Source organism: Sphingobacteriales bacterium, from assembly GCA_016706405.1.
GTDB lineage: Bacteria > Bacteroidota > Bacteroidia > Chitinophagales > UBA2359 > BJ6.
This window is the reverse complement of sequence record JADJJT010000003.1, coordinates 840172-955514: the sequence shown is the minus strand read 5'-3', so window position 1 is coordinate 955514 and position 115343 is coordinate 840172. Positions and strand designations below refer to the sequence as shown.

The window sequence follows — 115343 nt, the reverse complement described above, 5'->3', positions numbered from 1 at the left end:
CTAAACCCCGAGGGCGAGGTAATATGGGAACGCCCCTACGGGCTGCCCGGCACCAATGTTTGGCACTACCAAGATATTGTACTATTGCCCAATGGCAACTATTTGGCAATGGTAACCGAAGACTCGATGACTTATGTTTATAAAGGCTTACATATTGTTGAGGTTGATAAAACAACGGGTGATGTAGTTTGGGAAAAATGGCTGATGCATAACGAGGGCAATTATTATAATATGTCTTTTGACACCCATGCCTTAGCCCATGATGGCACCATAATTTTTGCCGGAACATGGCGCAACGACTTTGGGGGAGGCAGTTGGCATGGAGCCATTATGAAGTTAAATTTACAGGGCGATACAATATGGATGCGCTTTTTACCCGATGCTTATGCTACTGGCTCGCCATTAAGCGAGGTATCGGGTTACCCACGCAGTATTGCAGCCATAAACGACGGCGAAACCTACGTAATAGCGGGCGAAGTTTACGACTATGCCAAATACCGTTGCAGCGCATGGCTATTAACCATTGACGAAAACGGCTATACCTGCGGCAACTATGTTTGCGATACCGTTTCGGGGGTTGAGCCACCAGGAACAAATTCCCCCTCTGGGGGGCAGGGGGGTTTCACCCTAACCCCCAACCCCGCGCAGCAAACCGCTACCATAACCGTCAGTAATAACGGTTTGATTAAAAATAACCAAGTTGTAGAGATTTTTAACACACAGGGGCAGTTGGTTAAAAGCATTATTCTATTCGGAAACGAAACCACCACTTTTAGCACCGCCAACTTTACATCCGGAATTTATTACTGCCGCCTTCAAAACCATCCGGAGATAGAAGGCGTTAAAATGGTGGTTTGGTAATTTTTTTAGGTGGAGGGGCATCCTGCCCCTTCTAAAATCCTATAATCGCTGAATTGAGCCTGCCGAAATTTTCATGTTTCAGACAATATACGGAAGAAAAACAAAATCCTGTTAATCCCTTAATCCTGTAAATCATGGTTCAGACCACATGTTAAAACGCAAAAGTAAAACGTAACAAACCCACAAAAGTAAAACGTAACAGGTTAGAGTGTATCAACCTGTTACGTTTTACTTTTGCTATTATATTTCATAATTGGCAGTTAAAACCTCTACTTTGGGTTTTCTATTTTTAGAAGTACTTATGTGTAGGTTTATGTTTTTTGTAAACCACATTTTTTCTTTCGTGTATTTAGTTAATATGTCGCTGGCATAGGAGCTAAGTAAAAACTTACCTTTGAGTGTAGTTAAAGTTATTAATAGACTCTCAAAATCCTGCAAGGTATAACCCCCATAATGCCCCATATTTGCGTTGTAATATGGTGGGTCTATATAAAAAAAGGTTTCCGGATTGTCTCGAACACCTATAACTTTTAAGGCATCGTTACACTCTATTTGAACAACAGATAGCCTTTCCCGTATCGCATCAACAAACATTTCTCGTTTATTATGTAATCAGAGTTCAGATTTATTGTCCTTAATTCCATACCCCCAAGAACCGATTTTGCTTCCCCAGCCTTGGTTTGTTAATACCCAAAATGCCCATGCTCTTCGGAGCTTATTGAACATACTTGGGTTATCATATACGACCATTGCTTTCCGATAAACTGCTCGGCTATGTGGTGTAGCCCGAACTAACTGTTGTAATTTAGGAAAATTAGTTTTAGCCTGCTCATAAAAGCAGATTGCACTACTGTTTAGGTCGTTTATGACCTCTATTTTTGATTTTTCCTTTGCAAAGAACACAGCACCACCTCCAAAAAAAGGTTCGATGTATGCAGTGTGAGGAGGAATAATTGGGAGTATATGTTTTAGCATGTTTTGTTTACCCCCGTAGTAAGTAATTGGTGTTTTCAAAGCGTTTTTTTTAGAAGTTAAAGCTAATTTTTTAGAAATTGAAGGCAGCACAAAAATACGGTTAATTTTGTGTTTAGCCATTTTTTTTAGTATTATTCTTGCAGATATTTTACACAGTCTAAGCGTATTCGGAAATTATTGTCAAGTAAATTTAATTCACTGAATGTGTTGCCATTTGTGGTTGTTAGATGAACTGTTCCATTGCTTATAATCAAAATTCGGCATACTACGCTATTGTCTGCTATATAAAAACTACCTCCACCACCTAAATACTCGCTTGGCAACGAAAACAATGGTATGCTTGGGGAGTTTATATTAGTATCTACATACAGGTTGCCAGCAAAGCAGATTTCACCAATGACATTGCGTCGAAATTTTGGGGGTATAAGAGTGTCTATAGTTATATTGGGTTCTAATGGAATCTCTAGTGTTCCTATGTTTACCCAACTGTTGCTTTTGGCATGTAATAGTTGCCAAAACGATTTAAGTTCGGAAAAGACAATACCACCCGCCTCCAACGACGTAGCAGGAAGCATTTTCCGCACTTCCTTAACATTTACATTTGCCCCACTTGCATAGGGAATTGGGTTGGGTGCTTGGTAAGCAATATCCGGATTAAGTACTAAAGTTGCTTTGGGCAAGTTTACCCCTGAACCAACAAACCAAATCTCCCCGTTGTGGTAAACAAATCCTTCTGAAATATTTACAGTTGAACTGTTTGGCGGTGTTAATTCGCAACCGCTCATTATAAAGGAATAAGTTGCCGAAAACATTTGCATCGCTGCTTTAAACCCATCTCGGTAAGCAGATTGTAAAAATAAAAAGTCCTCGATTACAAGCGGATGACCGCCACCAATAAGATTTAATTTATTCATTTTTAATAATATTGAACTACATAGTGTTTGCCAGCACAGTTGTATAAGTTTACTGTCGCTTTTAGTTTTAACTCGTTTATTGCAAGTGCTGTTGGCACCCAAATAATATAATGTGTTTGCTGCCAATAGTCTGCCCATTGGTAAATATACAAGGGAGGCTCGGCTTCGGTTTCGCTGTAAACATAAAGTGGAGGTTGGTTGTCAAAATCGCTAAACACAAACCAATATGGCAATTGCATAGGGTTGTTCTCTATCCAAATACCTCCATTTTGGTAATTAAGTTCGTTGTTTACAATAGTTGGCGTAAACGAAGCGTTAAAAATTAAATTTAACAACCACTCTAAGAGCCTGTCTAAATTTTATTTTCTAATTCTATTAAGCATCAATTTTATCATGGCAAGTTGGATCATTGTCTGGCTCGTTTCGGTTTGGAACTCAAAGTCTTTACTCAATCTTCGATAGCTTTCGAGCCATGCAAAAGTTCTTTCAACAATCCATCTTTTTGGCAATACTTCGAATTTCGAGGCTGTATTCGATCTACTTACAACCTCAACCACCCACCCAAACGTTTTGCGGGTATTTTCAATTAACTCGCCTCTATACCCGCCATCAGCTACTATCTTTACCAATCTGCAAAACCTGCCTCTGAGGTCAGCTATAACCATTGGGGCTGATTTACTGTCATGCTCATTTGCCGCATGAACCACAACCGCTAAAAGTAGTCCCATTGTATCTACAATAATATGCCGCTTTCTGCCTTTAACTTTTTACCCCCGTCAATCCCTCTGCACAAGCCTCCGACGCTTGTTGTCTTTACGCTCTGGCTATCAATTATACCAACACTTGGCGATGAAGCCCTGCCTGCTTGCTTTCGAGTCTTATCCCTGAGTATTTCATGGATGAGTTCTATCGTCCCATCCTTCTTCCACTTGGTAAAATAGTAGTAAACAAGCTTCCATGACGGAAAATGGAACGGCAGCATGCGCCATTGACAGCCAGCTTTAAGCAAATAGAACAGCGCATTAAAAATTTCTCTTAAACTGTGTTTTCGTTTCCGTTTGTCGTCTAAAATGCCTAATATTGCACTCCATTGACTATCGGTGAGACTGCTTGGGTAGGTTTTCATTTTACTTTATGTGTTTGATTTTCATAAAGCTATGAATTATTATTTAAACGTCAAACTGATAGTCTTTTATTCACATCTCTTTTAATAACTTTTTTCCTATCAATTTTTAGGACTGGCATGCCAATTTTTAATTTTTAGACAGTCTCTAAGTTATAAGTTAATGCCGTTAATTTAAGTTTTCGTTCTGTTCCTATGCGCCAACTATTAAATATAGCATGTAAATTGGTTATTGGTTTAGTTAGTACCCACAACCAATTTATCATTTTGGGCTTGCGCAAAATCGGCGGCAATAATCGCCATACTTGTAAATAAAAATTTATATAGTAGTTCATAGCGAAGGCACAAATAGCAGGGTTGTATTTAACAGATTAGCCGGGTCAATAATACAGTAACCAGCAGCGGCAACATAAGTGGGAGTATCCGGATAGACCGAATTGGTTATTTCAATATATGGATTTACACCTACCTGTGCCCCTACATAATTTAATTGCACATCAACAACGCCGTCGGTATTTTGTATAACATCAACCAATTTGGTAAGGTAAAGCTTACCGTTAAATGTTAAATTTCTAATATAATTGGTTATAGCTGCCTCTACGTTTAAGCGCAGTACATTAAGATTAAACAGCGGATTGTAATATATTTCCGCCATTATTTTTAATTTATCCGGATTCAGCGACACGACTTGTGTAATGGTGCCTGCCGGTTTTATATTATCCACATACGTTTCCACGCCATCTACTTCTAATGAGGTAAGGGGTAAAAGCCCGCCTGCTCCGTCGTTTTTTGCAACTTTAATTAGCACTAATCCATAGGTGGTTTCTACAACTGCTGCTTGCGAAACTATTCGCGCTGGCAAATCAACTATTTCGTAATAGGGGCTGTAATTGTCAAACAGTAAATTGTGGTTATATTGAAAAAGGTATAGCTGGCTTCGCAACCAATTTGCCGTGTTAGGTATTGCATTTTCGACAATAACATCTACTTCTTGTCTAAATATTTGCCACAAATGTTCATGTACCCAAATTGATACTGCTGTTATAAATGCCCATAAACGCCAAATGGAGGCTTTGCTGGTACTATCTAATCCATTAAGTTCCGGATTCGACAAAACGTCTGCTGTTATTGCGTTATATAACTCAATAACTCTGTTTTTGCTTTCAAGCAACAGATTGAGAATATCATTTAATTGTCTCATCGAGCGGCATCAATTTTAATATTATCGTAAGTATCAATTTTTATGCTTTTAACATCAAAATTGTCGTATATTAGGTTTTGCTTAATCTTGTTTTTTAACGTTAAAATTTGCTCTTGCGAAGTATCTGCCTCTAACCATCTGTGCAAACCAACACCCAACAAAGGGTATTGTCGCCAATTGCCTTTATCTGTAACAAGTATATGCGCTATATGCTGCTCGTCGCTAAGGTCAACTTTTAGGTCGCCTTTTTCAAACTGCAAATCATGGTCGTTTGTTAGTAATATGTCGTGCGATAGCATGTTAGTGCTTTACTTTTGTGTTGGTTATATTATTAAACTGTGGGGTGCTTAATGGAGTTAAAGCAGTAGTTAAGGCTAACTTAATAGCTGCTCCACCGTCGCCAGGTGCAGGAACGGCGGTTTGAATTGTAGTTTTTAAAGTATCTAAAAACAGTACAATTTTTTGAAGCTCGGCAAGTAGTCGCTCCCAAACAATTAACGCTCCATTATTTCCATCGTTTATTACAATTTCCGGGCTTGTAATGTTAATGCCATTGCTGTTAGCACGTATCTTAATATTGTCAGAAACAACAATATTAACCTCGTCTATTTCGCTATACATGGCAACAAACGAGCTGCCGTCTTGAGTAGATGCTGTAATAACAATGCTACCTATTTTCGGGTACAACAATACCCCTAAACCGTCTGCTACAACACTTGGTTGAAGTTTAACATCTAACAAATCAGCATCACCTGTTATAGGCGCGCAGTCTATTGTTTGTTGTTCTTTGTCTATCGTTATTACCTTTGCCGTTACAAAGGCAGCGTTTGAGGTAATAATATTTGCTACTAATTGTCGGATGTTCATTTTACTAGTCAGCTTTTTCAGCAAGGGTTAATTGCCTGCGGTATCCGCTGTTATCAAATTTGGTTGTAACCGCTTTAACTTTATAGCTTCCGGCTCTTTCTGGGTATTCATTATCAATTAAGGATACATTATCGGCAATGGTAACAAACGGCTCACCAAAGGTTGTTATACTGCCCTCATATCCGGAATACATATATTTATTGTATAGTATATTTGCTTGTTTTTCGAGGGTTGTTTTATTACCATTATACAATACAACTTTTTTTTCTTCTCCTTCGGCATCGCCAACAACAACCTCGGTTGTGGTATTATCCGGATGAATGCTTATAGCCTTAATACTAACTTTTTTTTCAGACTGTAATCTAAATTGCAAATCATTTTCATGTTCAACAGTATTTTTTTGCAGGTCTATTGTAACTGTTTTAACGCTGTCTGGAGTTGTGCCTACATATAGCATATTGTTAAAAAAAAGGCTATCAATACCATATTTTTCCTGTAAAGCTGCAAAAACTTTCGCCGAAGAGGTGCCATTAATCCGAAACAAACCAAACTGAAATTTTGCCACATTTGCTTCTATATTTGGGCAAATTGCCGTAACAATATTTTCAAGCGTAGGGTTGCGAAAGGATTGAACTATCTTGTTTTGTTTAAGTATCCACATAGCATCTTCGCAAAAAATTTGCATAGGCACTGTTGGCATTACCTTTACAATATAGCCGTTAAACTCTTCGTTAAGTGTGTTATTATAACCAAGTTTTATGCTTACTTTATCTCCATTTTGGAGTAAGTCTTTAAGCATCGTATCTTTTAACTTAACACTTTTAGGGAGGGTTATTTTAGCGGTGGCTGTTAGCTGTTCTAAAGAGCGCACAATTTCAACATAAGTTACGGCATGTAACTCAATGTCTTTTATGGTAATATGTGCGTTCATTACAAACATACTATTCTTTTACTTTTTCGATGGCTTGGTTTTGTTCTAAAAATGCTTTTGTTTTTTCGCGCAGCCGCTCTATTAAAAAGTAAGATGTTTTGGCAGGCAATTCGGCCAATCCTGCTATAATAATATCTGCTTCAGCAGGTGTCAAGTCAAAAGAAAATAATTTTTCCATAAGTTTGTTTTTGTAATTTTAAGTTGTTGTGTTGTCTATTATTAGCCCATATAGAGCAAGTTTTGTTAATAAATTTGCCAGTGCTGCATTGCCACCACGGCTACCTGTTACGGCACCAGCATCGCCACCCTTAATCGCTGTGGCAGGGGTTTGCCATTTTGCAAATCCGCTACTATCACCACACATTAGTATTTTATATTGTGCCTGTAGCCCGTCTTCGAGCCGAAGCGAATAATTATACCTGCCGTTCTCCGCTTTAAAATAACCTGCGCAGTTGGTTGTAAATGTCGTATCAGAACCCTTTGCAGTGGCATAAACACCATAGACGGTGCCAAGTGCTGTTAGCGTTTTATTTTGGTGAACGATAGCTGAATATGTTTCGGCACTATTATTAACAAAAAGGGTGGCGGCATCTGAACCAGTATCGCCCATTTCGATTTTAGCTGATGTTACCCGCAATAGCGAGTTCGCCACCCAGTTTGTCTCATTATGCCTAAGTGTTTGATTTGTTGTTCCAGACGGCAACGAGCTTGGGGTTGCTGGTGCCCATTGGGTACCGTTATAGGTTAAAACTTGCCCGTTGGTGGGGGTGGTGGTGCTTATGGCAATATTTCTTAACCCGGTAACGGTAAGCGCCATGCTCGATGTGGTTTGGCTCACATCGCCAGTATGCCCGTTTGCACCGTCTTTGTGGGCAATGGTTGTGCCTGTAATATCTATACCCAAACCAGCGGTGTAGGTGCCACCGCTTGGTGTCTGCCATTGCCCATCTCCATTTGTGTTTAAACAAGTCCAAACTTTGTTTACAGCAGCATTACCGTCATCTAATCGCAGGGCAAAATTATTGCTTGAGTTTGCCGTGTTCCGCGATTTTATCCAAACTCCATGAGCAGTTGAATTTGTATTGGCGGCTGTAACATCTACTTCAATACCTTTTACATGGCTATTTGTTGTATTAGATGTGTTCTTTACAACCAGGTACAAACCTTGGTTGGTATAGCCTGCATTTGCAACTTGCAAATCACCAAAATATAAAGTATTTGTGATGCTTGCTGGAGTTGAGTTGTTATAAATTGCAAACGATTGTATGTTTCTATTATTGTCGTGTAAAAGCAAGGTAGGTACTACATCGCTATAAAGTGTGCCAACTTGCAATCCCGGAAGTCCGGAGGTGTTGGCTGCGTTTTTTAAATAAGAATCCGCTACCCAATTAGTGCCGTCGTGGCGCAGGGTTTGGTGTATTGTACCGGTTGGCAACGAGCTTGGGGTTGCTGCAGCCCACTGTGTGCCATTATAGGTTAAAACTTGTCCGTTGGTGGGTGCAGTTGAACTTACGGCAATATTTCTTAATCCGGTAACGGTAAGAGCCATGCTCGATGCTGTTTGGCTTACATCACCAGTATGTCCATTTGCACCGTCTTTGTGGGCAATGGTTGTGCCTGTAATATCTATACCCAAACCAGCAGTATAAGTGCCTCCGCTTGGTGTTGCTGCCGCCCACTGCGTGCCATTATAGGTTAAAACTTGCCCGTTGGTGGGGGCAGTTGAACTTATACCCACCTGTTGCAAGCCTGTTACAATTAAATCCATTGTATTTGCAGCTTGCAACACATCGCCTGAATGACCACCTGGATTAGTTTTGTGTTTTATTTCTGTGCCAACAATCTCTATACCTATTCCGGCGGTATAGCTACCGCCGCTTGGGGTCTGCCAGATTGGGTTTCCAGATACTACCGTAAGCACTTGCCCCTCTGTGCCAACGGCGGGTAATGGGTTGGCTACTTTTAAGGTGTTGCCTGTTGTGCCATCTCCGGTTAAGGTGGCATCATGAGCTACTACTTGCGTACCCCAGTTGTCGCCGGTGGCAGTTTGCCAGGTTGGGTTTCCCGAAACAACCGTAAGCACTTGCCCCTCTGTGCCAATGGCGGGTAAAGGGTTGGCTACTTTTAAGGTGTTGCCTGTTGTGCAGTCTCCGGTTAAGGTGGCATCATGGGCTACTACCTGCGTACCCCAGTTGTCGCCAGTGGCAGTTTGCCAGGTTGGGTTTCCCGAAACAATTGTAAGTATTTGCCCCTCTGTGCCAACGGCGGGTAAAGGGTTGGCTACTTTTAAGGTGTTACCTGTTGTGCCGTCTCCGGTTAAGGTGGCATCATGGGCTACTACCTGCGTACCCCAATTGTCGCCGCTACCTTCACTATCTGGAATGCTCCAAACCAAATTAGTACCATCAAATTGTAGATATTCGCCCGTAGCTGCACCAACAGTTGAAATACCCAAGGGGTCGGCAATTGTACCGTCGCCTATCAAACTTGTATCATGCTCTACTACCTGCGTACCCCAGTTGTCGCCGGTGGCAGTTTGCCAGGTTGGGTTTCCTGAAACAACTGTAAGCACTTGCCCTTCTGTGCCAACAGCGGGTAAAGGGTTGGCTACTTTTAAGGTGTTGCCTGTTGTGCCGTCTCCGGTTAAAGTGGCATCATGAGCTACTACTTGCGTACCCCAGTTGTCGCCGGTGGCAGTTTGCCAGGTTGGGTTTCCCGAAACAACTGTAAGTACTTGCCCCTCTGTGCCAATGGCGGGTAAAGGGTTGGCTACTTTTAAAGTATTGCTTGTTGTGCCGTCTCCGGTTAAGGTGGCATCATGAGCTACTACTTGCGTACCCCAGTTGTCGCCGGTACCAGTTGGTGCTGTCCAAATTAATGCTCCACCGGTGCTAACTGTTAAAACATCTCCCAATATCCCGCCTCCTGGTACTGGTCTTATAACAGAAAGCGGGGTAGATACGCCATTGCCTTGTATTGTTACGCCATCTACTAATACTTCCGTAGCTTCGTTGTCGTTTACACCGTTCAGCACTTCAGATAAATAAGTACGGAACGTTGTGCCATCTTGCTCTATTGCAAACTGTGCATTTAGTTCGAGTGTTCCTACGGGAGGCAATTGCGATATTTTTAAATCGGGCATATTCTAAGAGTGCAATAATCCGCTATCGTTGGTTTGTAATATTTTGTTGGTATCTTCTTGTAAGATATAATTAGTATCGTCGTAAAAATCGTGGCAGTTTACCCTTGTTGCGGTTCTCTTAAAAAAGTCTCTAACTTCTTTGTGGTTGTCATCGCGTTTGGTTTCAAATTGCAAGAGGCTTCCGGCATCTAATTTCTCATCTATTGTTAGCGCGTTGTCTTCAACTACTTTAAAAACATATTCTAAGCTGCCATACTCCTGTATAGCAATATCAAATATGTCTTGCCCTAATTCAACAGGTACTAAATAGTAGTTATCTTTAGTAATCATTAATTACAAGTTTAATGTTAGTTCAAATGGGGTATCGCTGGTTGCCTGCAAAAGGTAGTTTTGTATGTTTTGGTAGCCTTCTGTAGCCGGAAACTCTAAACTGTCAATTGCTATAAAATTTATATCTAACAGGTTTAGCAGTTCGTTTTCTATTGGAACAGCAGCGGGTATATCAAACAGGCGTTTAAGCAACCGCACCTCTTCTTCGGGGTATTCGGGGTTTGAATAATTACAACACACTCCTTTAATAGTTACCGAAAAATCGCTACAACTAAAAAGTTCTTTTGCTGTTCCTGTGTATCCGGATAATGGTGTTTTAATTATAGTTTTTTCTAAATTAACCTCTACCATAGTGGCGGCAGGAAACGTCATACCTTCAAACTTTGTATTGTTTTTTTGTCCGTTAATATAGGTGAATGGAGGGATAACAACAGGCATAATTATAGGTGTGCCAAGTAGGCTATTTTTATTGCCAACAACCTTTTTCATAGTAACAATATCCGGATAGTTTTGGGGGTTAATGCCAAAATTTTGCCGTAGTAAAGTTTCTATATTAAAGTTATAAGCCATAATCTAATACTAATTGTAGTTGTTTCCATTTTCGCCAAAGTTGCTCTTCAGGCAACTCTTCTGGAAAAGGTATTTTAAAGTGGTAACTTAGCAGTGCGTAAATACGCTCCAACCCGGCATTATCCGGTTCTAAGTCCGGATATATAGTGTCGAGTTGGATTAGGCGTTTTTTATTTCTGTTTCGTAAAAAGTAACAAGCTGCGTCATTGCCATTGCTGCACTAACATACACTATTGGGTCTGTGCCTTTGCAACGCTCATCGCCGCCAAGCCAGCACGAATTCAATAAAAACTGCCCGCACTCTAACAGTTTGTTTTGTTGGTAAAATTGCAGTGCACGGCTATAAATATCTAATGTTTTGCTGCTTGCACCAGGTATTTTTACATAACAGGTTGCAATATCGCCATCGGCAACTTTTACATCAATACAACGGATATTTTTTTCGCCAAACTCTTTTTTCCACTCTTTTATCTTCGCCGTTAGGGCGGTTGTTGCATTTAATGCGTTTGTTTCTGTCTCTTTCATTGGGTTTTATATTGTTAGCAATTTTATAAAATAGTTAAGAATTCCACTCGATTTTGCCAATAACCAATTCAAGTTCTTGCGCATTTTCGTTGTCTCCATTGCTAAATGCTCTTGCGTTTTTTGTAAACTGGCAGCATCGCAAAGTGTCGCTTGTTGGTGGCTCAACGCCATTGTTAAACGTTACAACAATATCAAATGGCGGTATCTGAATAAGGGATTTCCCGCCGGCAGCTTTTTGAATATTCATAATTTCAGAGGGGTATAATTTTATACCCCCTTTACATTCAACCTTACCTTCGGCACGTTCTACTGGGCGATTGCCGGTACCGTACAGGTTTGTTTTTTCTTGCGTTTCCTCGTAATTAAGCGAGGTTACGCCTATTACATCTGGGTTACCTAAAAAAGATATACGAAGGCTATCCCAACCGTATCCTTTTCCATTTACAAAACACGACATAGTTTTTTTGTAGTTTAATAATGGTTAATATTAAGCACTTGGATTAGTGTATCCAATTGTTACAATTATTTGTTCTGCTTTGCCGTAGGGTATAATTGCCACAATGCAGCGCAGGGTATTATCGTTTAAAATAGGAGGGTATGGCACCCCGTCTTCGTTGCTTGCCGGGTCAACCAGCACTTTTTTTACTTCAGCTATATTATTGCGCATTTGCGCTTCAATAGCTCCTTTAACCTGTGCTTCAAACATCTTTTTTTGTTTGATGTCGAGCCGTCCGGTTACCTCGTCGGGCAATAAGGGCCCGTTTAAATGGGGTAATAATGTTTCTCTAACAATCCGGATTGCTTTGTACATGGTTCTGCTCAACTCTATGGTTCTGTAGTCATCTGTTATAACTATACAAGAGGGGCTGTTATTCCAATACACCCCTGGATAGCCGGCAAATGTGCGGCAAAAAATATATCCTTTATCGTTCAGGGTGTTTAAATCGGCGGCGGTAAAAGCAGTTACAAGGGTGTTATTGCTTATGGCTGGGTTTAAAAAACGAGGAGTTTCGGCATCAAAACCCGATAGTAAAAAGCTGCCTACATGGGCAATACTTTGGTGTACCTGTGCTGCGGCAACAGTTCCAAGAGCCGTACCAATAGCGGCATAGCCCACATAATTTGCTTTCAAGGCGGCAACATCTTTGTCCTGTCCAATAACTACACTAACATCGCGGGCGTTTAGGGTGCGCAGGTCGGTTGCATTTGTTGCTGTGCCATTATAGCCCCTGCCTTCCAACAACACAATATTGTATCGGTATTCCGAAAATTCGCTGTCGCACAATTCCTGCGCTTTAGGAATTGCCGCCAACACATCGGCTTCTAATCCGGCACCGAGTGTGCCTAATGCGCCTCCACCTGCTATGGCTAATTGAAAAATCTCACCGTTTGCTTCCCGTAATAATTTTTTAGCGAAATTATTATCGGGGTCGGCTATGTTTTCCATAGTTGTGCCAACAGGTACCAGCATTAACCACAATTTTGCACCAGGAGCAAGCCTGAAAAATTCGCTAACGTGATGATATACTAACAAGCTGTTAGTATCATCGTAATCGGCATCTATTAGATATTGGTTAGCTAATTGACGCGCTGAGTAAATTTCGACAACGGTATTTATTGTCAAATTAGCAGTTGCTACTCCCGGCATTACAAGCCCCGAAACAGCATCGGCATTAAGTTGGGCAAAACCCAAACCTCCTGTTTGTTTTATAATATTTACCTGCGATAAAGCCATATTAGTCTTACTGTTTTAACGAAACCTCCGTCATTTCTACAGACTGGGCTTCTTTGGTTATTTTATATAGTGTTAAATTGTTTGCCTTTGCATGTTGGTTGGCGTAGTCGAAACGATTAGGAGCAAAAACATTAAAATCTGAAGTTGCCCATATTGTTTGCCATTCCTTTCCCAAAAACACTCCTTTTACATAGTTTAAAAGCGAGGCTGGTGTTTTTTTATTTTTTGGTTCGGGCATTGCTAATACTATTATACAGATTTAAATTAGCAAGGGCAGCCTCAACGGTAGCATCGGCAATACTGTTTGCATTGTTTTCTGTTGCAAAATATTTTTCTTGTATAACCCTACTTAGTTGCTGTCGTTCGTCTTTAGTTAAGCCCCCCGTACTCTTTAAAAATGGTTCGATTTCTTTTAACGATTTAGCCGAATAGATAAGCTGTGGTGCTTCTTGAATTAATACAGGTAGCAATTTTACCCAAAGTTGTAAATTGTTTTTGGGGTCTATACCCTGTATAACCTGCGTAATTTTATAAACCGAGCTATAAGCATCTGCAACCGCACTAAGGTATATATGTGCCTGGTTGTACTCGGCTTGCCCCCGCACCGTAACAGGCGGGATATATTCGTTTACAACAGGGGCATAAATAAGCGGCTCACGCACCCCAAGCTCGTCGTAAATAGCGAGCGTAAATTCGGGGGCTGGCTGGGTTGCTGTTGCTGGAGGAGGGTCTTTGGTGTTGCACCCAACGGCAGAAAACAGGGCAAAAATAAATGTCGAAATAATGATAAAAAATTTCATAATAATTTTGAAATGAATAAATACTGTTAATAAATTATGCTGGTGTGCGCAATAATGCGCCCAAATGCAGTTCGTTGTTGCTTACTGTACCAAAAGGCTCTACCATTGCACGAGTTTGAAAACTCCACAAGTCGGCTTGCCATTCCGGATTTTTTTCGTCCGCAAACATCTCGGTACTACCTTGTGCTATCATAAAACTTTCTTGGTTAAGAAAGGCAATAGCCGAGGGCAAATCTGTTCCTAATACGGGCGTTGAGCCGTAGGCTTTTTTAACACCTGCAGCGTACCATGGTGTACGGCTATCGGCAAAAACAATAAAGCCGTAGTACTTAAAAGAAGTGCCAATATTTACATCACCAACCGGATTGTTGTTTTGAATTTGCGCATTTAGGTTGGGGTCGTTTGCTACCAATTCCCAAAAGCATTCATCGTCTAACACTAAAACCCACTGCATACCTCGTTTGTCGGGATACTTCGTATCTAAGGCAACACGCAGTTTTTTAATATCCTCTTTGAGTATTGTTTTGTAACCGTTTACTACCGCGCCTGTCGTTCCCGATATAATTGGGGTTTTGGCTGTATTTTGCTTAGGTCCCACATTCCACATACCTTCTGTAGATATTTCGTTCAGCAATGCTGTTCTGTGCCCTGCTAAAATGCTTTCACGCTTGTTATATACAAGCTCAATAGTTTCGTCATAGAACACCCGCGTTGGTTTGGTAGAGTAATTGTGCAGGGTGGCAAAATCGGGAGTATCTACCCGAGTGCTTACAACTAAGGGGTAAGAAGGGTTTTTTACTACTTCGGGAAGAGGACCCTCAAACGCATAATGAATAACATCGTTAGTAACGAAATCACTCATGTTTTTTCCGTATTTTAAGAACCAGTTGGTCTCTAAAAAATTCAGAGAAATAAGATGGTCTATCCAAATTTGTTTATTAACTGTTGCTGTTGCCATTGTTTATTTTGTATTTTTTTTTCGTAAGGAAATAATTTTTTCGGCTATAACCAACCCCGCGATTATTAAAGACAATACCGCAGATACATCATGTATAAGGTTGTTAAAATTAGCACCAAACCACTGTAAACAGGTGTTTCCAAGGCTGGCACTTATAATTGTAATATCTACTGTACTGGTTCGTGGTGTCATTATTTTGTTATGCCGCGTTGGTTAATTAAAGACATTTTTGCCTCGTGTAATTTTTTGTATTTTTCGGGGTCGTTTTTCTTTAGTTCAACAAGGGCATTGCCTTGTTTCGATAGTGTGTCGAACATTTCAGCATCGGCATTAGCATTAGTGGTGTTATTGCCTGCTGTTTGCAACTGTTTAGAAATTGGGGTGTAAACCGTTATGCTGGTAATTGCTTTTTCGGTCTCCTCATACGATTTTGTAGCAAGCGAAATCCACAAATCTTTATCCGAAGTTTTTATTTTTCCGGATAAAATGGCATTTTCTACCAATATTTTTGCTTTGTCTGCTTCTGCCTTTGCTTTAAAATCGGCAAGGTTTTGAATAGCTGCCTCGGTTTCTGTTTTTAGTTGTGTAACAGCCGCAACAAGTTCAACTTCGGTAGCGTTTTCGTTACACCCTAAGAGTTCGGCTAAGTTTTTCATACTTTTTTTCTCTATAAGTGAAGGTAAAATTAAATTTAAGTTGTCCTCAAGTTCGGCGCCTGTTTCGTCGAACAGCACCACTGCATTGCGGTTGGCGGGTATATCTACAATAGATATTTCGCGCAGCTCGCATTTTGTAATTGTTGGGCGGGTTTGCCCGGCAAGCATCAATTTTGGGTCTTCGCTAATTTCAACAATTCGTATTCCTATACTCGAGGCGTTCAATATGCCAAGTTCTAATTTTTGGGCAATTGCTTTACCTATTGGGTCGTCCATATCTAAAACGGGGTCGGCAATTAAGTTGCCTTCTATTTTTTTAATATTTTCCCACCTGCCAGGGGGCAGCCCATTCTCATTAATGCCTTTCCAGTCGTCGGCTCGCAAATGGTTGTACAACATAACCGGGTTTTTCTTGAACCCCTCAATATCAATACCCGAAGTAAGCACGCGGTATCCATGTCTGTTTACCGTTTCATCACTCACAGTCATTGTTGTTTTTTTTTGCATTTTTCACATTTTTTGGTGATTGTAAAATTAATTGTACTTTTGCATTAAAATCGCCACAAAATTGCGTACATACTTCGTTGTGTGCAACTTATACATTAAGCCTTTTATGCAGTAATAAAGGGCTTTTGGTATTTTTTTGCGGGCTTGTATTGCTTGCTTTTTGCCCATTAATTTAACCCGAACTTTGCCTTTAGTAAGATTTTTTTACAAAATGGCAAAGGAAATAGACAATAAAAAAGCACTTGCGCAACTACTTTATGTCGAAAACGGGCTAACCAGGCGCGAAGTTTCAGATATGGTAGGGGTAGCCGAAACCACCATAACCAATTGGAGCGAAAAAGGCAATTGGAAAACCCTTCGTGTCTCTGTAATAGGCTCAAGGCAAAAAACAATAGAACGGCTATATGCCGCACTAAACGACGTGCTTACCATTGCCGAAAGCGAAGGCAGAATAACAACACAGCAAGAGGCAAAACTTATTACCCAACTAACCGCCGCTATTTCTAACATAGACCGCACACAAGACATTGCCTTTTATGTGTCGGTGCTTAGAGAGTTTTTGCAGTTTATTCGCCCGTTAGATTTATCCCTAACACAAAATATCGCCGAATACATCAACAGCTTTATACAAAAGAAAATCAGAGAGATAAAAACATCCGGATAGGCAATGAAACAAAAAGACAAAATAGCCCTGCTCGAGTTCGACGCCCTAATTAAAGAAATTAGGCAGGCAACGCCTATTTTAAACTTAAACGAAACAGAGCAACAAAAACAGGCTCGTATAAAAAAACTGCTTAGTTCTTATCCGGAATTTATCGCGTATTATTTTCCAAATTACAGCACCTCAAAATTGGCAAAATTCCACGTAGAAGTTGTTAACTACACAGCAAACAATAAACGGTTTTTTGCCGCCATAGAGTGGGCGCGCGACCATGCCAAAAGTAGCACCTTGTGGATGCTGCAAATTTGGCTCATGTTAAAAAAAGAGATAAACACAGCTATAACCGTTAGCAAAAGCAAAGATAACGCCACCAAATTAATAGAACCTATACGCGCAAATTTAGAGGCAAACAATCGCCTGATACAAGATTTTGGCGAGTTTAAAAGCATAAACAACTGGAACTCAGAAGACTTTAAAACAAGTGGCGGTACTAATTTTGTAGCACTTGGCAGGGGGCAATCGCCGCGCGGGATTCGCAACGAAGCTATCAGACCCGATTTTATCTGCGTGGACGATATTGACGACGACGAATTAGTAGAAAACCCCGAGCGAGTAGAAAAATTATGGAAATGGGTAATGACCGCCTTGTTTCCATCTATGTCTATCGTAGGCAAAGGACGTTTCATTATAGCCGAAAACAGGTACGCCGACGATAGCATTATTGCCCGAGCTGTCGAAAAAGCAAAAATACTAAAGAAACAAGGCTATCCCGCTTATCATAAACGAATTAACCTGCTCGATACCAATGGGCAACCAAGCTGGAAAGAACGCTTTACCCTAAAAGATTGCCAATACATGATAGAAGCGCTTGGTTATATTTTTAGCCAACGCGAATATTTTAACAACCCAATCAGAGAAGGCAGGCATTTTAAACCCGAATTTCTACAGTACTGCACTATGGGCAATTTAAAAACCTACCCAGTTCTAATAGCCTACTGCGACCCCTCTTTTAGCGATAAGGGCGACACCAAAGCACTTGTATTATTAGGTAGAAAAGACGGGCAATACCATATTTTAAAAACCTATTGCGCCAAAGCAAGCGTCGACCAAATGGTTGCCTGGCACTACGAGCTGCAAACATGGTTGGCTGGTAAAAACGCGGCTGCTACATTTTATATGGAGGAGGTTTTTTATCAAAGCTTACTCTATAGCAATTTCGCCGAATACGCAAAAAAACACAACCTGCCACCATTTCCTATAAACGGCGACAAACGAGCCAAGCCTGCCAAAATACAACGACTATTAGCTATTACAGGGCATTACGAGCGCGGCAATGTTTATTTTAATACTGCCGAGCAAGAAAACAGACACATGCAAAATTTATTAGAGCAGCATTTGTCGTTTAACCCACCACACAAAACACCCCTCGACGGCATAGATGCCATAGAAGGAGCTATGTACCTTATAGACAGACATATAGAAGACTTTGCCGGCGCATTGCGCCTGGCAAAAAGAACCCGCAACCCCGCCAATTCTTATTAAATTAAAACCATGAAACTACTATTGCAACGATTTTCAGATAACACCAAACAAACCATTGGCATATTATCTGTTATAGACACCGAAACAGCTAAACCCGTTTATAGATGTTTTACAATTGAACCGCCCTGGCTAAACAACAAAAAACAAGTAAGCTGTATCCCAACAGGTATTTACAAAGTACTACCCTATAAAAGCAAAAAATTTGGCGACACATTATTAATAGATAATGTACCCAACAGATTAGGCATTTTAATTCATGTCGGAAACCATGTAAAAAACACTAAAGGCTGTATTTTGCCAAACACTACAGTTTCCTTTTATGATTCCGGTAACATAACAGGTGCAGCAAGCAAAAAAGCGTTAAACAACCTACTATATTACAAATTTGATATTACCGAAATAGAAATAATTAATTTAAAAAAGGAGGCTTAACATGCAGTTTTTATTTCCGGAAGATTATACCGCCCAAATCAGAGCCGACATATTAAATACAATTATAGAAACCGACTTCAACAAACTGCGCACCGCCGAGCTTGCCAGCATCGGCGAAATGTCCTCCTATTTAAGTAGCCGTTACAACGCCCAAGAAATATTTTTTAATATACCAAATTGGAACGACACCAACCCCTATAAAAAAGACCAGGTGGTTTACCACAACACAGCAATTTATATCGCCTTAAAAGATAACTCGAACACCACCCCCCCAAACAACTACAATAACACTACCAATTACGCCATAAACGATATTGTTTATTGGCAAAACACCTATAAATGTATTGTAGCAACCACTGGCAACGAGCCAACCGACCCCAACTATTGGCAATTAGTTACAGAGCCAGCATGGGAACAACGCGACCCCAGACACCCCAGCGTAGTTATGTTCTTAATAGATATGGTACTATACCACCTCCATAGCCGCATTTCGCCCCGCAATGTTCCAGATATTAGAGCAGAGCGGTACGATGCAGCTATAACCTGGTTAAAAATGATAGCCAAAGAACAAATAAACCCTGCTTTGCCCAAACCCCAAAACAACGAAAAACAGTATATTATTTACGGCGCCAACCCGCCAAGAGATTACCAATTTTAAAACCGTGTTAAACTTGCCTTTAACTAACTCCACGTTCAACGAACCCCATATTTTGCGTATCAACCCTTACCTTACTAATTAAATCGCTTATATGCCACCTAAACAGCAAATAAACAAAAAAGGATTACCGATAAATTATTCGCTCGATGTACGTCAAATGCAGCGAACCACCCAAGACATTGCGAAGTGGCGCAATGCCATGCGTAGTGCAGAAAACGTACTCAACCCAAACCGTACCCAACTCTACGAGCTATACAGCGATATTTTGTTAGATGGCAGGCTAAAAGCTCTAATTGAAAAAAGAGTTTTAAACATCACCAACTCACTGCCACGATTTATAGAAGATGGTAAAGACGATGACCACATTATAATACAAGAAGTACTGCAAACGCCCTGGTTCTACGACCTGCTGCAATACATTTTAGAAGCACGGTTTTGGGGGCATTCCCTTATAGAATTTATACCAGGTAATAACACCCCTATTGGCAGCGCAGAACTTATTGCCCGCCCCCATGTTCGCCCCGAATTTGGAGATATACTTATAAAACAAAACAACGACAGCGAACGCATTTTGTACCGGCAACCTCCATATATCAATAATTTATTAGAAGTTGGCAAAAACAAAGACTTAGGCTTACTACTCGAAGCGGCACAATATGTTATATACAAAAGAGGGGCATTTGGCGACTGGGCACAGTATTCTCAACTTTTTGGAATGCCTTTTCGCGTAGGCAAATACAAAGCCTACGACGACAGCACCCGCAAAATATTAGAAAAAGCCCTTGCCGAAGCCGGCTCGGCTGCCTATATGGTAATGCCCGAAGAAGCAAGTATCGAGCTACACAAATCCGAATCGGGGCAAGGCAATAACAATGTTTACGACCTAATACGCCGAGCCTGCAACGAAGAACTTGCCATTTTAATACTTGGGCAAACCATGACCACCGAAGACGGCAGCAGCCTAAGCCAAGCCCAAGTTCATAAAAACGTTGAAGACCAAATTACTTTAGCCGACAAGATATGGATAACCTATCAACTTAACTGGGGCTTTAAAAAAATATTAGAAAATTTTGGTTACAAAGTAGCCTCCGGAAGATTTACCTTCGACGATATTGAAAAACTAACAAAAGACCAACAAATTGACATATTGGTTAAAATTAATAATAATATCGCCCCCATAGACCCCGACTATATTGCTACCACTTTTAACGTACCTTTACTTAAACCTGCTGCTACAACACCTGCGCCAAACGAAAAAAAAAAGTTAACTGACATTGAGCCACCTACTTGCAACCATATACATGCGCATGCGCACGCACGCGCGCACGAAACGCTAAGCGACTCGGTTGACTTTAGCCCAATAGACCAACTATTTGAAGACCTCGCCACTAAAGTTTATACCCAACAAATAACTAAAGTAGATATATACGAACCCCTGCTGCTCAATACCGTAAAACTACTTTGGCAGGCAATAAACACCGGATGGGGCAAGGACATAAGCCTTACAGACTTTACCACCAACGAAGCGCAACTGCTCACATACACAAAAGCAAACCTGTTTATGTTTAGCGGTGCAAAAAATATAGAACAACTGCGCGAACTAACCGACCTTTTAACCGACCAAGACGGTAATATTAAATCGTTTGCCACCTTTAAAAAAGATGCCGAAAATGTTTTTAAAACATACAACAATACCCGGCTTAAAGCAGAATACAATTACGCCATTGCCGCCAGCCAAAGTGCTGTAAATTGGTTGCAATACCAAGATGCCAAAGAGGTTAAACCTTTATTAGAATACCAAACCGCCGGAGACGACCGCGTAAGACTAGAACACAACAAACTCGACGGTATTGCCGTGCCAATAGACGACCCCTTCTGGGATACCTACTACCCACCAAACGGCTGGGGCTGCCGATGCGACGTAGTACAGCGCAGCGAAGACGAGGTTAAACCCAAAAAAATACTATCCAAAGAAAAAGCCCAAGCCAAAGGTGCCAACGTAATAAACGAGCGTGACATTGCCCTGTTTGCCAAAAACACCGGCAAAAATGGGTCTTGGTTCGACGGGCATTTTTACTTCGAAGGCTTAACCACCACCGAAAAAACCGACCTGCAAACCAAAATAAACAAGCTGCGCTACTACAACGAATACGACCAAAATTGGATACGGACAGCATTAAACGACAACGGCGGGTATGTTGTTACTCATAAGAAACGAAACCTTAAAAGCAACGACACGGCAGATATAAATTACATTGCCAACTTCTTAGCAGACCAGGGCGAAGCCATAGAGTTACTACCCGATTTGCCCGATGTTAAAAATCCGGATGCAACCCGCAATGGCGTGGTTTGGGAATTTAAAGCCGTGTATGGCAATGCTAAATATAGAATACAAAACCATATAGCAACAGCAAAGAAACAAAATGTAGCAAACGTATTCATCTACCTACCTAATACAATTAACAAAAGCGATGTTACGTTGGGCATCCACAACGCCATTAATTTACACGATAATAAGCGTAAAATCAAACTAATTGATATTCTTTACAACAATACCATCTACCCTTTAACACGTGAACAGATAGAAAATAGCAACTATGGCGACTTTTTATAAAAAAAAAATGCACCCCAGTTATCGTGTACCGAAAGAGCAGGAGTGCGGTTAGAGACCACCAATTAAGTGCGGTCGAGGGCAAAATTACAATAACATTTTCTAAGTACCAATTTTTTTTTTTTATGATAGTAATACCTATTACATACACTACCGCTTTTGTAGCCGAACAAACCGAAATAGAAGACACTATCGGTTACGAAATAGGGGGTTTAATATCCGGAAAATTAGTAACATTTAGCGCACCTAAATCCTACTTTAAAACCTTTATGCCCAACCTCAAACACCCTAACGATTTTGAAGGCAAATCTATGTATCTCGAATTAATGCCCGACAACAGGTACGAAATAACAGCAATAACTTAAACCAAATTTTATTTTAACGTGAGTTCGGAGATTTACTTAGTAAATTTTAGCAAGATCTACTTGAGGTTTATTGGGGTAAAACTGATAGGCTACCAAGCTAGCGACTATATGGACAAAAGCATTCTGTGGTTTTCTGTGTCTGGTATGTTCTAAGTCAAAAGCCGAGGTCAAAATATCATTAATGGCTTCAATCATAGGTCTTTTTTTCAATAAGAGCCTTTCTTCTAAAGACATTAGTCTGTTTTTCATATTCTTTTTGACCTTGGTAATTATTTTTAGTCCTTTTTCAAAAAAGTTGTTCCATAAGGTAGTCAAATAGCCTTTATCGCCAAACAATGTGCCTGATATTTTCTCTAATAGCTTGTTTAAGAGGTCTTTACTATTGTCTGCCACCTGTCCTGTAGTCAAAGCAAAGTCCACGATTTGTCCTTTGTGATTGACTATCAGGTGGAGCTTAAAGCCGAAAAACCACCCCATAGAAGATTTTCCTTTCGAGGCGGTTTGAGCAAAAACTTTATGTTGCTTGGCTCGCAGCATGTCACAAACAGGTAGCGCTTTGGCATCTATGTAATAAATTCCTGTTTTTTCTGCTTGCTGGCAGGTTAATTTGGCTAAAATCGCCATAGGAAGAGCAACCCGTTCTATTAACTCTATAAAATAGTTGTAGGATGGGGCAGTAGGAAAATAGGTCTTTAAGTCATTCAAAACCAATGCTTTATAGTAATATTCAAAACATTTATAGCCCGAATAGTGGTAGAAAATCAGAATCGTAAGTATCTCACTTTCCGAAATTTTGGGCACACTACGAGGCGTGGCATTGTTTTACCTTCGCTAAGCCAATGCTGAGCAACCCATTGTTGCATCAGCAAACAGGCATTATCTACAAAAAAAATAATTCAAATAACATGGACACATCAAATTTTGTATCTTTGGACTTCATAAAACAGGGGGTAGTATTGTTTGCAGTTTTGGACACTACAAAGATAACTATGCTCCTGTTTTTATTCCTATCAACTATACTAATCCCCCTATTTTTTATAGCTTAGCTCCGAATTCACGTTATTTTACAATATGCCTACACTCTGGGAACTAAAAGCTACCGACTTTATAAGCAGCTCGTTGGCTACGATAAACAAGAATATAGACACATTTAAGGCAAAAACCCAAGGTGCCGAGCAAGCGTTTGGGCGGTTTGCAAAAAACAGCCAATCGCAAATAGGCAATTGGCAACGAAACAATATAGACAAAATTAGCGAATTTGCCGGCGAAATACCCATTTTAGACCGTGTAATGCAATTAGGTAGTAGCCGTTTTGCACTTGCAGGTGGTGCCGTAACCGCCCTTGCCACAGGATTAGCCGCAGCCTCGGCAAAAGCAGCCCAATTCGACAAAGCAATGGCAAAGGCTAACGTAACTGCCAAACTCAACAAAACCGAACTTGCAGGGCTAAAATCCGAAATAATGAACATATCAAGGCAGGCAGGTTTAAGCGACTTAAACATTAGTTCAGGGGCGTTCGAGCGCATTATTTCGCAAGGCAGCTTAGATGCCAAACAAAGTTTAGCTGCCCTTAAACCCGCACTACTCGCCGCAAAAGCAGGCTTTGTAGATGCCGAAATTGCCGCTGCAGCAATGGTAAATATTATGAGCAGCTCGGGCGTGCGCGACACCACAAAACTATGGGACACCCTTTTTGCCACCCTTAACCTGGGCAACGCCCAAATGACCGATATTGCCACCTACCTGCCTCAAATTGTGCCAAATGCCAAACTTGCCGGCAGCAGCTTAGCAGAGGTAAGCGGCGCCTTTGCCCTGCTAACCCGCAGCTTGCGCAGCGAACAAGCAGCACAGGGGCTTAAAAACATTTTCGACACTTTTGGAGATGTTGACAGGCTCGTGAATTTTAAAGAAGCAGGTATTGATGTGTTCGATGCCGTAACAAGGAAAATGCGCCCCATGCCCGATATTATAGACGACATAAACAAAAAGCTAAACAAAATGCCCACCGACCTTGCCCGAACCACTTTTATAGATAGTTTAGGGCTAAACGATGAGGCAAAAATGGCAATCTCTACCATGACAGCCAATGCCGCCGAACTGCGAAAAGTAATAGACGGCACCACCAACAGCACAGGGCAGTTTGCCGATGCCATTAAAAACAGTGCCAACGACACCGACCAATGGAATAAGTTTTTGGCTAACATTAACTATGTAGCCACCAAACTGGGGCAAATAGTTTTGCCAATTGTAAACAATGCACTCAGCAAATTTAACTGGGTTTTAGACGGCGTAATTACCGCCTCGCAAAGTTTAAGCAACTGGATTTATGGCAAAGGCACCCCCAGTATCGACAACCTAACTCAATCTACCAACAACGCCAACAACACATTCTCCAAACTAAACCCAACCCTTACCAACACAAAAAAAGAGGCAAACAACCTTAGTGGGTCTTTTCAAAACCTAAAAGATGATATAAGCTTTGCGTGGGATAAAGCTAAAAGCTTCGCCTCTTTTTTATCCGGAACGCTTACGCCAGAACTTAATTCGCTGCAAACCACCACCAACCAACAATCAAATAGTTTCAACCTGTTTGGTCAAACACTTAACGTAGCCCGTGAATATGCCACGGGGCTATTGGGTGCCATAAAACAACTGGCTACACCACTAAACCTCCTTTTTAAAACAAGTATAAGTTTAATGTCCGGAAACTTTTTAGCCGGCTTCGAAAATGCCAAAGACTTGTTTAATAGCTTTAAAGATATAGACCTAACCAAAGGGTTTAACGATGCCATAGCCAAACAGGCAAACATTAAACTGCAAAACACCATTGACGACGACCGAAATTTTAATTTTATGTCGCCCGATTTTCCTGTAAACAGCATGGGCAAAGCAGTTGCCGATGCAACAAAACCCATGCAGGCTGCCTTAAACCAAAACAACAAAGGGCAAGATAATATGTTGGCATTTTTAAAAAGCCAACAAGCTAAAAAGAGAAACACTACAGACAAAGACAGCCCAAAGGCTATTGAAATTACCAACAATGGCATTGAGCTAATTCCCATAAACAAACTTACCAAACTGCCCAAAAGCCCTGCCACTACCAATTTAGGCAACCAAACCAATACTATTAATACGGTAGCAATGCCCAAAATGCCTGCTACCCAAATAGTAAATACAGCACCAGCTATATTGCCAAACACCACCCAAACCAATACCATTAATACGGTAGCAATGCCAAAACTGCCAACTTTGCCCGCCATAAGCGTTGCAAACCCTGCCCCGCCACCAAACAGCATAGCCATACCCGCCACCAACCCAAAACCGCCACTACAAAACCCCGCCATACTCACTACCGAAACAAAACGCTTTAACACCAAAAGCAATACTATTATTCAAAAAGTGTTCGACAATATTATAATCAACATTACCAATACTGCCACCCAGCAAGATGCTCTAAAAATTGCCAAAATGGTTAAAGCCTCCTTAATCCAAGAACTAAACGACGACTTTTCTGTAATTCGATAACCAAAAAACCACCCCAACCATGCCCCTGAAAAACCTTCCCGATATGCTTGCCATGCAACGCAACTACAACACCTTTAAAGCCAAACTGCCCCAATTTGTGGGCAGCACTGCCGTTAGCTTTTTTAAAGACAATTTTAAACGTCAAGGCTTTTTAGAAGATACCGGAACCAAAAAATGGCAAGACCGAAAAACAAAAGAAAAAGGGCGCCGAAGGGCAATACTTATAAAATCGGGGGCATTGCGCAGGTCGGTACAGGTAAAAAAAGCAGGGTATAGTGCCAATAAAATTTATGTTATAGTTGGCTCAGATATGCCCTATGCCCAAATACACAACCAGGGCGGTATTATTAACACCACCCAACAAGTACGGCAACACAGCCGCCGAACCAAAACAAAAATTGCCACCGTTAAAGCCCACCAGCGCAACGTAAACACTACCATTCCACAACGCCAGTTTGCCGGCGACAGCCTACGACTACACAAAACCATAAAATACCATATTTTTAAAAAACTCAAACACATTTTAACCTTTTAGCCATGTCTGTTTTAGCCGTAATTTACAAACAAATTGAGCAACAACTCTATACCGTTCTAACACCCAGCAGCACCCCAGCACTGGTTTGGATAGACCTGTACAACAACCAGGATATTGCCTTTAAAGAAGGCGCAACTAACCATGAACTACCCATTACTTTCCCTAACGCCCTTATAGCCTTTGGCGAAATTGAATGGGAAACAGATGCCCGCAACAACCTAAAACAACAAGGCACCGCCCAACTGCATATTTATATTGGGCAAGAATTTTACCAAGATAGCTACCTAAACAACGGTGCACCCATGAGCCAACAAGCTATAAAACTAACCAGGTTCGATTTGTTGGAAGCCATAAACAACGTACTACAAAATTTTTCCGGAACCAATTTTAAACCCCTAAAACGCACCAATACCGTTATAGACGACAACTACAACAATATAATTTACGACACCCTGGTTTATTCCTTGCTTATTAACGACTGCTCGGCTGCGCTGGCTAAACCTCCGGTTGTTTGGCTAAACCCACCCCACAACCTCCACATTAACCCCGACTACCAAAATACACACGGGCTAAGCCATATACAAACAGGCGAGGTTGACGAAATTATTCAAAACAATACTTAACAGTTTGCCGCCTATTGCTGCCCCGCTGCTGGCTGCTCCAACGCCTCTAACAGCAACGCAAGGTAAAAAACAGTATCTCGGTCGCGGGCGGTGGCTATGGGCGTGGGGCTTATAGCCGCCAACTGTAAGGCTTTTATAATAGCCAGTTTAATACTACTAAGCTCGGCAGGGGTTAAATTTGTAAACATAACGCAGGCATTTAAGGGGGGTTAAATTGTTGGTTAAATAAAAACAACAAATATAAGGCATTTTAATAGTAGCATAACTATATTTTTTAGTTTTAAACTATTTTTTTTAGCCCAAACAAACATAAAAAAAACCCGCCTTTTACAGCAGGTTTTTTTGTTTAACTAAACAAGGCATGTGCTAAACCGCTACCTCAACGGCTTGCTCTAAATCTTCTAATAACTGCGCAAGGTAAAAAACAGTATCTCGGTCGCGGGCGGTGGCTATGGGCGTGGGGCTTATAGCCACAAACTGCAACGCTTTTATTAGCGCCAGTTTAACGCCCATTAGCGATTCTATGCTGGTTATTTGCAACTGCACCCTAACTGGCTCGGTTGCGGGTGGGTGGTGGGTGCTTACTGCCATTTTACTATACCAGGTTTAGCGTTGTTATGCGCCCTCATGCGCGATGTTAATACCTCCATACCATACTCGTTAACGCAATATACCGCTATATGCGTACCCGGCACCTCTAACTGCATAACATACTGCTTGTGCTTGTAGCTGCCTATTGTATCGGTTTTAACACCATACGCAACCCTTATATCGCGTATGCAATACCACGCCTGCCCGCCTATTAATACCGTGCGCACCAAGTGGTTGTTTAGCGGCGTGTATTTAAAAGCCAGGGCTTTGCCCTTTTTAATACCACCACCACCAACAGCAGCCCTCCTAAGCTGCGCCGGCGCCGTAGTAGTAGTAGCCAACAATTTTGTTTGCAATGCGTTTACCTGTGCCTGCAACTGCAGCAACAGTTTAGGAAACTCCTCGCGGGCGCGCCGCTCTACCTCAATAAAATAACGCCGCGCCGCCTTGCCCTGCTCGTTGTTCTCGAGCATAGCCAACTCCTTGGCACACTCGAGCGTTAAATAATACTCGGTTCGTGGTTTGCCAAAGCCCTAAGACCTATTCCCCGAAATTGGGGAATAGTCCAAACCTTCCTGTAAATCGTACTTTTGGATACGTTCTTTTATCCAAGTAGAAAAATCTTTGCCAACTTTTAAAAAGCTGTGCAGCTCGCGGGCAGAAACAGTTTGCTCACCGTCTCGATGCTCAATTTTAATTAATGGTACCATAGTAATCGTATGGGTTTATATACCAAAAGCGCAGCCCCCCTGCATTTTCCGAAGGATTACCCAACACACACAAGGTATAGTTGGCAACGGTAACACAAAGAGGGCTGCTCTTTTGGCTATGAATAATAAATAAAAGGTAGGAAACCTTATGTTATATTGGGTAATCGCTGCAAAAGTACAGCATAAAAATTATAACGCAAATAATTTTTAAAAAAACTTAAAAATTTATTTAGTTTTGCGCCTATAAACACACTCTTAAAATTAATTAAGTTTGCTGCTATTTGTTTGTAAACTACGTTTCTTTAACAACCATATCAACGCTATGCTCACACAAATCATCATTAGTAGTACCCCTATTTTAATATATGCTATATTTTTTGTTTGGGCAAACTGGCTCATAAACTCTAAGCTAACAAACAAGGGCGACAGAAAGAGGTATAAAAAGTATTTTAATAAACAAATAGGGAATTTCTTTGCACCCTTATTTGAGTATTGCCATTGCGAGGTAGGGGTGTTAATTTTGTTCATAATTATAAAGAATTAATATTTAACAAATTTGGGGTCAACAGAAAAGCATCCGGATATTTTGATGGAGAAAGCTACGGTTTGGTTTCCGTTTTTAAAAAAAGCGGCATGTTTAACGGTGTATTTGGCGTATAGAGAAGAATAGTGGGCTATTTTACGCAAAAACACTTTAGACCCAACAGGGTAGTGCAAATTAAACTTTTCTACGTTTTTTTGGGCATCAAACGCTGCCGCTTTTTCTTTATTTGTCATTTTGGGGCTTGGTTGGTAAATGTTTTCTAAAATCGGTGGCTTGCTGGGCTATTCTTTTCATAAAATTAACGGCTTCATCGTTAAATTGTAAAAACTTAAGGGCGTCTTCATACCAATACCGCAACATAGCGCAGTGGTGGTAGTATAGTTTTAGGTTGTATTTTGGCTTGGTTTCTATTAGTTTGCGCTTTAGCTGCACATACACCTCGTCATACAAGCCCATATACATTATAAAAGCATCGGGGGTGGTGGCATATATGGTATAGTGTTCGCGGTATATGTCCATAACATGGCAGAGTTGGTTTGCCTCGCGGTGGGTTAGGGCTATGGTGTGTTTGTTGCTCATGGGTTTGGGTTGTTTTTTATATTATAGGCTGTTGGGTACATGCGTTTTAGGCGTTGGTCTATGTCGTAAATGGTTACTTTGCCGTCTTTGTTTTCGTCTAAGCCGGCGTTTTGGCGGTATTGTATAGCGGGTTTGGCATAGAGGGTATAGCAGGGGTCGTTGCCAAGAGCTGCGGGGTATAAAATGGCGAGGTATAAATTGGTTAAATTAGTATAGCTTACTTTTCGTTGTTGTTTTATACTATGCAAATAATCATATACATAGTCTAATTGTTTTAGGTGGCTCATTTTGTGTAGTTTGTCGGTGGTGGTGCCCAACTGTTTGGCTATTTGAGGCATAAATTGTATTAAGCCTGTTGCGCCACTGCCTTTTAAATTGCGGGCTGCTGCATTAAAGCTGCTTTCGCTGTGCATTACCGCCATTAGCCATTCGGGGGGTATTTGTAGCTGCTGGCTAACGGTGCGCACTTTATCTTCAAATTTTTGGGGCTGCGCCAGGTAGGGGGTGGCTACCTTTAGCAAATAAAGGCTTGCCATACTTGTTTGTGTGCCAGCTGTTTTGTTGCCAGCACGGGCTATAAAACCAAACCCATTAACTATTAGCTGGGCGGCAATATTGCTAACCAATACTATGGCGGCAAGCAAAAGGTAAAATTTTAGTGGGCGGTTGCTGGGTTTGTTGCCCATTTGCAAAATAAACCAGGTTACAATTTGTTTGGCGGGTACTATTAAATTTTTAGACATAATTAAAAAGTTTAAATAATTAGGTAATATTGAGATTGTTGTTTGTTTTGGGGGGGCAATAAAATTTAGTTGTCGGTAAATTTAAATTCGAGTTGGTCGGGTAGGTTAATTTTGTTTTTTTTGGGTTTTTGCCTCAGCTCTTTGTAGTTGCCACGCAAAATTGCTTCAATGGTGGCGGTTGCCAAAAAAAACTCTTTGCCAAGTTGGGTAAGGCAATCTTCGTAACGCATTCGTATTTTTGTACCGTCTGGCAGCTCGGTGCCGTTTTCGTAGAGGTCTTTAAACCTTTTTTCAACGGCGGCGTCGCGTTCGTCTCTTAATGTTATTTTCATGTTTTGTGGGTGTGGGGGTAAGGTTTAGTCGAAATCTATAATATCGCCTAAGCGGTTTTTTCGGGGTTTTAATCCCAAGTTAATAAGGTGTTGGCAATACGCATTAAACTGGTTGGGGCTTAAGGTTTTGGTAAACTCGGGTTTATAGGTATTGGGGTATTTGTTTCGTTGTTTGGCGTTTCCGTAGGCGTAGTTTTGCACTAAATTAAAATGCCGCACATAGTTGGTTATACTATAATTGTTTTTTATATAAAAGTGGTCAGTAGTAAAATAGGCATCTAACAGTTTTTCGTCTATGGTTACGTTGCGTATCATACCTGGCTCGGCTTGTGTGGCTACATAGTTTACGGTAGTGTGTTTTTTGTAGAACAGGCAAAACAGGGCAATTTTTTCGGGGGTAGTTTTGGCTTCGCGGGGCTGTTCTTTTTCTATTTCAATACCGTTTGAAGCGGCTGCTAAATTTGGCAAGTCGGTTTCGCAATACGGTATCAGGGCTAAGGTGCTTCTGTATTTATCTTCACTTAACCGCTCCTTAAATAGCATTTTAATAGCCATTAAGTACCCTCCTTCGTATTCAATTCTAATTGTTCTGTTGGTAGGTTTGCTTTTAAGTATATAAACTGTTGCCATATTTTGCGTTTTAAATTCGTTTACGAGGTTTAAGCTCGCTAAGTCTTTGTTTTTGCTCCCTAACCATTTTTTGGGCTATGGTTATGGTTTGTATAAGGTCTTGTTTGCTTTGCTTGTTAAAAGTTTTTTTGGCAGGGGTATATTTTAAACACCAGGCATTTATACGTGGGTAATCGAGCTGCAAATTGCCTTTATCGTTTATATACATTTCGCCGGCGGCAGTTTGGGCATACCAGTTTAACTGGTGAAACAAACTAAGCAGTTTGCGGCGCATACGCAACAGTTCCTTATTTTGCTGGGCAGCGGCAGATTTAGTGTTTTTAATAATAATATCGGCTTCGCCTGATGTAAGGTCTTTTAGGTGATGGGTTCTGCCATTTGTCCAGGTACTAACATAAACTGCCCTTGTTTCGGGGGTTTTAAGTTCCGGAATTATCCGGAACAAACGCTTTTTTTGGTTGTTGGTAATAAACATAGTATTAGTTATTTAACATTGAGTAAACGTCTATACTTTCGTTCTTCATCAAATCTTCGCTGTTTTGATATACAAATTTTGCAGGTATTGGAACAACGATAATATCCATTGTTTTAGGGTTGCAAATACCCACGTGCAGGTGTTCTATGCCCGCAATAGTGCTGGTTTTAAGCACCTGCGTTTTTTGTATCTTGTTGTAGTAAATGGTATAAACTGGCGCCGATGGCGTTTCGAGTTGGGTGGCAGCGGGCAGGCTTTGTTCGGGTGGAACGTTGTCGTCGTAAAGTCTCATAAATGGTTGTATGGGGTTTAATTTGTAAAACGGGTTTAATTTAAAGTGCCGAAAACTGCAAAACAATGGGTTCGTATTTGCCTTTATCGTTGCGTTTAAACAGCCTAAAGTACTCGGTACTTTGTGGGTAGCTGGTGCCTTCGCGCAAAATTTGCATAGCGGTTTTATAGCGGGGGTCTTTTACTTTGTTTTCGTAACGGTACAGGGATTGTATTTTTTTTACGTCTAAATTGCCCTTGCTTGTAGAAAAAGCATCTTTTACAATGTCAATTATAAATTCGGCATCGCTTTTAATGTTTTCGTCGAGCATTTCCATAAGCATAGCCTTAGCCGTTTCGAGTGCTATACTGTCGAAAACCGCCAAATCGTTTAGGCTAAACTGTATTTTAAAGGCACGGTTGTAGTTATACAAGGTGTAGTTGCCTTTGGGCTGTTTAAAATCTTGCCCCTTTTTTATTTTGTGTTGTTCGAGCCAGGCATTATACACATCGGTACAGGCTTGCTCGAGCCAGCGTTTAAACTGCACCATTTGCTGTTGCAGTTTTTCGGCTTTTTCAATAGCCTTTGATACGTTGCGCTCGGCAACTTTTTCGGCGCGGGTAATTTTGTTGTCGGGTATGGTGTGCCCCCGTTCGTTTACCCATAGTTTTTTGGTGGGTGTTAGTTTTATCATAACGAATACATTATTGTTTTGTTAAAGAAATCAATGTTTTTAGTTAGGGCATCGTAGGTATTTTTATACTTGGTATCCCATTCGTACCAGGTGTTGTGGTTGCTTATCATGTGCAAAACAGTTGTATGGCTTCTGTTGAGCATTATGCCAATTTGTGTATAATTGCAGTTGCAATATACCCGCAGCGCATTGGCAACCATGGTGCGCATTTCGTTATATTTTTTAGCACGGCAGGGTTTAACCATCTCTTTAAAGTGTAGGCTATACACTTTTTGTGCTGCCAAAATAACCGCCTCCTGCTTGGTTTTAGGCATACTGTTGTAGTAGTCTCGTATCTCTGCAAATTTTGCGTTTATACTTGCAACAACCTCGTTTATGAGGCTTTCTTTAATATCCTCTATATTGTTCATTTAAGCTACTTTTTAACGGTTTGGTAATGTTTATTGGCAAGCATATCTCGATGTAGCCATTTAAAACTTTTCCGCAGGTTTTTCATCACTTCTTTATTAGCAATCACAGTTGCAATAGGGCTTAAAAAAAGGTCTTGTTGTTCTTTAATATTTGGGTACGCTTCTTTGCTTGTTAGCCCAAAATCGGCATTTAAAAAAACAATTATAAAACCTTCTGCATACGTATCTATTATAGTAAGCAGCCAATTCCAAAACAAGTCGCTTTTTAAAAAGTAGTTAATACTTGTTTTTGGTAGGTGGCTGTCGGCAAGTATTATTTCGGCAACATCAAATACTGCCCAAAACAACCTGTCTTCGGGTATTTGCAACCGCCGTATTATTTCTTGGGTATTTTTGCCGTATCGCATAGTTTTAGTTTTGGGTTATGTTTTCGGGTTGTAGGGCATTGTATGCAACCGTATTGTTTTGGTTTACTGCCATAGTTACTAAGTGTTGCACAGTTCGCAAATCGCCAGCCGAGGCGTTGTAGATGCTTTTTATAGCCGATTCGTTTTCTAATCCGTTTGCCGTGGCAATTAGCCTGATGTCGTTTATAGTTGGGTTTATTAGCGGAATAAACTCGTTGCCCACTCGCGATAAAATTTCGCGGTAAGCCATTTTGTCGCGCTTGGCGTTTTTAGTTATCCGGATACTTAAATGAGGTGTGCCCGCCAGTACAAAACCGCAATGCCCGTTTAACTTGTTGTATAAGGTTTTAAAGATGTTTATCACCCCATCTCGCAATTTATCGGCTTCGTCTATAAGCAGCAAAGGCGTGGTGGTTGTTCTGCTCAGCAGGGTTTTTACAATTTCGTCTATCATGCCAGCTATTCCCTCGCCAATAGCCTCTATGCCAATGGCTTGCGACAATTTGCTTAAAAACACCTTGCGTGTATAATGCTCTTCGCATTCTATATAATACACGTTGGGCACATTGTTGGCATAGTAGTTTAGCCCAAAAGTTTTGCCGGTACCGGGGGCAAAGGCTATGGCTTTGGCAATGCCGTGGTTTTGCGCTTCTAAGCATACGGCGTAGGTACGTTTTAGGTTTTGGGTTTGAGCAGGCTGCCAATACGATAGCCCACAAAATTTACCTAAAGCAAGCCACACCCTTTGCGATACTTTGTTAAAGTCTTTACCATTCCGGATATTGCATATAACCGCCTCGCTTGCTCCATAGATGGCAAGCTGTTTTGATATTGTCCTGTCCGATAGTCCAGATGCCTGTTTGGCAACTAAGAGTTCGCGAATTTTTTCGTAATTAATTTGATTTTGCATAATGGTTTTATTTTATATTTTGTTTAAATTGGCAAGTGCAGCCTCGCCCATTTTGTCGTAATAATCTACCGTGTTTATTAAATTGTCGGCATAGATGTCGTCATTGGTATTGTCATCGGGCAGTTGGCTTGGCATAGCTAAGCCAATATAACCCATAGTTTTTTGTGCCAAAACCACCTCGCAAGCCCTGTTGTGGGCTTCTTTATTTAATTTGGCAAAACTCAACCCTCCGCCCTGTGTTAAAATACCACTATTTATAAGGTGCGAGCTAATAGTATCTATTTTTTTCAGTTGGCGTTTATACTGTTCTTGTTTAACAGCATTAATTTTCCACATGTATTTCTCTTGTGCTGGAGTGGCATCGCCGGGGCTTTCGGTTGTTTTAGTTACCGTTTGCATATACCCAATTGAGTGCCCAGTTTTGGCATCGAAAATGGCTATCCGGCGCATATCGTCTATATCGTACCACACATGTACCCTGCGCTCGTTGTTATTGTCTAACCATTTAAGTTTGTTTTCTTTCCAGTGCTCGTCTTTTGCAATTTCGGGCTCAAATTCAAATATGTTTTTGCCAATTTTAACGGCTAACAAACCTCGTCTGATGGTGTAAACGCGGTGGTTTTTGCCCACCATACGAGGCTGCCAAAACAAATGTTCATGTAGGGTTTTGCACAATGGCACTTCGTTTATGCCATATTTTTCTGAAGGAGAAAGCCCGTCGCCCTTTTGTTTAATTTCGTTGTACTCGGCAATAGAGGTGGCAATTTGCAATATTAATGCGGCTACATTTGGCAACCACACCTCGCGCCCCTGCCAATAATCGCTGGTAAACCCCTGTTTTGTGCGTTTCCAAACATCGGGGTTTTGGGCACTGTTTATATCTTTTGCTGTAATGTTTCCGCCGCTATGGTTTTCGTAAAATTTTAATATACATCTGTCTATAAGGCTTATAATAGCCTCTATTTTTTTACCTCGCCCACGCCCTGTGCGGGTGGCAAAATGTTGTTTGGGGTCGGTAAGTTTATTTAACAGGGTTTGGGTGTCGCCGGCGGTAAGGGCAGAGCCTTTGTCGTATTTTATATAGTTAGGGGTATTGTTGGTTGTTTCTACTGCCATTTTTAAAGCGCGCCACACCAAATTGCTGGTTTCTGTATCGCCTATACCAAACCCTAAAACCTTGTTGCTGTGGCTGTCTATTACTATAACTACATAGAGTTTGTGGGCGTTTTTGTCGCCAAAATATTCGGGGTCGTAGCCCCATAGGTCCCAAGGGGTGCCGTCTATTTGCCACATTTCATTGGGTGCTTTGGCTTTTTCTTGCCTTACCAACTGCTCGTAGGCATTGTGGAAAGCATTGTTGCCGTGCCTTTTTGCGTACCATATTTGTTTTATTTCGGGGCGGTCGAGGCTGGCTTGTACTGCCTGCCTTGTTATGGTTTTTAATTTTTCCCAGTTGCGCTCCTTAGCTACCTCAATCAACATATCGCACAGTTGTTGGTAGTTAAACTTGCGGGGGTCGCTGGCAAATTCTATTAAACAAAGCAAGGCATCGCCTTTAAGCTTGGCATTGTGGTGTTGGGCAGCACCCACCGAATTGGCAATTAAACAGGTGGCACCGTGTTTTGTGTATTTGCCAACCAATAAATTTATGCGGGTGCGCGATGCAGGCAAAAATACATTTTCGCTTTTTATACGCTCGGCAATTATGCTGTAAAAAATTTCGCTGCGCTCTAAACCCAGTTTTTTCCACCACTTATTGCCTGTTGTTACGGTTACTATGCCGTTTAACCAGGTGGCGGCAACAAGGTATTTTTCTAATAAGTTTTTGCTTAACTTTTTTCCGGTATCGGGGTGTTGCCATTCGGTTAGGGCTTTGCTGTCGGCAGGGGTTAGGCGTAAAAATGTATCGAACACGCTGCCCAACAGGTTAATTTTGCCAAAAAATGCCTCCACTTTTTCTTTGTGTTCCTGCTTCAACATGTCGAGGCATACCATTACCCTGCCCGATGCGTTGTAAACAACCTCCTCTTTATTGGCATTAATTCTGTTGTAAATATTTCTACCCGGAACCCCCGCTTTATTCAGTTCATTGGGGGTTAAGTATATTTTACCTGCTATTGTTTGCATAGCTCAAAAATTTTAAGGGTTTGGCTATAATAAAACTGGTAAAACCGCTCGTTGTGGTAATAAACAACATACTCGAAGGTTCGAGAAACGTGCTCGCTTATTTTTTCGGTTTGAGGGTTAATGTTTTCAAGCAAAACAAGTATTTCGGCTGCAGCAAGCTGCCTTTTGGTATAAATTTCGGGGAGTTGTACGGTTTTAGCCATTTCTAAGTTTTTTAGTTTGTTGCTAATTTTTACTAATTGGAGGAAAGTTGCGCGTTGTACGGTGGTGTTTTAATTTTAGTTCGGCAAAAGCATTCCCCAAGGCTTCGGCAGCAGCCCAAATATGGGCGTTGTTGCGGTAGCCGTGCAGCACTTGGCAGGTATAGCTATAACTGTAGCCGGTTATATGCGACAGTTGTAAATACCCACCTCTAATAGCCTGCATAATTTCTGTTTGTTTTTGTTCGTTTGGTTTTATGGTTTTTTTCATACCTTTGGCATTGCGTTTAAATTATATCGCAAAGATAATGAGCATTTTTTGCTCAATGCAAGTTTTTGAGCAAATTTTATTTAATATTTTTAAATAGTATATTATATGTCTATAATATTATTATACCTTGACTCAAACTTAACTTATCTCAGAAAAAAAAATGGCTTCTCACAAGATAAAGTAGGTGATGCCATTGGTGTAAATAGATATATTATAAGCAACATCGAAAATGGGCGGTCGCAACCAAGCATACAGCAACTGCTATTACTATCAAAATTATTTAAGATAAGTATAGACCAACTGCTAACCCAAGACATAAGCAAAACAGACCAAACGCCATTGGCAATAAGTTTAGTTACGTTGCCAACAGAAAAGCTTAGAATTAACACTGAAGAAGAGATTAGGCTTCGAAATGCAGTTAATGACTACAAAACCCAAATAGCAACCCTTACAGAGCAAATTGCCAACCTCACACAAGAAAACACCCAGCTAAAAGAGCAACTTTTAGCTGTGCAAAATAAGCTGATAAAGTTCATTGACCCCTAAAAAACAAATAAAAAATAACCAGACACTGTGCAATTTTTGATTTCAAAATTGCACAAAAAAATTGCACAAACCCAATAATATATTGCAATATAATAATATTGTCACTTTGGGCAAACTCCCACCGGCTGTGCATTTGGCAAAAAAGCCACATAAAGCGTTTTTATGTGGCTGTGTAGGGGTTTATTAATTAGTAATTTTATAACATGCTCATTATCAGCACATTGTAAATTTTGCCTTATTATTAGGGTGTTTTATCAAAGCAATTTTGTTACGTTTTACTTTTGCGCTGTTTATAAATTAATTAATACTTGCAAACTCCCACCCAATAAGGCTTTCCTTAAAAATTTCGTCATTTATTTCATTTTTAATTTTGTTACGTTCTACTTTTGCGTTGTAACATGCTACGAAAAATTCATCCGGAAGAAAAAAATTCCGGATAGCTTGGCAGAATATTTATAGCACTCAATTTAAATATTGAACAATGGTTAATTTAAACCTAAACGGCTAAAATTAATCATATTTAGCAAACAATTAAAGGAAATATCGGCTTAATTACAGTTTTTATTTGGCAATTTTGCAAAAACATCGTAATTTTGTCGTTTAATAAAACATCACAAAACAAAACCACTTATTTAAATCATATACTAATTTACATGTCTTTATGAAAAATTTGCTACTATTTGTTGCCTTAGCCTTTATAGCTAACTTAAATATGCTGGGGCAAAGTATTTTTACAGTCGAGCCGTCTCAGTCGGTATATGTAAATGGCGATCCTAACGTTTACGAAATTATAGGCCATGCCAACGTTAAATATAATGGCACACAAGCAGCAACCATTACATGGGAGCGCACAACCAATAATTTGGCTGGCGAAAAATGGCGCTCGTTAATTTGCGATAAAGTTACATGCTGGAGCCCAACAAAAAGCAGCAATAGTTTTGAACTTCAGCCCGGCGAAACAACCCTTATGGATACCCATATAAACTCGCCCAATGCTTCAATTGGCAACGGAACAGGTTTTGTGGTAATTAAAGTTACCGCAACCGACCCCGGAACCGGCAACGTTTTAGGAACTGTCGAAATTAATTATACCTTTGATACATGGAAAACCGGATTACAAAAACCAACCGACCTTAGCAGCGAAATTCGCTTATACCCCAACCCCGCTAAAAATTTCTTAAATATATCCTATCCTGCACCCGTTGATGTACATTATATTGAGGTTTATAGTATCATTGGTCAGCTAATTGATAAAATTGATATGACCTACGATTTTGCCAAACGCATTAATGTAAGCGACTGGGAAAATGGCATGTATGTGGTAAAATTACTTAACAGCAACCATCAGGTTATTGCAAAAAAAGTAATAACAAAAATTGACTAAAACTAACTACGCACAATAAAGTTTTAAAATTATTTATACCATTCATATTCAGTTGCCCACTTGTTGCATAGTTGTAACAAGTGGGCTTTTTGTTGCCCAAATTATAAACTTGCCCCTTAAAAATAATATTTACTAAATAAATAAACACCGTTTGCCGCGTTAATTACAAACGCGCGGTATCTTTGCCCCCTTGAAAATAAAATTATCCGGCAGATATTGCACAAATAAACCCTACATTTATCCGGATTAATTCTACAAAGAACCCCCCTTTTTTATGTCGAAAAACATCAAAACACGCGGTATTATTCCACGCCGGCTAAAAGGCTTCCGCGATATAGATGCCCTTACCAATGAACTGCGATGGCATATTATTAAAAATGCCGAAACCGTATATAAACAATATGGCTTTGAACATTGGGATACCCCTATATTAGAATATGTTGAATGTTTGGGCAAACACATGCCCCCCGAAACAGGGCAGGCCAGTGCCGTGCAAGATGGCGTTTTTCATTTTCAGAATTTAGAATTTGAACCCGTTTGTGCCGAAGATGGCACCGAGCTTAAAGATGCCGACCGAAATACTATTATGGAGCGTTTTGATGTGCTATTGCGCTACGACCTTACCGCGCCCTTAGCCCGCCGCATAGCCGAAACCCTTTGGCAACGAAAAATGCAACGCCAGCTTCAACCTGCCGGCGTGCCCTTGTTTAGGCGTTACCAATATGGGCCAGTGTACCGGTTAGAGGCCAAATTAGAGCCGGGGCGTTTCCGCGAATTTTGGCAACTCGACTTCGATACCGTTGGCACCAACGACTACACAACCGATGCCGAATGTTGTATGATTTTGGCCGATGCCTTGCAAGCTATTGGCCTTAATCACCAAAAATTTACCGTAAAAGTAAATAATCGCAAAATATTAAAAGGGCTGCTTCAAATGCACAATATTACCACAGAACAAGCAGAGGCCGACATTTTGCGCGTTATTGATAAATTAGATAAAATTGGCCTCGAAAATGTAAAATCAGAACTCAGCAACGGGCGCAAAGATGCCTCAGGCTCGATGGTAAAAGGCTTGGGTTTGCCCGATGCAACGGTGCAGGCAATATCCGGATTTTTTGCGCAGTACGCCCAAATCAATAAAAACCGGAAAGCTGTTTTGCAAAGCCTGTCGCAGCAATTAGCGCAAAGCAGTATTGCCGCCGAAGGTATTGCCGAGCTACAAGCAATGGATGCCGTTTGGTGCGCTTTAAATTATACGGATGACTTAATTGTCTTTGACCCAAGTTTTGTGCGCGGCATGGCCTACTATACCGGCCCCATTTTTGAGGTAGAGGCTCACCTGCAAGTTACCGACGAAAAAGGACAACCAAAACGCTTTGGCTCTATAGCCGGCGGCGGTCGGTACGATACGTTGGTGGCCAAATTATTGAATATTGCCGTGCCCGCTGTAGGCGCATCAATAGGCGTTGACCGCTTGGGCGAGCTGCTGCTGCTTTCGGGAACGATAAAAGACAAACTTAAAGGGCCTGTATTTATTGCCGTACTCGATGCGGCCTTAATGCCACAATACCAGAAAATGGCGCAAAACCTGCGCCAAAACGGCATTATTACCGAAGTATATTATGGCATTCAGCGAAAAATACAGCGTCAGCTTGAGTATGCCGATAAACGCAACTGCCCCGTAGCAATTTTAGTAGGCAGCAACGAAATTGAGCGCGGAGTAGTTACTATAAAAGATTTATTCCTGGGCGCACAAACTAATACTATAACCGACAAACAAACTTGGATGCAACAAGTACAACGCGAAGTGCCATTGACCGATTTGGTTGAAACGGTAAAAGAAATGTTAAGTAGTTAATAGCTAACAATAAAAAACGCCTTGTTTGCCGCAAGTTTTAACTGCAAAGTAAACAAGGCATTTTTAGTTTTTTTAGTATCCGGATAAAATTGCCAAAAGTAAACCCTCCGGATTTTAGTCAAAAGTAAACCGGTTTTTCTTTTCAAGGATGAAATTAAAACCGCTCTAATTTGCTAAAAAAGAAATCGCCTTCAATTTGGGCATTATCGTTTGAGTCTGAGCCATGTACCGCGTTTTCACCAACACTGCTGGCATATTTTTTCCGGATAGTACCCTCGGCAGCATTGGCAGGGTTGGTAGCGCCAATTAGGGTGCGAAAATCTTCAACGGCATTATCTTTTTCTAAAATTGCCGCTACAATAGGCCCCGACGACATAAAATCACACAACTCGCCATAAAAAGGGCGTTCTTGGTGTACCTCGTAAAACTGGCCAGCTTGTTGTGGCGTAAGGAAGGTATATTTCATTGCCACAATCCGGAAACCGGCATCGTTAATCATTGCTAAAATTGGGCCAATAACGTTTTTGCGAACGGCATCGGGCTTAATCATGGTAAAAGTGCGGTTTGTTGCCATAATGGTAAAATAAATCGAAACGAAACAGCGAATAGTATAGGTTAAATGTTAAAAAAAATAGAATTGTATTTTAAATTGGGCTGCAAAGGTAGTATTTTTGCTTGGTTTAACCTAATTTTGCGCTTGTTATGCCCTTACAATTTAATATTGAAACCCTGCGCGAGTTAGTAGCCACGCCCAAAAACGCTATCATTGTAACCCACACTAACCCCGACGGCGATGCAATTGGCTCGTCTTTAGGCTTATATCATTTTTTGCTAAACCGCGGCTTCGAGGTAAGTTTAATAGCACCTACCGACTATGCCTCGTACCTGCACTTTTTACCGCAAGACGACCATGTCTTGATCTATCCGGCAAACCCCAAAGCAGCCATACAACGCGCTAACGAGGCGCAACTGCTTTTTTGTTTAGACTTCAACACTTACTCGCGGCTCGAAGGTTTAGGCAAAATATTGTCGGCCTTACAAATTCCAAAAATACTAATTGACCATCACCTTGAACCCGAGCAGTTTGATTATTATGTTTGGAATACCCAAGCAAGCAGCACAGCCGAATTAGTGCATTTTTTTATTGACCAAATAGGCGCTTCTGCCGAAATTACACCTGATATAGCCACCTGCCTTTATACCGGATTGGCCAGCGACACAGGGCGGTTTATGCACAGTTTATCGGCTAATGTATTTGCCTGCGCTGCGCAATTACACGCTGCCAACGCCAACGTACAGATGGTAAATAACCAGTTATTTAATTCGTACAGTTTAGACCGCTTGCAACTTTGGGGACATAGTATTGCCCAACGCATGGTAGTTTTGCCCGAGTATCAAACGGCATACATTTACCTAACTAAAGCCGATTTTGAACAGTTTAACCACCAAATTGGCGACACCGACGGCATTGTAAATTTGCCTTTGCAGGTTAGCAATATCCGGTTTGCTGCTTTATTTCGGGATGAGAAAGAAAAAGTAAAAATTTCTTTCCGCTCGAAAGGTAATTTTTCGGTCAACGATTTTGCCCGGATGCACTTTAACGGCGGCGGCCATTTTAATGCTGCCGGTGGTAGCTCGGTGTTAAACTTACAAGAAAGCATAGATAAATTTTTACAAGTATTGCCACTTTACAAAAAAAGTTTAAATGCCGAGTGATAAAAACTTTGCTTGTTTTGGATGGTAAAATGACAGTGCAATATAAATTACAAGTCAAACAAACAAACAAACAAAACCCGCCATCACATAGCGTTTGCTAATTTTAACCAAATGGCTCAAACATTTAAAGACAATATTAAGTTTCAAAAATGGATTGCCATTTTTGGCATTGCGCTTTTTGTGGGCAAATTGTTAGCCTGGAAACTAACTTTGTCGGTAGCGGTTTTATCGGATGCTTTTGAAAGTATTATTAATATTTTTGCAGCTTTTTTAGGGTGGTACAGTTTGTACCTTTCAGCATTGCCAAAAGATACCAACCACCCATACGGACATGGCAAAGTTGAGTTTGTAGCCTCGGCCATTGAGGGTATTTTAATAGCTATTGCGGGTGTTTATATCGCTTTCGAAGCCCTGCACAGCCTTATCCACGAGCATCAACCACATAAATTAGATATTGGGTTGCTTATTTTAAGTCTTACCGCTATAATAAATTATGCCTTGGGGGCATTAGCCATACACAAAGGGGAGTCAAGCAATTCGTTAGTATTAGTATCGAGTGGCAAACATTTACAAGCCGATACCCTAACTACCGCCGGCATTTTAGTGGGTTTATTGCTACTGTATATAACCAAAATTTGGTGGATTGACGGCTTGGTTGCCTTTATAGTTTCACTTTGGCTTTTGGTAACCGGATACCGCATTTTGCGCACTGCAATTGCCGGAATTATGGACGAAGCCGACTTTGCCCTCATTGCCAAATTAGCCCAGATTTTACAAAATAACCGCGCCCATAACTGGATTGATTTGCATAATTTACGCATTATTAAATATGGAAACATATTGCACATTGATTGCCACTTAACCGTGCCCTGGTATTTTAACGTTCACGAAGCCCACCTTGAGATTGACAATTTGGCCAATTTGATTAGAGATAATTTTGGCGAATCGGTTGAGTTTTTTGTTCATACCGATGGTTGCCTTAATTTTTCGTGCCCTATTTGTATAAAAACCAACTGCCTACACAGAAAACATAAATTTGAAAAAACTATTGACTGGACCCTCGAAAACTTAATGCGGAATAGCAAACATCATATAGAAATGGCGACCAATTTGCCGGCACATAAGCAGCAAAATCCGGATGAAATTTAATTAAGGCCATGAAATTGTTCATTCTTGATAATTACGATTCGTTTACCTATAATTTGGTTGAGTATTTTTATAGGGCCGGAGAAAATTGCCAACTGCCCATGCAAATTACTGTTCAGCGCAATGATGCTCCCAATTTAATTGCTGCTATTACCTCAAATACTGGTAATTTAAAACAGTTCGATGCTATAGTATTGTCGCCGGGGCCGGGCTTGCCCCACCAGGCGGGCTGTTTGTTGCCGTTAATAAAACAATTATCCGGAAAAAAACCCATTTTAGGCGTTTGTTTGGGGCATCAGGCTATTATTGAAGTGTATGGCGGCAAATTGCTCAACCTCTCGATACCAATACATGGGCAAGCTACCCCCTTAGCCATTGCTATGCCTGTTGAGGCCGCCCTTTTTAATGGAATACCCACGCACACACCTGTTGGCCGCTACCACTCGTGGGTGGCACATCCGCAGCATTTTCCTAATGTATTGCAGCCCACCGCTTTTGACGCTGATACGCAACACATCATGGCATTTAAACATAAAACTCTTCCTGTGTGGGGCGTGCAGTTTCACCCCGAGTCGGTGCTGACGCCCCTTGGTTTAACGATGCTGCAAAATTGGCTTCAATACTTATTTAAGTAAACATGCGAACAAAGATTGTGGCCATAAAACGCTAAATATTTCCGGCGCAATATCAATTTGAATTGTAGAATAGTTATAAATATAGCCTTACAATTTCCGGAAAAAGGTATTGCTATACCACATCTCTATAAATACTATACCCATCTTTGAAAATATAGGTAGGCGGTAAAATTCTACCAATTTCCTAATCTGCTAAATCTTAATTCAAGACCTTACGCCGCCAAGAAATTTATATCCGGAGGAGTTGGTTAGTTAGTTTCAGCTCAGAGGGCATTCATACGCCTGCCATTTTAATTTTACTAATTTTGTATCTTTGCACTAATATGTGGCATAGCTGCTTGCATAATCAAGTTTTAACGTTATATACACGAACCCAATGACGCAACACGAATTTGAACAACTCCAACAAGGAAATGACCAAGCCCTTGATACAATTTACCGCAGTTATTATAGTTATTTAACCGGACTATTACACTATAAATACGATTGTCAGGTTGCCGATGCAGAGGATATTTTTACCGATACCGTGCTAAAATTCAGAGAAAAAGTAATGGCTAACGAAGTTAGTTTTCAAAACATAAAAGGGTATTTAACAACCATAGCAGTAAATATGCTGCGCGACCGCTGGAAGAAAAAACCACTGCAATCGGTTGAAGAAATGATTGCCGAATTAGATGAACGAGATAATAATGAAGGGAGCGACTCGATGATTTTGAACGAAGAACGCGAAAATGAGCTTAAAAAAATTGACGCACTCAGAAAGGCTTTCGCTGAACTTGGGCAACGTTGCCAAGATTTACTAACCGATACCATTTACAAAGATATACCACCCCGATTTTTAGTCGAAAAATACCAATTTAAAAATGCAAGGGTAATTACCTCCGAAATGGGGCGCTGTAAAGACCGCTTAAAAAGTATTGCTAAAGATTTTTTTAAATTAAACTGACTAACTAACTGTACTGAAAACAATTTTATTTAATCCGGATAAAATAAATTGATGGCAAGAAACCTGCTTTAATATAAACTCTTGTTCCGTAAATTTAAATAAAAATCACATTTCTGTAAAACCATACACCCCCTAATACTCGCTTTAACGACATAAATTAATAACGATATGATTACCGAAGATAATAAACTGAACCTTATTCGCCAATATGCCAACGGCGAACTCGACCAAACCCAACTTGCCGAATTTAATTTGGCTTTACAAAATGATGCCGAATTTAAAGAGGAGGTAGAACTTCACTTAACAATTATGGCCGACCAAAAAATAAAAGAAAGCCAGCGCTTGAAAAAAATAGCAGAAACAGAAGGGCTAAAGCCCGAGTTTGTAGCCGAAGCAGCCGGCCAACCTGCTATTTCAAATACTCAGGCGCCAAGCGCAGCCAAAGGCCAGGCAACCCGAATAATAGCTATGCGCATAGCCGCACTATTTGTTTTGATTGCTGCCGTATGGTTATTGTGGCCAAGCGGTGGGCAAAACGAGAAGGCAATTGCACTGGCGCAGACCGAAATAAAAACGCCGTACCCATTGCCCGGCGAGTTAAGCACTATGGGCGATTTTAATGGCGAAGATACAGAGCGCAACGCTTATGATGCCTATAAAAACGGCAATTATGAAAAAGCAATTTCCGGATTTGTAACCCTTACTAATATTCAAAACCTACCCCCCGATAAAATGAGCCAGTTTAACCTATACTTGGGTTTATCGTATATGTATTTACAATCTAACCCAAAATACGAAATGGCAATAATTGCCTTTGAAAAAATGACTGACCCCGCTACCATTGAGGCTAAAAATTGGTTTACTGCCTTGGCGTTAATTGAACTAAAAAGGCCAAAAGAAGCAAAACCCTTGCTAAAAAAGATGGAAAGCGAACAACGCAAAACAAAAGCTGCCGAAATTTTAAAATATTTATAACCGCTAAAACGGTTAAGCTGCTACCCCTTAGTTGTGTGATAAAATTATTTCACACCTAATTTTTTAAGCTTTTTTATGCTTATATCAACAGGTTGCCCATCTAAATAAGGTATTATTTTTGTTTTAGGAGCATCATTTTGTTTGGCCAAATCTGCCTTATACTCGGCATCGGTTAGTGAGCTAATTTCTTGAGTGGTTAATTGCATACCTTTTACGCTGTACTCTTGTTCAATATCCGGAAAAAGTTCTTTAAAACGGTAAAAAATATCGTTGTTCATTTCTTTAAATGGCCCAATTACTAATTTAAAACGATAATCGGGCAGTTGTGGGTCAAGTAGCGGAGTGTCGTTGTTGATGATATTAGGCAAAATAGTTGCAGTAGTATCAACTGGTGTTGGTGGGGTAGGCAAATTAATGTTTTTTGTTTGTACTACCGGAAGTTGATTTCCAAAAATATCATACTCAATTATAGGTGCGCTGTTTAAAATTAATTTAGGTGGCGCAGGTTTATTCTCAATTGCCGTTGGGGGTAAAACAAGTGTAATATTACCCAAGCTATCAATTATAGTATCGGGTTTGGCAATGGGTGGCGGTGGCGGTGTAAGGACTGCCACTAAAACATTGTCGCCGGGTTGGGTAGTTAGCCGCACTTCAAAGCGGTTGTTTTCTTGGTGTTCGGTTTCGGTACAAGGCACATTATTAGCGCATCGGTTAATTAGCTGCCGTTCGCCGAACCCAATGGCCATTACCCGTGTGGGTGCAATGCCTTTAAGTAACAAATAATCGCGGGCGGCATTTGCGCGGTTTTGGGTAACTGTTTGGTTAATTCTGTCATCGCCGCGCGCTTCGCTGTGTGCTTCAAGCGACACGCCTGCCGTAGGGTACTGCTGTAAAAACGTATAAACTTTATCCAAATTGGTTTTAGTAGATTCTATTAGTTTCCAGTCGCCGGCAGCAAATTGTATTTTTTCGAGTTTTAACGGGTCGTTAAGCAATAGGGCCGTAAGTTCAGTAGGAGGTAAGTTGTTGGCACTCGTTATTTCCGGATTTATTTGCGTACCGGCTTGATGTTCGGGCGTGATTTGTATTGTTTGAAATGTATAAATATCATCTCCCCCAAAACTTCCGGGTCGGTTTGAGCAAAAATACCCCCTCGAAAGATCGACATTGGCTAAAAGTCCAAAATCATCTCGGTTTGAATTAAATGGCGCGCCTAAGTTGCGGGGTTTTTGCCATCCGGACCCCGTAGCTTTTGCACTAAAAATATCTTTGCCACCCAAGCCAGCAAATCCATCCGACGAAAAATATAAAGATCCGTCTGCGTGTATGTACGGAAAGGTTTCGTTTCCGGGCGTGTTGATAGCAGACCCTAAATTAATGGGTCTGCTCCAACTGGTGTCAATTCGGGTTGAGACGTACAAATCAAAACCACCTTGCCCACCCGGCATATCTGATGAAAAGTACAAATTATTGCCATCCGGACTAAAATAAGGATGCACCACGCTGTAATCAATATTGTTATAAATAAAGGCGGTGGGCGCGCTCCATTTATCTGTTTGCGGTACCTGAGTCGAAAAAAACAGACCTAACTTTACTGTTCCGTCGCTTTTGCTGTTGCGCCCCGAGTAATTACTGGTATAACAAATAGTTTTGCCATCGCGGGTTAGGGTGGCGGGGCCATCGTTAAGGGGGGTGTTAACAGCGCCACGTAATTTTTGGGGGTCGCTATACGATTTGTCGGGGCGAATATCCACCGAAAACAAGTCTAAATACTTGCCTTTATCTGCCGGAAGCCCATCTTTTCCCATTGGTTTGTCGCGGTTGCTGGCAAACACCAAGCCTGCCCTTGCTATAACTATACCATAGTCGTTTCCACGCGAGTTGATGGAAAGTGGCGAAACTGTGTAGTCGTCTGTTTTGCTGTTTAAGTATTCGATAGTATTGTTTTCGCAGCCTTTGGCCAACTCTTTGCCCCAAACGTCAAACTGTGCGTAAGCCAAAAAATACGAATATGCTTGGTCGCATTTACCATTACTTTGCAAAACTTGGGCATATTGCAGTTTAAAAATAGGGTCGGCTACCTCGTTAATAAGCAGTTTGTACCAATACTCGGCTTTGGCAAAATTTTGAGTAAGCCGGTAACAATTTGCTAATTTTATTTTTGCCTCGCGCGAGTTGTCAAGTAACAACACGTCTCGGTAAACTTCAATAGCCTGCTCAAAAGCTAAATTTTGATATAACGCATTGGCTTCGGTTAATTTTTTTTCAATTTCGTCGCTTTGTACTTGTGCATTTGCTTTGTTTTGTGTGGCCATGCCCCCAAATAATAATAGAAATAAAAAAAACAACGAAACCCATCTGTGATTACGAAAACAAGCATCTAACATATCTTTCAGCTATTAATGTGATAATTTAAGAAGAAATATACTTTTATTGTGCTAAACCGAAGAATTAGCTACTAAATATTTATAAACCAATAAAAGGTAACAAGGTTTAAATAGCTATTTTGTTGCCAATTAAAAAGCAAGTTACAGAATTTAAGCCACAAAATTAACCTATTTTTGTTGTTTAGAGGCAAATAGCTTTTACAATAGACATTGGTCTAAAAAATTGCGGTATTCCAAACTAAACCTGCTTAGTGGCAATCCCATGACGTTATAATAACATCCGGATATACTTTTGATGCCCACCATACCAATCCATTCTTGGATGGCATAGCTGCCGGCTTTGTCGTATGGCTGGCAATTATCTATATACCAATGTATTTGCTCGGGGCTTAGGGTATTAAATTCTACCAGTGTTTCCTCATAAAAAGTATGCTGCCGGTTTTGCCACAACAAGCACATGCCGGTAATAACAGAATGGGTTTGCCCTGCCAACTGATTTAGCATTTCGTAAGCATGGCTGGCATTTTCGGGCTTGCCTAAAACAACGGTATTGTCTAACAGTACAATGGTATCGGCGCTTACTATTGGTTGTTGTTGCGGGGTTTGTTGGGCGGTATTTGCAACTGCCAAGGCTTTTTGAGTGGCTATGTGCATTGCAATATCAGCGTGTTGTAGGTGGGCAGGCCAGTCTTCGGCGGTAGGTTGCACCTGCACAGTAAACCTAAAACCACAAGTTTGCATTAGGCTTTGCCGGCGCGGCGATTGCGAAGCTAAAATAAAGGACTGTGCCACAAAAGGCCATATATTCGACATGGTATTTTTTTTGGCAAAGGTACACCATTTTCAATAATATAATTGATGTACAGAAATCAAACGGGTTTGTTGTGCCCAAAATTTTAAATGGTTTAGATGTTTTGCCTATATTTGCACCCTACTTTTTGCCGGATAATTAAACAGCATTAAAAACTCCGCTCGTAATAATCATATAAGGTCGTAATGAAAACACATTCAACTAATTATTTTAACACTTTCATCCAAGTAGCCGATGATTGCCCTGCTGCCGTTGCCCAAACTCCGCAAGCAAAAAAAGGCCAATCAACAATAGCCCAAATGCAGTACCAAATTTTAGAAAACAAGCCTTATCAATTTACTTCTGATGATGTTTTATTTGATGTGTACGCCAATAAAAACAACTTAAATAGCGAGGCATTAGAACAAGCACGTAAAGACTTTTTTTCAAAGGGGCATCCTTGTTTTAGAACTTCTCCCTTAGCTAAACGCTTTGGTTTTGGTATTCATGCTAATTCCGAAGGAAAAATTGCCATTTATGCCATAGAAACAAAAGAGTATGAACAATTTTTAAAAAATCCGGAAATAAAAAAGGTGAAAGCTATGCGAAATTCAAAAAAATAAATATCCGGAGCAAATAATCCGGGTTTTCTCCGGATTAATTAAGTTCTGATATAATAAACCGTTTCTAAACTTTTCTGGATATATCTTTGTATTTTCTTTTTCTAAATACAGTACAATTAATTTGTTTTGATTTATGGCGGGCAATAGTTTTGGCGATATATTTAGAATAACCACTTTTGGCGAGTCGCACGGGGCTGCTATTGGCGTTGTTATTGATGGCTGCCCGGCAGGAGTTACTCTATCTATAGAACAAATACAATACGATTTAGACAGGCGGCGACCGGGGCAATCGGCCATTGTAACACAGCGCAACGAAGCCGATACGGTACAAATTTTATCCGGATTGTATGAAGGCAAAACACTTGGCTCGCCCATTGCCTTGCTCATACAAAACCAAAACCAACGCCAGGCCGATTATGCCGAATGGCAACAAATTTACCGCCCCTCACACGCCGATTTTACTTGGCAAACCAAATACCAACACCGCGACCACCGCGGGGGCGGGCGCGCATCGGCCCGCGAAACGGCAGCCCGCGTAGCCGCCGGGGCAGTTGCCAAAGCTTTGCTTACACAAGCAACTAATATTTTAGTAACAGCCTATGTTAGTCAGGTTGGCCAAATAACCGTACCGCTGCCCTACCACCAACTTGACCTTGCCCAAACCGAAACAAATTTGGTACGCTGCCCCCACCTGCCTACAGCCGCTGCTATGGAAGCCCTAATTAATCAGGTCTGCGCCAATGGCGATACTGTTGGCGGCTGTATTACAGGCCTAATAACTGGCTGCCCCGTTGGGCTTGGCGAGCCTGTTTTCGATAAATTGCAGGCGCAGCTAAGTGCAGCTATGTTGAGCATTAATGCCGTTAAGGGCTTCGAGTATGGGTCGGGGTTTGCTGGGGCAGCTATGCTTGGCTCGCAGCATAACGATGTGTTTACAACCCATCCACAAACTAATCAAATCGTTACTTTAACGAATAATTCGGGGGGAATACAGGGCGGCATCACAAATGGTATGGATATTTATTTTAAGGTGGCATTTAAACCAGTGGCTACACTTATGCAAACACAAAATACCGTCAATCAGCAAGGCGAAGCGGTAAAAATGCAAGGCAAAGGCCGCCACGATGCTTGTGTTTTGCCTCGCGCTGTGCCTATTGTTGAGGCAATGGCGGCGCTCGTTATGGCCGATTTTTGGCTTAAAGCAAAATTAAGTAAAATATAAACAACACATTTTGTTAAAATTTAATCTATTTGCTGTTTACTGCACATCTATTGTTACCTCTGTATCCCAGTTGGCTTGAATTACCGTTGGTTGCGGGGTGCTAAAAGTTCGTTCGGGTTGTGTTTTAGTGCGCCAAAATCCGGTTGTCCAGCGGTTATTTTTATTTCTGTCTTCGGTTACAATTATTTGCAAATTGCCGGGTTTTAGCCAGTTTACAACCCATTTGCCATTTGTAACAACTTGCTCGGTTAGTATTTTATTGTTCGATTTTAAGGTGGCTATATAATTGTAATCAGGGTTATAATTTGATAAGTTTACTTGTAAATTGCCATAAAAATTTTCCGGATTTACTTTAAAAGGTCGTTTTATTTCCGGAATTAAAATATTGAAAAAGTCGGTAAACGATTCTTTTAAAAATATAAGTTCGTAGGTATGGTCGGGCTTTGCAGGGTAATTAATGCTAAATCGTTTAGGGTTGTTCGGGTTTAGATACAGTTTTCCGGTTAAATCTATGGGCTTATCGTTTTCTAAAAGCTGTATTTTAGTAGAGTCGTAGCGTTCAATGGGGTGGTTAAACAGCAAATTTATAGTTTGGTAGGGTGTAATTACCCCCACACCGCGCCCCGATATGTTTCCGGTAAAATTTATATCGTCAAGGTCTTCTAATCCGGGCAGGGTTAAAAATTTTATGGTATCTTGGTAATTATTGCTGCCTTTAGCCACAATTATCAAGCTATCGGTATTTTTTGGCAGGTTTCTGTACCATATATTAATGGTGTCGAGGGTTGTGTTTTTTAGCACTAAAAAGTCGCCTTTATTGGGCTGCCAATACAAGGGGGTAATATCGAGGGTATCAACGCGCTGGTCGTACACTAAATCAAGGCGGCCAAAAATATTGCTGCCCTTGGTCATTACTTTGGGTGTGTTAAAGCCCTCACTAAACAGGTTTAAATTGGGTATATTTTTTTGAGTAGTATCGGGGGTAACGGCATCGGTAGCAAAAGCAATTTGCTCGTTTGGAAGGTCGAAATACAAATTAAAATTTTGGTCGCTAAAAGCCACTAACCGATATTTGCCCGGCGCAATGCCTTGTAATAAATACTTACCTTTTGCATCGGTACGAGCTAAATACAAGGGAGGGCGTTTAGTAAAATTCGAGTCGGCATCATAAGGGTACAAGCCAACAAAAGTTTTGTCGGCGGGTTCGGCACTGGGTGTTTTTTTTACTGTTCCTGCTAAAAAAAGTGTATCGAGGGTGCTTCCGGTCGAAAAACTAAATATACTTTTGGCTGCCGGATTGTTTTCGGTAATATCTTTCACGGCATCGCCCATGGTAATGGTATAGGTTGTGTTTGTTTGCAAGGGCTCTTTAAATTTAATTTGTAAGGTTTTTCCTCGCAGTACAAACGAAGGTTTTTCGGTTGGCGGCGGCGAGATAATAATTTCGTCCTGTTCGTTTTGAAGTTTTACAAATTCATCGAAGCGAAGTTCAAGGGTTTTGCCGGCAAACTGCAAACTTTTATTTGTTGGGTTAGTAACTACTATATCGGGGCCTTTGATGTCTTTATCGCCACCAACGGGCGCCACCTTGTTGGCACATTTGGTTAGCGTAAATAAAGTAACTGTGGCAATTATGATTAAATTAGTTACTTTTCGAATTGTTTTATTTTTTTTATCCGGATAAAACATGTGTTAAATAAAAGTAAATTATAATTCACTAAATAAAATCACTAACCTATGGATAGTTTAAATGATTTAATTAATAAATTGATTTATGAAGTTTATATTAATATTTTTTTCTATGCTGCAAAATAGAACCATCAGCGAAGCAAAATTAGGCCTAATTTATTTTCCGGATGTGCTTTATTAGGGCAATAAGCGGTCAAATTAAAAACGTATTTGGTTTTTTTTGTGTTTTAACACCAAAGTTTATCCATTTTTGCGTACTTTCGCGCTGCCATTCAATAAACCACATAAATGGCAGTATAACACATACAATATATATGACAACTATTGGTGTATTAAAAGAAACTGGCGAAGAACGCCGCGTAGCCATAACCCCCGAAATAGCAGGGCAATTAGTAAAAATGGGAGCCGTTGTTATTGTTGAAGATAATGCCGGATTTAATGCCCACCACGCTAACAGCGAGTACGAAGAAAAAGGCGCTAAAATTGGCAATTTAAACGAGGTGATGCAGGCCCAAGTAGTAATTGGTGTTGGACAGCCGACCGATAATGTTTTAGCCATGTTAAACAAAGAGCAAGTGTTTATAGCTAATTTAAATGCGTTAGCCAATAAAGAAACGGCCACCAAACTGGCTGAACGGGGCGTTACCGTATTTAGCTTAGATATTATACCCCGCACTACCCGCGCACAGGCAATGGATGTATTATCGAGTATGGCTACCATTGCCGGATACAAAGCGGTTTTGGTGGCAGCCGGCCATTTGCCAAAGTTTTTCCCGATGTTTATGACCGCAGCCGGCACTGTTACCCCTGCTAAAGTATTAGTTCTTGGCGCCGGTGTTGCAGGTTTACAAGCTATTGCCACTGCCCGCCGTTTAGGGGCAGTTGTTGAGGCCTTTGACGTTAGAGCCGCTGCCAAAGAAGAGGTATTAAGCTTAGGTGCAAAATTTGTTGATGTTGAAGGTGCAGCAGACGACAAATCTGCCGGAGGGTATGCCGTAGAACAAAGCGAAGAATTTAAAAAACGCCAGGAAGCAGTCGTGCAAGAACACGCAGCAAAGGCAGACGTAGTTATTTGTACTGCTCAAATACCTGGGCGTAAGGCACCAGTTTTGTTGCGCAGTGCTACCGTTACCCAAATGAAACCCGGCGCAGTAGTAATTGATATGGCCGCCTCAACAGGAGGAAATTGCGAACTAACCCAAAACAACCAAACCATATATCAAAATGGGGTTTGTATTATAGGCGACTCAAACCTTGCCGCCTCGCTACCTACCGACGCAAGTAAAATGTTTGCCAAAAATGTACATAATTTTTTAAAACTCATAATTACCAAAGAAGGCGCACTAAACCTTAACTATAATGATGACATTGTTGCCGGCACCTGCCTATGCCGCGATGGACAAATTGTAAACGAGCGCGCCCGCAATGCCTACGGATTATAAACTTACCAATAGCCATCAGCCAATAGCCATCAGCCAATAGCCATCAGCCAATAGCCATCAGCCAATAGCCAATAGCCAATAGCCAATAGCCAATAGCCAATAGTCACCAGCCAAAAACCAACAACTAACTAACAACATAACAACCAAATATATGCAACCCATCATTGAAATTTTCATCCAAAATAAAGAATTTGTTTACGTTCTAATATTATCAATTTTTCTGGGTATTGAGGTAATTGCCAACGTTCCAGCCGTATTACACACCCCACTAATGTCTGGGGCTAATGCCATACATGGTGTTGTAATAGTAGGGGCAATTTTGGTAATGGGTCACGCCGACCCCAATAACTATTTAGCGCTTATTTTGGGCTTTGTTGGGGTTATACTTGGCACTTTAAACGTGGTTGGTGGATTTGTAGTTACCAATCGAATGCTCGAAATGTTTAAACGTAAACCTGCCGTTAAAAAATAATATTATACTTGAAATATCCGGAGTAAATTGAATTGAATAATGGAATATTGAAGGTAAAAAACTATCCGGATAATGAAAATTAAATAAAATATAAATAAAAATTACTTTCTCGCTTGCCCGTTGTTTTACCTTTGCAAACCACTATCTTCATTTTTAGTACTTTATGAACGCTTTTTTACTTGAAATATCCTATTTAATTGGTTCTATATCTTTTATTGTGGGCTTGAAAATGCTTAGTAGCCCTGATTCGGCACGTAAAGGCAATATCTTTGCTGCCATAGGAATGGGTTTAGCTATTATAGCCACTTTGTTTTTTGGCGGAAAAGATGGCGGTATGGTGCACAATTTGCCGTTAATTATTGTTGCCATGGGTATAGGAACGGTCCTTGGCTATTTAATGGCTATGAAAGTAAAAATGACCGCCATGCCCCAAATGGTGTCGTTTTTTAATGGTATGGGTGGTGCTTGCGCAGCTATTATTTCAATAATTGAATATAATTTGAATGGTGGAAACATAACCCCGGGTTTTGCCGCAGTAGTTTTGCCCGGATTAGCCATTGGCAGCGTTTCGTTTAGTGGCAGTATGGTAGCCTATGGCAAATTAGATGAAAAAATTAAAGATATTAGTGCCAAAGCACTCACTTACCTCAACAACATCCTTTTATTAGCTATTTTAGCCTTAATAGTTGTAGGTATCTTTAACCCCGCTTTGTTAGGTACTAATATTATATGGTTGTTGTTAGGTATATCGTTATTGTACGGTGTATTGTTTGTAATGCCTATTGGCGGTGCCGATATGCCAGTAGTAATATCGCTGCTTAACTCGTTTACAGGCGTTGCCGCAGCGTTTGGCGGCTTTTTATATGATAATAATGTAATGCTAACGGGTGGCATTTTAGTTGGTTCGGCTGGTACTATTTTAACTATTTTAATGTGCAAAGCCATGAACCGCTCGTTGTTAAACGTAATTATAGGCTCGTTTGGTAGTAGCGGTGCTGCCGGTACTAAAGCTGCCGGCGACCAAGTGGTAAAAGAAATTACCTTAACCGATACAGCAATTTTATGCACCTATGCTTCAAAAGTGTGTATTGTACCCGGATATGGCCTTGCCGTAGCACAAGCCCAACATATTTGCCACAGTTTTGAAAAAGCCCTCGAAGAAAAAGGCGTTGACGTGTTTTATGGCATCCACCCCGTAGCAGGTCGTATGCCCGGGCACATGAACGTACTTTTGGCCGAAGCCGATGTTCCATACCCTAAACTGTTAGAAATGGAAGATGTAAACGACCAAATGCCAAATACCACTGTAGTAATTATAATAGGCGCAAACGATGTGGTAAACCCCGCCGCCGAAACCGACCCCTCAAGCCCAATTTATGGTATGCCCATCATCCAAGCCGAAAAAGCCCAAAATATTATTGTAATGAAACGCAGTATGGGCAAAGGTTATGCTGGAATTGAAAACGAGTTGTTTTTTAAACCTAAAACACGTATGTTGTTTGGCGATGCTAAAAAAACACTCGAAGGCTTGGTTAGCGAGGTGAAAAATTTGTAAATTTTTGAGGGGGACTCTATTCTTCTTCCGGATATGAAATACCAAACCCAAGCATCTTAATTAAGGATGCTTGGGTTTGGTCTGTGAATTGGTCAAACGACCAAAATTTACATCAAACTGATAATTTACCCACAACACTCCCTGCTATGCTTATAAGTTTTACCTTTGTAAGTAAAATAGTACTAATTTGCAAAAATAGCTGCCGTCTGCCTTCCCATGTCAAATACCACTGATATTATTAAGCTGCTGCCCGATGCCTTAGCCAACCAAATTGCCGCCGGCGAAGTAGTACAACGACCTTCATCGGTGGTAAAAGAACTGCTCGAAAACAGTATAGATGCCGGCGCTACCGAAATTAAACTGTATCTGCGCGATGCCGGAAAAACCCTTATAATGGTGAACGACAACGGCAAAGGTATGAGCGAAACGGATGCACGGATGTGCTTTGAACGACACGCCACCTCAAAAATAAATACCGTCAACGATTTATTTGCTTTGCGTACACTTGGGTTTAGAGGCGAAGCCTTAGCCTCAATAGCCGCCGTTGCCCACGTTGAACTTAAAACCCGCCAACATAATGCCGACTTAGGTACACGAATTGTAGTTGAAGACAGCAAAATATTAATACAAGAGCCTTGCCAATGCCCACCTGGAACAAGTATTGCCGTAAAAAATTTGTTTTTCTCGGTACCAGCCCGTAAACATTTTTTAAAAAATAATACGGTAGAAAAAGCACATATTATAGACGAATTTCAACGAGTAGCACTTACCCGCCCCGACCTGCACTTTGCACTTTACGACGGCCCTGCTGAGGTTTTTCACCTAACAACTGGCAATTTGCGAAAACGCATTGTTGCACTTATGGGGAATGGTTTTAACGAGCGAATAGTACCACTTGAAGAAACTACCGACCACATCCGGATTTTTGGCTTTGTTGGTAAGCCAGAATTTGCACGTAAAACACGCGGCGAACAATTCTTTTTTGTCAATAGCCGTTTTGTAAAAAGTTACTACCTAAACCACGCGGTCCAAAATGCCTACGAAAAACTATTGCCCTCAAAGGCTATTCCGGCTTGGTTTATATTTATTGATATAGACCCCGCTAAAATAGATGTAAATGTCCACCCCACCAAACAAGAAATAAAATTTGACGATGAGCGCATGGTATATAGTGTTTTAAATGCAGCCGTTCGGCGTGCTTTAGGCGTACATAGCCTAACACCAACTCTTGATTTTGAATCAGACGTAAATATGCCCTTTGGCACTTTCTCACCCAAACCAATAACTCAGCAACAGCAAAAACCTAATAAGGATGAATATGATAAAAACGATACAGAGGAAGAAAACAGCCAAACATCGTTGCCTCATATAATTAGTATCCCCTCAAAATATCCACAATCAAATTATCAAAAAAATAAAGTTCCGAAAAATTGGCAAGATGCATTTAAAACCAATAATGATGTCGAGCCCGATTTCGATAACCTTAGTAAACAAGCTAATTATCCGGATGAAAATGAGGCAATTAATAACGATAACATCCATCAACAACTACGGCCAAACAATCCGTCCTCATTAAATACAACTCAAACAATTTTATTGCAAAGCGAAGGCTATAACACTGCATTACGGCCCCAACTTGACCTAAATTATACCGACAAACCATTACCCGTACAAATACATAATAAATATATATTGGTTGCAATAAAATCAGGAATGTTGTTAATAGACCAACAAGCTGCCCACGAACGTGTTTTGTACGAGCGATTTAATCAACACTTGCACGATGCCGCCGGCGCTTCGCAACAACTACTTTTTCCCGAAACTATAAATTTAAACCCCGCCGATGCCACACTTATGGCCGGATTATTACCCATGCTTAGCCATTTAGGTTATAACATAACGCAACTATCAAACAACAGTTTTGCCGTAAATGGTGTCCCATCTGATTTGGTCGCGCAACTTGTTACCGACAATACACCTCACTTTGAACAACTTATTGAACAGTTTAAACAGCAACAAACTTTATCTAATTTGCCCCAGCGCGAAAAATTGGCAATGGCCTTAGCACGCAATAAAAGCATAAAACAAGGTCAAAAATTAGCCCCTGCAGAAATGCAGCACTTAATTGATTTGTTGTTTGCCTGCAACGAACCACAATATTCGCCAATGGGTAAATACACCTTTATTACCTGGCATTTTGCCGATTTAGATAAATTGTTTTTAAAATAAACGGGTGATAACAGAATAATATAAGTAAGACATAAATAAATTAAAAAAATCCGGATGCACAAAATTTATATCGTTCATCCGGATTTTTTTTCTTGCGACTGCTAATTGGTTTTTAGTTTTATCAGCAATCTCATCAAATAAAACTGTTTGTTTACCTTACAAATCGTTTTGTATCGGTTTGCTGGCCATTGGTAACAGTTACAAAGTAAACACCACTGCTACCAGCGTTTGGCAGGGTAAAATTAGCAGTGGTAATGCCTTGCGCCAAGGTTTGATTTACTACCTGACGTGCGCTTACATCGTAAACACTTAGTTGAGTGGCTTGTGAGGTGGCTTGGTTAAACAGTAGTTGGTTGCTGCCATCGGTTAAAGGGGTAATGGCGGCAATTTTTAAGGTGTTGCCTACTTGTTGTTGCTGGCGGTTAATACTTGCCGTAGCCAATAACTGCGTTTGACCACTAAGGGCATCGGTGCTAAATAGTTGGTAATAGGTGGTGGTGGCGTTAAGTGCTTTAGCATCGATATCAATAAACTGGTAGTCGTTTTGGTTTGTGGTGGTATTGTCTTTGGCCTCAATTTGTGCTATAGTTTCAAACTTGTTCTTGCTGTTGGCACTGCTTTTAAGCGTGTAAAAATCTATATTTTGCTCGGTGGCAGTTGCCCAATCAAGCTGGTTGCCATTTTGCAGGGGTTTGCCACTAAAGGTAAGGAGGTCAAGTGGTGTTTTAATACATAGTACTTCTTCGCTATAAGCGCCCTGGCAGCCCATAACATCGGTGGCCGTTAAACCCCATAAAAACGTTTCGGCCTCTTGAAAACTAAGTTCTACCGTTTCTTGGTAGGCTAAAATTGTAGTGGCATTACCCGCTACCTCGTAGGTGCTGGTATTGTCGTATTGGGGATAGCCACCTTTAAACGAAGCAACAACAGTGTAAAGACCTATTGAATAATCGCAGTATGCATTAATAACAGGTTCTATGGGTTGAAGAAATACAATAGGTGCGGCAGGACTAATTGAAATACATTGGTCGGCTAAATCGGGGTAGCCATTGGATAGCGAGTCGGCGGCTATGGCCGTAATATATAGGGTAGTATTGTACGGATAGCTGCCGTCGTTGGCAAAATTTCCGGATAAGTTCGAATCGTATAAGGTAAAACCGGGGGCATTAAAATCGCTGTCGGGGTTATTGTGCAGGTAAAAGGCAAGGGCATCTTCGGCTTGTAAAAGCGTGCCATTGGTGGTGGCGGCAACAATATCGCCGGCGCAGGCATGGGTTTCGTTAAGCGAAACAGTGCCAACAACAGGGTCGGTTTCGGGGCTGCAGGCCTGAATAAAAATGGTAACCTCTTTTTCGAGTATGCACGAGCCGACAATACTTTGTACGGTATAAGTAGTGGTGGCCAAAGGTATGGCGGTGGTAGTGGCCTCGTTGGGCGTGCCTAAACCTACCGAAGGCATCCATTTGTATTGGCCGCTGCCTCCCGTTGCACTAAGGGTAACAATGGTGCCGGGTTCAATAAGCGTTTGGTCGGCACTGGCTGTTAAAGGCACTAAGTCTTCAATATTTAAGGTGGCAGTTTGAAAAAAACTGGTATCGCAGCCAAGTGGCAGGTTGAAATTAATGACAATACTTTCAGCACCTTCGGCCAAACCGTCTTCAATGCCATCAATTATAAACTCAACCTCTTGTTGTCCGGCTGGTATGGTAATAGTTTTAGGAAAAGAAACGTAGTCTTCGCCTTCGGTAGCAGTTCCGGCAATTTCAAAGCTCAGTACTAAATCCTCTTCAACCGGATTATTGGCAACAAATTTAACCTTTCCGTCCACGCAACCTTCTACCATATTATCAAAATCGGTGGTAGTAGTTGAAACGGTGGAGGCTAGCACTTCTACAAAGTCGGTATTTAAACTACAGCCTCTAAAAACACACCCGAGTCGAGTACACAGTCGCCAGCATCGGCAATAGCTAATTTCAGGTGGTAGGTTTCGCAGGGGGTTACTTTAATTTTAGCTTGTAATTGCACAGTCAAGCCATCGTATTGCACTGTCGAGTTGGGGTCAACAGGGAAGCCACTGCCATTGTCCACATAATATTCAGAGTTTGAGGCATCGTTTAGATTATTAATGGAAACAGGAACGGTGGTGCCCGGAATAAGTGCAATATTTTGAAACGGCACGCCCGGCCCTTCGATAAAAAAGGCAAAAACGTCATTAAAACTACTTCCTACATACTCCAAATATTCTTCAGAGCCAAATACGTAATTAAACGACAAATTTTCGGAGTAAGGTATAAAGTCAAACTCCAAAATACAGGCATCGTTGGTGGTAAAACCAATGATAATATCGTTTAAATCCTGGTCGCCATCAACACAGGTATTTATGCCGGTTGCACCACTTTCGTCATTAGGTCCGGGCATTTCATCAATGGTGCCCGAGCAAAGGGCAATACCTTCGTTAATGCCTAAATTGGTAAACTCGCCGTTAAAAAAACCTGATCCTCCTTCGGGGCAGGTAAGTGTGGCATTAGAAACCTCAAGACCAATACCTACAAAGGCTTTAGCTAATTTTTCGGCATCAGATTCCTGAGTTACTTCTAATTGGGCATAAATATTTGTAAAATTCAGCCATAAGCAAAACGAAAGTAAAAAGCCTAAAATACGTATATTATTTCTCATATTAATAAATTTTTGACGTAGAAAATCAATAATAAGCAGATATAAAGAAATTGTGTTTAAAATTCTATTTCCGGGCAAATATAACAATTCATACGCAAAATACTACATTAAATCTTATTTATTGCTAAATTTTTGACAAAACCATATTTATTTGTTAATATTTTGTCTTCTTATCCGGATAAAAAACTAATATGAAAATAAACATTATAAAAAATCGATTCCTTTATTGTGGATAGAAAAGAGCAAAAGATAAATAATTTTTATAATTGCGCAAAGTTGGCTAATATTGTGGCTTAATTATAAACTTGTTTCCTATGAAATTTTTTATTGATACTGCCAATTTAGACCAAATTCACGAAGCTGCTTCGTTGGGTATTTTAGATGGTGTTACCACCAACCCCTCGTTAATTGCCAAAGAAGGCATTAAAGGCGAAGATAAAATTTTGCAACATTACTTAGATATTTGCAAAATTGTAGAGGGCGATATTAGTGCCGAGGTAATTGCTACTAATTTTGATGGGATTGTGCGCGAAGGAAAACAATTAGCTGCCTTGTCGCCCAAAATTGTAGTAAAAGTACCCATGATTAAAGACGGTGTTAAAGCGATGGTGCATTTTACCGAACAAGGCATTAAAACAAATTGCACCTTAGTATTCTCGGCGGGGCAGGCAATTTTAGCAGCCAAAGCAGGTGCTACCTACGTCTCGCCGTTTATTGGCCGCATTGACGACAGCAATTGGGATGGTTTGGATTTAATTGAATCGATGGTAGCCATTTATAGCCAATATGCTTTTGATACTCAAATTTTAGCAGCATCTATACGCAGTGCTTTGCATATTGTAAAATGCGCCGAGTTAGGGGTAGATGTCGTAACTTGCCCTTTAAGTGCTATTTTAGGCCTGCTAAAACACCCGCTAACCGATATAGGCTTGGCTGCGTTTTTGGCCGATGCGCAAAAAACAAGGTAAAAAGCAAATCCATTTTTGGCTTGTTTGCAAGCAAATATTAGTTTAGTAATGTATATATAAAGAACTGGTTTTAATTCGTGTTGAGGCATCAAATAGTATTATTGCTTGTTGCTACCTGCTTGTTGGTAGGGGCGGCTGGTATTTATACAGTTTGGCTAAACAAAAAAATTGAACCTGCCCAACTTACGCAGTCGTTAAGTAACTATTTCGACCGTGCCGAATCTTTGTTTAATGGTATTTGCGCCGACTCATCGCTTATTGGCCGATTAGCCACCCGTACTTTTACCGAAGCTGATAACGAAAGGCTAAAAAATGTCAATTTATCGTTGTTAGTTTACCCAGCCGAGGGCGTTTCGTATTGGAATAACCGCCATTTAATAATACCTGATGCCATTATTTATGGCAATCCGGAACCAAAAATGTTGACCTTATTGAACGATGGTCTTTATTTATTATTTAGATGCGATATTGCAAACCCTAATCCGGATTTACCCCCCTCGACTTTGTTTGGTGGCTTATTATTGCAAAATCATTATCTCAAAACAAATCAGTATTTAGTAAATAAAACAAACAATACGATACCAAATATAAATGGGTTTAGTTTTTCTGTATTTACTGCCGACAGCTTAAATGCAAACCTGCCAAATGCTTGGGCTTCACTTAAAATAGATAAGCAGTTTTTATTAATAAATTTAAATGAGACAGAAAAAACAGCTGCCACTTTAACGCTGCCTTGGTGGTGGATGACCATCGTAACTTTAGGGTTTTTGGTTTTGTTGCTGGTAATTTGGCGGATTTCAAATTACATAAAAAACGCCAGCGGATTTTTATTAGGGTTTTTATCTTTGGGTTTAATGTTTGTATTGCTGTTTCGATGGATATTTTTGAAATATTTCAATTTGTTTGCGCAACTCTCACCTAAATTATTAGAAAAACATTTGGCGTGTTGTTGGGCCGGATTATTTGCAATTTTAACTTTGTACATTTATGTCAATAGAGAGGATTTTATAAAATGGACAACCAAGCACACGGCAATACATAAATGGTTAAAACCATTGGTAATGTTTTGTTTAGTGATTTTTAGCTTTTTTGCCTCAGGTTATTTGAGTTATGTTATAAACAAAGAAAATATATATTTTGCCCAAAACTTATATGGTAGCTTTAATGTACTGGTACTGTTAAATTTTATATTGCTTTCTTTATTAATTTACTCGTTTGCCCTTGTTACACTGTGGTTGCTTACAATGGCAGATGGATTAAAAACAACATGGCACGAAAAAATAATATATACTTTGATAGGTGGCGCGTTCTCTTTTTTGTTGTTTTTTAAATACTATTCATTTGTTTCTTTAGATTATACTTTTTTTGGTGTAACGCTTGCTTGGTTGTTTTTATATGTATTGTCTTCGCCCTTGTTTATTCAAACAAAAAAGCCCGAAATGGGCATTATGCGGGCTATTATATTCTCAAGTTTTATTAGTTTTTTTGTTACTTGCGTTGTTTGGAATAATATTAATTATTTAGAAAACAACAATTGCGAGCAGTTTTTAAGCACGGTTATTCGAGAACAAGACCCCCTTACCGAATCGCTGTTTCAAAGCCAAGCTATTAAAATTATAGCCGAAGATAATATCATCCGGAACTATTTTAGCAATCATTTTATGTTGCCCCGCAAAGAGTTAGAAGACCGGATCCGGAAAATTTACCTTAATGACTATTTTAATCAATATAAAATTAATGTATATAGAATTCAAAACGGAATAAATATTGACCAACAAACCGAAGGGCAAAACCTGAGTTACGAAGAAAAATTAGATAAATTTGCCATCCCTACCCAAAATACGTTTCTTTTTCAGCTTATTAACCCCAAAACCGGCAACTACGACTATATTGCCAAACTGCCGGTTTGGGGCGATGAAAAAATGCCCGAAGGCGAAAAATTATTAGGCTCCCTAATCATAGAAATGTCTAAAATTCAGGATGCAAAATCAAAAGTTTATCCCGAACTACTTATTTCCGACTCCTTAAGAAATACCAAAACAGCAGACGTTTATAGCTATGCAATTTATAGAAATGGACTATTAAGCACCTACGACGGCTCGTTTCCTTATGAATACAAATTGAGCAATCAGTTTTTACCCATTACCAACAACCTCAATGCAAGTAGCGAAAACAAAGACAATGCACACTATATTAACGAAAAATATTACTACAATACCCTTAATTATTCGCACTTAATTACGCACCAATCGGCAAGCAAAACGGTAATAGTTACAATTAATCAAAATGTATGGCTTAACTTTATTGTATTATTTGCATATTTGTTTTGTGGGTTAGGTATCTTCAGTATGTTGCATTCGTTTTCAAGCTATTTGGCCACCACGCAGCCAGTTGCTTTTAAATTTAGCGTTTTTCGCGATATAATTTCCACTATTAACTTCCGGATAAATACTTATTTGATTGGCCTTTTATTATTAGTATTATTTGTAATTGGCGTATTTACCCTCCTATATCTTTTCCGGAATATCGAAAATCAGCACAAAACAAATTTAGCCAAAACACGCAAAGATATGGTTTATGCTTTGCAACGAAATATTGACAATTATAACAACGAAACCGAAAACCCATCGAGCCAGCAAAACGACCTGATAAGCAACGCAGAACTTCAAGAAGAAAATGAAGAAGAGAATTTTAAAGATTCGACAACCGATTTTTTGGAGACAGAATCAAATTATGGCAACAATACATCTTTACCGCAAGGATTATTAAATAACCCAACAGCCCTGCAACGTACTTTAACCGAGTTGGCCGCCATACATGGCCACGATATTAATTTATATGATACATTGGGCATGTTAATTCAAAGCTCTGTACCTATATTGTTTGAAGAAGGCCTGGTTTCTAACCGGATGCAACCCGAAGCCTACCTTGAAATGAAACGCAACCAGCGCAACCAACTTACCCTAAACGAAAAAATTGGCGAACTTAATTATTTGGCAGCCTACTTGCCCATAAAAAACCGCGAAGGTAATGCCATGGCTTATGCGCATTTACCCTATTTTGAACAAAACGAAGCCCTACGCACCCAAAAAGTCAATTTTTTTGTGGCCATCGTTAACTTTTTTGTTGTACTCTTGGTGCTTAGTGCTACCATAGCCATAGCCCTCGCCCGCTCCATTACTAATCCTATTAATATGATTCGAGATAAGTTAGACCAATTGCGCTTGGGGCAGCGCAACGAAAAACTAATTTATAACCGGAAAGATGAAATTGGCAGCTTAGTTGACCAATATAATCGTACCATTGATTTGTTGGAGGACAGCGTCCAACGTTTGCAAGATGCCGAACGTATAAATGCCTGGCAAGACTTTGCCAAACAGGTAGCCCACGAAATTAAAAACCCGCTAACCCCCATGAAACTAAGCATACAACACCTGCAAAAAGCTATTGTCGAAAAACGGCAAGATGTAAACCAACTTGCAAGCCGCGTAACAAATACTTTAATAGAGCAAATTGATTTACTTGCCCACATCGCCTCCGAGTTTTCGTCTTTTGCCAAAATGCCCGCACCAATTAACGAAAAACTTAACTTAAACGAGTTATTAACTACCGGATTAGATGTTTTTGAGGTTAACCAAACTATTTCACTAACCAAAAAACTTCCGGATGAGCCACTTACAGTTTATGCCGACAGACAACAACTGCTGCGTGTATTTAATAATTTGATAAAAAATGCAATACAGGCAATCCCTAACGACCGAAAAGGAGAGGTAAATATTTTATTGGAAACAACCGAAAATAACGAGTTTGCCCTCGTATCTGTAAATGATAATGGCGTAGGCATCCCCGAAGAGCAAAAAGAAAAAGTATTTTTACCAAATTTTACCACCAAAAGCTCGGGCATGGGTATTGGACTTTCTATGGCAAAAAATATGATACAAGAAGCAGGTGGGCAAATTTGGCTCAATTCAACCATGGGCATTGGCTCTACGTTTTACGTAAAATTGCCATTATTTAAACAAGGTGAACCAACCCAACCCAAATCATCAGAAACGTAAATAAACTATTGTCGGCTTATGTTAAGCATCCAAAAAAAACTTACAAACTCATTTTATACCCTGCTAAGTTTCCCTGCCACTGCAATGGGTTTTGCGCTTAGCGTGCAAATTTCGGCACTAAGCTGGATAATGTCCACGCAATACCATTTAGAAATTGACCAAGTAGGCTATATATGGCTGGCAGGGCCATTGGCCGGAATTATTGGTCAGCTGGGTGTGGGCAAAATTAGCGACAGCACCTGGTTTATGGGCAGCCGTCGCCGACCCTATATTATTGCCGGCAGTATTATGGCTGCTTTAATGTTGTGGTTTTTGCCAAATTTGCAGTTTTTTGGTGGCGGCAGCTTATTAATAACAGCCTTAATTGTAGCCCTAACCTTAGATTTAGCCATTAATGTAAGCTTTAATCCCACCCGCTCGCTAATTGCCGATGTTACCCCACCGGGCGAAAAACGCACCAAAGGTTTTACTATTATGCAAACAGTTTCGGGCTTTTTTGGCGTTTTGGCTTATTTTATTGGCGCAGTATGGGGCAAATACAACCTTATTTATGTGGGAATAATATTAGTGCTGATTTTTTCAATCGTGCCCGTTTTGTTTATTAAAGAGCCTAAATACCTAAGCACTGAAGAACCAAACAGCAACCTTAATCCGGATAATTTATTGACAACAACCAAAGCCAATCAGACCGAATTAGTAAAAATATATGCCGCACATGGTTTTACCTGGCTGGGTATTCAAACTATGTTTGTATTTACTTACGCCTATATTGAACAATATATAACCAATGGCAACAAAGATGCATCGGGGCGCACTATTGATATAGCCTTTTTAATACTTAACTCAGTTGCTTTTTTACTGCCCAATTTAGTGTTTTTACCTATCAGCAAAAAAATAGGTCGTATAAAAACGCACAATATTTGTATTGCCGTAATGGCATTAGCCTATGCATTTATTTGGTTTTTCGGGCAGAGTGCAACCACTTTATATGCCGGAATGTTAATAGCTGGCATAGGCTGGGGCGCAACAGTAAGTTTGCCGTTTGCAATTGTTACCGAAAAAATTAATCCCAACCAAACCGGATGGTATATGGGCATTTTTAATTTATCGGTTGTTATTCCACAAATATTGGTAAGTGCATTTTTTGGAAAACTCCTAAAAAACTTTGGCGATATGCACTTGGTTTACGCTATTGCAACCCTATCGTTAGCTGTTTCGGCGGCATTATGGCTTACTATTAAACGAGACAAACCATTGTTAGCGTAGCGGTGCTTGGGTAAAATCGCTTCAGATGCCATAAATTAGCCGTAACTTTGTAGTTGCGTTTTACGCATCCGGATATATTTTAAATAATATGCTGAATCCTCTACCTACATGGCAGCCCACCTACTACAAATAAAACGCGCCTTATTAAGCGTATCCGACAAAACAAATTTAATACCCTTAGCGCAAACCTTATACCGGCAAGGCTGCGAAATAATTTCAACGGGCGGCACCGGCAAAACCTTGCAAGCCGCCAATATACCCTATACCGATATTAGCCAAATTACCGGCAACCCCGAAGCATTTGGTGGCCGAATGAAAACCATATCTTTTGCCATCGGCTCGGCCTTGCTATTCGACCGCCACCGCGATGCTGCCGAAGCTGCCCAACTCAATATTACACCTATTGATTTGGTGGTTTGTAATTTATACCCTTTTGAAAAACAACACCAGGCCGGCGCTGATTTTGACATTTTAATCGAAAATATTGATATCGGAGGACCAACAATGGTACGTGCAGCCGCTAAAAACTTTAAATATGTGGCCGTACTTACTAAACCCAGCGATTACCAAGCTATAATTTTAGAACTACAGGAAAACAATGGTGCACTTAGTTACCAAACCCGTTTTAACCTGATGCGAAGCGCGTTTAATCATACCGCCGACTACGACTCGGCTATTGCAACCGTTTTTGATGCCCAAGCCAACCAACCCAGCTTGCGTTTGGCTTTTGACGAGGCTAAACCCTTGCGTTACGGAGAGAATAGCCACCAGCCAGCTACTTTTTTCCGGATGCGCAACGCAATATCCTCGCTCGCCGATATGAAAATATTGCACGGCAAAGAAATATCATACAACAACCTGTTAGATATACAAGCCGCTATAACTGCTATTCGATTTTTACCCACCCAGTTGCCTGCCTGCTCGGTTGTAAAACACAATAACCCCTGCGGTTTAGCACAGGCAGCTACCCCCCCGCAGGCTCTGGAACTGGCTTGGCAAGGCGACCCAGTATCGGCATTTGGCGGTATTATTGGCTTTAATTGTACTGTCAATTTGGCAACAGCCCAATTTTTTGCCCTCGACCATCCAAACCGCAGCCAACGAAAATTTATTGAAGTGGTGGTAGCACCTAATTTTACCCCCGAGGCAATTCAATATTTACAACAACACAAAGATCTTCGCTTAGTAGCTTACCCACATATAAACCAAATCGCTACAACCCCCGATTACCGATTTGTTGAAGGCGGTCTGTTACAACAAACGCCCGATACTCAATTTTTTACCGAGCTAAAAATAGTTACCAACCTCCAAAACTCAACCAATAATGCCAACGACTACCAACTAATTCAATTTGGTATTAATGCAGTAACGCATTTAAAATCAAATGCCATTGCCATTGTACGCCGCACCTCAACAGGGCTTCAATTGTTGGGTATGGGCGCTGGCCAACCTAACCGTTTAGTTGCTACCAAATTAGCCCTTGATAAATGTAGGCAAAACCTGATTTACGAGCTAACTGTTTCAAGTGAAAAGACGACAAATGATAGTACAGCCTTTGTAGATGCCCAATTAAATGATACTGTTTTAGTTTCTGATGCATTTTTCCCTTTTCCGGATAATGTTGAATTGGCAGCAAGCCATCATATTAAAACCATTGTGCAGCCCGGCGGCTCTATTCGCGACCAAGCCGTCATTGAAAAATGTAACGAGCTGGGAATTACTATGTTGTTTAGTGGAATTAGGCACTTTAAGCATTAAAATAGCGTTAATGATTTGCAACAAGCAACCAATCGTTATTGTATATTCAGTTTTTTAATAAATTATTACAACCACTATGTCGAACGAGCGCACCTTAAAAGAAATTTTTGGCCAAATTATTAAAAATCACGGAGCAACCCATCAATTAAAAGCTGCCCAAATTAAAGCAAACTGGCAAAAAATTGTAGGACGCATAATTGCCATTCATACCACAAAATTGCAGTTAAAGGATACTACTTTGTATATTGAAGTTGATAGCGCACCCATCCGGAATGAATTGTACATGCAGCGCGAGCACCTCTGCCAACTTATAAATCAGGAATTAGGCGAAAACTACGTCGAAAAAATTGTATTAAATTAAAAAACACCCCGTTATTAAAAAATGAACACAACTGTTGATTTATACCCCAAAGAATTATACCAAAAATTAGAATTTGATAAAATATTATCCCTTTTATCCGGAAAATGTTTAAGCCCCTTGGGCAAAGCTGAAGTCGAAAAAATACAAATATTAACCGATACAAACGAAATTCAAAAACGACTTTTACAAACCAATGAATTAAAACAATTACTCTTCAACGAAGAACAACCGTTTCCGATAGAGTATTATTTTGACCTCAACGAAGAATTAAAATTAATACAAATAGAAAATGCTGTTTTAAATGAACAACAAGCGTTTAGGGTGTATAAAGCTTGCGTGGGCATAATGGCATTGATGCATTATTTTGGCAAAGAAGGCAGCGAAAAACGCGAAAAATACCCCAATTTGGCACAATTACTTAAAAATGTTGAAGTACCAAACCATTTGCTCAATGATTTTAAGAATATTTTAACTGACGAGGGGCGTGTTAGAAACGATGCCTCGCCGGGTTTAATTAGTATCCGGAAAAACATGAACGCCTGCTATCAAAACATTGACAGAAAATTTGTAGCCCTTTTAGCCGAATTTAAAAACAATGGCTGGCTTAAAGACCCCTACGAAACCATTCGCAATGGCCGCCGGGTAGTAGCTGTAGCCGTTGAAAACAAGCGCAAAATTCGCGGTATAGTTCACGACGAGTCGGGTACAGGTAATACCTTGTTTATTGAACCCGATGAAACCCTGCACATGAACAATGAATTAGTAGAGTTACAACTGGCCGAAAAACGCGAAATTTACCGGATTTTACAAACGTTAACCGCCAAAATACGACCGCACGCCGAACAAATAAAACGACACCAACGCTTAATGGCGCACCTCGATTTTATACGTGCCAAAGCTATGCTTGCCTGGGACATTAACGCCCACATGCCCCGCATTTCGGAAGATAAAAGTGTAGAACTTTTTGCCGCCTGCCACCCGCTTTTGCTGTTGCGCAACAAAGCCCAAGGCAAAAAAACTATTCCGCTAAACTTACATTTTTCGTTGGCCGAACGCATTTTGGTTGTCAGCGGCCCTAATGCGGGTGGTAAATCGGTGTTGTTAAAAACAGTGGGTTTACTGCAATTAATGTTTCAGGCAGGGTTACTGGTGCCGGTTGCCGATAATTCAATCATGTCTGTCTTTAGTAATTTTTTTGTGGATATTGGCGATGAACAATCTATTGAAAACGACCTAAGCACCTATAGCTCGCACCTGCGCAATATGCGCTATTTCACCGAATTTGCTAACAACAAAACCTTATTGCTAATTGACGAGTTTGGTGCCGGAACTGACCCTATGTTGGGCGGTGCTATTGCCGAGGCTATCCTCGAACACCTAATCCGGAAATTTTGCTACGGCATTATTACTACGCACTATGCTAATTTGAAGGTTTTCGCCAGCAAATCAAACGGGGTGTTTAACGGCAGTATGGCTTTCGATTTTCGCACCCTATCGCCTTTGTATCGCTTAGAAATTGGCCGACCAGGCAGCAGCTATGCCTTTGAATTGGCACAAAAAAGCCAGCTAAATACAGCTATTATAAATACTGCCAAAACTAAGGTTGATACCAATTACAAAGAGTTTGACGAACTGCTTAACTCGCTGCGTGCCGAAAAGCAACAGGCTGTAGAACGCGAACAAGCTGCCGCCGAAAAAGAAGCTCGCTACGAAGCACTTTTAACCGAATACAATGCCTTGTTTAACGATTTAGATAAAAGAAAAAAGAAAATTCTGTTAGAAACGGAACAGCAAGCCTTGGAACAATTGACGGTAACCAACCGGAAATTTGAACAATTAATGCGCGAATTGAAAGAGAATAACGCCGAAAAACAAACTATCCGGAAAATTAAAACTGAAATTGAACAAGATAAATCCCGGATGAACGAAACCATAGAATACCTTAAAGACGATATTTATTACCGCGATAGTACAGCACCTGTTTCCGTAAACTGTTTTGCACGATTGCGCACCGGCACCGAAATTGGCCAAGTGGTTGAGCTTCGTAAAGACTTGGCTGTTGTTGAGTTCGGTAGTCTTAGAACCAAAATTAAGGCAAGAGAACTAATAGTTGTTGAAGCAGCTCCACCTAAAAAACAATCCGGAATTAGAATTGAAAACACCCTTTATGCTCGCAGCGAGTTTAATGGCAATATAGATGTGCGCGGTATGCGCCGAGACGAAGCCCTTGAACTGGTAGAAAGCCTAATTGATAAAGCTTTGTTGTATAATGTTCACGAACTGAAAATTATTCATGGCTTGGGCACGGGTATCTTGAGGCAATCTATCCGTGAAATTGCCCGTAAATACAGTGCGGTCAAGTCTATCAGCGACGAAGAACCGCAATATGGTGGCTCGGGGGTAAGTGTGATAGAATTAGGATAACCTAAAAACATGTACAGAACAAAAAAATAGTCCGGATATTTATTTGCAAATATCCGGACTATTTAAAAACTACACATTAGGCGAAACAAGCGAGGCCTAACTAATTAGTTTATACTAACGCAATAAGGTAATATTGCCGTTCACATCTTTCGTTTTACCATCAATATAGGTAACTTTTGCATGAAACACATAAGTACCTACTTCACAAATTTTATTGTTATGCTGGCCATTCCAACCATCGCCGGGTAATAAATTGGTCATATCAAACACTAAAATACCCCAGCGGTCGTAAACAACCATATCAACACTGGCAATATTAGCACCTTTAACAGTGAATATATCGTTTGTGCCATCATTATTGGGGCTAAAAGCATTCGGAACAATTACATCGTTGGGTGGTAATACAGTTACAAAAACTTCATCTGTGGCTTCGCAGCCGTTTTCGTCAGTCGCCGTAACTATATAATTGCCCGATTGTGTAGGCTTAATGGTTGGACTTTGTGCAAATAAATCTAAAATAAATCCAAGTGGGTCATCCCAACTAAAACTTAAACCAGCACCAGTTGCCTCAGTTATCAATTCCAAGCTTTCGCCTTTGTAAATACTGGTATCGGCAATGGTTTTAATACTAACGGTACCAGCATCTAAGCTCAAATTAGCTTTTGCCGTACAACCATTATCAGTAACGGTTAGACTAATGGGGTAGTTTCCAACGTTATTAGGCGTAAGATCGTGAGGGCCTGTGCCTGTAAAAACGCCTAAACTACCTGCATCCCAATTATAAGTGGCGGTCGGGCTGATGCCGTCGGCGGTAATAGTAGCCGTTTCGCCTACACAAATCGTTGGTTGCGACAAGATTATGGCAGCCTCCGGCAGCGGTATTTCGGTTAAAGTGAAGGTAATTGGTTGGCTGTCGCAGTTGGCTTTGGCAATAGCGGTATAAGTGCCGGCTACGGTTGGCACATAGGTGTTGCCGGTTGCAACTTCTTGGTTGTTAATATCGTACCAGTAAATCGTTGCGCCGGCGGGGGTATTGCTTCAAACGCTGCGGTATTTGGTGTGCCTGCACAAGTGGCTAAGCTTTGCACTACGGCAGTAGGCACAGCCAAACTGCCAATTGTTACCGTTACGGTAGCCGTTGCAGCTGCACAAGGGGCTATGCCAGTAACGGTGTAGGTAAACGCATAATCGCCCGCCGCGTTAGTAGCAGCCGTAAATATGCCAGTTCCTGCGTTAAAGGTGCCGGCATCGGGTGTTGGACTGCCAGTAGCAAGTGTCCATGTGCCGCCCGCATCTTCGGCAGTCAGTAAGGTGTTAAGTTGTATGGGGGTGGCATCGCCAACACAGACGGCAGTTGCGGCAGCGGTGCCGGCAGTGGGTGCGTCTTGTATGGTAATGGTTTGCACCGATTGGTCGGGGCAGCCGGCTTTGGGCGTGGTCAAAGTAAAGGTAAGCTCGTAATTGCCCGCCGGGGTGGCATTAAGGTTTAAATTATTGCCTCCGGTAATAGTAGCTGTGCTGCCTGCTGGCGCGTTGGTAATTGTCCAGGTGCCCGCTTCTGCAGTCAGTTTGTAGGCATTCAGGTCAATAGAAGCGGCATCGTTGCAGGCATCGGCAGGTTTGGTGGTCGATACATCGGGGCAAGAGCAATCCTGAACTATCACTTCAAAATCTAACAACACATCGGTACAAGGCGCACCGTTGTCAATCGTGTAGGTGTAGGTGTAGGTGCCGGGGGCGTAGCCGTTAAAGTCGAGGTTGGGGTAAGTAGTGGGCCTGCATCGGCGGTTGTCCACGTTCCACCCGTATAGCTGCCGCCAGCCAAATAGCTGTTGATATTTAGCGCAGCGTTGCCATCGGCGGTATTGTTGCAAACCTGGTCGCCGGCCGCGCTTAACGAAGCCGTTTGGGCTAAGGCAATATTTACGTTCACCGTACTGTTGGCTGAGGGGCAAATGCCAAGTGCCGAGTTGATGGTATAAGTAAACGAGAAAGCACCATTTAATCCGGATGGATTTAAACTGCCCGCTCCGGCATTAAAATTGGCACCTGGGTTTCCGGATGCTACCGTCCAAGTACCGCCTGCTGTTTCTGCCGTTAGCTGGCCGTACAAATCTAAACTACTGTCGGTGCTGCACAAATCAATATCGGTTGGCGTGCCTGCATTAACAGTTGCATCAATTTGGAAAGGCAAATCAATTTTATCGGGACATCCGGGCTTTGGGGGTAGTAAGGGTAAAGGTCAGGGTATAACTACCTGCAACGGTTCCGGAAATATTTAAGGTGTTTCCTGCAATAGAAACGCTGCTGCCAATTGGCTCGTTGGTAATGGTAAACGTTCCGGCTTCGGGCGTAATTTTTAAGGCTGCCAAATCTATTGTTCCCGCAGTATTGCATATATTGCCCGGATTGGTTATGGTCAAATCGGGGCAGAGGCAGTTTTGTACGGTAATAGTTATTTGTTGGCAAGTTGGGGTACAAGTGCCGCTTGGGTCGTCTAAGCAATACTCGTAAGTCCATTGGCTATTAGCTGCCAAGCCTACAAAATCGGCAATACCTGCGCCATCAGGGGCGGGTGCGCCTGGGGTTACCACCGTCCAGATGCCGCCACTGCCTTGTGTTACTAAGGTGTTAAAATCAAGCGTCGAGCCTTCGGGGGCGGTATTGCAGGGCTTATAGCGGTGGAGTTAGGGCTACTTGTGGTTTAGCACTAATGGTAATACTTACCGTAGCACTTGCATTGGGGCAGGGGGCTGTGCCAATTATTGTGTAGGTGAAGGTATATGTTCCGGCAGCATGGTTTAAAACAGTCCAATTCCCTAAGGCAGCGTTAAAATTAGAGGCACCATTATTATTTGTCCAGTTGCCGCCGGTTTGTGGTGTACCGCCCAGCAGGGCAAACAAATCTAAGGGGGCAACTTGGTCGTTACAAGCGGTGGTTGAGCCATTGGTGCCGGCATTTGGCGGGGCATTAAGGGTAATGGTTTGTTCGGTATAGGGGGGGCAGTTGGGGTCAAGGGGGGGCGGAACCAAAGTGTAGCGCACCACGTAATTACCAGCCGCCGAGCCGGTGGCGGCAAAATTGTTGCCGACAAGGCTGGCTGTTCCGCCGCCGGGCTGACTTTCAATACTCCACGCACCTGGGTCGGTGGTGGGCAAGGTAAGGGTTGATAAATCGAGGGTTGCGGCATCGTTGCAAAGTACTGGGGGTGTGCTCGTCGTTGGACTTGGGCAGGCACAGTTTTCAACAATAACGGCAACGGCATAGGTAACATTGCTGCAAGGGGCTGTACCTGTCAGGGTATAAGTATAGTTGTAGGTGCCGGGGGTTAGGCCGTCAAAATCGGCTGTGCCACCTGCTACGGCAGGCGCGCCGGGTGTAACTGCCGTCCAAGTGCCGTTGGTAGCACCTGCTGTTATTAAGGCATTAAAATTAAGCACCGAGCCATCGGCAACAGCATTGCAAATAGTAGCGGTATTGGTAACAGTGGCTTGGGGTTGGGCAAACACTTCAACGGTAACGGTGGCTATATCGTTGCCGCAGTTGGGGTCGTTAAGTACATAGTCAAAAGTATAGATGCCCGCAGCTTGCCCTTGTGGGGTAAAACTGCTGCCGCTAACCCAGGTGCCGCCGGGGGTGTAGCCCGTTACCAACGTAGTTAGGTCTATTGGCGTGGCATCGTTATTGCATGCCGTGGTGCCGCCACCAACTCCCGCATCGGGCGCAGGCGTAATATTAATGGTAACGGTTTCCAGATCGGTAAGACCACAACCAACGGCTTCGTATTGGAATACATAAGCGCCTCCAGACTGGCCAGCGGGATTAAATGTTCCGGCTGCTGCATTAAAGGACCCGGGTATTGGACTTCCGGATTGTAAAGTCCAAGTGCCACCTAAATCTTCACCTGTCAAAAGAGTTCCAAGGTTTACTATGGTATTATCGTTGCTACACACGTCAATAGTTGATCCAGTTCCGGCTTCCGGAGCTAAAATAATGGAAATGGTTAAGCTTCCAACGGCATCAGTACAGGGGCTTGTGCCGGCTACAGTATAGGAAATAACCAATGTAGTAGCAGTTGTTTGTAGGCTTGGGTTTAAAGTTCCCGCAGCCGCATTAAATACACCAGCATCAGCAGTACCGCTTATTAATGCCCAGGTGCCTAATGGGTTTGCTCCGGGCAATAAGCTTATCAAATTAACTGAAGCAATATCGGTGCAATAGCTTTGTGAATTATCGTTGCCTGCAAATGGGGCTTGAATTAAGGTAATACTTTGTGAAGAACTGGAGGGGCAACCGGGTTTTGGTGATGATAAGGTGTAAATAACCTGATATGCACCTGCTGGGGTTCCGGATCCGGTAATAACACCGGTAGCCGCATTAATAATTGCAGTACTTCCAGGGGGGGTAATACCTAACGACCAAGTACCGGGGGCTGCACCCACAGCCAAATAATTATCCAAATCTAAATTTAAATTATCATTGCATTGGTTAGGAATGGATAAAGATGCAACAATAGGGCAGCTGCAATCGACCACCGAAACCGTAATCTGATAGCAAGGGTTGGTACATGGTGCAACTGCTATGCCCGTACAATATTGATAAACAAAATCGCCGGGAGTGGTGCCGTCAAAACTTACATTGGGGAAACCTACCGGCGCGCCAGGTGTTATGGCCGTCCAGGTGCCAGTAAGGTCACCAGCAGTAATTAAAGTAGTAAAGTTTAAGCTATTTGGTGTATAGCCGCTGCTGTTGCACATAGCTTGATTGGGCGCGGTTATTGTTGCCGAAGGCGCTATATTTACCGTAATACTTACGGTTGCTGAAGTGGCCGGACAAACTCCGTTTGCTCCAAGACTATAAGTAAAATCAAACACACCCGACAAGCCGTTAGGGTTGAAGGTTCCGGCACCGGCATTAAAATTAGCGCCAGGGCTTCCGGAAGAGACTGTCCATATTCCGCCTGCAGATTCGCCAGTAAGTTGTGCAAATAAATCAACTACCGATGCGCCAGTATTACAGGTAGTTAGTGGCGTAGCAGTGCCTGCGTTTCCGGGCAAACTAATATTTACAGTTAGCAGGGCATAGTCCGATAAGCAAGGAGAAAGCGGGTCAGTTGGGTTGACCGAGTATAAAAATATTAAAGTACCTGCTGCTAAACCATTGGGGTTAAGTTCGCCGGTGGCAGGTGTAAATGCTGCTCCGGGGTTGTAATCGCTAGAAGGATCAAGCGACCATGTGCCACCTAAATCGCCATCAAAAATACTGTTAATTAGATTGTAAGTGGTGTTATCATTGCTACACAAATCAAGTGTTGCATCTGTACCGGCAAAAGGTGGGGCATAAACATTTACCGTTGTTTCGCCAAAAGGTGGGCAATTGGGGTCGGGGTCGGGATTATCTAATTCGTAGTGTAAAATGTAAGTGCCAGGTGTTGCACTTGTTGCGTCTAAAAAGGCTCCGGGCAAAATTTGAACTGGCCAAGTGGCGTTGTTGTCGTCAAAAACCACCCATGTGCCCGGCTCGGTAGTCAGTTGTGCCTCGGCAGTAAGGTCAATTAATCCTTGAGTTACGCTGCCACAAACTTCTAAAACAGGAACAACACTAACATCGGGACATTGACAGTTTATGACCGAAACATTAATTACGCCTGTAACTGCCGAGCAAGGTGCTGCGTTTATGGTGTAGGTAAAGGAATAAACACCCGGCGTAACACTGTCAAAATCAATATTTGGGAAACTTCCGGAGGCTCCGGGCGGTATTGTGCCACTCCAAGTTCCCGGAGTACTTGCCGTAATCCAATCGTCTAAATTAATTGATGAATTGCCATCGGCACTGCTTGAGCATAAAGTACTCGGCGGAGTAATAGTTAGCGTAGGCAGTGGAGTAACTTGCACATCAACAGAAGTTGTATTAGTACAACCATTAATATCGTACAATACATAATAGGTCGCATTAGTACTTGCCGTAATATTTGTAACAATATTACCCCCGGGTATTGGGGCATCGTACCAAGTGAATGTGCCAGGTTCGGGGCCGTTGTAGTTGCTAAAAATTATATTATTACCTTGGCAGGCAAGTATTGGGTTTTCGGTGATGGTAAAGCTTGGAGCTGCGTCAATAATTAAATTAACGGTTGTTTGTTCGCTGCATGTTCCTTCAGTATAAACTACATAATAAGTGGTATTGCTGCTTGGGTTGTCGGCAATAACTAATAAGCCTGTGGGTGGAAAACTGTTTTTGTACCACGAGTAGGTTCCGCCACCGCTTGGGCCATTATAATCGCTAAAGACTACACTTTGGCCAGGACATATCGTAATATCGGTTGGAACTGACCATGTTAGCAAAGGAGGGTCGGTAATGGTTATTGGGCCGAGTAAAACGGTACATCCATCACCATCAGTAACAGTTACGGAATAGTCGCCGGGGTTTAATCCGGATGCGTTGCCGGTATTGCCCGGGTTTTCGGGGCCAGCCCAAGTATAGGTAATTGGTGCTTTTCCTCCTATTACATTAATGGTTATGCTGCCATCGTTAGCGCCATTACAGGTAGCGTTGGTAGTAGTGCCAATACTTGCCTGAACAGGAGCTGCAACCGTAGTGGCCGATGCTACAATAAAGCATCCGGTTGTTATATCGGTAACGGTAACGGTATAGGTTTGGCCGTATTGCAAATTGGTTGGGTCTTCAACGTTGCCAATGCTGCCATCGCTCCAGGTAAAATTATAGCCGCCACCAGTACCGCCTGATGGGGTAACATCGATACTAGTGCCGGTGCCGGTACAGTTTTGTGCAGCGGCTACTGCCGTTGCTTGTACGTTTATTTCAGTTGCAATTACGCTTTCAACATCGGTGCAGCCGCTAACAGGGTCAGTAACGGTAACAGTGTAGGTGCCACCTGTGCTTACGGTTATTGATGCCGTTGATTGCCCACCAGGCGACCAACTGTAATTGCCCCCGCCCGATGCAGTTAGGTTTACATTGCCACCCGTGCACAAATATGTTGAGCCAGTGGGTATAATAGCCGCCGTTGGGTTGGGGCTAACCGTTACAGCTACGGTGGTACTGCCCGAGCACCCAGAGGCATCGGTAACCGTAACACTATAATTGCCGGTTGTGGTTGCGGTAATAGTTTGGCCGTTTGTGCCACCGCTAATATTGCCCCCACCTGAGGCAGCCCATGTATAAGTGGCATAACCTGAGCCAGCATCAAGGATTGTTGTGCCATCGCTGACACAGATTGATAGGTCGCCGCCAATTATTGGGGTTAGTCCTGTTGTTTCTGTAACATCAATACTTGCAATGTCTTGGCATCCGGTAACAGCATCGGTAACAGTTACGGTATAAGTTCCCGAGGCATCAACTGTTATGGTTTGGCTGTTTGTGCCTGTTGTTATATTGCCTCCGTTGGTTGCTGCCCAACTGTAGGTTGCCCATCCGGCACCGGCATCAAGGGTTGTCGATTGCCCTAAGCAAAACGATGCACTGCCAATAATAACCGCGCCAGGGTCGGGGAAGGTGCCTACTGTTACAGTAGCTGTATTTTGACAGCCATTTGCATCTGTTACAATTACGGTGTAATCGCCTGCACTGGTGGCTGTAATGGTTTGCATGTTTGTTGCACCGCTAATGGTGCCGCCGTTAGATGCCGACCATTGATAAGTTGCGTAGCCTGCACCGGCATCTAAGATAGTGCTGGCATTTGTTAGGCAAACATTTAGTGTTCCGGAAATTATTGGGGCCGGAGGTGCTGGGTTTACTGTTACGGTGAAGACAGCAGTATCGGCACATCCAAAAAAATCAACAATTACATGATAATCTCCGGATATAGTTGTTGGGTTGGTGGCCGGTGCACCTAAACCTCCTCCTCCATCATCTTCGTAAAAAGTAATAATGGCAGTTGCATAATTTAACCCATTTGCGTCAATAAGTGGAGTTGTTGTTAAATCAAATTGTTCGCAGTCTTCTTGTGGGGGTATTGGGTTTATAACGGGTGTGCTTGATACGATGACGCTAAACTGATCTACAGCTACACACGTTTCGGTAGCATCGGTAGTTGCAGTTGTGGTGGCCCTAAGCCAATAGGTGCCAGTTGGTACAGCTGTTGGGTTAGCTACGGGTGTACCCGGCGAGCCGCTATTATCATTAAGCCATTCAAGGGTAGCTATGCCTAAAAATGCACCTGTTAGTGGAATAGTGGTTAAATTGAATAATTGGCCGGGAGGGTAGCAAACGGTAATATCGTTGATGGGGTTAATAACGGGTTGGGCTGTAACCTCAATTGTTTGGCACGATTGGAAATCGCATAAACCGTCGTAAGTTAGGTTGTAACAAATTGTATGGATACCTGGGCCGGCAATATTAGGATTGAAGGTGGCTGTGCCGTCTGTGTTGTCGGTTATACCTGGGCCTACAAAAGAGGCGGTAAGTATATGGTCGGGGGGGCAGCCTAAGAGCCAAGTATCGCTTGCACCCCAGTTGCCAATTTCGGGTCCTGTTGGGGGCCAAAACTGCCCCGATATATTGTCGTAAATTATGTATCCACCGGTTGCTTGGTTATTTATGCACACAGCTTGTCCGTTTCCGCCGCTATCATTAATTTTAAAAGTGTAGGGGCAACCTGATGCGGGTAAAGGCCCGGTGTTAAATACCGCTTTATTTTCGGGGTAGCTGGGGTACGAAGAAATTTGACTGCCTGAGCGCGAGTAAACAACGGTATTGGTATTGTCGGTGATTTCAAAACTGTTTTGGTTGGGGGCTGTGTCGCGGTAAATGGTTACGGTGTAAGACACATTAGGGGGAGCGGTTCCGGGTAGGGGATTTCCGGTTAATGCAACTGGTGCTTCTTGGCTACAATAAGCATTGTCCATCGCAGTAAAACTCACGGTAGGCTCTTGGAAAATATAAGTTTGAATAGGTAGTACCTGGTCGCAACCTTGTGGGTCAACCACACTAATACCTATAGACTCGCCGTAATTGAGGTCTTCGACCAATAATTTACCGCCGTATCCTGTGGTTAAGTCCTCGGCAATTGGGTTTCCGTTCGACATAAGGTCAATAGTGTATAGGCCACCGTAAAATTCGGGATAACCACCCAAAAAAGTAAGTTCTAATCCCCGGCAGGTTTGGTTGCCTATGGCAATAATGGGGTTTAAGTAGGTTATGCCCACGGCGCCGTTATAGTCGTAACAACCATCGCCGTTGGAATCTAAATTGGGGCAACTGGTACAGTCGCCAACATAGGGTACATAATAAATAGTATTATCGGGAAAATCGTTGGGGTCGCCATTGTAGGGGAATTGTTTTGCGTTTAAAAAGCAGGTTCTTATTAGGTGCATGGTATTTTGGTAGGTATTATTAAGGTAGGGGTCTGAGGTTATGGTTAGTTCTCCTGTCCAAAATATACCTGTCCATTTGGGGTCTTGGTCGAGTAGTGCTGCAACCGGAAAGCCTTCGTTTATAGAATACGACATGCCAGGGTCGGGTCCTGTGGGCGGCTCGGTAAAGTCCATATTTGACATTAACTCGAGGCCATCGGTAAAACACAAAATAAAAGGGCCTACAGTTGAGGTAGGGTCTATTGAGCCGTCGTAAACACCGGCATCTTTGGTGTCGCCGGTAATGGTTACGGTTACGGTTCCGGCATCGGCACCGCAGGTATTTCCACAGTAGTCGTCTCCATCAAGGGGAATTGATGGCGAAAAGGTTTGGGTGCAGCCAGCGGCATCGGTTACAGTTATGCTTATGGTGCCGGCACCTACGGGTACCGAGCCTGGGTTTGTTATGTTGCCAATGGTTATTATATCGCCATCATTAACGCCTGTTACGGTGGTAACTGTGCCATTTACATCAATATCAACGCTATAAGTAGTGCCATTTGCTTCGGCATCGCCTCCGGCTATTAACACATTGTATTCGAGGCAGTCATCACAAAAGTCTTCGTCGCAGTTAATGGCAATGGGTACAATTTGGATTTGTGTGTTCATAAATACCTCTACACATACATTACTAACATCGAAGCAGGTAGGGTCGTATTGAGCCGGATTTGCTACGCAATCGCTAAGCGTCAAGCCACAAATTTGATAAGTTACACCGTTGTTAAGTGCCGGAATATTTAATGTTGTACCTGTACCTATGAGGCCATCAAAATTAGGGTCGCTGTTAGGGTCACCCCCGGATGGCGGGGTGCCAATTCCGGAAACTCCGGGATTGCCGGTGTAAACGCCAAGTGGGTCGTTCATCACCCACAAGCCCCAGCCTATACATGCGTTTGGGGTATTGTGAAGGGTAAAACCTGTGGCGTCTATGGTTTGAGAGGCATCGTTAAAACAAACGGTTAGTGGGCCGGCCGGACTTGGCGTGCCAGCGTTATCGGGGCAGAAGGGGGTAAATAGATTATTGCCAAAGCAGTTGCCCACTTCTTGCCCACCTCCTGACCATGCAGATGGGTAGGCATCGAAGGTGAAACTTACGGTATAGCAAAGTTGCGCGCCATCAAGAACGGCATCGTGAAAGGGTGGAATAATTGGGAAGAAAGGATTGCCGTATTGGATGTTGTTTGTACCCACACCAGATGCGTTTAAGGTAACACTGCTTATTGGGTTGGTTATACTTGGCGTTGCTGCTGTTACGTTGGCGCCGGTAAAATTTATAATTACACCGTAGCTGTCGCCAAAGGCACCACCGCCGGGGCAGGCGTTGCCACCAAAACAAATATCGGCACTTACTGTAAAATCAGAGCCAGATGGGATTGGGTCACCTAAAAAGGTAATAGACGAGCAACCACATTGACTAAATGCAGTTAAAAACGGAAAAATTGTTAAAACTGTTAAAAACGCGAATAATGTAATTGTTTTTTTCATATCTATTATTTTAATTTTTTTATTAACAAAAAGACTAACAAAAGTACAAAACTTAATTGAAAAACAAATTTTTTGAAAGGAAACTACGATTTTCAATTATTTAATTGTTTAAGGACATTGGGTGACATAATATAAGTATAAATGAAGGTTGAAAACTTGTTCGCCTTATTTATATGAATTGGGGCTGAAACCTCAACTGACTATATTCATGCTTGCTATTTTTGATTAAAATTTATGATTATTACCTTATAAATTAAACGTTAAAGGTTAAATACAGGTTGCCATCTCCTTTACCTTGATTTATCCTGCAGTACTATGTAGGTAGCTACATGAAAAAAACCGCTATTGTCATGGTGATTACAATAGCGGTTAGTTTTAAAGAATAGAAAATAAAGCAAATTGCGTTTTCAGGAAGAGGGGGGGGCAGAAATTTTACAGTACAATTTGTTGTTCCGAAATCATTTTTCTAATATTTATAAGTGCATAACGCATACGGCCTAACGCAGTATTAATACTTACCTGGGTAATGTCGGCAATTTCTTTGAAACTAAGGTCGGCATAATGGCGCAGCATTATTACCTCTTTTTGTTCAGAGGGTAATGCCTCAATAAGTGTCCGCACCTTTTGGCTGGCTTCGATACGTGCTATTGCGTCGTGTGGGGTATCTTCGGCGAAGCGCAAAAAATTAAAAACATCTTGCCCTTCGCTATTAATTATAGTAGGGTTGCGCTTAGTTTTGCGGTAATGATCAACACATAAATTATGGGCAATGCGCATAACCCAAGGCAAAAATTTACCATCTTCGTAATAATTGCCACGACGTAAATTTTCAATAACCTTAATAAAAGTGTCTTGGAAAATATCTTCTGCTAACAATTCATCTTTTACGAAGATGTAAATTGCCGTATAAACTCTATCTTTGTACCGATTTACTAACTCGGACAAAGAATTTTCATCGCCAGCAATATAACTTTTAACCAGCTCATTGTCGCCAATTATCCTTGTTTGCATTATGAACGCGGATTTATGTTTTTAACAATAATGATTTGGCCTGAGCGACCTAATCAATTAAGTAGAGCTGTATCGATAGAAATTAGTTTAAAAAGAAGAAATGTTTGAACTGTTATACAAAATTACGAGCTTTTTCCGGATTTGTGCCTTTTTAACTAAAAAAAATGAAATTTTATTCAGATTTTTTTTTTGCCAATTTAAAATATCATTCTTAGTCTTAAACTATGACTTCGTCAAACCCTAAGAAGTTAAAATAGTTCTAATTAAAAATTTTACTTTATTTTAAACCCTTTTTTGTTTGTGGTTTTAAATGAATTTTTGCCATTATTGCTTAAAAAAGAACCTTAACAGACAATAAATTGAGGTAATAGAGCATATTAATTATTTGGTTTTAATTAACTTTGCGCTCCTTTTTTAAAATAAATACCGGAATAGCATAAAACTCACTAGTTTTTTAAGTAAACCTTTTTAACTTTTTTCCGGATTTTTTGTTTTATAATGTATTATATCCTTAACACAAATTAAAGTGCAGTTTTACTGATTTCTAATAAATTCGAAATACCTAGTTCATACGCTTTATACGCATTTGTATTTTATTTTTTTACACAAAGAAACAAGTTAAACCACTTGTAGGTTTTAACCCCCCTTTTCTTCTTAACTGATTTATCCGGATTATGGACCAATTGAAAGCAAAATTCGCCCAAAAAGCACTACCCTTAGCCGAAGAGCTGCGCGCTTTTACTAAAGCGTATGGCAACGAAATTGTTGACCAAGTTACTATTGATCAAGTTGTAAATGGTGCGCGCGATGTTTTAAGCATGATTACCGAAACCTCCGAACTTTCTGCAACCGAAGGTATTAGCTTTCGGGGTTACTCCATCCCACAGTTGATTGAGCTACTGCCTAAAGTTGCTGGCGATGACCAACCTTTGCCCGAAGGCATTTTTTACCTTATGCTGACTGGCGACTTACCCACCCAAACCGATGTTGAGTTTATAACAAAAGAGTGGCAGCGCCGAAGCGAAATTCCCGACTATGTATTTAAAGGTCTTGAAACTTTACCTTTAGATACCCACCCTATGATTCAGTTTAGCCAAGGCATCTTAGCCATGCAGCCAACTTCGGTGTATTTTGCTAAATATAAAAGCATAGGCCGAAAAGAATACTGGGACCCCATGTACGAAGATGTAATGAATTTATTGGCAAGGCTTCCGCGTTTGGCCGCCTATATTTACAGACGCACCTACCATGACGGCAAACATATTGCACCAAACAATGAATTGGATTGGGCCGGCAATTTTGCACACATGATGGGTATTAACGACCCTGAGTTTAAAAAATTAATGCGCTTGTACATGACTATTCATGCCGACCACGAAGGCGGAAACGCATCGGCAAATACAACCCATTTGGTAGGTTCAACCCTTGCAGACGCTTATTTGGCATTTTCGGCAGGAATGAACGCATTGGCGGGGCCGCTGCATGGCCTGGCAAACCAAGAGGTTATTCGCTGGGTTTTAGAAATGGTCGAAAAAACAGGCACCCGCAATCTGTCAAAACAACAAATCGCCGACTATATAACCGCAACCCTTGACCGGGGCAAAGTAGTTCCGGGATATGGACATGCCGTGTTACGCATTACCGACCCACGTTATATGGCACAGCTAAACTATTGCAAAAAATATTTTCCGGATGATGAAATTGTAAATATCATTTGGAAAATTTACGAGGTTGCACCCGATTTACTCCGCGAAAAAAGCCGTACCAAAAATCCATGGCCAAATGTAGATGCCCATTCAGGTGCAACCCTTATGCACTACGGCGTTACCGAGTACAATTTTTATACCGTTCTTTTTGGTGTTTCAAGGGCAATGGGCGTATTGGCTTCGTTAGTTTGGAGCCGTGCCTTAAATTTACCAATAGTACGACCCAAATCTATTTCGTTCGAGTCTTTAAAAGCATTGGTAGCATTACCTGTGGCTAAATAAGAAAGTTAGCAAATAGTGCGGTTTTACTGCAAACAATTGTTTCTTTTTTTCGAAAGAAATTTGTTCTTGTGAAATATATAAGCTTATCCGGCGGTTCATTCATCCGGATAAGTTTTTTTTTATCTTATTACTGTTCAATAAAAACAAGACTTAAAATGATACACTAAGTAAGCAAAAATAGACACACTTTCTAATTAACACAACTTCAACTAAGGTAATAAAAAAATAAAATGTCATTTTTAAGTAAAATCTATTCTTTATAGGTATGTAATTTGCTGTTAATCATGTGATTTTGTTGGTTTTGAGAGTAAACCATTTGTTTTGGCACGAAACTTGACTTTTAAAAAGTAAGAAAAGCACAATCAAATGAACTCCCTAAAATTATTTTTTCTAACAGCCTTTTGCCTTATAGCAACGCAATTAGCAATTTATGGCCAAACATTGGCAAACGAGTTGGCAGTTTCGAGTTTATATATTAAAATGTTTGATGAAAGGCCAATTTTAGTTTCGTTAAACAACCAAAATATAACCAAAGCCCAAACCAATATAGTTATAGATGGCATAAAGCCCGGAAAATATTTGTTAAGTGTAAGCGAACCTACTATTTATTACAAGACTAAAATCCCCAACAGCTTAAAAACACCTCATACACGTATTATTGTAAGTAAATATATAGAAGTGCCAGTGCATACAATTATTTTTTCATTAATTGATGACAATAATAATTTACAACGTGAGTTCGGAGATTTACTTAGTAAATTTTAGCAAGATCTACTTGAGGTTTATTGGGGTAAAACTGATAGGCTACCAAGCTAGCGACTATATGGACAAAAGCATTCTGTGGTTTTCTGTGTCTGGTATGTTCTAAGTCAAAAACCGAGGTCAAAATATCATTAATGGCTTCAATCATAGGTCTTTTTTTTCAATAAGAGCCTTTCTTCTAAGGACATTAGTCTGTTTTTCATATTCTTTTTGACTTTGGTAATTATTTTTAGTCCTTTTCAAAAAGTTGTTCCATAAGGTAGTCAAATAGCCTTTATCGCCAAACAATGTGCCTGATATTTTCTCTAATAGCTTGTTTAAGAGGTCTTTACTATTGTCTGCCACCTGTCCTGTAGTCAAAGCAAAGTCCACGATTTGTCCTTTGTGATTGACTATCAGGTGGAGCTTAAAGCCGAAAAACCACCCCATAGAAGATTTTCCTTTCGAGGCGGTTTGAGCAAAAACTTTATGTTGCTTGGCTCGCAGCATGTCTCAAACAGGTAGCGCTTTGGCATCTATGTAATAAATTCCTGTTTTTTTCTGCTTGCTGGCAGGTTAATTTGGCTAAAATCGCCATAGGAAGAGCAACCCGTTCTATTAACTCTATAAAATAGTTGTAGGATGGGGCAGTAGGAAAATAGGTCTTTAAGTCATTCAAAACCAATGCTTTATAGTAATATTCAAAACATTTATAGCCCGAATAGTGGTAGAAAATCAGAATCGTAAGTATCTCACTTTCCGAAATTTTGGGCACACTACGAGGGCGTGGCATTGTTTTACCTTCCGCTAAGCCAATGCTGAGCAACCCATTGTTGCATCAGCAAACAGGCATTATCTACAAAAAAAAATAATTCAAATAACATGGACACATCAAATTTTGTATCTTTGGACTTCATAAAAACAGGGGGTAGTATTGTTTGCAGTTTTGGACACTACAAAGATAACTATGCTCCTGTTTTTATTCCTATCAACTATACTAATCCCCCTATTTTTTATAGCTTAGCTCCGAATTCACGTTAATTTACAAATTCTGAGCGAAAAAAACACAACAAGTGCTAACACCTTTCTTGTGGCTCCGGATAAAATGATGGCCACACAACCGCTAAAAATTGATTTAATTGCTTTGAAATAAAACAACTCATCTACATAATAATTAATCTGACAATTTAGTGAGTCATTTTTTTTAGCTCATTTAATTTTATTAAGGCTTCAATTGGGGTAATTGTATTAAGGTCAAGCAAGTCTAAATAGCGCTTAACCTCATCCCATTGCGGGCTTGAAAGGTCAAAAAAACTTAATTGTACGGGTTGTTGTTCTTTTGGTATGGCTTTTACCCGTTCGCGCAAATGTTCTCCAACGTGTTGCTGCTCTAACTCGGCCAATATGGCATTGGCACGTTGAACAATTGAGGTAGGCATTCCGGCCATTTTTGCCACATGAATTCCAAAACTGCGTTGTGCGCTGCCCGGCACTAATTTCCGGAGGAAAACAACTTTGTTTCCCAACTCTTTAGTGGCTACCGAAAAGTTTTTAATTCGTGCTAAATTATCTGCCAACTCAGTTAGCTCGTGGTAATGAGTGGCAAACAGGGTTTTAGCGTGGGCTGTAGGGTGGTTGTGCAAATACTCAGCTAAAGCCCAGGCAATTGAAATACCGTCGTAGGTGCTGGTGCCGCGGCCAATTTCATCGAGAAGTATCAGGCTGTTAGCCGATAAATTGTTCATAATGCTGGCTGTTTCGGTCATTTCAACCATAAAAGTGCTTTCGCCGCCCGACAGGTTGTCGCTTGCCCCCACACGGGTAAACACTTTATCAACCAAGCCAATTTTAGCTGATGCTGCTGGCACAAAACTACCCATTTGTGCCATCAAAACTATTAATCCGGTTTGCCGTAGCAAGGCCGATTTTCCGGCCATATTTGGTCCGGTTATAATTAATATTTGTTGTTGCTCGGTATCTAAATAAACATCGTTTGGCACATAAGCCTCGCCCAAAGCTAATTGTTGTTCAATAACAGGGTGCCGTCCCTGTTCAATTTGCAGTATTTGGTTAGTAGTAAGTGTGGGTTTGCAGTATTGATATTTTTGACTAATTGTTGCAAACGACAAAAGGGCATCTAATTTGGCAAATATAGTAGCGTTGTGTTGCAGGGGTTGAATGTATTCGGCTACGGCGGCTACTAAATCGGCAAAAATTTTATTTTCAAGTTCTAAAATTCGCGTTTCGGCTCCTAAAATTTTGTCTTCATACTCTTTGAGTTCGGGCGTTATATATCGTTCGGCGTTCGCTAAGGTTTGTTTTCTTATCCAGTCGGCGGGGGCTTCGTCTTTGTATTTGTTTCTGACTTCTAAATAATAGCCAAATACGTTGTTGAATCCAATTTTTAGTGAGGCAATGCCGGTGCGGTCAATTTCGCGCTGTTGTAAAGTTAACAAGTAGTTTTCGCCCGATTGTTTTAAGAGACGGAGTTCGTCTAACTCGGCATTAACGCCGGTAGCAATGGTATCGGCTTTCCCGATAGCTGCCGGGGGGTCGGGGAGCAGCTCAAGACCAATACGTTCGGTTAAATGCGTACAGGGATTTAGTTGGTCGGCTATTTTTTGTAATTCGGCTATTTTGGAGGCATCAAATGCGTTGCGCAGTACCGGAATGGTAAGCAATGCGCGGTGAAGCTGTACAATTTGCCTTGGGTTAACGCGCCCTAATGGTATTTTGGCCACTAAGCGTTCAATATCGCCTATTTGTTTGAGTTGGGTGGCTAATAATTCGGCATATTGGGGGTTATTTACTAAGGTTTCGACCATGTTTAGGCGGGCATTAATGGGAGCGAGTTCGCGCAGTGGCAACACAACCCATTTTTTTAACAGTCTGCTGCCCATAGGCGTAATAGTTTGGTCGAGGATGTCAATCAGCGCCTTTCCGGATGGGTGGTTGGGTTGTAAGAGTTCTAAATTTCGGATGGTGAATTTATCGAGCCAAACATAGCGGTCGGGGGTTAAGCGGGCAATTCCGGAAATATGCTGTAAATTAGGGTGTTGGGTGTCGCGCAGATAATAAATGAGGGCTCCGGCTGCGGCAACTCCGGCATTGCAGTCTTCTAAGCCAAAACCTTTTAATGTTTTTACGGCAAAATGTTGTTGTAAAGTGTCTCGACCAAATTCGGGCGAAAAAATCCAGTCTTCTAATTCGTAAGCATAAAATCGGTTGCCGTTTAATTTACTAAAATCGTTTCGGCGCGGCTTGGGGTACAATACTTCGGCTGGCTGAAAACTTTGCAATAGTTTGTCAATGTATTCGATATTACCTTGTGCCACCATAAATTCTCCGGTACTGACATCGGTAAAGGCTACGCCTAATTCGTTGTTATTGCCATAATAAACACCCGCTAAAAAATTGTTGCGTGCCGTATCGAGCATGGCGTCGCCAAGGGCAACACCGGGTGTAATTAGTTCGGTAACACCTCTTTTTACAATAGTTTGTGTTTGCTTGGGGTCTTCAAGTTGGTCGCAAATAGCAACGCGGTAGCCTGCTTTTACCAATTTGGGCAAATAAGTTTCTAAGGCGTGGTGCGGAAAACCAGCTAATTCGGTTTCGCTGGCTGCGCCATTATGTCGTTTAGTGAGGGTAATACCCAAAGCTTTACTGGTATGAACGGCATCTTGCCCAAATGTTTCATAAAAATCGCCAACACGAAACAGCAAAATTGCATCCGGATATTTGTTTTTAAAGGTATTATATTGCCGCATTAGTGGCGTTTCTTTGGGCGCGTCGTTTTTTCCTCCGGATTTATTAGTTGTTTTAGTCTCGTTGTTCATCTTTCGGTCAGTTAAAACAGCAATTTATTGTTTAGCTAATTAGGCGATTTAAATACGGTATCGGCCAATAGAATAGCTTTTCCAAATTCATCTAAATTGAGGTAAAAATCGGCGCGTTCGTGCTCAAAAAACGACACTAAAAGTTCGGTAGGCATATTGCCAACTAAGCTGTTTTGCGCCATGGGGCAGCCGCCATAGCCTTTAATTGCGCCGTCAAATCGGGTACAACCATTGCGGTAAGCTACTTCAATTTTTTCTTGCCAGTCTTTTGCTTCGGTATGTAAATGCGCTCCAAATTCAATTTCCGGAAAATCGGCGCTAAGGCTGGCAAATAAATTGGCAATTTGGGCAGGTCTTGCCACACCCACTGTATCAGATAACGACATCGTTTTAATGCCCATTTCTTCAAACCTGTCAACCCAATGCTCTACAATGGCTTCGTGCCAAACATCGCCGTACGGGTTACCAAAACCCATAGATAAATAAATTACTAATTCGCGTTGTTTTTTTTGACATTGGGCAAAAATTTCTGCTACCACTTTAAACGCTTCCTCTTGCTTAGTATTGGTATTGCGGATTTGGAAGGTTTCGGATATAGAAAACGGGTAACCCAAGCAGGCAATTTGCTCAAATTCTAAGGCTTGCCGCGCACCGCGCAAATTGGCAATAATGGCTAAAAGTTTAGTATCGCTTTCGGTTAAATCTAAGTTTTGTACCACTTTCGAGGTGTCTTGCATTTGTGGTATTTTATACGGCGAAACAAAACTTCCAAAATCAAGCGTGTCAAAACCAACTTTCAGTAATTGATTTAAGTACTGTATTTTAAGTTCGGTGTTTACAAAATAGGATAAGCCTTGCATAGCATCGCGCGGACATTCTATTATTTTCATTTATTTATCTTTATTGTTGTATGTGTTTCGGGTTTGTTAGGAGCGTATCATAAAAAACGAAGTTTGCAAGATACGACTTTTTTATAAACCTTACAACTGAGTTTAAGTTGGCACTGCTTGCCGTTTCCTTTTCCAGCGCCTATGCGACCACAACCATTCCGAGGGATTTTTATTTATTTGTTGCTCTAAAAGTTGCATGTATTTTTGGGTAATTTCGCCATCGGGAAGGGTAGCGGGGGTATTGGTTATTAATTGACAATTAAGTTGGTAGTGGCCACGTTTTACCCGCTCGATGGATAAAAAAAAGACTGGTAGGTTGTGTATCCGGGCATATTTTTCGGGGCCACGCAGGCAAGGGGTATCTTGGTTTAAAAACTGCACCCATTGTGCTTTGTTTAAATTTGTAGGCGATTGGTCGGCCATCATAAAAAAGGCCGATTTTTGTGCTACAAGGGTATTAAACATGGTGGCCGTATTATTTGTTGTAAATAAATTTAGCCCAAACTGCACCCTATATTTATGGACGTATTGATTGATGTGTTTATTAGCTAACGGCGAATGGGTTACCGCAGTTGTATAGGGTGTAAAAGTTAAGGGCGAGGAAACAGCCCCCCATTCAAAATTGCCGTAATGACCCATCGTTACAATAATACTTTTTCCGGAGGTAAGATAGGGCGTTAAAATTTCCGGATTTAGAAATTTGAGCCTGTTTAAATACATTTGCTTATTCATTTTATCGCATTTAAAAGCCTCTAAACTTATATCGGCTAAATGTTGGTAAAATGCTTTTGCAATTTGGGTAATTTCTTGAGGTGTTTTGTTTGGAAAACTGTTATTCAAATTATTAAAAACAACTTGCCGTCTGTATTTTACAACCGAAAACAACAACCACGCCACAAAATTGGAAAATTTGTATAAAATAGCCCATGGCAATCGGCCAAAAAAGCCATTTGCTGCTCTGTACAACCAATAACTTAGCATTTGCATAATACAAAACAACTAAAAATAAAAATGTTCAATGTTTGCCAATTTTGCAGCAAATTTAAATAAGTTATTTTGTTTATTGCTTAACAATTTACCAGTATATACTTGTGCTTATACCAAAGCAACGCAGTTGATAAGAAAATAAAAAAACTGTACTATCTTTATTGACCTAAATCCGGATACAACATTTTACCAGCAAATCAGTTTTTTTACTTATTGCCCTAAAAACGTCTTAATTTTGCAGTCAATATTTTTTGTTTATAAAAATTGTTGCTTCGCAATAAACAAGCATGGCCATTTTATATGTTTTACCAACCCCAATAGGCAATTTAGGCGATATTACACTTCGAACTTTGCAACTACTGGGGCAGGTCGATTTTATTTTGGCCGAAGATACTCGTCAAACAGCAAAACTATTACAGCATTACCAAATTAAAGTGCCGCTCAGGGCTTTCCACGCCCACAACGAGCACGGAGTACTAAACAAAACGGTAAATGATATTTTAACAGCCCAGTCGGTGGGCTTGGTAAGCGATGCAGGTACACCCGGAATATCAGACCCTGGATTTTTGTTGATACGTGCCTGTTTAAAAGCAAATATAACGATACAATGTTTGCCTGGCTCAACAGCATTTGTTCCGGCATTGGTGGCAAGTGGTCTTCCTTGCGACAGGTTTGTATTTGAAGGCTTTTTACCGCATAAAAAAGGTCGGCAAACGCGCCTAAAAATGCTGACGCATGAAGTGCGCACCATTATATTTTACGAGTCGCCGTTTAGGTTGGCAACAACACTTAAACAATTAGCCACCCAATTTGGACCTGCCCGCGCTGCTGCTGTTTGCCGCGAACTTACTAAAATTCATGAAGAAGTGCGCCGCGATACCCTTGAAAACCTGGCTTTGCATTACGAGAAATATCCACCTAAAGGAGAAATTGTGCTAATCGTTTCCGGATGTGAACCATAGAAAAAATCGAAAATAAATTAACTCCCTCATAATACCACAACCACTAATCACTATTCACTAATCACTATTCACTAATCACTATTCACTAATCACTATCCACTACCCGTTAATCCTAAAAGCAAAAAAAGTTTTATGAGTTATAGCAATAGTTTGTTAATTGAAAATATAGCCAAACTTTGTCAAATTGAGTCGGCAAATACAGGCAAAAAATGGGTTGCCGGCGCCGATATGGCAAACTTGCCCTGCCTTGATAATGCTTGGGTTTTAACTGAAAATGGCCGAATAACAAGTTTTGGAAGTATGGACAATCCCAATAAACCGCAACATGCAAAAACAATATTAGATGCTAAGGGTGGATTTGTTTTGCCCGCATGGTGCGACTCGCATACTCATTTAGTATTTGCCGCCACCCGCGAAAACGAGTTTGAAGATAAAATTCGTGGACTTAGTTACGAAGCTATCGCCCAAAAGGGCGGCGGAATTTTAAACTCAGCACAAAAATTACAAGTTACCCCACAAGAAACGCTATTTGAATTGGCATGGCAGCGTTTAGAAGAAATTGTAAGCATGGGCACAGGCGCAGTTGAAATTAAAAGTGGATATGGTTTAACCGTTGAGGCCGAACTAAAAATGCTTCGCGTTATCCGGAAAATTAAGGACGCCGCACCAATACCTATAAAAGCTACATTTTTGGGTGCACATGCCTATCCGACCGTCTATAAAAATAATCATCAAGGCTATATACAACAAATTATTGACGAAATGTTGCCTGCAATTGCCCACGAAGGCTTGGCCGATTATATTGACGTGTTTTGTGAACGCAATTTTTTTGATCCGGAGGAAACCGACCAAATTTTAGAAGCCGGAACAAAATTTGGTCTCCGAGCTAAAATACATGCTAACCAATTGGCTGTATCGGGTGGGGTGCAAGTGGGGGTACGCCATAACGCCCTGTCGGTTGACCATTTGGAGCATACCACCCAAGCCGAAATTGATTGCCTGCAAAACACAAACACAATGCCCGTATTTTTGCCCTCGTGCTCGTTTTTTTTGGGCTTGCCTTATGGCGCTGCCCGGCAATATATAGCGGCGGGTTTGCCTATTGCTTTGGCCACCGATTATAATCCGGGCTCAACACCATCGGGTAATATGCCGTTTTTGTTAAGTTTGGCCTGTATTCAAATGAAATTATTGCCCGAAGAAGCCATTAATGCTGTAACTATTAATGGTGCTTATGCTATGGATATTTGGCGCGAATGTGGCACAATTGCATCCGGAAAATTAGCCAATTTAATTATAACGCAATCTATACAATCTTTGGCCAGGTTACCCTACTCATTTGCCAGCGATTTGGTTAAACAAGTAATTATTGAGGGCAAACTGGCAGTAAATAAGCAACCATCGGTATGTTGGGGTTAATTGTAGAATTTAGGAGTAAAATCCAAATTCTTAAAATATAGTTGCTACCTAAGTTTTAAAAGCAAAGCTAATGCGATAAATATTGCCCGGACTATTGCATAGCCCTCTAATTTGCCGTATCTTTGTGGCAAAATTCCACCTTTTTGTTTTTATTTTATAAAACTAATCCGGATATTAAACCAATTTCATGAGGCAGCTTAAAATTACCAAATCTATAACCAACCGCGAAAGCCAGTCGCTCGAAAAATACTTACAAGAAATTGGCAAAGTGGACTTGCTAACACCAGAAGAAGAAGTAGAATTAGCCAAAAAAATTAAAGACGGAGACCAAGATGCCTTAGAACGCCTAACTAAAGCTAATTTGCGTTTTGTTGTGTCGGTTGCTAAACAATACCAAAATCAAGGCTTATCGTTAAGCGACCTTATTAACGAAGGTAATTTGGGCTTAATTAAAGCCGCACAACGCTTTGACGAAACACGGGGCTTTAAATTTATATCGTATGCAGTTTGGTGGATTAGGCAATCAATATTGCAAGCCTTAGCCGAGCAATCGCGCATTGTGCGTTTACCGCTAAACAAAGTTGGCTCGCTAAACAAAATAAACAAAGCTTTTTCGCAGCTTGAACAAGAGTACGAACGCGAACCCTCGGCAGACGAATTGGCTGATTTATTAGACATTGAAAGGGAAGAAGTTGAAACAACTCTTAGTGTAGCCTCGCGCCACACTTCGATAGATGCCCCCTTTCAAGAGGGAGAGGACAATAATCTGTTAGATGTGTTAGAAAATAATAATATACCGCTTACCGATACCCGGATGACGTATATGGACTCGCTGCGTCGCGAAATTGAACGCTCTCTCTCAACCCTGACCGACCGCCAGCGCGATGTAATTAAACTTTATTTTGGTATTGGCGTTGAGCATAGCTTATCGTTAGAAGATATTGGCGACCAATTTGGCTTAACACGCGAAAGAGTACGGCAAATAAAAGACAAAGCAATAAATAAACTGCGCTCAACATCGCGCAGTAAACTACTTAAAACCTATTTAGGCTAACACAAATTATCCCCCAAGTTTTTTTATTGTACCTAATTCTTATTTGTTAGGTTTACCCCTTGATGGCAGCGCCGGCAAGGGGTAATTTTTTGTATCTTTGCAGCGTATTTGCTTATAAGGCCAAAGCGTATAAATAAAAGCTCAAAATAAGGGTTTTTAGAACAAAATGGCAATAGGGTAGAAGCAAAACTTAAAAAAGCAATGTTTATCAATGTGTTTATTTAAAATTCATTTAAACTAAATATATTATTTTATTTTCGCATAATTTTTTTAGATTTACAATTTTTACTTCAAAAACACCTGTTTATTATAATGTTCGAGAATTTACAAGAAAAATTAGAATCCGCGTTTAAGACCCTCAAAGGCCAAGGCCAAATTACCGAATTAAATGTGGCTGCCACCATGAAAGAAATTCGCCGTGCCTTGGTTGATGCAGACGTAAACTACAAAATTGCCAAAGAATTTACCGACAAAGTACGAGACGAGGCATTAGGGCAAAAAGTGCTTATTGCCGTGCAGCCCGGCCAATTGTTGGTAAAAATAATGAGCGACGAACTGACCAAATTAATGGGTAGCACTGTTAGCGATATTACCATATCGGGCAATCCGGCAGTTATTTTAATATCGGGGCTGCAAGGTTCAGGCAAAACCACCTTCTCGTCAAAATTAGCATGGTATTTAAAAAATAATAGAAAAAAAGACAGCCTTTTAATAGCCGGAGACGTTTACCGCCCTGCCGCCATTGAACAATTAAAAATAATGGGGCAAAAAGTAAATACCGAGGTTTATTCTGAGCCCGAAAATAAAAATCCTGTTCAAATTGCACTCAATGGCATAGAATACGCCAAACAAAAAAATATACCCGTTGTAATTATAGATACCGCCGGACGTTTAGCCATTGACGAGCAAATGATGAACGAAATTGCTGCCGTTAAACAAGCTACCAACCCCTGCGAAACCCTGTTTGTTGTAGATAGTATGACGGGACAAGATGCAGTAAATACGGCAAAAGCCTTTAATGACCGCTTAAACTTTGATGGCATTGTACTTACCAAACTCGACGGCGATACCCGCGGCGGGGCAGCACTTTCGATAAAATATGTTGTTGACAAGTCTATTAAATTCATATCGTATGGAGAAAAACCAGAAAGTATAGACCAATTTTACCCCGACAGGATGGCGCAACGTATTTTGGGCATGGGCGATATTATATCGTTTGTTGAAAAAGCCCAAATGCAATTTGATGAACGCGAGGCAGCAAAACTTGAAAGTAAAATTAAAAAAAATCAATTCGATTTTAATGATTTTATTGACCAAATCAGAATGATTAAAAAAATGGGGAATATTAAAGATTTGCTAACCATGATTCCGGGTATGAGCCAAGCCCTGCGGGGAGTTGATTTAGACGACAGTGCATTTAAAAAGGTAGAGTGCATTATTCAATCAATGACACCCTACGAGCGGGCAAATCCGGATATAATTGACGCAAGCCGCCGCAAACGCATCTCGGCAGGGTCGGGTACCAGCACCGAGGCAATGGATAGATTTATGAAACAATTTGCCGAAATGCGCGAGGTTATGCGAAAAATGATGAGCACGCAAGCTGCAGCAGGTAACCGCGGCTTTAAAATGCCGAACCCCTTTGGCCGCCGTTAAAAATAATGGTCTTGTAAAATTTAATTTCATACCTATAATTATTTTTATGTTTAAAATTGGCTTAATTAGCGAAGGCAAAATACCGCCCGATACCCGAGTAGCCTTTACCCCTAAACAATGCCAAATGGCAAGGCAGCGACACCCGGTTGAATTTTTTGCGCAGCCGTCGGCGGTAAGATGCTATACTGACCAAGAACTTGCCCAAGCCAATATTACAATTACCAAAGACCTTAGCCATTGCGACCTGTTAATTGGGGTAAAAGAAGTGCCAATCGAGCAATTAATTCCAAATAAAACCTACTGTTTTTTTTCGCACACAACCAAAAAACAAGCCTATAACCAAAAATTATTACAGGCCATCATTCAAAAAAATATTACGCTTATTGATTATGAATGTATGCGCTATACCGACACACATAAACGAATAATAGGGTTTGGTAGATTTGCCGGAATTGTAGGCGCACATAATGGAATTTTAACTTATATCCGGAAATTTAAACTGCCAATTAACTTGCTTCCAGCGCATCAGTGCCATAATTATAACGAGTTGTTGGCTATATATCAAAAGATTCAACTGCCCAATTCGATGCGTATTGTGGTAACTGGCGAAGGGCGCGTAGCAAAAGGTGCAATCGAATTTTTAAACGGAATTAAACTGCCCCAAATTAGCCCCGAAGCCTATTTATCCGGAAAATTTGATGCTACCCAGCCTGTTTTTACCCACTTGAGTTTGCCTTATTTGTACGTCCGGATTGATGACGAGGGCAAAACAAAACCCTTTGATAGAGACGATTTTTTTGAAAATCCACACTTGTATAAATCTTTATTTAGCGCCTATACAACAAATACAGATGTATTGATTAATGGTATTTATTGGAACGAAAAAATTCAGCGCCATTTTAGCCTAACCGATATGGCCAGCCCCCAATTTTCTATTAAGGTAATTTCCGATATTTCGTGCGATATGAACGGCTCAGTGCCCGCTACAAGCCACGCCACCACCATAAGCAACCCCGTTTATGGCTACGACCCCATAACCCAAACCGAAACGCAGCCTTATTTGCCCCATACAATTGATATTATGGCCGTTGACAACTTGCCCAACGAATTGCCCCGCGATGCCTCGGAAGTGTTTGGCCAATTACTGCTCGACTACGTTTTGCCCGAATTTTTAAAACCAAAAAGCGACATGCTTGAGGCAGCAGCAATAGCAAAAAATGGCCAGTTAGGCAGTCATTTTGGGTATTTAGCCGATTATGTTGCCGGAAGGTGATAATAAACACATCTTGTGAACAGCATAATATATACAACTTATGCGCTATTTAGCTACTTTTTCCGGAGTTTTTTTTCTAATTATTGTAACAATGCAGGCTATAAGTGCGCAAAGTACGTATATGCCTCTGCAAAACGCCGAATCCTACCATACTTTAGACCGTATTGCCATTAAAAACGATAGTTTACACAACTATTTTGCAAGCACCCAAAAACCCTATACCCGGTTGCAAGCGGTTTTGGCTGCCGAAACCATGAACGACCATTTGAATGCCCGCTACCGCGCTGCCGACCGCCAAAACCAATTTTATATTTTTAAAGATAATAACGAGTGGGCCGATTGGGGCTTGGTAGAAAGCAAAAAGCCTTGGTTTAAACGTTTTTATAAATATCAACCCGACTTTTTTTATGCCAAATCGTACACCGATTATTTGGTGAAACTTAACCCATTGCTGCATTTCGAAATTGGTAAAGACCTTAACTACGAGGGCTTGCGCATGGTAAACAAACGAGGCCTTGCCTTGCGGGGTATGGTAGGAAACCAAATAGGATTTGAAACCCAAATTACCGAAACCCAAGCCATTTTTCCCGATTATTTGCATCAGAAAATTAACAACGAAAGGGCAATCCCGGGCGAAGGGCGTTTTAAGTTTTATCAATCGCGGGTTGGCGGCGACAATTTGTTTGCGCCAGGGGTTGATTATTTAAGTGCCGCCGGCAGTATTGCCTGGAAACCTCTTGACCGCGTGCATCTTCAATTTGGGCATGGAAAAAACTTTATAGGAAATGGTATCCGGTCGTTATTTTTGAGCGACGAAGCCGCCCCCTACCTTTTTTTCCGGATAAATACCGACTTTTGGCGCATCCACTATCAAAATTTATTTATGGAGTTAACGGGGCAGTTTAACCCCTATCCGGATGGATTAACTCCTAAGAAGTATGCTGCTTTGCATCATTTAAGCTTAAATTTGGGCAAACGTGCTAATATTGGCTTGTTTGAGGGGGTAGTTTTTGGCCGAACGCATGGCTTTGAATTGCAATATCTTAACCCTATAATTTTTTATCGGTCTGTTGAATACCACCTTGGTAGCCCCGACAATGTGATGCTTGGAGCTGATTTTACCTTTAACTTTTTGCGGCATGGTCAGTTTTATACTCAAATTTTTATAGATGAGTTTAGTTTTGACCAATTAAATACCGGATGGTGGGGTAATAAACACGGAATACAAGCGGGGTTAAAATGGATAAATATTGCCGGAATTACCAATTTTGACGGACAGGTCGAGTATAACCGCGTTAGGCCATACACCTATACCCACAACAGCGTTGAGGGCAATTACACACACTATAACCAACCGTTAGCACATCCATTAGGCGCTAATTTTGCCGAGTGGTTGTTGCAATTACAATACAAACCAACCAAAAAATGGACAATAGCCGCTCAATGGCAATATTATAAACAAGGCATTGATAATGTAACCGATAGTACCAATGTGGGCAGTAATATATTTTTGCCAAACTCATTAGTACCAGTAAATAACCCATACAATAACAAATTATTACAGGGTACGCTTACCCGTGTTATGAATACTCAACTGACTATAACCTATATGCCTCGCCACAATTGGTTTTTTGATGTGGTATATCAAACACGACAGTACAATTACCCTAAAAACCAGCTAATTTTAGTTAAGCCGGCAACTTCATATCTTGCGGTAGCCATGCGATTAAACGTTTTTAGACGCCATTGGAGTGTTTAATTTTTGTTTGTTTTTTGGGTGGTTTAAGATTAGATGATATGTTTTAATTAAACTTTGTGTTTTCGCTATATACTAATTCCTCTAAATAGGCATCAATTGCTTGTTTTTGTTCGAGAGAAGAGATGTTAATGGAGCGTTTAAATAAAACCTCTACTATTTTTAATTTTTGCTTGTCGAGCCAGGTTTGTAAAGTGCGTATGCCTTCTTCTTTTCCGGATAATTGGGCTAAGTAAACCACTAATTTTTGCCATAAATCGCCTTTTTTTAAAGCGGTGTAATCGTTGCCAAAATCGGTTAATAAATCATCTAAAAGGCTGTCGGGGCAATTAGGATAGCAAGATAAAATATCGGCTTTTTGCAATACCATTCGATATTCAATACGCAGGCAAAATTTGAATTTAAGGCGGTCGGGAGTGCTTAAAAATAATTTTACCGCTTTTTCAAACAGGTCGGCATGATTTTGTGCTATTTGGTAATTATAGGTTGGTGTCTCGGCAATAGTATGGGCAGTTGTTTCAGAAAGTTCAGTTGTAACAATCCGGCGTTGCGCAGCCCTTAGCTCATCAATCACCAAATTATTGGTAATCCGGTATAAATAAGTCCTGAACCAGGCATTCTCACCTTTAAAATTTTTTAGTGCGCCAAGCATTAATTTTTCAATTAATCGGGCCGTAATACTTTCGGCTATGTCGTTTTCGGTTAATGACAACTGTGTTTGGGTGGCCAAGTGTTTGCGTACAACGGTAAGGGTTTGATAATGATATTTTTCAATTAAATAAGGATGATTATTTTGCAGCAAATAGGTATCTTCGATATTATTACATACATTTTTTAATAAATCGGTAACTGCGTATTTATGCCGCACCTTCATATTGGCTAACTCTGGCAATAGTTTTGATAGTTTTGCCTCAAATTGTGTTTGAGCTTGTTCGATGTAAGGCGTTAAATTGGCAATTTTATACCCATTTTTGCCAAAAATGCGCTGAACTTTTAGCCTTATTTCAAAATTATACTGCTCAAGTAAGGTTGCAACCAAAGATGACTGATTAGGGGCTGGCATTATATATTACAATTATTACAGGTGATTTAGTAAATTGGCAAATTTGCTTCGGCATCAATAAAAAAAATAAAATAAATTTTGTGGAGCAAAGGTAGTAGGCGTTTTGTTTTACGTGCGGAAAGTTACTTAATATTTAGATGTGAAATGGTAAGGACTATGATTTTTTTAATTTTTTTAGAGCACTAAACTAAAAAAGTACTAATTTTGATTGTTATATGAACAAAATAAGTTTTTTTAGGTTTTATGTAATCTTTAAAATAGGCCTAAAAAGATAGTTTAACCTTTACAAACTATAATTTGACGTTTATTTTAGTCATTTTTTTACAAATCTTCAAGATTTCTTCAAAATTGCAGTAATTTTGCCCCAAATTTTAAGGTATGCGTTCAAAAGATAAAATGATAAACGGGTTTTCTAAATTATCGAAAACCGAAAAACTAACTTGGTTAGCTAAAAATTTTCTAACTTCAAACCCTATTGAAGTAGTTCGCGAGTTTGCCAGTTTTTGGCATACCAATGTTGAAGCCCAACATTTATTCGATGGTTTAAGCGAAAATACGGTGTCTAATTTTTATTTGCCTTATGGTTTAGCCCCTAACTTTTTGGTAAATAACAAAACGTATTGCGTACCTATGGTTATCGAAGAAAGCTCAGTAGTAGCAGCAGCATCAAGTGGCGCTAAATTTTGGTACGAGCGCGGCGGATTTAAAGCCAAAGTTTTAGGCGTAACCAAAACCGGCCATGTGCATTTTTATTGGCCCGGAACCGATCCGGTAAAAATGTTTTCGTTTTTTAAAGACATCAAGCCCAAACTCTTAAACGACGTAAAAGACCTAACCGAAAACATGGAGAAACGGGGGGGCGGTTTAACAAACTTGTCGCTATTGTATAAACCCGAAATAGAGCCCGGCTATTACCAACTTAAAGCCGATTTTGAAACTTGCGATGCAATGGGGGCTAATTTTATTAACTCGGTGTTAGAACGATTGGCCTTATTATTGGATGAAGCTGTTGAAATGTATCCGGAATTTGAAATTCACGAACAGGAAGTTCAAATTATTATGGCAATTTTATCAAATTATACCCCCGATTGTTTGGTTCATGCCTGGGTTGAATGTGCAGTGTCGGATTTGGGTAATTTTGACGACCTCAATGCCGAAGAATTTGCTCAAAAATTTGTTCGCGCCTTAAATATTGCCCGAAATGATGTTTACCGGGCTACTACACACAATAAAGGTATTTATAACGGAATTGATGCCGTAATATTAGCTACCGGAAACGATTTTAGAGCTATTGAAGCCTGTGGCCATGCGTATGCCGCTAAAGACGGCCAATACCGCTCGTTAAGTAGCGCAAAAATTGAAGACAATAAGTTTACTTTCGAAATTAAACTGCCTTTGGCTATTGGCACAATTGGCGGGCTAACAAAAATACACCCTTTAGCCCGTATTTCGCTCGAAATGTTAGGAAACCCATCGGCAACCGAACTTATGCAAGTGATTGCCTCGGTAGGTTTAGCTCAAAATTTTGCCGCCGTAAGGTCGCTTATTACTACGGGCATTCAGCAAGGCCACATGAAAATGCACTTAGGAAATATATTAACAACTTTGCAAGTTAGTTTCCACGAACGCGAACAGGCTTTAATACATTTTGCCGACAAAATTGTTTCTTACAAAGCTGTGCGGCAATTTATAGATGCTATACGGCAATCGCCCACCCACCACGACTTAATGTTGGGCTAATAATATAGCATACTTTGTATTGCAGTTTAATGTGTGTGTTGCACTACCGAAATATATACCGCCAAATAATTCTAAAATCTTCGCGCGGGGTATAATCGAGGGCATAAAGCGTATTACACTGCGCTTTAGCTGCGGTATTTAAATTGTTTAATTGCTCGTTGCTACACAAGGGTAAAACGCCCGGTTTTATTTTGGGTAAAATGCTTGGTTGCAGTGCATTAGCATAACCTACCCATGTTTTTTTACCACTTAATACACTAACCGCCTGTTTAAATAAAAAACGTATTTGCCCGTTAAACAAAGCCAAGGGCGCAAATAAACTTAATAATAAAAGAGCAAAACCTAAATCAAATAAACGTTTGTTGCGAACAAGGTGAGGTTGATTAAGTTTGTAACGTTTTGCAGCTATATAAATATCTCCGGATGTGTTTTTTGAGTTGCTGCCAACCAATACATTGCCATTTGGACTAAGCGTTTTATAAGCTAAATTGGTGCTTATGTTTTCCATAATTTCAATAATTTGGCTGTATGTTACGTCTTTGGCGCAAAAAATAATTTCGTTAAGACGGTATAATGAAACTAACCGATGTAATTGTTGTAAACTTCCAAGGCAAGGCAGGCCGAAATGCGAGTTTGCCGCTTTTGCATTATATCCGGATTTTTTGTTTTGATTGAGGTCATCATCATTTGCGGTTGCTTCAAAATTTAGTTGTTGAATATTGTTTGTGGTTATTGAATCTTCTTCCTCCGGAAGTAAATACCCCAATATTTCAACATCGGTGCCGGCCCCTGCTTCGTGTAATAAATTTAATGCCCTTTGCGCTTCGGCAAGGCTGCCAACTACTACCAATCTGTTTTTTGCTTGGGTGTTTTGCGCAAACCCTTTGGCTCCGGCGTAACCTATTAGCCATCGCCAGCCCAACATGGCAACCACCGCCCAGCCCATGCCCAACACAATCATTGCCCGTGACGAGCGCAGCGTTTCGGGCAAAAAACCATAAATTGCCGATATGGCTACCGTTCCGACCAATAAACCCCGCACGGTTCGCCACGCCCGCCATGGGGTATCGTAACCACCGCTAAAAAATACACTTAGCAGCCATATTATTACATACATAGGCGCATTAATTAGCATGTGTTGTGGTAGGTAAGTAATTTTTTCGGCAATTTTAACCGTATTTTGCCAATATCCTTTAATAAAATAAAGCCCCCCGTAAATAAGGGAAATATCAAGGGCAAACGGAGCTAAACGCTGCAATAGCCTAATAAATATTGCTACGCCTGCACTGCCATAAACAGCCGCGTTGATAAAAAAATTAAAAATTTTCGACTGCTTATTGGCAAAATGTTTATTGGCAAATAACATCATTGCCCTGTAAAACAGGCGCACGTAATTTAAACTGCCTTTTTTGGTACTTTCGCCTTTATAATGAATGATTGGCGGAGTGTGCAAGTAATAATTTTTCCATCCGGAAAGTAAAAGCCTGTACGACAAGTCAATATCTTCGCCATACATAAAAAACTGCTCGTCAAAACCACCTGTTTGCGCCAATGCTTCTTTGCGTATAAACATAAATGCCCCCGATAATACCTCAATTGCGTGTGTTTGTTGGTAGCTTAAATGCCCTAAATAATAACCGTTTAACCATTTCGATTTAGGAAACATACTGCTTAAACCCAATAATTTGCAAAACGATACCCAGGGCGTAGGAAGGCCGCGTTTTGATTCGGGCAGAAGGCAGCCCGTGCCGTCAATCATCCGGATACCAAGCGCACCAGCTTTTGGGTGAGCGTCCATAAATTCTAAACATGCCTTTAAAGTGTTTTCATTTAAAACGGTGTCGGGGTTTAACAGCAAAATAAAATTGCCCTTGGCCAAGGCTATCCCTTGATTATTTGCTACCGAAAATCCCGAATTTACGCTGTTGGCAATAAAATTTACTTCGCGAAAAATGGGTTGTAAATAAGTTACCGACCCATCAGTTGATGCGTTGTCAATAACAATAACCTCAATATCGTTTGGAAATTCTGCGGCAGCCCGCCTAATTGACCACAGTACTTGCTCTAAAAAATAGCAAACATTGTAGTTAACAATTACAATCGATATTTTCATGGAAGCAGGCAATGTAGTGGGGTGGGGTAGTGGCATTTGATTTTTCAAGCGATGCAAAAGTAAAAAAAACTTAGCAGTTTTATCCAATATTGTATCATTGTAGTTTGTGATTTTGGTTAGTCTGTAAAAAGAAACAAAAGGAGCATGATGGCTGGAACTTTGCAGATTTGATAAAAAATATCCGGAATAAAAAGCTGTTTGTTAATTTGTTGGCGTGGGGCTTAAAATTTATCCGGATTAATTAAACTTGAATCGCACTTTGCCTAATCTAATATTTTTAAGTTCGCGCGCTAAAAGACCTATTTACAAAATTAAGGTAGTATTTTTGCCCCATTATGCGGGCTGCTTTTCTATTTTTCATCTTTTCGTTAATTTTGGTTGCGGTATCATTATATGGCCGCAAACAAGGCTGGCCTTTTTTTGCCGACCCGACCCGCACTGACAACGCCGCCTTGCAAGCCGTTTCGGGCGAGGCAGATTGTGCCGACACTTTGAGCGAAACAAGTATAGCAAAACTTACCCCGCTACCCGATAGTTTGGCAAAATTTGTAAACACTTATTTTGCCAAAGAAATACAAAAGGATAGTATTGCCAATAACATTATTAATGATTATGAGTTTACAGGCCCCTTAGCCAATTTATATCAGGCACTTGCGCCTCAAACAAAGTTTTTTTTGGTCGAGAACCCAAACGAGCCTGCCATTATAAGTTCGCCTGACAACGAAGGATTAACGCTTGTAATTCCGGATGATGCTTTTATTACCCAAGACAAAAAGATGGTACAATCGCCATTTGTGGCAGCTATTAAATTGGTAAGCAATAAAACGCAACTCTTGACAAGCAATTTATCGCGCCCCGCCAATATGCAGCCAATGCAATTTGCAGGTGCGGTTTATATATCGGCTGCACTGCTTGAAAATGGGCAAGAACTGACCTTAGCCCCCGGCAAAAGCATATTAATAGAGGTAACAACACCGCAAACACCTACAGGCTGTGTGTTTTATTACGGCAAACCGGGAATAAATGGTAATTTTGATTGGGGCAATACCAATTATGCCACCCACAACGAGCTAATAGCCATAGCACCTAATTTAATACCTTTACCCGATGATACAACAGCGGCAACGCCAAGTTTACCCGCCGATTTATTGCATAAATTGCGCCGCAATGGCTGGAAAAATACCCATATTGCTACCCGCGAATTTGGTTATCGAATACAAACTGCGGCAACATTAAACACACAAACGCAACAATACCTGCCAGATATTGTAAATATTTATATGGCTGAAAAAAGTTTAGCAGATGCCGACTACAAAGTATCGCGTTTTTTTAACCGGATCCGCAAAAATAACCCCAATTTAAGTCAGGAAAATGACGAACTTTGTTACAAAGCCGCCGAAACTTTTGCCCATTTTGCCCAACAAAACCTAAGCGCCCCGTTTGACCCTAAACCTTATGGAATTGATTTAAATAGCCCAACCGCTCTTACCGATTTGCTTTGGACAACCAGTCTTGAACGCGCACAATTTTACACTAATGCGCATTTATTAAAAAAAGCGGTAGCCGTACAAATGATTGAAAACCAAGCACTTAAAACCGGTAGGCAATCTTTTACACATATTTGTTATTCGACCTATAAAATGGGTTGGACGGGTTTATTTTGCCCCATCGAACCGCCTTATGACCCAGTTACGGTACAAATTAAACCAAACGAAACATTTAAACAAATTGCCGTTTATTTTATTGCCGACGATGTTGAATTGGTAATGGCAAGACATTTGCAAGGTAAAAATAAAAATACGGTTGTATTTAATCAAATACCGGCCAATACATCCGGAAAAATTATAGCCCTTTCGTGGTCAAATGGGCAGGCGTATATGAGTACCAAACGGGCAAAGGCAGGCCAACCTTCTGGAGAGGCCATGCAGCTACAACCCACAACTATTGATATGGTGCGTTATCAAATTAACAAACCATTATAAATGTAATAAATAATTTGTAAAATAATAATATATTGTATGTCAAAACGCAAACTCTCCTTTATAGACATTTGGAACATGAGCTTTGGCTTTGTAGGCATTCAGTTTGGGTTTGCCCTTCAAGGAGGGTTTGTGTCGCCAATTTTTCAAACATTGGGGGCAAATAAAGACGACATTCCTTTGTTTTGGATTGTTGCCCCGCTTACTGGCTTATTAGTTCAGCCCATTGTAGGCCATTTAAGCGACAATACCTGGCACCCAGTACTTGGCCGCCGCAGACCGTATTTTTTGGCCGGTGCTATTTTATCGTGCATAGCACTTTGCCTAATGCCCAACTCGCCTGCCGTTTGGGTGGCCGTTGGTAGCCTTTGCCTGTTAGATGCCTCAATGAATATTAGCATGGAGCCGTTTAGGGCGTTTGTAGCCGATAAACTGCCCGATGAACAACGCACTTATGGCTTTATAACGCAGACCTTAATTATTGGTGTTGGTACTTGGGTGGCCAGCCAGTTGCCCCAATTTTTAGAGAGCATGGGTGTTAGCAACCAGTCGGCGCCGGGTATAGTGCCAAATGCAGTGAAGTACGCTTTTTATCTTGGAGCAGCCGTTTTTATGAGTTCTATTTTGTGGACAATATTTACCAGCAACGAATACCCCCCCGAAGATATGGTCGCTTTTAAAAGCCAAAAAGCCCAAAACAAGGGTATCGGGCATATTTTTGTCAATATTTTTAATAGTATTAAAGGAATGCCCAGCGTAATGAAGCAGTTGGGTTGGGTACAGTTTTTTTCGTGGTTTGCTTTTTTTATTATGTGGACGTACGCCACTATTGCCATTACCGAACATGTGTTTGGGTTTACTGACCATAACTCGCAACAATACAAAGATGCCCTGTTAAAGGCCGGCGGATATATGGGCACTTATGGCCTTGTTTCAACGGCATTTGCCTTGGTAATGGTGGTTATATCGAGCCAGATGCAGGTGAACCGTAAATTATTACACGCACTTAGTTTGACGGCAGGGGGCTTAGGCTTTGCATCTATGTTTGTTATAAAAAATCCGGATTTATTGCACCTATCGTATGCCGGTATTGGTATAGCATGGGCTAGTATTTTATCAATGCCTTATGCCATGTTGTCAAGTGCGGTACCTTCGCAAAAAATGGGTATTTACATGGGGTTGTTTAATGCTTTTATTTGTATCCCACAAATTATAGCAGCATTGGGCAGTAAATTTATTTTTAATCACATTATTGGCGATAGCACTATTTTATACATGGTTTTATCGGGGTGTTCGCTATTATTAGGTGCTGTGGCTACCTTGTTTATTAAACTTCCGGATAATAATGCCATACCAAAAGTGTAAGTAATATTTAGTTTACCGCAACAGCGTAATATTTCCTTTTTGCGTTTCGGTTAATCCGGATAAAGGGTTGGTGTAGCTGAACATATATACATACACGCCAACGGGTGCGGGGGTGTTGTTGGGCAAAGTGCCGCTCCAGCCATCAAAGGCATTTCCGTTAAAAACACGCTGTCCGTAACGGTTATAGACAATTAGCTGCGCTTGGGTTATTGCCTGGTTTTGCGGTAGGGTAAAGCGGTCGTTGATGCCGTCGTTATTGGGGCTAAACGCGGTGGGCAGGGCAAGGGGGCGGATTTTTTTGGGTTTGGTTGTGCCTTTTATGGGTGGTAAAGTGGTGGTGTCGGTGTAGGGCTGGCAGGGTTGGGGTTTTACTAAAACGGTAACACTATCTTTAAGTAACCACGAACAGCCATCAACAGTAAGGTAATAGGTGGTAGTTTGGGTGGGGCATACTTGCGGGTTGGGTTGGGTGCTTATAAAACTGCTGTCGCTGTTATACCAGGTTAGGGTGTAGGGCATATAGGTATCGCGCACCCAAGCGTATAAATTAGTACACTCATTAGCGCAAATATACGGGCTGCTAACCTTGGCAGCTATGGCGTTGGCATTGTTGATGCTAATATATGGCGAAAAATTATCAACAAAAACAGCAGCAGGCTCATTTTCTTTTATTTCTTTAATTAAAAAACTAAGGTAGTTATACGATTTAAAAGGGGTAAAAACAATGGTATCTTTTTTCCATTCGCTATGGGTCAATTGTTCGTAAACAAGGGTATCCAAAGCACAACTATCTACACCCAACCAAATTTGGTAAATGCCTTGGTAGGTGCCAAATGGTTTCGCAATATCTTTGGTATCAACGGTTAAAAAATGTTGTTTAAAGGGCAGGGTGGGGCAAATTAGTTTTTGCCCAAACGCCTCGCCGTGCGGTCCGTAAGAAGATGGGACATTATCAATTAAGGCTACATAATTATGCCCATCGGTAGGTTGATGTTTATGTTGGGGAGCGCGATATGTTAAATCGGGGGTGCCAAAACAAATATGCCAATAAGGGGGTGTGTGATTCGTTTTAGTAAAACCAGGTGTAAGCGTACTATCTTCCAATGAAGGATTTAGTATAGGAATATAAGCAGTAGTTTGGGCGCAAATGCTTGGGGCTAAAAGCAATAATATTGTTACTATAAAAAAAAAATTCATACAAATAAAACAATAGCATTAGCCCAATTATTTTTGGGCTAATGCTACAAATGGTTAATAAAATTAATTTAGGTGTAAAAACTTAGTTGTAATAGCGGTTTTGCTGCTTTGCGTTTGCAGTTTTACCAAATAAACGCCATTGGGTTGGTTAAAAGGGTCTTGTTGGGCATAGGTTTTTAAATTGGGGTATAGCACTAAGTTAAACATAACAATAAGGCAATATATTACCCCCCCCCTAAATTAAAATTTTTAACAACATGTTTCATTTTATACTATTTTTATGGATGAAAAAATTGGTTGTTTAAATCTGCCACCAATTTAATAATTTTTATTATCAGCAAACAAAATTTTATTGCCGTTTTTTGCTCAAATATATAAATTTATTTTTTGGTTATGTGTAGTTTGCTCAAAAACAAATAGCCTAAGTTGTTACACTATTTCCACCGCTTAGAACCCCAAGGGTTCAAAGGTTTATAGAATGGGTTGTCTTGGGTTTTTATGCGACCTCGTTGGGGTCGAACTATTTATGTATTGGGTTTTCTATAAACACAATATCCCTTCGGGATTGGTTAGATTTGTGCAAAAACAAATAGCCTAAGTTGCCACACTATTTCCACCGTTAAGAACCCAAAGGGTTCAAACGTTTATAGAACGGCTTGTATTGGGTTTTATGCGACCCTGTTTGGGTCGAACCCTATGTAATTTTGGTTTTCTATAAACATAATATCCCTTCGGGATTGCTTAGATTTGTGCAAAAACAAATAGCCAAAGTTTCCAAACTATTTGCAAAAGATTAAGATAGCCGTAGCGTTTTTGCTTTTAAAACCTCTCTCCTTTGTGAACCTCTCTCCAAATTGAATGTAAATACGCAAGGCAGGTTTTAACTACGCTACGGCAAACCAATAATTACATTTATTTGGCCTGTTTGTCCATTGTTCCATTGTACTACCACTTTATTTGTACCCTGCCCTTGTACAACGGTGCCACCTACGGCGTACCAATTATAAGTTGCGCCGGCAATGGGGTCTATATTATACAAATAAGCGCCGTTGCCGCAGGGGTCAAGCTCGCCGTAAATAGGAATACTGTTAAATTGCTCGGCATCGTTTACGGCGCCGGGCGTACCATATCCACAACTTGCCGCCCAACTGTTGCCATCGTTAAGGTGGTAATTAGAGGCGCGCAACTCAAGGGTTGGCCCTTGTCCATCGGGGGTTATTGGCCAAGGCGCGGTATCGTTATAAAACATGGTCAGGTATAATTTGCCCGAGGCATCGTAAAGGCGTATTACCTCGCCATCGCCGCTAAGTCCAAAATTAAATGGTCCGGATTTGTTGTTTATTCCCGGATGCACACCATCAAACTTGGTTAAATTGCTGTAAATTGCTAAAAAGCCATTGGCCGGCAAAATGGTTCCGGATGGAATAACGTACTCTGCGTCATTGTCTTCATCGGCAAATTTCCACCCCGAAATATCAACAGGGGTGCCACTACGGTTGTAAAGTTCAATCCAGTCGCTGGCATCGGGGGTAGCAGGCGATTTATAGTTAATTTCGTTAAAAATTACCTGTTCTGGACAAGGGAAAAAGGCTGTTCCGGGCGAGCCCGAGGTGCAACCATCAAACCATGCGGCAGGCAAATTATGGTCAAGTACCGGAAAAACTCGTTCCATCGTTGTGCCATAACCGTCAGCGGCCGGGGGCCAGGGCATTGCATCGTTGTAAATCAGGTTAATAATAGTATCGCCCAAAAAGTTCATCACGTACAACTGCTCGCCTTTGTTGCTGAAATCAAAATCGAACATACCTACTACATTGGTAATAGTGGGGTGCTGTGCCGAGAATTTGGTTAAATCTTCGGCCAATACTAAATAGCCACCCGGAGGTATTATAGTTCCGCCCGGAATTACAAAACGATTATACCATTTTTCATCTTTTAGCATCCAGTCGCTTACGTCAATATATACACTCGATGGGTTGTGCAGTTCTAACCAGTCACCTGCCGAGCGCGTACTGTCGCTGTTAAAATTTAATTCCGAAATAACTACCGGATTAGGAATGGCGCTGCCTGTAAAATTGGCGGTAAAAGTGGTATTAGCTGTTATAGTGTTGGTAAATATACGGTTGTTTACATCGTCTATAAAGCCGTTTGCCGACCAATTTGTAAATTGGTATCCGGGGTTGGCTACCGCTACAAAGGTTATCGGCACGCCATCAAAATAAAAACCTGCCCAAGGCTGCTGAGTTGGTATAATAGTGGAGATTTTAACATAACCCGCTTCATCCGGATTTGCTTGAATAGTAATGGTAACCTGTTTGGGTAAATTAAAATTGTTTACAATTTGGTTGCGTTGTGCTGCTTTCCTATTTTGATGAAAATCTTTGATGTATTGCACTTCATTTAAAACAGCGGCGGCATTATTGGTGTTCCACCTTGCACCGTGTGCGTCCATTTCGCTAATCATAGCATCGGTATTTTCGTCAATACAAGTCATAATACGTTGATGCGAGTACACGTAGTTCATAACATCGGCAAAACGGTTAATAAAATAGTTTTTAAACTCGGTATTATCTATTAAGCTGTTAAACATTTGCCCAAGTCGGGTACTGTTATTAGTTAGCACAATATTCAATACATCGCAACCGGTGCAACTTTGGCCGCCGTTATCTTGCGAGAATGCGCAGTCCCAAAGCAAATAATTCCATTTTGCGTTAGGTTTACGCTCTCTAAAACAACGCATATTATTGTGGTACATGGGTATCCAGTCGTGATTAGCAAAATAAATTTCGGTTATCATATAATCAACCCAGTTTTCTATATTGATTTTTTCTTTTGCCAGGGCGTAGTTACTGGCGTTTGCCATATTGTTGGTCAGCAAAAATTCATATAGGCTATTATATTCGCGCATATTACCGGCCTCGGCCGAGTAAGAACCAACGTGGCATTTTACCATGTCCACTTCGTCGGGGTCCATGCCGTAATTATCGCGTAAAAAATAGCGGTCTAAGCGTTCGCGGGCGGTATAATGCCCCCAGTAGGCACCATTTATAAACGAGGATACGTTTACATATCCGGCGGCGGTGGCATGTCCGTATAAAGCCATCCGGTTTACAATCACATCGCGCATACGAGCGCGGTAGTAGTCGTTATCGCCGTTACGCAGCCTAAATGAGTGGTAGCGCTCTATATAGGGTTTGTCCTGGCCAAAAACTGGATAATCAAAATTATCAGGACTATTAAATTCTTCGTCGTTTGTAAACTGAAGACCTTTTTGTGGAAAGGTGGTCGAGTAGTTTCCGGCAACTGCTATGCCGGTAGGGTGGGCAAAAATCCGGTTTTTATTGGCTCCAAAATATTCTAAATGGCATAGAATAGGTTCGAGTCCGCCGCCATAAGGGGTGTTGTCGTAAATACCGGGGCCGCCACCGCCATCGTTAAACAAATCGGTATTGGGTGCACTTATAGATATAACCGGTAATTGCGTAGTTTGGCCTATAAAAATAGAGGCAAAACTAATTGGGCTGGGCAATTTACCTGTTTCGTAGGCACGTGCTTTTATTATTTTATTGGTTGTTACGTTTATAGGCGTGGCATAAATTGACGAGGAGCCAGAGGGATAACTGCCATTAGTAGTGTACCGGATGGTTGCCCCTGCATTTGCCGAAATGCTAATGTTTTGTGCGGAGGTGTAAAATCCGGCATCGGGGCTAAATGTAGGTTGAGCCGAATACCCAGGGTAACAAGTGCCAGTATTGCTGGCTAAATGAGTGGGTGTACTGCTGTAACACCAGCCTCCACCGTCCGGAATTCTTGCCCTTACATGACCGGCTTCTATTTTGCCATAAGTTATGGAGTCTATGACGGTACCGGTATTATCCCAAAGAACTAATTTTTCGGTAGCATCGAGTTTAAAATTTGTATGCCATTGGGTGGGTATAATACCTGGCCCATGAAACCATGTAGGATTACTACTATAAAGCGTGCTGCCATCCGAAATGCCTACGTGTAAAAATGGGCGCATCGTTAAATCGGTTGAAGTGCTGTTAAAATTATGCACAGATATGGCTATTACGTTAGTGCCATTTACCAGCAAAGTATCCCATGCTGTGGGGTCAATATTAATTTGGAAAGGCAAATCGCCGGCATAAAGTGCTGCTTCGTGGTCAATATCGCAGGTGGTAATGTACGATATATTGCCGTTCATACCTTCGCTCCGATAAATTTCGGTGCCGTTTAAATAGGCTACAAAACCATCGTCATAATCGACAGATAAAATTGCCTGTACTAATTTTGTTTTGTCTATAACGTTAAATGTTTTTCGTAGGTAAACACTGATGGTGCCGCTTGGCACGGTTGTGTTGTCATCGCCATCGCCATAGCCAAAGCCGCTGTTACCCGTTTGCCAACTACCATCGGCAAAGCCTATGGTTTTCCAGGTTGCCGGCACCGGGCTTGTAGGCACTAAGTATTTAAAACTGTGGTTATCTTTAAAAACAGTTTCCCAGTGGTTTACACTTGGGCCGGGGAGTGGCGGGGCAGGGCGATTTTTACCCGAGCAAAATATTGTTGCACGACTATTTGCCGGCAAACTATAACCTGGCAAGGACCATTTAGGCTCATCGTCATCGCTAATTTTATATCCGGATAAATTTACTGCTGATGCCCCCGCATTGTATAACTCTATCCAATCAGGATAATCTCCATCTTGATCGGGGTTGGCATTTAAATTTGTAGGAGATATTTCGTTAATATATATTTGAGCGTTAATTGCTACCGGAGTCAATAGAAATAAAATTAGTATAAAAACGCGCATAGGAATTGATTTTGGTTTTTTTATTTGCTCTTTTTTGCTTGAAGGCATAAAATTACAAAACTACAACCAAACTAATCAATAATTATCTGCTAATTAGCTCAATAATTTCTTAAAAGGATATTGTCTGACAGTTAAAAATAAACTCAACCTATTTTTGCCCTTATTGTGGGGGTAAATCATCCCAGTCAAAAAGCAGTAACAGTACATAAAAAAACAGGCATTATGTGTTTAAAAACATAATACCTGTAATACCTAAAATAAATTTTTCACAAAAAATTTGTCCTGCCTGCAGGGATCGAACCGGCGACATTCAGAACCACAATCTGACGCTCTACCTACTGAGCTAAGGCAGGAAAACTGAGGAAATGGGGCTTTAAAATTACCCTCATTTGTAAACCGCGCCTCAAAGTTAGGGCAAATATGGTTTCCGGACAAATTTTACCTGATGTTTTTGATATTTTTCATTATTTGGCAGGCAAAATTACATTATGAGCTTACAATTTAAATCATGGTTATTATATCTTTTGCACTTTTCATAACTATGCTGGCATAATTCATCAAACAAAACAGAAC

98 protein-coding genes, 1 tRNA gene and 3 pseudogenes (1 of these 102 running past the window's edge) are annotated in these 115343 nt (G+C 41.0%); 41 read left to right on the top strand and 61 right to left on the bottom strand.

The features are described 5' to 3' along the window. Positions 1-861, top strand: partial view of a T9SS type A sorting domain-containing protein gene (locus IPI59_15710; protein MBK7528941.1) — the 3' portion only. 750 nt of this gene lie to the left of the window's left edge; the window shows 861 of its 1611 coding nt (coding positions 751-1611); its start codon lies off the left edge, out of view; the stop codon is at positions 859-861. Between the two features lie 240 nt (positions 862-1101). Here the strand turns inward: IPI59_15710 and IPI59_15705 are convergent. The 20 genes and pseudogenes from IPI59_15705 to IPI59_15610 all read right to left on the bottom strand — a co-directional run bounded on the left by IPI59_15705 (position 1102) and on the right by IPI59_15610 (position 16095). Continuing rightward, a pseudogene (locus IPI59_15705) lies at positions 1102-1956 on the bottom strand (DNA adenine methylase). 11 nt (positions 1957-1967) lie between these two features. Continuing rightward, positions 1968-2750, bottom strand: a complete 783-nt coding sequence (locus IPI59_15700; protein MBK7528940.1) for a hypothetical protein — start codon at positions 2748-2750, stop codon at positions 1968-1970. A gap of 2 nt (positions 2751-2752) precedes the next feature. After that, positions 2753-3085, bottom strand: a complete 333-nt coding sequence (locus IPI59_15695; protein ID MBK7528939.1) for a hypothetical protein — start codon at positions 3083-3085, stop codon at positions 2753-2755. Positions 3086-3109: 24 nt separating this feature from the next. Further along, positions 3110-3876 (bottom strand): annotated as a pseudogene (locus IPI59_15690) (IS5 family transposase). 134 nt (positions 3877-4010) lie between these two features. Continuing rightward, a complete protein-coding gene (locus IPI59_15685; protein ID MBK7528938.1) occupies positions 4011-4208 on the bottom strand; it encodes a hypothetical protein in 198 nt (65 codons plus the stop codon). After that, positions 4205-5074, bottom strand: coding sequence for a baseplate J/gp47 family protein (locus IPI59_15680; GenBank protein ID MBK7528937.1), 870 nt, complete (start codon positions 5072-5074; stop codon positions 4205-4207). Before IPI59_15680 ends, IPI59_15685 begins: the two co-directional genes overlap by 4 nt. Beyond that, positions 5071-5373 carry a hypothetical protein gene (locus IPI59_15675; GenBank protein ID MBK7528936.1) on the bottom strand — a complete coding sequence of 101 codons (303 nt, stop codon included), beginning with the start codon at positions 5371-5373 and terminating at the stop codon, positions 5071-5073. Before IPI59_15675 ends, IPI59_15680 begins: the two co-directional genes overlap by 4 nt. A gap of 1 nt (position 5374) precedes the next feature. Then, positions 5375-5941, bottom strand: coding sequence for a hypothetical protein (locus IPI59_15670; GenBank protein ID MBK7528935.1), 567 nt, complete (start codon positions 5939-5941; stop codon positions 5375-5377). Positions 5942-5945: 4 nt separating this feature from the next. Further along, positions 5946-6881 carry a hypothetical protein gene (locus tag IPI59_15665; protein MBK7528934.1) on the bottom strand — a complete coding sequence of 312 codons (936 nt, stop codon included), beginning with the start codon at positions 6879-6881 and terminating at the stop codon, positions 5946-5948. Position 6882: 1 nt separating this feature from the next. Beyond that, on the bottom strand, positions 6883-7050 hold the full coding sequence (locus IPI59_15660; GenBank protein MBK7528933.1) for a hypothetical protein: 168 nt from the start codon (positions 7048-7050) through the stop codon (positions 6883-6885). Positions 7051-7068: 18 nt separating this feature from the next. Then, positions 7069-10014 (bottom strand): hypothetical protein, encoded by a 2946-nt coding sequence (locus IPI59_15655; GenBank protein ID MBK7528932.1) that lies wholly within the window; start codon positions 10012-10014, stop codon positions 7069-7071. 3 nt (positions 10015-10017) lie between these two features. Further along, complete coding sequence (locus tag IPI59_15650; GenBank protein MBK7528931.1) at positions 10018-10344, bottom strand: hypothetical protein; 327 nt, start codon at positions 10342-10344, stop codon at positions 10018-10020. Positions 10345-10347: 3 nt separating this feature from the next. After that, positions 10348-10914 carry a hypothetical protein gene (locus tag IPI59_15645; GenBank protein MBK7528930.1) on the bottom strand — a complete coding sequence of 189 codons (567 nt, stop codon included), beginning with the start codon at positions 10912-10914 and terminating at the stop codon, positions 10348-10350. Between the two features lie 159 nt (positions 10915-11073). Next, positions 11074-11439, bottom strand: a complete 366-nt coding sequence (locus IPI59_15640; protein MBK7528929.1) for a hypothetical protein — start codon at positions 11437-11439, stop codon at positions 11074-11076. 34 nt (positions 11440-11473) lie between these two features. After that, the gene (locus tag IPI59_15635) at positions 11474-11896 is read right to left on the bottom strand and encodes a hypothetical protein (protein MBK7528928.1); all 423 of its coding nucleotides are present in this window, start codon (positions 11894-11896) and stop codon (positions 11474-11476) included. A 30-nt stretch (positions 11897-11926) separates the two neighbouring features. Beyond that, entirely contained in the window at positions 11927-13174 is a 1248-nt protein-coding gene (locus tag IPI59_15630; protein MBK7528927.1) for a hypothetical protein, read from the bottom strand. Positions 13175-13181: 7 nt separating this feature from the next. After that, a complete protein-coding gene (locus IPI59_15625) occupies positions 13182-13412 on the bottom strand; it encodes a hypothetical protein (GenBank protein MBK7528926.1) in 231 nt (76 codons plus the stop codon). Beyond that, positions 13393-13974 carry a hypothetical protein gene (locus IPI59_15620; GenBank protein MBK7528925.1) on the bottom strand — a complete coding sequence of 194 codons (582 nt, stop codon included), beginning with the start codon at positions 13972-13974 and terminating at the stop codon, positions 13393-13395. Before IPI59_15620 ends, IPI59_15625 begins: the two co-directional genes overlap by 20 nt. 34 nt (positions 13975-14008) lie before the next feature. After that, positions 14009-14836 (bottom strand): hypothetical protein, encoded by an 828-nt coding sequence (locus IPI59_15615; protein ID MBK7528924.1) that lies wholly within the window; start codon positions 14834-14836, stop codon positions 14009-14011. A gap of 287 nt (positions 14837-15123) precedes the next feature. After that, on the bottom strand, positions 15124-16095 hold the full coding sequence (locus IPI59_15610; GenBank protein MBK7528923.1) for an HK97 family phage prohead protease: 972 nt from the start codon (positions 16093-16095) through the stop codon (positions 15124-15126). Positions 16096-16306: 211 nt separating this feature from the next. Here IPI59_15610 and IPI59_15605 point away from each other — a divergent pair, with 211 nt between their 5' ends. The 6 genes from IPI59_15605 (at position 16307) to IPI59_15580 (ending at position 22364) form a co-directional block, all read left to right on the top strand. Continuing rightward, on the top strand, positions 16307-16759 hold the full coding sequence (locus IPI59_15605) for a hypothetical protein (protein ID MBK7528922.1): 453 nt from the start codon (positions 16307-16309) through the stop codon (positions 16757-16759). Between the two features lie 3 nt (positions 16760-16762). Next, entirely contained in the window at positions 16763-18298 is a 1536-nt protein-coding gene (locus IPI59_15600) for a hypothetical protein (protein ID MBK7528921.1), read from the top strand. Between the two features lie 9 nt (positions 18299-18307). Next, a complete protein-coding gene (locus tag IPI59_15595) occupies positions 18308-18730 on the top strand; it encodes a hypothetical protein (GenBank protein ID MBK7528920.1) in 423 nt (140 codons plus the stop codon). A gap of 1 nt (position 18731) precedes the next feature. Beyond that, positions 18732-19388: a DUF1320 family protein gene (locus IPI59_15590; protein MBK7528919.1), complete on the top strand. Its 657-nt coding sequence runs from the start codon at positions 18732-18734 to the stop codon at positions 19386-19388. A 91-nt stretch (positions 19389-19479) separates the two neighbouring features. Continuing rightward, positions 19480-22002, top strand: a complete 2523-nt coding sequence (locus IPI59_15585) for a DUF935 family protein (protein ID MBK7528918.1) — start codon at positions 19480-19482, stop codon at positions 22000-22002. 122 nt (positions 22003-22124) lie between these two features. Continuing rightward, positions 22125-22364, top strand: coding sequence for a hypothetical protein (locus IPI59_15580; protein MBK7528917.1), 240 nt, complete (start codon positions 22125-22127; stop codon positions 22362-22364). Positions 22365-22400: 36 nt separating this feature from the next. Here the strand turns inward: IPI59_15580 and IPI59_15575 are convergent, their stop codons facing one another. Further along, entirely contained in the window at positions 22401-23165 is a 765-nt protein-coding gene (locus IPI59_15575; GenBank protein MBK7528916.1) for an IS982 family transposase, read from the bottom strand. A 270-nt stretch (positions 23166-23435) separates the two neighbouring features. Here IPI59_15575 and IPI59_15570 point away from each other — a divergent pair, with 270 nt between their 5' ends. Genes IPI59_15570 through IPI59_15560 form a run of 3 tightly spaced genes read left to right on the top strand, consistent with a single transcriptional unit; the run spans position 23436 to position 27047 of the window. After that, positions 23436-25889, top strand: a complete 2454-nt coding sequence (locus IPI59_15570; protein ID MBK7528915.1) for a phage tail tape measure protein — start codon at positions 23436-23438, stop codon at positions 25887-25889. 19 nt (positions 25890-25908) lie between these two features. Beyond that, entirely contained in the window at positions 25909-26424 is a 516-nt protein-coding gene (locus tag IPI59_15565) for a phage virion morphogenesis protein (protein ID MBK7528914.1), read from the top strand. 2 nt (positions 26425-26426) lie between these two features. Beyond that, on the top strand, positions 26427-27047 hold the full coding sequence (locus tag IPI59_15560) for a hypothetical protein (GenBank protein MBK7528913.1): 621 nt from the start codon (positions 26427-26429) through the stop codon (positions 27045-27047). A gap of 11 nt (positions 27048-27058) precedes the next feature. On the opposite strand, the gene IPI59_15555 is transcribed toward IPI59_15560, so the two are convergent. The 18 genes and pseudogenes from IPI59_15555 to IPI59_15470 all read right to left on the bottom strand — a co-directional run bounded on the left by IPI59_15555 (position 27059) and on the right by IPI59_15470 (position 36941). After that, entirely contained in the window at positions 27059-27235 is a 177-nt protein-coding gene (locus IPI59_15555; GenBank protein ID MBK7528912.1) for a hypothetical protein, read from the bottom strand. A 178-nt stretch (positions 27236-27413) separates the two neighbouring features. After that, positions 27414-27638, bottom strand: a complete 225-nt coding sequence (locus IPI59_15550; protein ID MBK7528911.1) for a hypothetical protein — start codon at positions 27636-27638, stop codon at positions 27414-27416. Next, positions 27629-28348: pseudogene (locus IPI59_15545) on the bottom strand (antA/AntB antirepressor family protein). The gene IPI59_15550 and the pseudogene IPI59_15545 overlap by 10 nt, the downstream one beginning before the upstream one ends. A gap of 261 nt (positions 28349-28609) precedes the next feature. Continuing rightward, positions 28610-28876: a hypothetical protein gene (locus IPI59_15540; protein MBK7528910.1), complete on the bottom strand. Its 267-nt coding sequence runs from the start codon at positions 28874-28876 to the stop codon at positions 28610-28612. 12 nt (positions 28877-28888) lie between these two features. Beyond that, the gene (locus tag IPI59_15535; protein ID MBK7528909.1) at positions 28889-29125 is read right to left on the bottom strand and encodes a hypothetical protein; all 237 of its coding nucleotides are present in this window, start codon (positions 29123-29125) and stop codon (positions 28889-28891) included. Further along, entirely contained in the window at positions 29115-29471 is a 357-nt protein-coding gene (locus tag IPI59_15530) for a hypothetical protein (GenBank protein ID MBK7528908.1), read from the bottom strand. The genes IPI59_15535 and IPI59_15530 overlap by 11 nt, the downstream gene beginning before the upstream one ends. Then, a complete protein-coding gene (locus IPI59_15525) occupies positions 29468-30214 on the bottom strand; it encodes a lytic transglycosylase domain-containing protein (protein ID MBK7528907.1) in 747 nt (248 codons plus the stop codon). Before IPI59_15525 ends, IPI59_15530 begins: the two co-directional genes overlap by 4 nt. Before the next feature lie 65 nt (positions 30215-30279). Continuing rightward, the gene (locus IPI59_15520; GenBank protein MBK7528906.1) at positions 30280-30546 is read right to left on the bottom strand and encodes a hypothetical protein; all 267 of its coding nucleotides are present in this window, start codon (positions 30544-30546) and stop codon (positions 30280-30282) included. Positions 30547-30570: 24 nt separating this feature from the next. Continuing rightward, complete coding sequence (locus IPI59_15515; protein MBK7528905.1) at positions 30571-31176, bottom strand: hypothetical protein; 606 nt, start codon at positions 31174-31176, stop codon at positions 30571-30573. Between the two features lie 10 nt (positions 31177-31186). Continuing rightward, positions 31187-31651: a hypothetical protein gene (locus tag IPI59_15510; protein ID MBK7528904.1), complete on the bottom strand. Its 465-nt coding sequence runs from the start codon at positions 31649-31651 to the stop codon at positions 31187-31189. Between the two features lie 4 nt (positions 31652-31655). After that, positions 31656-31943 carry a hypothetical protein gene (locus IPI59_15505; GenBank protein ID MBK7528903.1) on the bottom strand — a complete coding sequence of 96 codons (288 nt, stop codon included), beginning with the start codon at positions 31941-31943 and terminating at the stop codon, positions 31656-31658. A gap of 40 nt (positions 31944-31983) precedes the next feature. Beyond that, positions 31984-32616 carry a DUF3164 family protein gene (locus tag IPI59_15500; protein MBK7528902.1) on the bottom strand — a complete coding sequence of 211 codons (633 nt, stop codon included), beginning with the start codon at positions 32614-32616 and terminating at the stop codon, positions 31984-31986. Beyond that, a complete protein-coding gene (locus IPI59_15495; GenBank protein ID MBK7528901.1) occupies positions 32613-33026 on the bottom strand; it encodes a hypothetical protein in 414 nt (137 codons plus the stop codon). The genes IPI59_15500 and IPI59_15495 overlap by 4 nt, the downstream gene beginning before the upstream one ends. A gap of 5 nt (positions 33027-33031) precedes the next feature. Next, positions 33032-33433 carry a hypothetical protein gene (locus IPI59_15490; protein MBK7528900.1) on the bottom strand — a complete coding sequence of 134 codons (402 nt, stop codon included), beginning with the start codon at positions 33431-33433 and terminating at the stop codon, positions 33032-33034. 4 nt (positions 33434-33437) lie between these two features. After that, entirely contained in the window at positions 33438-34343 is a 906-nt protein-coding gene (locus tag IPI59_15485) for an ATP-binding protein (GenBank protein MBK7528899.1), read from the bottom strand. A 12-nt stretch (positions 34344-34355) separates the two neighbouring features. Further along, a complete protein-coding gene (locus IPI59_15480) occupies positions 34356-36470 on the bottom strand; it encodes a transposase family protein (protein ID MBK7528898.1) in 2115 nt (704 codons plus the stop codon). Beyond that, positions 36458-36673 carry a hypothetical protein gene (locus IPI59_15475; protein MBK7528897.1) on the bottom strand — a complete coding sequence of 72 codons (216 nt, stop codon included), beginning with the start codon at positions 36671-36673 and terminating at the stop codon, positions 36458-36460. Before IPI59_15475 ends, IPI59_15480 begins: the two co-directional genes overlap by 13 nt. A gap of 22 nt (positions 36674-36695) precedes the next feature. Next, positions 36696-36941 (bottom strand): hypothetical protein, encoded by a 246-nt coding sequence (locus tag IPI59_15470; GenBank protein MBK7528896.1) that lies wholly within the window; start codon positions 36939-36941, stop codon positions 36696-36698. Positions 36942-37046: 105 nt separating this feature from the next. Here IPI59_15470 and IPI59_15465 point away from each other — a divergent pair, with 105 nt between their 5' ends. From IPI59_15465 to hisS, 3 genes are all read left to right on the top strand, one after another. Continuing rightward, a complete protein-coding gene (locus IPI59_15465) occupies positions 37047-37487 on the top strand; it encodes a helix-turn-helix domain-containing protein (GenBank protein MBK7528895.1) in 441 nt (146 codons plus the stop codon). Positions 37488-38148: 661 nt separating this feature from the next. Then, on the top strand, positions 38149-38871 hold the full coding sequence (locus IPI59_15460; protein MBK7528894.1) for a T9SS type A sorting domain-containing protein: 723 nt from the start codon (positions 38149-38151) through the stop codon (positions 38869-38871). A 274-nt stretch (positions 38872-39145) separates the two neighbouring features. Continuing rightward, the gene (gene hisS, locus IPI59_15455; GenBank protein ID MBK7528893.1) at positions 39146-40729 is read left to right on the top strand and encodes a histidine--tRNA ligase; all 1584 of its coding nucleotides are present in this window, start codon (positions 39146-39148) and stop codon (positions 40727-40729) included. Between the two features lie 154 nt (positions 40730-40883). On the opposite strand, the gene IPI59_15450 is transcribed toward hisS, so the two are convergent. Then, on the bottom strand, positions 40884-41303 hold the full coding sequence (locus tag IPI59_15450) for a nucleoside-diphosphate kinase (protein ID MBK7528892.1): 420 nt from the start codon (positions 41301-41303) through the stop codon (positions 40884-40886). Positions 41304-41431: 128 nt separating this feature from the next. Between IPI59_15450 and IPI59_15445 the strand changes: the two genes are divergently transcribed. The 5 genes from IPI59_15445 to IPI59_15425 all read left to right on the top strand — a co-directional run bounded on the left by IPI59_15445 (position 41432) and on the right by IPI59_15425 (position 46147). After that, a complete protein-coding gene (locus IPI59_15445; GenBank protein ID MBK7528891.1) occupies positions 41432-42445 on the top strand; it encodes a bifunctional oligoribonuclease/PAP phosphatase NrnA in 1014 nt (337 codons plus the stop codon). A 111-nt stretch (positions 42446-42556) separates the two neighbouring features. Further along, positions 42557-43594 (top strand): cation transporter, encoded by a 1038-nt coding sequence (locus tag IPI59_15440; protein MBK7528890.1) that lies wholly within the window; start codon positions 42557-42559, stop codon positions 43592-43594. Positions 43595-43602: 8 nt separating this feature from the next. Continuing rightward, positions 43603-44226: an aminodeoxychorismate/anthranilate synthase component II gene (locus tag IPI59_15435; GenBank protein MBK7528889.1), complete on the top strand. Its 624-nt coding sequence runs from the start codon at positions 43603-43605 to the stop codon at positions 44224-44226. A 376-nt stretch (positions 44227-44602) separates the two neighbouring features. Then, positions 44603-45172, top strand: coding sequence for a hypothetical protein (locus tag IPI59_15430; GenBank protein ID MBK7528888.1), 570 nt, complete (start codon positions 44603-44605; stop codon positions 45170-45172). Positions 45173-45340: 168 nt separating this feature from the next. Then, positions 45341-46147, top strand: coding sequence for a hypothetical protein (locus IPI59_15425; GenBank protein MBK7528887.1), 807 nt, complete (start codon positions 45341-45343; stop codon positions 46145-46147). A gap of 44 nt (positions 46148-46191) precedes the next feature. Here IPI59_15425 and IPI59_15420 read toward each other — a convergent pair whose 3' ends face one another. Together IPI59_15420 and maf are read right to left on the bottom strand one after the other, a co-directional pair. Continuing rightward, complete coding sequence (locus tag IPI59_15420) at positions 46192-48462, bottom strand: PD40 domain-containing protein (GenBank protein MBK7528886.1); 2271 nt, start codon at positions 48460-48462, stop codon at positions 46192-46194. Between the two features lie 270 nt (positions 48463-48732). Beyond that, entirely contained in the window at positions 48733-49347 is a 615-nt protein-coding gene (maf, locus tag IPI59_15415; GenBank protein MBK7528885.1) for a septum formation protein Maf, read from the bottom strand. Positions 49348-49530: 183 nt separating this feature from the next. Between maf and IPI59_15410 the strand changes: the two genes are divergently transcribed. Further along, positions 49531-49947, top strand: a complete 417-nt coding sequence (locus IPI59_15410; protein MBK7528884.1) for a hypothetical protein — start codon at positions 49531-49533, stop codon at positions 49945-49947. 133 nt (positions 49948-50080) lie between these two features. Further along, entirely contained in the window at positions 50081-51169 is a 1089-nt protein-coding gene (gene aroC, locus IPI59_15405) for a chorismate synthase (GenBank protein MBK7528883.1), read from the top strand. A 36-nt stretch (positions 51170-51205) separates the two neighbouring features. On the opposite strand, the gene IPI59_15400 is transcribed toward aroC, so the two are convergent. Then, entirely contained in the window at positions 51206-52858 is a 1653-nt protein-coding gene (locus IPI59_15400) for an Ig-like domain-containing protein (protein MBK7528882.1), read from the bottom strand. 314 nt (positions 52859-53172) lie between these two features. Here IPI59_15400 and IPI59_15395 point away from each other — a divergent pair, with 314 nt between their 5' ends. From IPI59_15395 to mutL, 4 genes are all read left to right on the top strand, one after another. Beyond that, entirely contained in the window at positions 53173-54300 is a 1128-nt protein-coding gene (locus tag IPI59_15395) for a Re/Si-specific NAD(P)(+) transhydrogenase subunit alpha (protein MBK7528881.1), read from the top strand. Between the two features lie 151 nt (positions 54301-54451). Next, positions 54452-54772, top strand: a complete 321-nt coding sequence (locus tag IPI59_15390) for an NAD(P) transhydrogenase subunit alpha (GenBank protein MBK7528880.1) — start codon at positions 54452-54454, stop codon at positions 54770-54772. Positions 54773-54935: 163 nt separating this feature from the next. Then, entirely contained in the window at positions 54936-56327 is a 1392-nt protein-coding gene (locus tag IPI59_15385; protein ID MBK7528879.1) for an NAD(P)(+) transhydrogenase (Re/Si-specific) subunit beta, read from the top strand. A gap of 216 nt (positions 56328-56543) precedes the next feature. After that, positions 56544-58556: a DNA mismatch repair endonuclease MutL gene (gene mutL, locus IPI59_15380; protein MBK7528878.1), complete on the top strand. Its 2013-nt coding sequence runs from the start codon at positions 56544-56546 to the stop codon at positions 58554-58556. 151 nt (positions 58557-58707) lie between these two features. On the opposite strand, the gene IPI59_15375 is transcribed toward mutL, so the two are convergent. Continuing rightward, the gene (locus tag IPI59_15375; protein MBK7528877.1) at positions 58708-60444 is read right to left on the bottom strand and encodes a T9SS type A sorting domain-containing protein; all 1737 of its coding nucleotides are present in this window, start codon (positions 60442-60444) and stop codon (positions 58708-58710) included. A 17-nt stretch (positions 60445-60461) separates the two neighbouring features. Next, positions 60462-61232 (bottom strand): choice-of-anchor L domain-containing protein, encoded by a 771-nt coding sequence (locus IPI59_15370; GenBank protein ID MBK7528876.1) that lies wholly within the window; start codon positions 61230-61232, stop codon positions 60462-60464. 314 nt (positions 61233-61546) lie between these two features. On the opposite strand from IPI59_15370, the gene fsa reads away from it, so the two are divergent. The 6 genes from fsa to IPI59_15340 all read left to right on the top strand — a co-directional run bounded on the left by fsa (position 61547) and on the right by IPI59_15340 (position 72067). Then, the gene (gene fsa / locus IPI59_15365) at positions 61547-62200 is read left to right on the top strand and encodes a fructose-6-phosphate aldolase (GenBank protein ID MBK7528875.1); all 654 of its coding nucleotides are present in this window, start codon (positions 61547-61549) and stop codon (positions 62198-62200) included. Between the two features lie 80 nt (positions 62201-62280). Next, positions 62281-66258, top strand: a complete 3978-nt coding sequence (locus IPI59_15360) for a GHKL domain-containing protein (GenBank protein MBK7528874.1) — start codon at positions 62281-62283, stop codon at positions 66256-66258. An 18-nt stretch (positions 66259-66276) separates the two neighbouring features. Continuing rightward, on the top strand, positions 66277-67524 hold the full coding sequence (locus IPI59_15355) for an MFS transporter (GenBank protein ID MBK7528873.1): 1248 nt from the start codon (positions 66277-66279) through the stop codon (positions 67522-67524). Between the two features lie 108 nt (positions 67525-67632). Beyond that, positions 67633-69282 carry a bifunctional phosphoribosylaminoimidazolecarboxamide formyltransferase/IMP cyclohydrolase gene (purH, locus tag IPI59_15350; protein MBK7528872.1) on the top strand — a complete coding sequence of 550 codons (1650 nt, stop codon included), beginning with the start codon at positions 67633-67635 and terminating at the stop codon, positions 69280-69282. Positions 69283-69358: 76 nt separating this feature from the next. Next, complete coding sequence (locus IPI59_15345; GenBank protein MBK7528871.1) at positions 69359-69643, top strand: DUF721 domain-containing protein; 285 nt, start codon at positions 69359-69361, stop codon at positions 69641-69643. A gap of 21 nt (positions 69644-69664) precedes the next feature. Next, positions 69665-72067, top strand: coding sequence for an endonuclease MutS2 (locus IPI59_15340; GenBank protein ID MBK7528870.1), 2403 nt, complete (start codon positions 69665-69667; stop codon positions 72065-72067). A 114-nt stretch (positions 72068-72181) separates the two neighbouring features. On the opposite strand, the gene IPI59_15335 is transcribed toward IPI59_15340, so the two are convergent. From IPI59_15335 to IPI59_15315, 5 genes are all read right to left on the bottom strand, one after another. Next, a complete protein-coding gene (locus IPI59_15335; GenBank protein MBK7528869.1) occupies positions 72182-73030 on the bottom strand; it encodes a gliding motility-associated C-terminal domain-containing protein in 849 nt (282 codons plus the stop codon). Continuing rightward, positions 73018-73863 carry a hypothetical protein gene (locus IPI59_15330; protein ID MBK7528868.1) on the bottom strand — a complete coding sequence of 282 codons (846 nt, stop codon included), beginning with the start codon at positions 73861-73863 and terminating at the stop codon, positions 73018-73020. The genes IPI59_15335 and IPI59_15330 overlap by 13 nt, the downstream gene beginning before the upstream one ends. A 405-nt stretch (positions 73864-74268) precedes the next feature. Continuing rightward, positions 74269-74661, bottom strand: a complete 393-nt coding sequence (locus tag IPI59_15325; protein MBK7528867.1) for a hypothetical protein — start codon at positions 74659-74661, stop codon at positions 74269-74271. Positions 74662-74740: 79 nt separating this feature from the next. Next, positions 74741-82927 carry a hypothetical protein gene (locus IPI59_15320; protein ID MBK7528866.1) on the bottom strand — a complete coding sequence of 2729 codons (8187 nt, stop codon included), beginning with the start codon at positions 82925-82927 and terminating at the stop codon, positions 74741-74743. A gap of 432 nt (positions 82928-83359) precedes the next feature. Next, positions 83360-83938 carry a sigma-70 family RNA polymerase sigma factor gene (locus IPI59_15315; protein MBK7528865.1) on the bottom strand — a complete coding sequence of 193 codons (579 nt, stop codon included), beginning with the start codon at positions 83936-83938 and terminating at the stop codon, positions 83360-83362. Positions 83939-84612: 674 nt separating this feature from the next. Between IPI59_15315 and IPI59_15310 the strand changes: the two genes are divergently transcribed. Together IPI59_15310 and IPI59_15305 are read left to right on the top strand one after the other, a co-directional pair. Further along, complete coding sequence (locus tag IPI59_15310) at positions 84613-85926, top strand: citrate (Si)-synthase (protein MBK7528864.1); 1314 nt, start codon at positions 84613-84615, stop codon at positions 85924-85926. 366 nt (positions 85927-86292) lie between these two features. After that, on the top strand, positions 86293-86691 hold the full coding sequence (locus tag IPI59_15305; GenBank protein ID MBK7528863.1) for a hypothetical protein: 399 nt from the start codon (positions 86293-86295) through the stop codon (positions 86689-86691). A gap of 141 nt (positions 86692-86832) precedes the next feature. On the opposite strand, the gene IPI59_15300 is transcribed toward IPI59_15305, so the two are convergent. The 5 genes from IPI59_15300 to IPI59_15280 form a co-directional block, all read right to left on the bottom strand. After that, complete coding sequence (locus IPI59_15300) at positions 86833-87177, bottom strand: transposase (protein MBK7528862.1); 345 nt, start codon at positions 87175-87177, stop codon at positions 86833-86835. Continuing rightward, the gene (locus IPI59_15295; GenBank protein ID MBK7528861.1) at positions 87155-87442 is read right to left on the bottom strand and encodes a hypothetical protein; all 288 of its coding nucleotides are present in this window, start codon (positions 87440-87442) and stop codon (positions 87155-87157) included. Before IPI59_15295 ends, IPI59_15300 begins: the two co-directional genes overlap by 23 nt. Positions 87443-87854: 412 nt before the next feature. Continuing rightward, complete coding sequence (gene mutS, locus IPI59_15290; GenBank protein MBK7528860.1) at positions 87855-90503, bottom strand: DNA mismatch repair protein MutS; 2649 nt, start codon at positions 90501-90503, stop codon at positions 87855-87857. A 35-nt stretch (positions 90504-90538) separates the two neighbouring features. After that, positions 90539-91393 carry a hydroxymethylglutaryl-CoA lyase gene (locus tag IPI59_15285; protein MBK7528859.1) on the bottom strand — a complete coding sequence of 285 codons (855 nt, stop codon included), beginning with the start codon at positions 91391-91393 and terminating at the stop codon, positions 90539-90541. 102 nt (positions 91394-91495) lie between these two features. After that, on the bottom strand, positions 91496-92380 hold the full coding sequence (locus IPI59_15280; GenBank protein ID MBK7528858.1) for a lysophospholipid acyltransferase family protein: 885 nt from the start codon (positions 92378-92380) through the stop codon (positions 91496-91498). Between the two features lie 287 nt (positions 92381-92667). Between IPI59_15280 and rsmI the strand changes: the two genes are divergently transcribed. The 6 genes from rsmI to IPI59_15250 all read left to right on the top strand — a co-directional run bounded on the left by rsmI (position 92668) and on the right by IPI59_15250 (position 100503). Continuing rightward, positions 92668-93342 (top strand): 16S rRNA (cytidine(1402)-2'-O)-methyltransferase, encoded by a 675-nt coding sequence (gene rsmI, locus IPI59_15275; protein ID MBK7528857.1) that lies wholly within the window; start codon positions 92668-92670, stop codon positions 93340-93342. Between the two features lie 132 nt (positions 93343-93474). Then, complete coding sequence (locus tag IPI59_15270; protein ID MBK7528856.1) at positions 93475-94761, top strand: imidazolonepropionase; 1287 nt, start codon at positions 93475-93477, stop codon at positions 94759-94761. A 187-nt stretch (positions 94762-94948) separates the two neighbouring features. Next, the gene (locus IPI59_15265; protein ID MBK7528855.1) at positions 94949-95815 is read left to right on the top strand and encodes an RNA polymerase sigma factor RpoD/SigA; all 867 of its coding nucleotides are present in this window, start codon (positions 94949-94951) and stop codon (positions 95813-95815) included. A 312-nt stretch (positions 95816-96127) separates the two neighbouring features. After that, a complete protein-coding gene (ffh, locus tag IPI59_15260; protein MBK7528854.1) occupies positions 96128-97471 on the top strand; it encodes a signal recognition particle protein in 1344 nt (447 codons plus the stop codon). A gap of 46 nt (positions 97472-97517) precedes the next feature. Beyond that, the gene (locus IPI59_15255) at positions 97518-98744 is read left to right on the top strand and encodes an alanine dehydrogenase (GenBank protein ID MBK7528853.1); all 1227 of its coding nucleotides are present in this window, start codon (positions 97518-97520) and stop codon (positions 98742-98744) included. Between the two features lie 40 nt (positions 98745-98784). After that, positions 98785-100503 (top strand): hypothetical protein, encoded by a 1719-nt coding sequence (locus IPI59_15250; protein ID MBK7528852.1) that lies wholly within the window; start codon positions 98785-98787, stop codon positions 100501-100503. 43 nt (positions 100504-100546) lie between these two features. Here IPI59_15250 and IPI59_15245 read toward each other — a convergent pair whose 3' ends face one another. Beyond that, complete coding sequence (locus tag IPI59_15245) at positions 100547-101563, bottom strand: hypothetical protein (protein ID MBK7528851.1); 1017 nt, start codon at positions 101561-101563, stop codon at positions 100547-100549. Between the two features lie 378 nt (positions 101564-101941). Here IPI59_15245 and IPI59_15240 point away from each other — a divergent pair, with 378 nt between their 5' ends. Further along, positions 101942-103303, top strand: a complete 1362-nt coding sequence (locus IPI59_15240) for a hydroxymethylglutaryl-CoA reductase, degradative (GenBank protein ID MBK7528850.1) — start codon at positions 101942-101944, stop codon at positions 103301-103303. Between the two features lie 43 nt (positions 103304-103346). Here the strand turns inward: IPI59_15240 and IPI59_15235 are convergent, their stop codons facing one another. Further along, on the bottom strand, positions 103347-105416 hold the full coding sequence (locus IPI59_15235; protein ID MBK7528849.1) for a glycosyltransferase: 2070 nt from the start codon (positions 105414-105416) through the stop codon (positions 103347-103349). Positions 105417-105751: 335 nt separating this feature from the next. On the opposite strand from IPI59_15235, the gene IPI59_15230 reads away from it, so the two are divergent. Further along, entirely contained in the window at positions 105752-107398 is a 1647-nt protein-coding gene (locus IPI59_15230) for a hypothetical protein (protein MBK7528848.1), read from the top strand. Between the two features lie 36 nt (positions 107399-107434). Beyond that, positions 107435-108760: an MFS transporter gene (locus IPI59_15225; GenBank protein ID MBK7528847.1), complete on the top strand. Its 1326-nt coding sequence runs from the start codon at positions 107435-107437 to the stop codon at positions 108758-108760. A gap of 12 nt (positions 108761-108772) precedes the next feature. Here IPI59_15225 and IPI59_15220 read toward each other — a convergent pair whose 3' ends face one another. From IPI59_15220 to IPI59_15205, 4 genes are all read right to left on the bottom strand, one after another. After that, on the bottom strand, positions 108773-109957 hold the full coding sequence (locus IPI59_15220; protein ID MBK7528846.1) for a gliding motility-associated C-terminal domain-containing protein: 1185 nt from the start codon (positions 109955-109957) through the stop codon (positions 108773-108775). A 63-nt stretch (positions 109958-110020) separates the two neighbouring features. Beyond that, a complete protein-coding gene (locus IPI59_15215) occupies positions 110021-110164 on the bottom strand; it encodes a hypothetical protein (GenBank protein MBK7528845.1) in 144 nt (47 codons plus the stop codon). Between the two features lie 682 nt (positions 110165-110846). Further along, positions 110847-114770: a lamin tail domain-containing protein gene (locus IPI59_15210; GenBank protein MBK7528844.1), complete on the bottom strand. Its 3924-nt coding sequence runs from the start codon at positions 114768-114770 to the stop codon at positions 110847-110849. Between the two features lie 280 nt (positions 114771-115050). Beyond that, positions 115051-115123 (bottom strand) — tRNA-His (locus IPI59_15205). Positions 115124-115343: the final 220 nt, after the last annotated feature.

Excerpts from the sequence above, each read along its gene's own strand:
- IPI59_15700 (MBK7528940.1), bottom strand. The coding sequence starts at position 2,750 with ATGAATAAATTAAATCTTATTGGTGGCGGTCATCCGCTTGTAATCGAG.
- IPI59_15685 (MBK7528938.1), bottom strand. The coding sequence starts at position 4,208 with ATGAACTACTATATAAATTTTTATTTACAAGTATGGCGATTATTGCCG.
- IPI59_15680 (MBK7528937.1), bottom strand. The coding sequence starts at position 5,074 with ATGAGACAATTAAATGATATTCTCAATCTGTTGCTTGAAAGCAAAAAC.
- IPI59_15675 (MBK7528936.1), bottom strand. The coding sequence starts at position 5,373 with ATGCTATCGCACGACATATTACTAACAAACGACCATGATTTGCAGTTT.
- IPI59_15670 (MBK7528935.1), bottom strand. The coding sequence starts at position 5,941 with ATGAACATCCGACAATTAGTAGCAAATATTATTACCTCAAACGCTGCC.
- IPI59_15665 (MBK7528934.1), bottom strand. The coding sequence starts at position 6,881 with ATGTTTGTAATGAACGCACATATTACCATAAAAGACATTGAGTTACAT.
- IPI59_15660 (MBK7528933.1), bottom strand. The coding sequence starts at position 7,050 with ATGGAAAAATTATTTTCTTTTGACTTGACACCTGCTGAAGCAGATATT.
- IPI59_15655 (MBK7528932.1), bottom strand. The coding sequence starts at position 10,014 with ATGCCCGATTTAAAAATATCGCAATTGCCTCCCGTAGGAACACTCGAA.
- IPI59_15650 (MBK7528931.1), bottom strand. The coding sequence starts at position 10,344 with ATGATTACTAAAGATAACTACTATTTAGTACCTGTTGAATTAGGGCAA.
- IPI59_15645 (MBK7528930.1), bottom strand. The coding sequence starts at position 10,914 with ATGGCTTATAACTTTAATATAGAAACTTTACTACGGCAAAATTTTGGC.
- IPI59_15640 (MBK7528929.1), bottom strand. The coding sequence starts at position 11,439 with ATGAAAGAGACAGAAACAAACGCATTAAATGCAACAACCGCCCTAACG.
- IPI59_15635 (MBK7528928.1), bottom strand. The coding sequence starts at position 11,896 with ATGTCGTGTTTTGTAAATGGAAAAGGATACGGTTGGGATAGCCTTCGT.
- IPI59_15630 (MBK7528927.1), bottom strand. The coding sequence starts at position 13,174 with ATGGCTTTATCGCAGGTAAATATTATAAAACAAACAGGAGGTTTGGGT.
- IPI59_15625 (MBK7528926.1), bottom strand. The coding sequence starts at position 13,412 with ATGCCCGAACCAAAAAATAAAAAAACACCAGCCTCGCTTTTAAACTAT.
- IPI59_15620 (MBK7528925.1), bottom strand. The coding sequence starts at position 13,974 with ATGAAATTTTTTATCATTATTTCGACATTTATTTTTGCCCTGTTTTCT.
- IPI59_15615 (MBK7528924.1), bottom strand. The coding sequence starts at position 14,836 with ATGAGTGATTTCGTTACTAACGATGTTATTCATTATGCGTTTGAGGGT.
- IPI59_15610 (MBK7528923.1), bottom strand. The coding sequence starts at position 16,095 with ATGCAAAAAAAAACAACAATGACTGTGAGTGATGAAACGGTAAACAGA.
- IPI59_15605 (MBK7528922.1), top strand. The coding sequence starts at position 16,307 with ATGGCAAAGGAAATAGACAATAAAAAAGCACTTGCGCAACTACTTTAT.
- IPI59_15600 (MBK7528921.1), top strand. The coding sequence starts at position 16,763 with ATGAAACAAAAAGACAAAATAGCCCTGCTCGAGTTCGACGCCCTAATT.
- IPI59_15595 (MBK7528920.1), top strand. The coding sequence starts at position 18,308 with ATGAAACTACTATTGCAACGATTTTCAGATAACACCAAACAAACCATT.
- IPI59_15590 (MBK7528919.1), top strand. The coding sequence starts at position 18,732 with ATGCAGTTTTTATTTCCGGAAGATTATACCGCCCAAATCAGAGCCGAC.
- IPI59_15585 (MBK7528918.1), top strand. The coding sequence starts at position 19,480 with ATGCCACCTAAACAGCAAATAAACAAAAAAGGATTACCGATAAATTAT.
- IPI59_15580 (MBK7528917.1), top strand. The coding sequence starts at position 22,125 with ATGATAGTAATACCTATTACATACACTACCGCTTTTGTAGCCGAACAA.
- IPI59_15570 (MBK7528915.1), top strand. The coding sequence starts at position 23,436 with ATGCCTACACTCTGGGAACTAAAAGCTACCGACTTTATAAGCAGCTCG.
- IPI59_15565 (MBK7528914.1), top strand. The coding sequence starts at position 25,909 with ATGCCCCTGAAAAACCTTCCCGATATGCTTGCCATGCAACGCAACTAC.
- IPI59_15560 (MBK7528913.1), top strand. The coding sequence starts at position 26,427 with ATGTCTGTTTTAGCCGTAATTTACAAACAAATTGAGCAACAACTCTAT.
- IPI59_15555 (MBK7528912.1), bottom strand. The coding sequence starts at position 27,235 with ATGTTTACAAATTTAACCCCTGCCGAGCTTAGTAGTATTAAACTGGCT.
- IPI59_15550 (MBK7528911.1), bottom strand. The coding sequence starts at position 27,638 with ATGGCAGTAAGCACCCACCACCCACCCGCAACCGAGCCAGTTAGGGTG.
- IPI59_15540 (MBK7528910.1), bottom strand. The coding sequence starts at position 28,876 with ATGAACAAAATTAACACCCCTACCTCGCAATGGCAATACTCAAATAAG.
- IPI59_15535 (MBK7528909.1), bottom strand. The coding sequence starts at position 29,125 with ATGACAAATAAAGAAAAAGCGGCAGCGTTTGATGCCCAAAAAAACGTA.
- IPI59_15530 (MBK7528908.1), bottom strand. The coding sequence starts at position 29,471 with ATGAGCAACAAACACACCATAGCCCTAACCCACCGCGAGGCAAACCAA.
- IPI59_15525 (MBK7528907.1), bottom strand. The coding sequence starts at position 30,214 with ATGTCTAAAAATTTAATAGTACCCGCCAAACAAATTGTAACCTGGTTT.
- IPI59_15520 (MBK7528906.1), bottom strand. The coding sequence starts at position 30,546 with ATGAAAATAACATTAAGAGACGAACGCGACGCCGCCGTTGAAAAAAGG.
- IPI59_15515 (MBK7528905.1), bottom strand. The coding sequence starts at position 31,176 with ATGGCAACAGTTTATATACTTAAAAGCAAACCTACCAACAGAACAATT.
- IPI59_15510 (MBK7528904.1), bottom strand. The coding sequence starts at position 31,651 with ATGTTTATTACCAACAACCAAAAAAAGCGTTTGTTCCGGATAATTCCG.
- IPI59_15505 (MBK7528903.1), bottom strand. The coding sequence starts at position 31,943 with ATGAGACTTTACGACGACAACGTTCCACCCGAACAAAGCCTGCCCGCT.
- IPI59_15500 (MBK7528902.1), bottom strand. The coding sequence starts at position 32,616 with ATGATAAAACTAACACCCACCAAAAAACTATGGGTAAACGAACGGGGG.
- IPI59_15495 (MBK7528901.1), bottom strand. The coding sequence starts at position 33,026 with ATGAACAATATAGAGGATATTAAAGAAAGCCTCATAAACGAGGTTGTT.
- IPI59_15490 (MBK7528900.1), bottom strand. The coding sequence starts at position 33,433 with ATGCGATACGGCAAAAATACCCAAGAAATAATACGGCGGTTGCAAATA.
- IPI59_15485 (MBK7528899.1), bottom strand. The coding sequence starts at position 34,343 with ATGCAAAATCAAATTAATTACGAAAAAATTCGCGAACTCTTAGTTGCC.
- IPI59_15480 (MBK7528898.1), bottom strand. The coding sequence starts at position 36,470 with ATGCAAACAATAGCAGGTAAAATATACTTAACCCCCAATGAACTGAAT.
- IPI59_15475 (MBK7528897.1), bottom strand. The coding sequence starts at position 36,673 with ATGGCTAAAACCGTACAACTCCCCGAAATTTATACCAAAAGGCAGCTT.
- IPI59_15470 (MBK7528896.1), bottom strand. The coding sequence starts at position 36,941 with ATGAAAAAAACCATAAAACCAAACGAACAAAAACAAACAGAAATTATG.
- IPI59_15465 (MBK7528895.1), top strand. The coding sequence starts at position 37,047 with ATGTCTATAATATTATTATACCTTGACTCAAACTTAACTTATCTCAGA.
- IPI59_15460 (MBK7528894.1), top strand. The coding sequence starts at position 38,149 with ATGAAAAATTTGCTACTATTTGTTGCCTTAGCCTTTATAGCTAACTTA.
- hisS (MBK7528893.1), top strand. The coding sequence starts at position 39,146 with ATGTCGAAAAACATCAAAACACGCGGTATTATTCCACGCCGGCTAAAA.
- IPI59_15450 (MBK7528892.1), bottom strand. The coding sequence starts at position 41,303 with ATGGCAACAAACCGCACTTTTACCATGATTAAGCCCGATGCCGTTCGC.
- IPI59_15445 (MBK7528891.1), top strand. The coding sequence starts at position 41,432 with ATGCCCTTACAATTTAATATTGAAACCCTGCGCGAGTTAGTAGCCACG.
- IPI59_15440 (MBK7528890.1), top strand. The coding sequence starts at position 42,557 with ATGGCTCAAACATTTAAAGACAATATTAAGTTTCAAAAATGGATTGCC.
- IPI59_15435 (MBK7528889.1), top strand. The coding sequence starts at position 43,603 with ATGAAATTGTTCATTCTTGATAATTACGATTCGTTTACCTATAATTTG.
- IPI59_15430 (MBK7528888.1), top strand. The coding sequence starts at position 44,603 with ATGACGCAACACGAATTTGAACAACTCCAACAAGGAAATGACCAAGCC.
- IPI59_15425 (MBK7528887.1), top strand. The coding sequence starts at position 45,341 with ATGATTACCGAAGATAATAAACTGAACCTTATTCGCCAATATGCCAAC.
- IPI59_15420 (MBK7528886.1), bottom strand. The coding sequence starts at position 48,462 with ATGGCCACACAAAACAAAGCAAATGCACAAGTACAAAGCGACGAAATT.
- maf (MBK7528885.1), bottom strand. The coding sequence starts at position 49,347 with ATGTCGAATATATGGCCTTTTGTGGCACAGTCCTTTATTTTAGCTTCG.
- IPI59_15410 (MBK7528884.1), top strand. The coding sequence starts at position 49,531 with ATGAAAACACATTCAACTAATTATTTTAACACTTTCATCCAAGTAGCC.
- aroC (MBK7528883.1), top strand. The coding sequence starts at position 50,081 with ATGGCGGGCAATAGTTTTGGCGATATATTTAGAATAACCACTTTTGGC.
- IPI59_15400 (MBK7528882.1), bottom strand. The coding sequence starts at position 52,858 with ATGTTTTATCCGGATAAAAAAAATAAAACAATTCGAAAAGTAACTAAT.
- IPI59_15395 (MBK7528881.1), top strand. The coding sequence starts at position 53,173 with ATGACAACTATTGGTGTATTAAAAGAAACTGGCGAAGAACGCCGCGTA.
- IPI59_15390 (MBK7528880.1), top strand. The coding sequence starts at position 54,452 with ATGCAACCCATCATTGAAATTTTCATCCAAAATAAAGAATTTGTTTAC.
- IPI59_15385 (MBK7528879.1), top strand. The coding sequence starts at position 54,936 with ATGAACGCTTTTTTACTTGAAATATCCTATTTAATTGGTTCTATATCT.
- mutL (MBK7528878.1), top strand. The coding sequence starts at position 56,544 with ATGTCAAATACCACTGATATTATTAAGCTGCTGCCCGATGCCTTAGCC.
- IPI59_15370 (MBK7528876.1), bottom strand. The coding sequence starts at position 61,232 with ATGAGAAATAATATACGTATTTTAGGCTTTTTACTTTCGTTTTGCTTA.
- fsa (MBK7528875.1), top strand. The coding sequence starts at position 61,547 with ATGAAATTTTTTATTGATACTGCCAATTTAGACCAAATTCACGAAGCT.
- IPI59_15355 (MBK7528873.1), top strand. The coding sequence starts at position 66,277 with ATGTTAAGCATCCAAAAAAAACTTACAAACTCATTTTATACCCTGCTA.
- purH (MBK7528872.1), top strand. The coding sequence starts at position 67,633 with ATGGCAGCCCACCTACTACAAATAAAACGCGCCTTATTAAGCGTATCC.
- IPI59_15345 (MBK7528871.1), top strand. The coding sequence starts at position 69,359 with ATGTCGAACGAGCGCACCTTAAAAGAAATTTTTGGCCAAATTATTAAA.
- IPI59_15340 (MBK7528870.1), top strand. The coding sequence starts at position 69,665 with ATGAACACAACTGTTGATTTATACCCCAAAGAATTATACCAAAAATTA.
- IPI59_15320 (MBK7528866.1), bottom strand. The coding sequence starts at position 82,927 with ATGAAAAAAACAATTACATTATTCGCGTTTTTAACAGTTTTAACAATT.
- IPI59_15315 (MBK7528865.1), bottom strand. The coding sequence starts at position 83,938 with ATGCAAACAAGGATAATTGGCGACAATGAGCTGGTTAAAAGTTATATT.
- IPI59_15310 (MBK7528864.1), top strand. The coding sequence starts at position 84,613 with ATGGACCAATTGAAAGCAAAATTCGCCCAAAAAGCACTACCCTTAGCC.
- IPI59_15305 (MBK7528863.1), top strand. The coding sequence starts at position 86,293 with ATGAACTCCCTAAAATTATTTTTTCTAACAGCCTTTTGCCTTATAGCA.
- IPI59_15300 (MBK7528862.1), bottom strand. The coding sequence starts at position 87,177 with ATGCTGCGAGCCAAGCAACATAAAGTTTTTGCTCAAACCGCCTCGAAA.
- mutS (MBK7528860.1), bottom strand. The coding sequence starts at position 90,503 with ATGAACAACGAGACTAAAACAACTAATAAATCCGGAGGAAAAAACGAC.
- IPI59_15285 (MBK7528859.1), bottom strand. The coding sequence starts at position 91,393 with ATGAAAATAATAGAATGTCCGCGCGATGCTATGCAAGGCTTATCCTAT.
- IPI59_15280 (MBK7528858.1), bottom strand. The coding sequence starts at position 92,380 with ATGCAAATGCTAAGTTATTGGTTGTACAGAGCAGCAAATGGCTTTTTT.
- rsmI (MBK7528857.1), top strand. The coding sequence starts at position 92,668 with ATGGCCATTTTATATGTTTTACCAACCCCAATAGGCAATTTAGGCGAT.
- IPI59_15270 (MBK7528856.1), top strand. The coding sequence starts at position 93,475 with ATGAGTTATAGCAATAGTTTGTTAATTGAAAATATAGCCAAACTTTGT.
- IPI59_15265 (MBK7528855.1), top strand. The coding sequence starts at position 94,949 with ATGAGGCAGCTTAAAATTACCAAATCTATAACCAACCGCGAAAGCCAG.
- ffh (MBK7528854.1), top strand. The coding sequence starts at position 96,128 with ATGTTCGAGAATTTACAAGAAAAATTAGAATCCGCGTTTAAGACCCTC.
- IPI59_15255 (MBK7528853.1), top strand. The coding sequence starts at position 97,518 with ATGTTTAAAATTGGCTTAATTAGCGAAGGCAAAATACCGCCCGATACC.
- IPI59_15250 (MBK7528852.1), top strand. The coding sequence starts at position 98,785 with ATGCGCTATTTAGCTACTTTTTCCGGAGTTTTTTTTCTAATTATTGTA.
- IPI59_15245 (MBK7528851.1), bottom strand. The coding sequence starts at position 101,563 with ATGCCAGCCCCTAATCAGTCATCTTTGGTTGCAACCTTACTTGAGCAG.
- IPI59_15240 (MBK7528850.1), top strand. The coding sequence starts at position 101,942 with ATGCGTTCAAAAGATAAAATGATAAACGGGTTTTCTAAATTATCGAAA.
- IPI59_15235 (MBK7528849.1), bottom strand. The coding sequence starts at position 105,416 with ATGAAAATATCGATTGTAATTGTTAACTACAATGTTTGCTATTTTTTA.
- IPI59_15230 (MBK7528848.1), top strand. The coding sequence starts at position 105,752 with ATGCGGGCTGCTTTTCTATTTTTCATCTTTTCGTTAATTTTGGTTGCG.
- IPI59_15225 (MBK7528847.1), top strand. The coding sequence starts at position 107,435 with ATGTCAAAACGCAAACTCTCCTTTATAGACATTTGGAACATGAGCTTT.
- IPI59_15220 (MBK7528846.1), bottom strand. The coding sequence starts at position 109,957 with ATGAATTTTTTTTTTATAGTAACAATATTATTGCTTTTAGCCCCAAGC.
- IPI59_15215 (MBK7528845.1), bottom strand. The coding sequence starts at position 110,164 with ATGTTTAACTTAGTGCTATACCCCAATTTAAAAACCTATGCCCAACAA.
- IPI59_15210 (MBK7528844.1), bottom strand. The coding sequence starts at position 114,770 with ATGCGCGTTTTTATACTAATTTTATTTCTATTGACTCCGGTAGCAATT.